Annotated in this window: 80 protein-coding genes and 3 pseudogenes (1 of these 83 running past the window's edge); 40 read left to right on the forward strand and 43 right to left on the reverse strand. The window is 59.1% G+C overall.

The annotated features are described in order from the left end of the window. Together PspCFBP13509_RS15755 and PspCFBP13509_RS15760 are read left to right on the forward strand one after the other, a co-directional pair. Positions 1-459, forward strand: the 3' end of a protein-coding gene (locus PspCFBP13509_RS15755) for a fimbrial protein (protein WP_137212303.1). 576 nt of this gene lie to the left of the window's left edge; the window shows 459 of its 1035 coding nt (coding positions 577-1035); its start codon lies beyond the left edge, outside the window; its stop codon occupies positions 457-459. Beyond that, positions 456-1238, forward strand: coding sequence for a fimbrial biogenesis chaperone (locus PspCFBP13509_RS15760; RefSeq protein ID WP_137212304.1), 783 nt, complete (start codon positions 456-458; stop codon positions 1236-1238). Before PspCFBP13509_RS15755 ends, PspCFBP13509_RS15760 begins: the two co-directional genes overlap by 4 nt. Here the strand turns inward: PspCFBP13509_RS15760 and rarD are convergent. The 3 genes from rarD to PspCFBP13509_RS15775 form a co-directional block, all read right to left on the reverse strand. Beyond that, on the reverse strand, positions 1207-2088 hold the full coding sequence (gene rarD / locus PspCFBP13509_RS15765; protein WP_065927790.1) for an EamA family transporter RarD: 882 nt from the start codon (positions 2086-2088) through the stop codon (positions 1207-1209). The genes PspCFBP13509_RS15760 and rarD overlap by 32 nt on opposite strands. A gap of 387 nt (positions 2089-2475) precedes the next feature. Beyond that, on the reverse strand, positions 2476-3486 hold the full coding sequence (locus PspCFBP13509_RS15770) for an aldo/keto reductase (protein ID WP_065927494.1): 1011 nt from the start codon (positions 3484-3486) through the stop codon (positions 2476-2478). Positions 3487-3567: 81 nt separating this feature from the next. Then, the gene (locus tag PspCFBP13509_RS15775; protein ID WP_065927495.1) at positions 3568-4470 is read right to left on the reverse strand and encodes a LysR family transcriptional regulator; all 903 of its coding nucleotides are present in this window, start codon (positions 4468-4470) and stop codon (positions 3568-3570) included. Between the two features lie 101 nt (positions 4471-4571). Here PspCFBP13509_RS15775 and PspCFBP13509_RS15780 point away from each other — a divergent pair, with 101 nt between their 5' ends. Further along, on the forward strand, positions 4572-5276 hold the full coding sequence (locus PspCFBP13509_RS15780) for an SDR family oxidoreductase (protein WP_065927496.1): 705 nt from the start codon (positions 4572-4574) through the stop codon (positions 5274-5276). A gap of 64 nt (positions 5277-5340) precedes the next feature. Here the strand turns inward: PspCFBP13509_RS15780 and PspCFBP13509_RS15785 are convergent, their stop codons facing one another. Continuing rightward, positions 5341-6651, reverse strand: coding sequence for an MFS transporter (locus PspCFBP13509_RS15785; RefSeq protein ID WP_065927497.1), 1311 nt, complete (start codon positions 6649-6651; stop codon positions 5341-5343). Positions 6652-6824: 173 nt separating this feature from the next. Here PspCFBP13509_RS15785 and PspCFBP13509_RS15790 point away from each other — a divergent pair, with 173 nt between their 5' ends. From PspCFBP13509_RS15790 to PspCFBP13509_RS15815, 6 genes are all read left to right on the forward strand, one after another. Beyond that, a complete protein-coding gene (locus PspCFBP13509_RS15790) occupies positions 6825-7931 on the forward strand; it encodes a sugar diacid recognition domain-containing protein (RefSeq protein ID WP_065946969.1) in 1107 nt (368 codons plus the stop codon). 91 nt (positions 7932-8022) lie between these two features. After that, positions 8023-9162, forward strand: a complete 1140-nt coding sequence (locus tag PspCFBP13509_RS15795; RefSeq protein WP_137212305.1) for a glycerate kinase — start codon at positions 8023-8025, stop codon at positions 9160-9162. Between the two features lie 102 nt (positions 9163-9264). Beyond that, positions 9265-10539, forward strand: coding sequence for an AAA family ATPase (locus PspCFBP13509_RS15800; protein ID WP_065927500.1), 1275 nt, complete (start codon positions 9265-9267; stop codon positions 10537-10539). After that, a complete protein-coding gene (locus PspCFBP13509_RS15805) occupies positions 10536-11255 on the forward strand; it encodes a hypothetical protein (protein ID WP_137212306.1) in 720 nt (239 codons plus the stop codon). Before PspCFBP13509_RS15800 ends, PspCFBP13509_RS15805 begins: the two co-directional genes overlap by 4 nt. A gap of 64 nt (positions 11256-11319) precedes the next feature. Next, positions 11320-12384 carry a DUF1176 domain-containing protein gene (locus PspCFBP13509_RS15810; protein WP_137212307.1) on the forward strand — a complete coding sequence of 355 codons (1065 nt, stop codon included), beginning with the start codon at positions 11320-11322 and terminating at the stop codon, positions 12382-12384. Between the two features lie 61 nt (positions 12385-12445). After that, positions 12446-12958 carry a GNAT family N-acetyltransferase gene (locus tag PspCFBP13509_RS15815; protein ID WP_065927503.1) on the forward strand — a complete coding sequence of 171 codons (513 nt, stop codon included), beginning with the start codon at positions 12446-12448 and terminating at the stop codon, positions 12956-12958. Here the strand turns inward: PspCFBP13509_RS15815 and PspCFBP13509_RS15820 are convergent. The 3 genes from PspCFBP13509_RS15820 to ccoN all read right to left on the reverse strand — a co-directional run bounded on the left by PspCFBP13509_RS15820 (position 12955) and on the right by ccoN (position 15376). Then, positions 12955-13647 carry an aspartate/glutamate racemase family protein gene (locus PspCFBP13509_RS15820; RefSeq protein WP_065927504.1) on the reverse strand — a complete coding sequence of 231 codons (693 nt, stop codon included), beginning with the start codon at positions 13645-13647 and terminating at the stop codon, positions 12955-12957. The genes PspCFBP13509_RS15815 and PspCFBP13509_RS15820 overlap by 4 nt on opposite strands. Before the next feature lie 90 nt (positions 13648-13737). Continuing rightward, a complete protein-coding gene (locus PspCFBP13509_RS15825; RefSeq protein WP_065946973.1) occupies positions 13738-13947 on the reverse strand; it encodes a hypothetical protein in 210 nt (69 codons plus the stop codon). Between the two features lies 1 nt (position 13948). Next, a complete protein-coding gene (gene ccoN, locus PspCFBP13509_RS15830) occupies positions 13949-15376 on the reverse strand; it encodes a cytochrome-c oxidase, cbb3-type subunit I (RefSeq protein ID WP_137212308.1) in 1428 nt (475 codons plus the stop codon). A gap of 194 nt (positions 15377-15570) precedes the next feature. On the opposite strand from ccoN, the gene PspCFBP13509_RS15835 reads away from it, so the two are divergent. Next, positions 15571-16065, forward strand: a complete 495-nt coding sequence (locus PspCFBP13509_RS15835; protein WP_065946974.1) for a hypothetical protein — start codon at positions 15571-15573, stop codon at positions 16063-16065. 134 nt (positions 16066-16199) lie between these two features. Further along, complete coding sequence (locus PspCFBP13509_RS15840) at positions 16200-16871, forward strand: DUF3313 domain-containing protein (protein ID WP_065927508.1); 672 nt, start codon at positions 16200-16202, stop codon at positions 16869-16871. A 3-nt stretch (positions 16872-16874) separates the two neighbouring features. Here PspCFBP13509_RS15840 and PspCFBP13509_RS15845 read toward each other — a convergent pair whose 3' ends face one another. From PspCFBP13509_RS15845 to PspCFBP13509_RS15865, 5 genes are all read right to left on the reverse strand, one after another. Further along, positions 16875-17858, reverse strand: a complete 984-nt coding sequence (locus PspCFBP13509_RS15845; RefSeq protein WP_065927509.1) for a DUF3829 domain-containing protein — start codon at positions 17856-17858, stop codon at positions 16875-16877. Next, positions 17855-19402, reverse strand: a complete 1548-nt coding sequence (locus PspCFBP13509_RS15850) for a J domain-containing protein (RefSeq protein ID WP_137212309.1) — start codon at positions 19400-19402, stop codon at positions 17855-17857. The genes PspCFBP13509_RS15845 and PspCFBP13509_RS15850 overlap by 4 nt, the downstream gene beginning before the upstream one ends. A gap of 131 nt (positions 19403-19533) precedes the next feature. Beyond that, a complete protein-coding gene (locus PspCFBP13509_RS15855) occupies positions 19534-20934 on the reverse strand; it encodes a DUF1254 domain-containing protein (protein WP_065927511.1) in 1401 nt (466 codons plus the stop codon). 198 nt (positions 20935-21132) lie between these two features. Then, positions 21133-21498: a response regulator gene (locus tag PspCFBP13509_RS15860; RefSeq protein ID WP_065927512.1), complete on the reverse strand. Its 366-nt coding sequence runs from the start codon at positions 21496-21498 to the stop codon at positions 21133-21135. A gap of 238 nt (positions 21499-21736) precedes the next feature. Beyond that, positions 21737-25288, reverse strand: coding sequence for a hypothetical protein (locus PspCFBP13509_RS15865; protein WP_137212310.1), 3552 nt, complete (start codon positions 25286-25288; stop codon positions 21737-21739). Positions 25289-25507: 219 nt separating this feature from the next. Here PspCFBP13509_RS15865 and PspCFBP13509_RS15870 point away from each other — a divergent pair, with 219 nt between their 5' ends. From PspCFBP13509_RS15870 to PspCFBP13509_RS15890, 5 genes are all read left to right on the forward strand, one after another. Then, on the forward strand, positions 25508-29005 hold the full coding sequence (locus tag PspCFBP13509_RS15870; protein ID WP_065927514.1) for a response regulator: 3498 nt from the start codon (positions 25508-25510) through the stop codon (positions 29003-29005). Beyond that, positions 29006-29836, forward strand: a complete 831-nt coding sequence (locus PspCFBP13509_RS15875; protein WP_174562736.1) for a CheR family methyltransferase — start codon at positions 29006-29008, stop codon at positions 29834-29836. Then, positions 29833-30432 carry a chemotaxis protein CheB gene (locus PspCFBP13509_RS15880; RefSeq protein ID WP_065946981.1) on the forward strand — a complete coding sequence of 200 codons (600 nt, stop codon included), beginning with the start codon at positions 29833-29835 and terminating at the stop codon, positions 30430-30432. The genes PspCFBP13509_RS15875 and PspCFBP13509_RS15880 overlap by 4 nt, the downstream gene beginning before the upstream one ends. Continuing rightward, entirely contained in the window at positions 30426-31619 is a 1194-nt protein-coding gene (locus PspCFBP13509_RS15885; RefSeq protein ID WP_065927516.1) for a hybrid sensor histidine kinase/response regulator, read from the forward strand. The genes PspCFBP13509_RS15880 and PspCFBP13509_RS15885 overlap by 7 nt, the downstream gene beginning before the upstream one ends. 78 nt (positions 31620-31697) lie before the next feature. Continuing rightward, on the forward strand, positions 31698-32075 hold the full coding sequence (locus PspCFBP13509_RS15890) for a response regulator (RefSeq protein WP_057703059.1): 378 nt from the start codon (positions 31698-31700) through the stop codon (positions 32073-32075). Positions 32076-32137: 62 nt separating this feature from the next. On the opposite strand, the gene PspCFBP13509_RS15895 is transcribed toward PspCFBP13509_RS15890, so the two are convergent. The 4 genes from PspCFBP13509_RS15895 to PspCFBP13509_RS15910 form a co-directional block, all read right to left on the reverse strand. Then, positions 32138-33808, reverse strand: a complete 1671-nt coding sequence (locus PspCFBP13509_RS15895; RefSeq protein WP_065927517.1) for a response regulator — start codon at positions 33806-33808, stop codon at positions 32138-32140. Further along, entirely contained in the window at positions 33805-35307 is a 1503-nt protein-coding gene (locus PspCFBP13509_RS15900) for an ATPase domain-containing protein (RefSeq protein WP_065946983.1), read from the reverse strand. The genes PspCFBP13509_RS15895 and PspCFBP13509_RS15900 overlap by 4 nt, the downstream gene beginning before the upstream one ends. A 111-nt stretch (positions 35308-35418) precedes the next feature. Beyond that, on the reverse strand, positions 35419-36477 hold the full coding sequence (locus tag PspCFBP13509_RS15905; RefSeq protein ID WP_065927518.1) for a tetratricopeptide repeat protein: 1059 nt from the start codon (positions 36475-36477) through the stop codon (positions 35419-35421). A 71-nt stretch (positions 36478-36548) separates the two neighbouring features. Beyond that, positions 36549-37442 carry a bestrophin family protein gene (locus tag PspCFBP13509_RS15910; protein ID WP_065946984.1) on the reverse strand — a complete coding sequence of 298 codons (894 nt, stop codon included), beginning with the start codon at positions 37440-37442 and terminating at the stop codon, positions 36549-36551. A gap of 45 nt (positions 37443-37487) precedes the next feature. On the opposite strand from PspCFBP13509_RS15910, the gene PspCFBP13509_RS31360 reads away from it, so the two are divergent. The 5 genes from PspCFBP13509_RS31360 to PspCFBP13509_RS15930 are packed head-to-tail and all read left to right on the forward strand — an operon-like array spanning position 37488 to position 41532. Beyond that, positions 37488-37643, forward strand: coding sequence for a hypothetical protein (locus tag PspCFBP13509_RS31360; RefSeq protein WP_159440246.1), 156 nt, complete (start codon positions 37488-37490; stop codon positions 37641-37643). Next, positions 37643-38410, forward strand: a complete 768-nt coding sequence (locus PspCFBP13509_RS15915) for an SDR family NAD(P)-dependent oxidoreductase (RefSeq protein ID WP_065946985.1) — start codon at positions 37643-37645, stop codon at positions 38408-38410. The genes PspCFBP13509_RS31360 and PspCFBP13509_RS15915 overlap by 1 nt, the downstream gene beginning before the upstream one ends. Before the next feature lie 12 nt (positions 38411-38422). Further along, positions 38423-39607 carry an acetyl-CoA C-acyltransferase gene (locus PspCFBP13509_RS15920; protein WP_137212311.1) on the forward strand — a complete coding sequence of 395 codons (1185 nt, stop codon included), beginning with the start codon at positions 38423-38425 and terminating at the stop codon, positions 39605-39607. 12 nt (positions 39608-39619) lie between these two features. Next, complete coding sequence (locus tag PspCFBP13509_RS15925; RefSeq protein ID WP_137212312.1) at positions 39620-40747, forward strand: acyl-CoA dehydrogenase; 1128 nt, start codon at positions 39620-39622, stop codon at positions 40745-40747. A gap of 11 nt (positions 40748-40758) precedes the next feature. Continuing rightward, a complete protein-coding gene (locus tag PspCFBP13509_RS15930; protein ID WP_065927523.1) occupies positions 40759-41532 on the forward strand; it encodes an enoyl-CoA hydratase in 774 nt (257 codons plus the stop codon). A gap of 83 nt (positions 41533-41615) precedes the next feature. On the opposite strand, the gene PspCFBP13509_RS15935 is transcribed toward PspCFBP13509_RS15930, so the two are convergent. The 11 genes from PspCFBP13509_RS15935 to arnC all read right to left on the reverse strand — a co-directional run bounded on the left by PspCFBP13509_RS15935 (position 41616) and on the right by arnC (position 54283). Continuing rightward, positions 41616-42767 carry an acyl-CoA dehydrogenase family protein gene (locus tag PspCFBP13509_RS15935; RefSeq protein WP_065946988.1) on the reverse strand — a complete coding sequence of 384 codons (1152 nt, stop codon included), beginning with the start codon at positions 42765-42767 and terminating at the stop codon, positions 41616-41618. A 3-nt stretch (positions 42768-42770) separates the two neighbouring features. Beyond that, entirely contained in the window at positions 42771-43874 is a 1104-nt protein-coding gene (locus PspCFBP13509_RS15940; RefSeq protein WP_065927525.1) for an enoyl-CoA hydratase/isomerase family protein, read from the reverse strand. A gap of 141 nt (positions 43875-44015) precedes the next feature. Next, positions 44016-44726, reverse strand: coding sequence for an HPP family protein (locus tag PspCFBP13509_RS15945; RefSeq protein ID WP_065927526.1), 711 nt, complete (start codon positions 44724-44726; stop codon positions 44016-44018). A gap of 239 nt (positions 44727-44965) precedes the next feature. Further along, positions 44966-46588 carry an ArnT family glycosyltransferase gene (locus PspCFBP13509_RS15950; protein ID WP_137212313.1) on the reverse strand — a complete coding sequence of 541 codons (1623 nt, stop codon included), beginning with the start codon at positions 46586-46588 and terminating at the stop codon, positions 44966-44968. Between the two features lie 3 nt (positions 46589-46591). Continuing rightward, the gene (locus tag PspCFBP13509_RS15955; protein WP_065946990.1) at positions 46592-47971 is read right to left on the reverse strand and encodes a UDP-glucose dehydrogenase family protein; all 1380 of its coding nucleotides are present in this window, start codon (positions 47969-47971) and stop codon (positions 46592-46594) included. Beyond that, complete coding sequence (gene arnF / locus PspCFBP13509_RS15960) at positions 47968-48381, reverse strand: 4-amino-4-deoxy-L-arabinose-phosphoundecaprenol flippase subunit ArnF (RefSeq protein WP_065927529.1); 414 nt, start codon at positions 48379-48381, stop codon at positions 47968-47970. Before arnF ends, PspCFBP13509_RS15955 begins: the two co-directional genes overlap by 4 nt. Then, complete coding sequence (gene arnE, locus PspCFBP13509_RS15965; RefSeq protein WP_065927530.1) at positions 48378-48725, reverse strand: 4-amino-4-deoxy-L-arabinose-phosphoundecaprenol flippase subunit ArnE; 348 nt, start codon at positions 48723-48725, stop codon at positions 48378-48380. The genes arnF and arnE overlap by 4 nt, the downstream gene beginning before the upstream one ends. Next, on the reverse strand, positions 48722-50377 hold the full coding sequence (gene arnT / locus PspCFBP13509_RS15970; protein WP_137212314.1) for a lipid IV(A) 4-amino-4-deoxy-L-arabinosyltransferase: 1656 nt from the start codon (positions 50375-50377) through the stop codon (positions 48722-48724). The genes arnE and arnT overlap by 4 nt, the downstream gene beginning before the upstream one ends. Continuing rightward, the gene (gene arnD, locus PspCFBP13509_RS15975; protein WP_137212315.1) at positions 50374-51258 is read right to left on the reverse strand and encodes a 4-deoxy-4-formamido-L-arabinose-phosphoundecaprenol deformylase; all 885 of its coding nucleotides are present in this window, start codon (positions 51256-51258) and stop codon (positions 50374-50376) included. Before arnD ends, arnT begins: the two co-directional genes overlap by 4 nt. Beyond that, positions 51258-53249 (reverse strand): bifunctional UDP-4-amino-4-deoxy-L-arabinose formyltransferase/UDP-glucuronic acid oxidase ArnA, encoded by a 1992-nt coding sequence (gene arnA / locus PspCFBP13509_RS15980; RefSeq protein ID WP_092484314.1) that lies wholly within the window; start codon positions 53247-53249, stop codon positions 51258-51260. The genes arnD and arnA overlap by 1 nt, the downstream gene beginning before the upstream one ends. Continuing rightward, positions 53246-54283, reverse strand: a complete 1038-nt coding sequence (gene arnC / locus PspCFBP13509_RS15985; RefSeq protein WP_065927534.1) for an undecaprenyl-phosphate 4-deoxy-4-formamido-L-arabinose transferase — start codon at positions 54281-54283, stop codon at positions 53246-53248. The genes arnA and arnC overlap by 4 nt, the downstream gene beginning before the upstream one ends. 400 nt (positions 54284-54683) lie before the next feature. On the opposite strand from arnC, the gene PspCFBP13509_RS15990 reads away from it, so the two are divergent. Next, entirely contained in the window at positions 54684-55496 is an 813-nt protein-coding gene (locus PspCFBP13509_RS15990; RefSeq protein ID WP_065946995.1) for a M949_RS01915 family surface polysaccharide biosynthesis protein, read from the forward strand. A 108-nt stretch (positions 55497-55604) separates the two neighbouring features. Next, on the forward strand, positions 55605-56519 hold the full coding sequence (locus PspCFBP13509_RS15995) for a site-specific integrase (RefSeq protein ID WP_027605855.1): 915 nt from the start codon (positions 55605-55607) through the stop codon (positions 56517-56519). Positions 56520-56676: 157 nt separating this feature from the next. Here the strand turns inward: PspCFBP13509_RS15995 and PspCFBP13509_RS16000 are convergent, their stop codons facing one another. Then, on the reverse strand, positions 56677-57534 hold the full coding sequence (locus PspCFBP13509_RS16000; RefSeq protein ID WP_137212316.1) for an SDR family oxidoreductase: 858 nt from the start codon (positions 57532-57534) through the stop codon (positions 56677-56679). A gap of 100 nt (positions 57535-57634) precedes the next feature. Beyond that, complete coding sequence (locus tag PspCFBP13509_RS16005; protein ID WP_137212317.1) at positions 57635-58843, reverse strand: multidrug effflux MFS transporter; 1209 nt, start codon at positions 58841-58843, stop codon at positions 57635-57637. A gap of 136 nt (positions 58844-58979) precedes the next feature. Here PspCFBP13509_RS16005 and PspCFBP13509_RS32180 point away from each other — a divergent pair. The 5 genes and pseudogenes from PspCFBP13509_RS32180 to PspCFBP13509_RS16025 form a co-directional block, all read left to right on the forward strand. Continuing rightward, positions 58980-59735: pseudogene (locus tag PspCFBP13509_RS32180) on the forward strand (MCP four helix bundle domain-containing protein); the annotation flags it as partial. A gap of 132 nt (positions 59736-59867) precedes the next feature. Further along, positions 59868-60593 (forward strand): methyl-accepting chemotaxis protein, encoded by a 726-nt coding sequence (locus PspCFBP13509_RS32185; protein ID WP_370671277.1) that lies wholly within the window; start codon positions 59868-59870, stop codon positions 60591-60593. A 199-nt stretch (positions 60594-60792) separates the two neighbouring features. Further along, entirely contained in the window at positions 60793-61713 is a 921-nt protein-coding gene (gene rbsK, locus PspCFBP13509_RS16015) for a ribokinase (protein WP_065927539.1), read from the forward strand. A gap of 26 nt (positions 61714-61739) precedes the next feature. Further along, positions 61740-63071 (forward strand): L-fucose:H+ symporter permease, encoded by a 1332-nt coding sequence (gene fucP / locus PspCFBP13509_RS16020; RefSeq protein WP_074846801.1) that lies wholly within the window; start codon positions 61740-61742, stop codon positions 63069-63071. Continuing rightward, on the forward strand, positions 63068-64114 hold the full coding sequence (locus PspCFBP13509_RS16025; RefSeq protein ID WP_137212319.1) for an aldose 1-epimerase family protein: 1047 nt from the start codon (positions 63068-63070) through the stop codon (positions 64112-64114). Before fucP ends, PspCFBP13509_RS16025 begins: the two co-directional genes overlap by 4 nt. Here PspCFBP13509_RS16025 and deoR read toward each other — a convergent pair. Then, entirely contained in the window at positions 64111-64869 is a 759-nt protein-coding gene (gene deoR, locus PspCFBP13509_RS16030; protein ID WP_065927542.1) for a DNA-binding transcriptional repressor DeoR, read from the reverse strand. The genes PspCFBP13509_RS16025 and deoR overlap by 4 nt on opposite strands. Positions 64870-64997: 128 nt before the next feature. On the opposite strand from deoR, the gene deoC reads away from it, so the two are divergent. The 5 genes and pseudogenes from deoC to PspCFBP13509_RS16055 form a co-directional block, all read left to right on the forward strand. Beyond that, positions 64998-65681 carry a deoxyribose-phosphate aldolase gene (gene deoC, locus PspCFBP13509_RS16035; protein ID WP_137212320.1) on the forward strand — a complete coding sequence of 228 codons (684 nt, stop codon included), beginning with the start codon at positions 64998-65000 and terminating at the stop codon, positions 65679-65681. A gap of 189 nt (positions 65682-65870) precedes the next feature. After that, positions 65871-66230 carry a response regulator gene (locus PspCFBP13509_RS16040; protein ID WP_065927544.1) on the forward strand — a complete coding sequence of 120 codons (360 nt, stop codon included), beginning with the start codon at positions 65871-65873 and terminating at the stop codon, positions 66228-66230. Beyond that, a complete protein-coding gene (locus PspCFBP13509_RS16045; protein ID WP_027605845.1) occupies positions 66230-66841 on the forward strand; it encodes a chemotaxis protein CheC in 612 nt (203 codons plus the stop codon). The genes PspCFBP13509_RS16040 and PspCFBP13509_RS16045 overlap by 1 nt, the downstream gene beginning before the upstream one ends. A gap of 12 nt (positions 66842-66853) precedes the next feature. After that, positions 66854-68182, forward strand: coding sequence for an ATP-binding protein (locus PspCFBP13509_RS16050; protein ID WP_137212321.1), 1329 nt, complete (start codon positions 66854-66856; stop codon positions 68180-68182). Positions 68183-68184: 2 nt separating this feature from the next. Further along, positions 68185-68568, forward strand: a pseudogene (locus tag PspCFBP13509_RS16055) (response regulator); the annotation flags it as partial. A gap of 97 nt (positions 68569-68665) precedes the next feature. On the opposite strand, the gene PspCFBP13509_RS16060 reads toward PspCFBP13509_RS16055, so the two are convergent. Beyond that, positions 68666-69025 (reverse strand): winged helix-turn-helix transcriptional regulator, encoded by a 360-nt coding sequence (locus tag PspCFBP13509_RS16060; RefSeq protein WP_027605843.1) that lies wholly within the window; start codon positions 69023-69025, stop codon positions 68666-68668. A 99-nt stretch (positions 69026-69124) separates the two neighbouring features. On the opposite strand from PspCFBP13509_RS16060, the gene PspCFBP13509_RS16065 reads away from it, so the two are divergent. Both PspCFBP13509_RS16065 and PspCFBP13509_RS16070 read left to right on the forward strand, forming a co-directional pair. Further along, complete coding sequence (locus PspCFBP13509_RS16065) at positions 69125-69874, forward strand: SDR family NAD(P)-dependent oxidoreductase (RefSeq protein ID WP_065947004.1); 750 nt, start codon at positions 69125-69127, stop codon at positions 69872-69874. 1505 nt (positions 69875-71379) lie between these two features. Next, positions 71380-72711 carry a tyrosine-type recombinase/integrase gene (locus PspCFBP13509_RS16070; protein ID WP_137212322.1) on the forward strand — a complete coding sequence of 444 codons (1332 nt, stop codon included), beginning with the start codon at positions 71380-71382 and terminating at the stop codon, positions 72709-72711. A 1405-nt stretch (positions 72712-74116) separates the two neighbouring features. On the opposite strand, the gene PspCFBP13509_RS16075 is transcribed toward PspCFBP13509_RS16070, so the two are convergent. The 5 genes from PspCFBP13509_RS16075 to PspCFBP13509_RS16095 form a co-directional block, all read right to left on the reverse strand. Next, positions 74117-76318, reverse strand: a complete 2202-nt coding sequence (locus tag PspCFBP13509_RS16075; RefSeq protein ID WP_137212323.1) for a hypothetical protein — start codon at positions 76316-76318, stop codon at positions 74117-74119. Then, on the reverse strand, positions 76318-77481 hold the full coding sequence (locus PspCFBP13509_RS16080; RefSeq protein WP_137212324.1) for a hypothetical protein: 1164 nt from the start codon (positions 77479-77481) through the stop codon (positions 76318-76320). Before PspCFBP13509_RS16080 ends, PspCFBP13509_RS16075 begins: the two co-directional genes overlap by 1 nt. After that, positions 77478-77915, reverse strand: coding sequence for a MazG nucleotide pyrophosphohydrolase domain-containing protein (locus tag PspCFBP13509_RS16085; protein ID WP_137212325.1), 438 nt, complete (start codon positions 77913-77915; stop codon positions 77478-77480). Before PspCFBP13509_RS16085 ends, PspCFBP13509_RS16080 begins: the two co-directional genes overlap by 4 nt. A gap of 360 nt (positions 77916-78275) precedes the next feature. Further along, positions 78276-80048: a UvrD-helicase domain-containing protein gene (locus PspCFBP13509_RS16090; RefSeq protein ID WP_178084550.1), complete on the reverse strand. Its 1773-nt coding sequence runs from the start codon at positions 80046-80048 to the stop codon at positions 78276-78278. Between the two features lie 43 nt (positions 80049-80091). Continuing rightward, positions 80092-81996, reverse strand: coding sequence for an ATP-dependent nuclease (locus PspCFBP13509_RS16095; RefSeq protein ID WP_137212326.1), 1905 nt, complete (start codon positions 81994-81996; stop codon positions 80092-80094). A 454-nt stretch (positions 81997-82450) separates the two neighbouring features. Here PspCFBP13509_RS16095 and PspCFBP13509_RS32190 point away from each other — a divergent pair, with 454 nt between their 5' ends. Next, complete coding sequence (locus PspCFBP13509_RS32190) at positions 82451-82705, forward strand: tyrosine-type recombinase/integrase (RefSeq protein ID WP_191951213.1); 255 nt, start codon at positions 82451-82453, stop codon at positions 82703-82705. 169 nt (positions 82706-82874) lie between these two features. Here PspCFBP13509_RS32190 and PspCFBP13509_RS16105 read toward each other — a convergent pair whose 3' ends face one another. The 5 genes from PspCFBP13509_RS16105 to PspCFBP13509_RS16120 form a co-directional block, all read right to left on the reverse strand. Continuing rightward, positions 82875-83690 carry a hypothetical protein gene (locus tag PspCFBP13509_RS16105; protein ID WP_137212327.1) on the reverse strand — a complete coding sequence of 272 codons (816 nt, stop codon included), beginning with the start codon at positions 83688-83690 and terminating at the stop codon, positions 82875-82877. 78 nt (positions 83691-83768) lie between these two features. Continuing rightward, positions 83769-85739 (reverse strand): DUF3732 domain-containing protein, encoded by a 1971-nt coding sequence (locus PspCFBP13509_RS16110; RefSeq protein ID WP_137212328.1) that lies wholly within the window; start codon positions 85737-85739, stop codon positions 83769-83771. Beyond that, positions 85739-86254, reverse strand: coding sequence for a three component ABC system middle component (locus PspCFBP13509_RS32195; protein WP_446730747.1), 516 nt, complete (start codon positions 86252-86254; stop codon positions 85739-85741). The genes PspCFBP13509_RS16110 and PspCFBP13509_RS32195 overlap by 1 nt, the downstream gene beginning before the upstream one ends. A gap of 147 nt (positions 86255-86401) precedes the next feature. Beyond that, positions 86402-87583: an ABC-three component system protein gene (locus PspCFBP13509_RS16115; protein ID WP_137212329.1), complete on the reverse strand. Its 1182-nt coding sequence runs from the start codon at positions 87581-87583 to the stop codon at positions 86402-86404. A 492-nt stretch (positions 87584-88075) separates the two neighbouring features. Further along, complete coding sequence (locus PspCFBP13509_RS16120) at positions 88076-88672, reverse strand: hypothetical protein (protein WP_137212330.1); 597 nt, start codon at positions 88670-88672, stop codon at positions 88076-88078. Positions 88673-88840: 168 nt separating this feature from the next. Between PspCFBP13509_RS16120 and PspCFBP13509_RS16125 the strand changes: the two genes are divergently transcribed. Next, on the forward strand, positions 88841-89113 hold the full coding sequence (locus PspCFBP13509_RS16125) for a hypothetical protein (RefSeq protein WP_137212331.1): 273 nt from the start codon (positions 88841-88843) through the stop codon (positions 89111-89113). A 340-nt stretch (positions 89114-89453) separates the two neighbouring features. Here PspCFBP13509_RS16125 and PspCFBP13509_RS16130 read toward each other — a convergent pair whose 3' ends face one another. Beyond that, on the reverse strand, positions 89454-90620 hold the full coding sequence (locus PspCFBP13509_RS16130) for a restriction endonuclease (RefSeq protein WP_137212339.1): 1167 nt from the start codon (positions 90618-90620) through the stop codon (positions 89454-89456). A gap of 198 nt (positions 90621-90818) precedes the next feature. Here PspCFBP13509_RS16130 and PspCFBP13509_RS16135 point away from each other — a divergent pair, with 198 nt between their 5' ends. The 3 genes from PspCFBP13509_RS16135 to PspCFBP13509_RS16145 all read left to right on the forward strand — a co-directional run bounded on the left by PspCFBP13509_RS16135 (position 90819) and on the right by PspCFBP13509_RS16145 (position 92150). Further along, complete coding sequence (locus PspCFBP13509_RS16135; RefSeq protein ID WP_178084551.1) at positions 90819-91139, forward strand: hypothetical protein; 321 nt, start codon at positions 90819-90821, stop codon at positions 91137-91139. Further along, positions 91136-91735, forward strand: coding sequence for a hypothetical protein (locus PspCFBP13509_RS16140; protein ID WP_137212332.1), 600 nt, complete (start codon positions 91136-91138; stop codon positions 91733-91735). The genes PspCFBP13509_RS16135 and PspCFBP13509_RS16140 overlap by 4 nt, the downstream gene beginning before the upstream one ends. A 223-nt stretch (positions 91736-91958) precedes the next feature. Further along, positions 91959-92150, forward strand: coding sequence for a hypothetical protein (locus PspCFBP13509_RS16145; RefSeq protein ID WP_137201204.1), 192 nt, complete (start codon positions 91959-91961; stop codon positions 92148-92150). A 335-nt stretch (positions 92151-92485) separates the two neighbouring features. Here PspCFBP13509_RS16145 and PspCFBP13509_RS31590 read toward each other — a convergent pair. Continuing rightward, positions 92486-92767 (reverse strand): annotated as a pseudogene (locus PspCFBP13509_RS31590) (hypothetical protein); the annotation flags it as partial.

Here is a 92767-nt window from a genome sequence, read left to right on the forward strand (position 1 = left end):
ATCAATGCGCCCCGCAAACCCACCTGCAGCGTCACCACGCCTTCGGTTGCAATGCCCATGCCGGCCGTGGCTGCACGCGACTTTCGCGGGGTGGGCAGCTTCGCCGGCAGCGTGACCCGCAACATCACACTGTCATGTGCGGGCGGCACCAGCGGCGCTACGCGTGACGTATTTATCACGGTGACAGACCAGACCACGCCGGCCAATCGCAGCGATGTGTTGTCCCTGACCCCGACCTCCGTGGCCAGCGGCGTCGCACTGCAATTACTGCGGGGGAGCACACTGGTGCGTTACGGCGCTGACTCCACGACCATTGGCAACCCGAACCAGTGGCTGGTCGGCACAACCGGCAATGCAACCGTGCAGATTCCTTTGACCGCACGTTATATCCAGACGGGCTCATCGATCCGGCCCGGCAGCGCGAACGGGTTGGCGTCCTTCACAATGAGCTACCGATGAGCATCGCGCTGTGGAGCAGGGGCCTTGGCGTGCTGATGAGCCTGCAGGCGATCGTCGCGCAGGGTGAAATCGTGATTGACCGCACACGTGTCATCTATCCGGGCGCCGCGCGCGCGGTGGTGATCAACCTGCACAACGAGGCTGACAGTCCGCGCCTGGTGCAGGCGTGGATCGATGACGGCGATGCGGCGGCGGCGCCCGAAAACAGTGATGTGCCGTTCACGATTACGCCACCCATCGTTCGCATGAATGCAAGCACCGGACGCGCCTTGCGGGTCATGCATTATCAAACGCCGAAGCCGATGGCTGACCGGGAGTCGGTGTACTGGCTGAACGTGCTGGCAATCAGGCCGAGCGTTGAGGCCTCGGCTGAAACCAACGTCCTGCAATTTGCCTTTCGTACGCGGATCAAGCTTTTCCTCCGGCCCGCCGAACTGCCGGGGCAGGTGCAGGACGCGGCTCATGCGCTGCAATGGTCCGTAAGCGGTGGAGGCGAGGCGGGGTTGGAGGTGCTTAACCCCACGCCCTATCACGTGACCTTGTCCGGGGTGGTACTGACACTCCGCGCAGTGGAGCATCGCAGCGAAGATCCGCCGATGGTCGCGCCCTATGGGACTGCACGGATTGCGATGCCCGGGCTGCCTCACGAGGGCCTGACCGGTACGCAAGTACAGTTCACCACCCTGGACGATGAGGGTGCCATTCAGCACCATCAGGCGCTGTTGCGGCCTGTCGCCTGTTCGTCGCTCAAGCCCTGCGCTGACGCACCAGGTGCTTGACCCCTTCGAACACCAGGACCATGACCGCGATCCAGATCGGGATGTAGGTCAACCATTCGCCGGCCTTGATGCCTTCACCCAGCAGCAGCGCCACCACCAGCAACAGCACCGGCTCGACATAACTGAGCAGTCCGAACAGGCTGAACGCCAGCAGGCGGCTGGCGATGATATAGCTCACGAGCGCCGAGGCGCTGATCAGGCCCAGCATCGGGATCAACCCGTACAGCTTGGGGTGGGCATCCATCACCGCAAAGCCCTGTTCGCCGCTTTGCACAAACCACCAGGCCACCGGCAGCATGAGCGCCATGTCCAGCCACAGTCCGCCCAGGTGGTCGGTCTTGAGGTATCTGCGCGCAATGAAATACAGCGGGTAACCGATGATCACCACCAGCGTCGCCCAGGAGAACCCGCCGGCCTGGAACAACTCGTTGAGTACCCCGAGGCCGGCAAAAAACACCGCGATCTTTTGCAGGTAGGACAACTGTTCGCCCCATACCAGGCGCCCGGTCAGCACCATGGTCAGCGGCAGCAGGAAGTAACCCACCGATACATCCAGGCTGCGCCCGTTCAGCGGCGCCCACATGAACAACCACAACTGCACGCCCAGCAACGCCGACGACAACACCACACCGCCGATCAGCCGAGGCTTGGCCGCCAGCACTCGCAGCAATTCCCAGACCCGCCGCCATTCGCCGCTGACGATCATGAACACCGTCATGCACGGTACGGTCAGCAACATGCGCCAGCCGAAAATTTCCAGGCCGCTCAATGGCGTCAGCAATGACGTGAAGTAATACATCACGGCAAACAACACCGAGGCCGACACCGATAACACAACACCTTTAGACACGCTGTCCTCGCGAAAACCGATTTCAAACAAGTAGGGGAGTTTCAACAGGGGGATTATGGTGCTTTTGAAGCGGGAAGGGCGCGCTGTTTTGGGGCGTTTTCAGGAAAATGTCTCGCTGCCGCTGTCTGGGTCTGCCTGGTAGGGGCAGTCGGGGTGTTGTGGTGGTGGTGGTGGTGGTGGTGGTGGTGGTGGTGGTAGTAGTGGTGAGCGGGCTTGCCCCGCGCTGGGCTGCGAAGCAGCCCCAATAACTGGCGACGAGGTTTTCCTGGAAAAACGCGACGGCTTTAAAGGGCTGCTGCGCAGCCCAGCGCGGGGCAAGCCCGCTCACCACAGCAAGCCCGCTCACCACAGTAAGGCCGCTCCGCAACCCTTACTTGGTCAAACAGGCTATGCGCGCGCCACTCGGCCCGAGACAAAATGGCCCACATCGTTGAACCCCGGCGTAGAGGAATGCCCCGGCGTTACCAACGAATCAATGAACGCTTCATCCTCAGCCGTGATCTTCACGTCCAGCGCGCCGGTGTAGGCATCCCACTGCGCCTCGGTGCGCGGCCCCACGATCGCCGAGCTCACCGCCGCGTTGTTCAGCACCCAGGCGATGGCAAACTCGACAATGCCCACGCCACGGCCCTGGGTGTATTGCTGGATCTGCTGGGCGATGCGCAACGACTCCACGCGCCATTCGGTTTCCAGGATGCGCTTGTCCTGGCGTGCCGCACGGCTGCCGGCTTCGGGTGTCACGTCCGGTGCGTACTTGCCGCTGAGCACGCCGCGCGCCAGTGGGCTGTAAGGCACGACGCCCAGGCCGTACGCGGCAGCGGCGGTGATCTGTTCGACTTCAGCCTGGCGGTTGACGATGTTGTACAACGGCTGGCTGATCACCGGTTTGTCCACGCCCAGGCGTTCGGCGACGCGGATCACCTCGGCAATCCGCCAGCCGCGATAGTTGGACAGGCCCCAGTAGCGGATCTTGCCCTGGCGAATCAGGTCGCCGATGGCCGATACCGTCACCTCCAGCGGGGTGTCGTGATCTTCGCGGTGCAGGTAGTAGATGTCGAGGTAGTCGGTATCGAGACGGGTGAGGCTGGCTTCCAGCGCGTTGAAGATGCGCTTGCGGCTCAGGCCACTGCGGTTGGGCAGGCCCTCGGTGGGGCCAATGGCGACTTTCGACGCCACCACCCAATCCTGACGATGGCGAGCGATGGCCTCGCCGACGATTTCCTCGGAGCGCCCGCCGGTGTAGACATCCGCCGTGTCGATAAAATTGATGCCCTGGTCCCAGGCCTTGTCGATGATGCGCAGCGAGTCCTCGGTGTGGGTCTGTTCGCCAAACATCATGGTGCCCAGGGTCAAGGCGCTGACCTTCAAACCGGACTGGCCCAATGTGCGGTAAATCATGCAAAGCTCCTTGCAGCTGTGAGACGTGACCTATGCAATACCAGAGTCGCAGGCTCTGGAACAAGCCCTGCGGGCGTTTCTTCATGCACTCAGCAAGGCCTGGCAACGCCCTTGCAGAAATCGGTGCAGCACTTTCACCCGCTCCGACACTTGCAGGCGGTGCGGGCACATCAGGTTGAACGGGGTGGGTTCGCCCTGCCAGTCCGGCAGCAGTTGTACCAGCCGTCCGGCCTTGAGGTCCCGGGCGATGTCGAGATTGGCTTTGTAGGCAATCCCGTGGCCAGCCAGCGCCCAGCGCCGCACAATTTCACCGTCATCGCTCAGGTAGTCGCCCGTCACTTCGACTTCCTGCAACCTAGTGCCCTGGCGAAAGTACCAGGTGCTGTTGGCCCGGCCCTGGCGCATGTACCGCAGCGTATTGTGCTGCGCCAACTCCGCCGGGGTGCGCGGCGTGCCGTGGCGCGCCAGGTAGTCGGGGCTGGCGCAGGGCAGGCGTTGGTGATCGGGCACCACCGGCAGCGCCACCAGGCTGGAGTCCCGTGGGACGCCGAAGCGCAGGGCGATGTCGACGGTGTCGCGGAACAGGTCGGCATTGCTGTCGTTGAGCAGTAGTTGCAGGCGGATGTGCGGGTGTTCCAGCTTGAACTCATCCAGCCAGCCCAGCACCACATTACGGCCGAAATCCGAGGGCGCGGCCAACTGCAACAAGCCGGTCAGGCCCTGGCTCTGCTGCTTGAGCGCTTGCTCGCCTTCGGCCAAGGCGGCCAGGGCCTCGCGCACGCTGTCGAGGTAGCGCCGGCCTTCTTCGGTCAGGCGCATGCTGCGGGTGGAGCGTGCCAGCAGGCGGGTACCCAAGCGGGTTTCCAGGCGCTTGAGGGCAATGCTGGCCGCTGCGGGGGTCAGGCCGAGCCCGCGTGCGGCGGCAGACAGGCTGCCGGTGTCGGCGGTGCGTGCGAACACTTCGAGGTCGAGGATTGAGCTCATTTGTAAAAATCCCTTAAAGATCCTGTCGTTTTACCGGGATTTTTCATTGATTGCCAAGCTGGGAAGATGAACGCTCACTTTCTGACCCAGGACACTTCCCCATGAATTCCTCACTCAACGGCAAAACGGTCATCGTCATCGGCGGCAGCAGCGGCATCGGTGCAGCCGTGGCCAAGGCCGCAGCCGCACGCGGTGCCCAGGTGGTGCTGGCGGGGCGGCGCCTATCGTCGGGCCGCGATAACGGCCTGCGCAGCGAACCAGTGGACGTCACCGACGCCGCGTCCCTGCAACGGTTGTTCGAAACCGTCGGGCGGTTTGACCATCTGGTGTACACCTCCGGCCCCGCGGTGCGCGCCAAGGCCTTGGCCGAAACCGACCTGGGCGAGGCCCAGGACAACTTCAACGTGAAACTCTGGGGCGCCTTGCGGGCGATCCAGCACGCGCTGCCTTTCCTCGATGAGCACGGCAGCATCAGCCTGACCTCCGGGCAACTGGGGCGCAAATTGGCACCGGGGCAGTTCATCAAAGTCGGTATCAACGCCGCCACTGAAGCCCTGGGCAAGCAGTTGGCCAAGGAGCTGGCGCCGCGTCGGGTCAACGTGGTGAGTCCCGGCGTGATTGATACCCCGGCGTATGCGGGGTTGGCCGAGGACCAGCGCCTGGCGATGTTTGCCAAGGCAGGTGGCGCGCTGCCGGTGGGGCGCGTGGGGCAGGCCGAGGAAGTGGCGGCGGGGTATGTGCTGGCCATGGAAAATGGCTACATGACCGGCGCTGTCATTGATATCGACGGCGGCGGCCTGCTGTAAACGCAGGCTAAATGTGGGAGGGGGCAAGTCGAATCGTCGCACCGCCCCTCCCACATGGACCGCGTTATACCTTCAAGGTCCGCGTCATCCGCAACGCCAGCACACTGCCCGCCACAATCACCGCCGCCAGCAGGTACAACGCCACATCCGTGGACCCGGTGGCATCCTTCACAAAACCGACGATATACGGGCTGAGGAAGCCGGCCATCTGGCCCATGGAGTTGATCAGCGCCAGGCCGCCAGCGGCTGCGCCTGCGCTGAGCATGGCGGTCGGCACCGGCCAGAACATCGGCAGGCCGGTGAGGGCGCCCATGGTGGCGATGGTCAGGCCGAGGATAGCGATGGCCGGGGTGGTGGCGAAATTCACCGCGATCACCAGGCCGATGGCGCCCATCAGCATCGGCACCACCAAGTGCCAGCGACGCTCCTTGCGCAAGTCCGCCGAGCGGCCCACCAGCAACATGAACACCGCTGCCAGCAGATACGGAATCGCACTGAGCCAGCCGATCACCAGGTTATCGCTGAAGCCCAGGTTCTTGATGATCGACGGCAGCCAGAAGTTGATGGCGTATACGCCACTCTGGATGCAGAAGTAGATCAGGCCGAACGCCCAGATCGCCGGGTTCTTGAACACTGCGGCGAGTGAATCGGTGGTGGTTTTCGGCTTGTTGGCCAGGTCGGTGGCCTGATCGGCTTCCAGCACGGCGCGCTCGTGGGGCTTGAGCCACTTGGCATGGGCAAAGCTGTCGCTGAGCAGGAAGTAGGCGAGGGCGCCGAGGATCACGGTCGGGATGCCTTGCAGCAGGAACATCCACTGCCAGCCCGCCAGGCCGCCCTGGCCGGCGGCGAAGTGGTTGAGGATCCAGCCGGAAAACGGGCTGCCAAGCAAACCGGACACCGGGATCGCCGACATGAACAGCGCCATGATCCGCCCACGGCGGAACGTCGGGAACCACTGCGAGAGGTACAGCACCACACCGGGGAAGAAGCCGGCTTCAGCCGCACCGGTAAACAGGCGTAAGGTGTAGAAATGCGTCGGCGTGGTGACGAACAGCAGGCAGGTGGACAGTGTGCCCCAGACGATCATCATCAAGGCAATCCAGCGCCGTGGACCGAACCTGGTCAGCGCCAGGTTGCTCGGCACGCCGCACAGCACGTAGCCGATAAAGAAGATCCCGGCGCCCAGGCCGTATACGGTTTCGCTGAATTTCAGCGCATCGAGCATCTGCAATTTGGCAAAGCCAACGTTGACCCGGTCGAGGTAGTTGAACAGATAGCAGATGAAAATGAAGGGGATCAGGCGCAGGGTAATGCGCTTGTAGATGGCGTTTTTATCGTCATCGGTGGCCAGTGTGACAGCGGCGCTCTGTGACATGGGAATCTCTCTTTATTATGATTTTTTGCGATGCGAGGGTAACGTTGATCGCCCAACGAGTCTCGGCCACGTGGCGGGGTGCTGTCTTTGTGCTTGCGCACAGTGATGCATGCTTTGCGCTGTGCCGATGAACAACCACGCTTTCAAGGACTTCCTTTCAAGGAGATGGCCGCATGTTCGAGCTGGATCATGACCTGGCGCAGGATATCGTCAATCGCACCATGGCGATCCTGCCCTATAACGTCAACGTCATGGACAGCCAGGGCCTGATCCTCGGCAGCGGCGAACCCGAGCGCATCAACACCCGCCACGAAGGCGCGCAACTGGTACTGGCCAACGGTCGCGTGGTCGAGATCGACGGGCAGACCGCCAAGCACCTCAAGGGCGTGCAGCCGGGCATTAACCTGCCGCTGATGCACGATCAGCGCTTGATTGGCGTGCTGGGCATCACTGGCGAGCCGGAGGGCTTGCGCACGTACGCCGAGCTGGTGCGCATGACCGCCGAGATGCTGGTCAGCCACCGGCATCAGCAGGTCGAGCAACAGTGGCGACGCCAGCGCTGCGACGATCTATTGGCCTTGTTGCTGGCCGACGGTGGCGACTCACCGCGCCTGATTGATGAAGCCCGGCAATTGGGCCTCAAGCCGCAGCTGGCGCGCACGCCGTACCTGTTCGAACTGGGCGCGGGGCAATCAGCGGAGGCCTTGAGTACCTGGTTGACGTCGCGTTACCCGGACAGCTGGTGTGTCAGCTCGGCGCAGTTTTCCCTGTTGTGGTGCCGGCCTGCCGCCGTGCCCGTCGACAATCCGCGCCTGTTGGAAAAACTCGAAGGCCTGGGCTGGACTATCCTGCGTGTGGCCGTGGGCGGGCAGGCCGATGGGCTGGCGGGGCTGCGCCGGTGTTATCGCCGGGTCGGCGATTTGCTGGCGTACGGTCGCGATGTACTGCCGCACTCGCGGCTGTTGACCCTCAACCGCTACCGCCTGCCCGTGATGCTCTGGCGTCATCGCAACGACGATGCCCTCGACGAACTGCTCAATCCCTTGCGCAAGGTGCTGGCCAAGGACAGCAACGGCCAACTCCTGGCCACGCTACGCAGTTGGTGCGAACACGACGGGCAAAGCCAGGCCTGTGCCGACGCCCTCGGCATTCACCGCAACAGCCTGCGTTACCGTATGGAGCGCATCGCCGAACTCAGCGGCGTCGACCCGCTGACCCTGGATGGGATGTTGGCGCTGTACCTCGGCGTGCAGTTATTGCCCCAGGCTTTGTCGGAATGAACAACAAACCTTACTCGTACTTGTGCATCGGACCGGCGTCAGCGGCGGTGCCAACTGGCAGCATGGGCGTGATAAAAACCGGAGAAAGCCCATGAAAATCATCATCGCACCCGACTCGTTCAAGGACAGCCTGAGTGCCGAGGGCGTCGCCCAGGCCATTGCCGCAGGGTTGGCGCAGGTCTGGCCGGACGCACAGCTGATCCAGTGCCCGATGGCGGACGGTGGTGAAGGCACGGTGGACGCGGTGCTCGCCGCCTGTAACGGCCAATTGCGCCGCCAGGCGGTATGTGGCCCTCTGGGCGGTACGGTTGAAGCACGTTGGGGCTGGTTGGCTGACAGCCACACCGCGATTATCGAAATGGCCGAAGCCAGCGGCCTGCAATTGGTAGCGCCAGGCCAGCGCGATGCGTGCACCAGCAGCACCTACGGCACCGGCGAGCTGATTCGCGCGGCCCTGGACCTGGGTGCCCAGCGCATCATTCTGGCAATTGGCGGCAGCGCCACCAACGACGGCGGCGCGGGGGCGATGCAAGCCCTGGGCGTGCAACTGTTCGACGCTGCGGAACAGGCCTTGCCGCCCGGAGGCCTGGCCTTGTCACGGCTGGCGCATATCAACCTGGAAAAACTCGACCCGCGCCTGGCCCAGGTACGCTTTGAAATCGCCGCCGATGTGAACAACCCACTGTGCGGCCCCCACGGCGCCTCGGCGATTTTCGGCCCGCAAAAAGGCGCCAGCCCCGGGCAGGTGCAACAACTGGACGCCGCCCTCTCCCACTTCGCCGATCACTGCGCCAAGGTCCTGCCCAAGGACGTGCGCGACGAGCCCGGCAGCGGCGCCGCCGGTGGCCTGGGTTTCGCAGCCAAGGCGTTCCTCGGCGCGCAGTTCCGCGCGGGCGTGGAAGTCGTTGCCGAACTGGTGGGCCTTGACGAAGCCGTACGCGACGCCGACCTGGTCATCACCGGCGAAGGCCGCTTCGACGCCCAGACCCTGCGCGGCAAAACCCCCTTCGGCGTGGCCCGCATCGCCCGGCAACACGGCGTACCGGTGATTGTCATCGCCGGCACCCTGGGCGACGGCTACGAGCAGATGTACGCCCATGGCGTGGCAGCGGCGTTTGCCTTGCCGAGCGGCCCGATAAGCCTGGAGCAGGCCTGCAGCGAGGCGCCGCGTTTGCTGCGCGAGCGCGCGGCGGATATTGCGCGGGTGTGGCGTGTGGCTGCGCGGGGCTGAGAGAGGCAGCCCTCGGCGCCGTGACACAGCTGTCGATAATTACTATGATCCGTGCATTCTTTTAAGACTGGCTGACCTGGCCGGACACGTTGGAAGCCGATCATGCAGATCAAGCGTTTTACTCTCGTCAATTTTCGCGGCATCGAGCACATGGAGCTCGACTTCGAGGGTAAGAAGACTGTTGCTTTGGTGGGCGTCAATGGGGTGGGCAAGTCTTCGATTCTGGATGCGTTGGCGATTACGCTTTCGAATTTGACGGCGCGGATTGTTAATCAGGCTTCGAAGTCCAGAGCAATATCAAAAGATGACATCAAGACTGGCGCTGAATACACACGACTGAAGGTTGTCGTCGGGTTCCAAGATGAGCACGATGTCGATTGGGCAATAGCACTTAACCGAAAATCAGGAAAACACCCCAAGGAACGTAGTAGTGATTTGGCTTTGGTGAAAGAGACGGCTGCGTCTTTTGAAATCAATGCCCTTCACTACGAGCTCATTGGTGACAAGCCTATTCAGTTGCCTCTTGCAGTTTATTACGACGTTCATCGGGCTGTTTTAGATGTTCCGTTACGTGTTCGTGAGCGTTTGGTGAACACAATCGATGAAGGTTACGACGACGCACTTGGTCATGGCGGCGCTGACTTTAAAAGATTTTTCATCTGGTTTCGCAACCAGGAAGATCTCGAAAATGAAATTAGTCGAGACCTTCCAGGATTCCGTGACCATGAGCTTTCAGCAGTTCGGCGAGCAATTGAAATATTCACAGGATTCAAGGACATTCGAGTACGTCGCAAGCCAACACTTAGGATGACCGTTCTCAAAGGTAACCTCGAATTCAACGTCCTGCAGCTTTCGGATGGAGAGAAATGCTTGTTGGCAATGGTTGGCGATTTGGCTCGAAGACTTACATTGTTAAATCGCGAAGTGCCTGACCCATTGGAGGGCAAAGGTGTCGTCCTTATTGACGAGTTGGATCTTCACCTTCATCCAGGTTGGCAACGCACCGTTGTCGCCAAGTTGGAACGAACATTTCCCAACTGCCAATTCATCATTACCACCCACTCCCCGCAAATATTGGGTGAACTTCCTGCTGAGGCGGTGATGCTGCTCAAGGAAGGCAAGTATATCGGTCATCCGGAGCGCTCACTGGGCCTTCGAAGTGGTGAGGTCATAGAGGAACTGATGGGGGAATTGGCCCAAAACCAAAACGTCAGCCAGCAACTCAGAACAATCTACCGTGACCTCGACGACGACAATCTTGAATCCGCCCAGGCTAAACTCGCGAAACTGCGCGAACAGGTCGGCAAAATCCCTGATGTCCTTGAAGCCCAAGCCAGTATTGACTCTCTGAGGTCGCTAGAAGAGGGCGGTGCGTGAGGTCTATCAAAAAAGGCGCCGAGCCACGGGCGCTGATTGAATGGAAAAGAGAAAACCGCAATACGCCGCATAACCTTTACTACGGCAAGGGAAGCAGCTTTCCGAGCGAGCCCGTTCGCCAGGCGCTCTTGAAGGAGCAGTTCCATTTATGCGCGTACACCTTGCGGCGGTTGCCCACTGCGACCGAATGCCAAATAAAGGGGCAGGGCACACAATTCAGTTGCCACATTGAGCATGTCCTTGCACAAACGCATCACGAGGCTGACAGCATCGCCTACGACAATTTGGTGGCGTGTTATCCCTCCAGCCAAACCAAGATGGCTTGTGGTTATGGTGCCGTGGAAAAAGCTGACTACGACGTGGCCCGAAAGCCCTTCGTTTCTCCGCTGTCAGCCAATGTCGGGCGCCAGTTTCGATACTCCAGTGATGGCTACGTAGAAGGTCTGACGCCTGACGCTGTTGCCACCGTCGAGGTCCTTAAGCTCAATCACCCGACGCTGGTAAACGATAGGGCCGCCGTTGTCAGAGGCCGATTGCGACCACGTGGTACTCCGATCACTGCCGCTGCTGCCCGGCGCCTGGCAGACGAAGTCAACTCACCCGATGCCCAGCATTGCCTCCCCGAATACTGCCAGGCACTCAAGCAACAGGCCGAACGTCACGCACAGCGTCTCGAAAAGTACGCAGCCCGTGTTCGTGGCCAAGCCAGGCCCTGAGTACTACCGTCTTAAACAGTGAACATGGGACAATCCGCGTCATTTTTCGACACGGAGAGTCCCCATGCTGCGCCCCGTACTCCTGGCCCTGCTGCTGACCGGCACCGCCACCCATGCCTTCGCTCAACCGCCCGCTGAAACCGTACCGCTGCTACGGGAAATCAAGAATTGGGTCACCGGGTGCGACAACCTGCGCAATTGCCATGCCCTCAGCGCGCCCAGTGGCGTCGATGAAGAAGACTACAGCTCCCTGACCTTACATATCTGGCATCAGGCCGGTCCCGAAGGGTATCTGCGCTTGCGCTTCGACCACCGCGGCGAAGCGCTGGACCTGTCGACCTTGCTGTTGGACGGTCAGCCGCTGGGCCTGGAGCTGACCCGGGATCTGCATGTGGAACTGGACGATCAGGGCGGCGATCCCGAGGTGCAGTCTTACGGCGTGATCGAGGACGCTGCGGCGCGGCGCTGGTTGCAGCGTTTGCGCAATGGCCAGCGCCTGCAATTGCCGGGCGACGAACAGGCCCATGTGTCGCTGAGCGGCCTGAGCGCTTCGCTGCTGTTGATGGATGCGGTGCAGGGGCGGGTGGATAACGTGACGGCCCTGGCACGCCCCGGAAAAGCGCCGGCCCGTGAGGTGCCGCCACGTTTGCCGACACCGGTGTTGCGCAAGTTCCCTGCGCCGCCGGCGTTGACCGCGCAGGAACAGGCCGGCCTGGTGACCGCCGCGTTGCAGGCCGTGACGCCGGAGGAGGGTGAGCCCGAGGCAAAGGCCGGGGCGCTGACGGCGCAACAGGCGATGACGGTGGTGCGTTACGACTGCGCGGCCTACAACTGTGAGTTCGACGTGGTCAGCCGCCAGCGTCAGGCGCCCTATGCGCAAACGCCGCTGGCGCTTGAGCCCTTGCCGTTGGACGGCGCTGCGCTGCAAGGCTCGGTGGGCTATGACGAAGCCACCGGCACCTTGAGTTATTTCTACAAGCAGCGTGGCATCGGTGACTGTGGCGGCGGTGGTGTCTGGGTGTTTGACGGCAAGGCGTTCCAGCTCAGTGAATTTCATAGCATGCCGCGCTGCACCGGTGTCGGTTACGGCGACTGGCCGTCGTTATGGACGACCGTGCCGGCGCCCTAGCCAGGGAGCAGGCACGGCCTCTACACTGGTCGGCCACGTGTCTTTCAAAGGATGAAACACCATGCACGCACCTGAACCCCATATCGTGATCCAGCGCTTTACCGAGGCCCACCTTGACGGTGTGGCGGCGCTCTATAACGAACCGGCCGTGTGCCGGCAGGTGCTGCAGATGCCGTTCCAGTCGGTGGATGTCTGGCGCAAACGCCTGGTCACCGACAACGAGCGGCGCCTGCAACTGGTGGCGGTGCACGGCGGCGAGGTGATCGGCCAACTGGGCCTGGAACAGTACCTGCGCGTGCGCCAGGCCCATGTCGGTTCGTTCGGCATGGGCGTGGCGACGGCCTGGCAGGGCAAGGGCGTAGGCTCGCGGCTGTTGACGGCCGCGCTGGACGTGGCCGACAACTGGATGAACCTGCACCGGGTGGAACTCACGGTGTACGCCGACAACGAAGCCGCGCACCACCTGTACCGCAAGTTCGGCTTCGAGGTCGAAGGGCGCTTGCGTGACTACGCCCTGCGCGATGGGGTGTTTGTCGACACCCTGAGCATGGCGCGCCTGCGCCAGTCGGCTTAACCCTCCAGCGCAAACGCCACCGCAGCCTGCGCATGCAGCTCGGTGGTGTCCAGCAGCGGCAGGTCGCTGTGTTCGGGTTTGACCAGCAGGCTGATTTCCGTGCAGCCGAGGATGACGGCCTGGGCACCCCGTGCGGCCAGGGACTCGATGACCCGCAGATAAACCTGGCGTGATGCATCGCTGATCACGCCGACGCACAACTCCTCATAGATGATCCGGTGCACGGCGCGGCGCTCCTCCGCGTCCGGCACCAGCACAGTGAGGCCCTGGGCGGCCAGGCGCGACGTGAGAAAATCCTGCTCCATGGTGAACGCGGTGCCGAGCAAGCCGACGGTCAGGGTGCCGGCTGCCACCGCCGCCGCAGCGGCCGCATCGGCGATATGCAGGAAGGGAATCGACACCGCCGCCTCGATACGCGGCGCCACCAAGTGCATGGTGTTGGTACACAACACCACGCATTCGGCGCCGCCGGCCTGCAAACGGCGCGCGGCGTCTTCCAGGATCAGCGCGGTGTCATCCCAACGCCCGGCGTGCTGGGCCTGTTCCACCGGGCCGAAGTCCACGCTGTACATCAACACCTGGGCCGAGCGCAGCGGGCCGAGCTGGTCGCGCACGCGCTGGTTGATGATGCGGTAGTACTCGGCGCTGGACTCCCAGCTCATGCCGCCGATAAGGCCGATGGTGCGCATGTGATGCTCCTGACAGGGAAAGTCGCTTCACCTTACCCATCAGCCGCTGAATAGTCATACGCAGTTGCCCGCCAAATGACCGGAGCAGTTTCACATGTCCAGGTTGCCCCATCCCGGCCGGGGTTGCTCCGCGGCAATGGCGTGGATGGGTTTACCCGTGGCCTGCTCCACGCGCCGCGCCACCTCCGGGTCGTCGGCGAACGGCAACATGCTGGCTTCGTCCAGGCTCGTCTCGGACTGCCCGCGCAGGCAATACTCCACCGCAGCGTACAGGCACACCACGATCAGCACGCTCCACATATCAGGCGATCCGCGCATCGAGCCGGGCCACGTTCAAGTCTGCGACCCGCACCGTGCGCCAAGTGTTGTAGGCCATCAGCAACATGCCCGTGAGGAAAAACACGCCCCCCGCAAACCGCACCACAAACCCCGGATGGCTGGCCTGCAAGGCTTCGACAAACGAGTAGGTGAGGGTGCCGTCGTCGTTTACCGCGCGCCACATCAGGCCTTGGGTGATGCCGTTGACCCACATCGAGGCGATGTACAGCGCCGTGCCGATGGTTGCCAGCCAGAAGTGCAGGTTGATCAGCGCCACGCTGTGCATCTGCTCGCGGCCGAACAGCTTGGGGATCATGTGGTACAGCGAGCCAAAGGTGATCATCGCCACCCAGCCCAGGGCACCGGCGTGTACGTGGCCGATGGTCCAGTCGGTGTAGTGGGAGAGGGCGTTGACGGTCTTGATCGCCATCATCGGACCTTCGAAGGTCGACATGCCATAGAACGCCAGGGACAGCACCAGGAAGCGCAGGATCGGGTCGGTGCGCAGCTTATGCCAGGCACCGGACAAGGTCATCATGCCGTTGATCATGCCGCCCCAGCTCGGGGCCAGCAGGATCAGCGACATGGCCATGCCCAGTGACTGCGCCCAGTCGGGCAAGGCGGTGTAGTGCAAATGGTGCGGGCCGGCCCAGATGTACAGGGTGATCAGCGCCCAGAAGTGCACGATGGACAGGCGATAGGAGTACACCGGCCGGCCCACCTGCTTGGGTACGAAGTAATACATCATCCCCAGGAAACCGGTGGTGAGGAAAAAGCCCACGGCGTTATGCCCGTACCACCACTGCACCATGGCATCGGTCGCGCCGGAATACACCGGGTAGGACTTGAACCAATCCACCGGGATCGCCAGGTGATTGACCACGTGCAACATGGCGATCACCAGGATAAACGCGCCGAAAAACCAGTTGCCCACGTAGATATGCCGGGTCTTGCGCCTTACCACCGTGGTGAAGAACACAATGGCGTAGGCCACCCACACCACGGTCATCCACACCGCGCCGGAAAACTCGATCTCGGCGTATTCCTTGGTGGTGGTGTAGCCCAGGGGCAGGCTGACCAGCATGATCACGATCACCGACTGCCAGCCCCAGAAGGTAAACGCGGCGAGGCGGTCGGAAAACAGGCGCACCTGGCAGGTCCGTTGCACCGCATAGTAGCTGGCGGCAAATTGCGCACTGCCGGCGAAGCCAAAGATCACCAGGCTGGTGTGCAACGGCCGCAACCGGCCGAACGTGGTCCAGGGCAGGTCCAGGTTCATCTGCGGCCAGACCAGTTGCGAGGCGATCCACACGCCCATGGCCATACCCACCACGCCCCACACAAGGGTGGCGATCACGAATTGGCGGACGACTTTATAGTTATAGGCCTGCCCGGTTATTGCTGTGCTCATGCTTAGTCCTCCCACGGTTCCAAGTGGCGGGCACTGTAGGAAACGCGGGAAAAACAAAACAGGCTCAGAAAAACCTCATTACAGCGGATCAGTCGACAAGCACGCCCACTGGCCTGTCAGCGTTAATCGTACGGTGAGTGGCCGCATCTGCCATGATCGGGCATCGCAACCTGGCACACCCAAGGAAATCTGCAATGGACGATGTACAGCAACTGGGCGAGATGCTTCGTCATTACGCCGATAGCGAAGCGCACAAGAAGCAGCAGTTCGATGTGCAGTCGGCGCGCTGGACGCACAAGCTCGACGAGCTGTTCGGGCAGATCGAGCAATGGCTGGAGCCGGTCAAGACTGTCGGCCTGCTGGAGGTGCACCGTGAAGCCTATGTCGCCAGCGGGCCGGGCGTACCGGTGGAGACCTCGACCTTCAAGACCGAAAAGCTGCTGGTGCAGATCACCGGTAAGACCGTGGAGTTCGTGCCTGAAGTCATGGGCGTGGGCGGTTTGATCTCGGTGTCGGTGATGGGCCTGACCGCTGCCCGCCACGGCAGTGTGTCGCTGGTGCTGCCGGCCGACAAAAACGACTGGCTGTGGAAGAAAACAAATGGCCTCAAAGACCCGGACACCTTTGGCTTTGACGCCAATTTCCTGGCTACGCAGTTGCAGAGCCTGATCCCGCGCGAACGCGGCTGAGGGGCTCCCGCTTCGCGCAACGTCGATGGGGGACGCCGGTGTGTCAGACACTGGGTGGAAATACGCATTTTTTTCCCAGGATTGGCTATACCTACAGCTCCATGTTTCGATGATGATCGCCAGGGAGTTCAATGATGAAACTAAGGCTAATGATCAGTACGCTGTGCGTGGCCTCCATCGCAATGGCCGGCTGCGCCAGCAAGGTCACCCAACCGGACGAGTACTCAGGCTTTCTGTCCGACTACAGCCAACTCAAGGAAGCCAAGTCGCCTTCGGGGGGCGAGGTGATGCGCTGGGTAGACCCCCAACTCGACCTGAGCCGCTATACCGCGGTGTATATCGAACCGACGCAGTTCTACCCCAAGCCCCAGGCCACCACGAAAATCCCCGACAGCACCCTCAATGGCATCAACACCTACTTCAACCAGGCGCTCAAGCGTGAGCTGGGCAAATCACTGCCCCTGGCCAACGGGCCCGGCCCCGGTGTGATGGTGGTACGTGCGGCGATCACCGCCGTCAGCAGCAAGACCGAAGGCCTCAAACCCTATGAATTCGTGCCCGTGGCCCTGGTGGCGGCAGCGGTGAGTACCGGTACCGGCATCCGAGACCAGGAAACCACCCTGGGCACCGAGGCGCAGTTCCTCGATGGTGCCAGTGGCAAGGTGCTCGCCCAAGTGGTGCGCAAGGGCACGGGCAAGCCGCTGTCCAACGACTCGCAGGTGATGAAGGCCGATGACGTGAAAGGCGTGATCGATGGCTGGGCGTCGGACCTGCATCAGTCGTATGTGAAGCTGAAAAAACACTAGGGACTAGAACGCATTCCTGGCGGGTTTGTTGTAGTAGCTGAGCAGGGCGTCGTAGCGACGGGTGATGAGGTAGTAGTCATCGCTCAGTTGCTGTGGTGGGGCGTGTTCCCGCCAGTCCTGATGCAGGGTGCGCAACGCCTGGAGGTACGCGTCGGCTGACGCGCGGGTGGCGTACCAGAGGTGAGTGGCTTCATCCTCCCGTTTGCTGCGCGGCATTTTCACCAGGAAGTCCTTGCTGGCATCGCTGGCCTGTTGCAGCGTCTCGGTCAAGCTGAGCAGTTGCTGAGGCGTCAGGCTGGCGTCGCGTACACCCTGGTCAATCTGGTTCATCGCCTGGCGGGCGGCGATCATATGGTTGAGCAGGTGCCAATGCAGGTCCCGGCCGAAGCGCGATTCGAGTCGCTCCAGCTGTGCCGGGCGCAAACGGAGGTCTTCGTCCTGCAAATAGTTGCGTAATTCGGCGGATGCCCGCAGGTATTCTTCGCCCCGCTGGGCCAGTTGCTCCTCCAGACTCTTGTTCATGGCCTGTGCCACAAACTGGCGTATGTTCGACGGCATACCTTCGGTTTGTATCGGGTCAACCATGTCTGCCAGCGAGGTGAATTTATTCAGCTTGTCGGCATACACCGTGGCGAGAGTACCGAGGTGGCTTCCGGGCTGCTGGCGCTCCAGTTTGAGTGTGTACAACTGCGAACAGACCGCCGCTTGGATAAGGCGCGGTTCAGGCTCATCACGGTCGCCAAATTTATCCTGGGTGGGTGCTTCGGGCTGTGTCGAACGCATACGGTAGTACGCCAGGCGCGTATCGCGATCAATGCGGTTCACGCAGTCAATGATCGGCGCCAGTGCGCTGGCCGTTGCGGTGGAAGGGCTGTCCCGTTGGTCGAGCCATAATTGCACGCGTTGCAGGGGTTTGGTGGCGCCGGCCACACCGAGCAATCCCAGGCCCAATACCAGGCTGATGGGTAACAACCATTTCGGATTCATTGCGCGGCCTCCTGGCCATACCACTGTGCCTGGGTGGCGGGCGCCTGACAGTCGGGGGCGGTGCGAGGCATGCGGCTGCACAGGCGTTCGGGCCACTGTTGCAGGCCCTGGTTACGGGTCACGTGTTGCTGGTTGTCGAGCACCTTCAAGCCGGCGTACAGCACAATCCCACTGGTCACCAACAGCACCATGCCCAGGGCCGTCCAGCGCGGGTGGCGGGCGGTCCAGGGGGTGTGGCTGTTCATGAAGGGTCGCTTGATGACGCCGATAACCGCCAGGGTCGCGACCAGCGCCAGGCTGGCAAACGGGCCGAAGGCGTAACCCAGCGCTGCGGCAAGGACCAGCCCTGGCAGCAGGTCCCGTATCGGCAACAACGGCAGGTGAGTAGGGCTGAGCCAGCGCGGCAGGTGCTCACTGAGTCGTTCATCGAGCACGCGGTACTGATGAGCCAGCGGGCGCCAGACCTGCCAAGCCAATCCGGCGCCTATCACGGCGCCCAACGCCCACAGCAGGCCGTAGCCCAAGGTCGGCAGCACATTGCCGGCCAGGGGCTCGGCATTCACCAGCACGCCCACCAGGCAGCTCAATACCAGTGCGACAATCCAGGGCCAGGTGTCCATGGTCGTGTCCCAGCCTTGCCAGAAATACACGGTACCGCCGGGCATCGCTTCGGCTTCGGCCACATGGTCGGCGTAGATATCTGCGCTGAGTGCCTGGCAGGCTTTCCAGTCATGATCATCGAAGCGTTGGGCGAAGGCACGGCGCTGACCCAGGCTCATCGGTGCCAATAGCAGCCGGGCGGCACGTTGTTGCGGGCTGTTGGGCGCTTCGGCTGCCAGTGCCCGTTGGCGTGCCATGAAGACCGGGCCTTGCTGGCGTTGCAACAGCCGCGCCCAATCCCCCGCCGGGCAGTCGTGACCGGCGCCGCCATGCCAGTGCTGGCCGGCGCACACCGCGTCGAACACTGCGCTCGACCAGTAGTGACTCTGTGCAAGCAGGCGGGCCAGCCATTGGTTGAACCACTCGGCATGGGGATGATTGTTCACCCAGGGATGTTCGGAACGTGCGGCATAGGCAGCCAGGAAAGCGGCCTCGTCCTTTTGCTCAAGGGCCTGGCGAAAGGGTTGCTGCAACGCGCTGCGGTGCTTGCGCTCGAGTCTTTCGATCAGCTCGCCGGGCAACTCCAGGCGCTGCCAGGCCGTCAGCCAGTTGAAGGTTTCAAAGGCCCAGCGGGTGTCCTCGGGGTTGAGATGCCCCTCGATGTCGCGTAACAACAGCTGGATTTCAAAGTGCAGCGCATTGCCATGGGCCATGGCTGCCTGGTAGTGGTCGGCAAGGCCGTCGCCCAGGATGTCGATGACCACTTCGTCAGCTTCCTGCTGCCCCTGGCTCCACTCCAGCGCGGCCTCATAGGCTTCGCGCAGGCGCTGGAAACCCTCGGGGTCATCATCCGGCCGGGTTTTCTTCAGCAGGGCGGCGTATTGGCGCTTGATCGCGCGGCTATCGGCATCCGGGGCCAGGCCGAGGAGATTCCAGCAAGTCATGTGCAGTGCAACTCCATAGACAATCGCGCGCACGTTACCCGTTTTACAGGTTGATAAACCAGCGGTAGTAGGGGGTAGGGCTCGTGGTAGGACTGGCCCGGTCCAGCCCTGCGGCGACCGGGCACGCGGTGTTACTTGAGCGGCGTCAACGGCGGCAGTTTCCACTGGCCGTTACCCACCTCAGGCGTGGGCAGGTAAATCCGCAGGATTGCGTAGAACGGACCGGGTGGGGCCGGCAACCAGTTGCTCTGCTCGGCTTTTGGCGGCTCGTGGTGCTGCAGGGCCAGGGTCAGGCCGCCATCGGCGTCGCGCTTGAGGCCGGACAGCATGTGCGAGTTGATCAGGTAGCGTTTCTTGTGGTTGGGCACCAGTTGCTTGGTCTTGGCGTCGTACATGGTCAGGGACCAGAACGCATCGGCCGGTGGCAACTGGTCCTTGGCGAAATGCACGGTGTAGCTGTGGCGTGCGCCGTTGGCAGGCTTGCCCTCGCTGTCGATGACGTAGCTCAGGTACGCGACCTCATCGCCGGAGTTACCGAAAATCCCCATGTCCGCACCGGCGTAGCGGTACAGGTAGTTGTTGTTCAGGTGGTCGCGGCTGCCGTACAAATCGGCACTGGAGACTTGATGCGTGTCGACCTTGTCCTTTTTGAACGCGGCAAACTCGGCGCGGGCATCGGAGATACCGTCTTCCAGGGCCTTGCGCTGTTCAGCGGTCAACGCCTTGACCTTGAAGGGCGCGCCTGGGGCGATACCGATCTTGGCGAAACGCGCCAGCAGGTCTTTCTCGCTGTCCTGGGGCGCGGCGAAGGCCAGCATGAAGTTCAGGTAGCGAAACAGTTGCGGACCTTCGGTCATGGTCGCCATGGGCTTGGGCCACTCCACTTTCGGAGCCTTGGCCGGCGCGGCTTGCTTCACGTAGCTGCTCAGTGACTGCACTTTGTAGCCGTTCTGGATCTGCTTGACCTTGTTCAGGTCCTTCTCGTCGAACAACTGCGTACGGTAGAGGGCGTAGGCGATGTTGCTTTCGCTGTACACCACACGGTCCACGTTGACCGGTTGCTGACCTTTCCAGTCAGGGCCGGCGATCATGTAGTGGCCGCCGTTGTTGCCGGTGCTGCGGGTGCCCAGGTAGGCGATGTTCTGTGTGTAGAGATCGATCAACTGCACCGAGTAATAACGGTTGTCTTCGATCCTGGGCAGTGTCAGAACCTGAGGCTCGCTGCGCAGGTCCAGCCAGACGAAGGAGTAGGGCGTGTCCAGGTTCGGGGTGACGACCGCGGTGTCCTTGGGGGTGAACACCTGAGCTGTATTGCCGATATGGTTGAACGGCGCCTTGAAGTTGGCGCCGCCCTTGTCGACGGCCTGGGTGTAGAGCGTCTTGTACATCTCCACCACTGGGTAGCCATACAGGTAGGCTTCCTTGGCGATGGCCCGGGCTTCGCTGGGGGTGGCGGTGAAATCGGCCCAGGCGCCGGTACTCATGAGTATCGAGAGGCTCGCCAACAGCAGGCGCGTCGGTTTTCCAATCATGTTGTCGCGTCCTTCCAAAGTGCGTTTGACTGACGGGGAATAAAGGCGATGAGTTTCCTGTTTTATTTCCCGAACGTCACGTTAATCCCTGCGAATTATGCGAACTCATCAATGCCGATCCGTACGGCGGCTTGAACCTGTGGGTAAAGACGCACAAATAGCCGCCTCGATGGGCTGCACTGTGTAAAAGAGGGGGGGTCAGGCGGCAGGCAGCATCGATTTGACTTTGTCGCGCAATTGATCGATGGAGAACGGCTTGGCGATCACCTGCATGCCGGCGGGCACATCGATGTTCTCGGCATAGCCGCTGGCAAACAGGATCGGCAGGGTGGGCCGCACTTCACGCACCTTGGCTGCCAATTGCTTACCGTCCATATCCGGTAGGCCGACGTCGGTCATCATCAGGTCGATGTGCTGCGCGGCATTTTCGACAATCTTCAAGGCTTCTTCAGCGTCGGCAGCTTCAAGCACCAGGAACTCCAACTCTTCGAGCACATCAACGATCAACATGCGCACGATGGCATCGTCTTCGACGACAAGGAGGGTGGAGGGGGCTGCGGACATAATGAGGGTTCCCGAAAAAATGGAGGTGCAGGTCTTTAGCGGTTGAAAGACCATTCTCTAATGAGTCGCGTCAATCTCGGCAAGTTCCGTTGGCGCGGGCATTGTGACGGGAATGGAGGAAAATGTCGCGTTAACCACGAGGGGCCGCGAGCGGTCAGTGGCGCCCTCCTGCGCACCGTTCAACGCCTTGCTTTTTCAGGAGCCCCAACCCTGCCGGGGGCCGGGGCAGTCCCATGCATCAAGACGGCAAGGGCGTGGACACCATGATTGAAACCGCAAAACTGTCGACCTTGTCTGTGACGATGTCATCGGGATGGAAAGCGCTCACGTGGAATTCCTTTTTGCCCGCCGGCGAAACCTTAGGCTTCAAGGTCGCGCTGACACCGCCGCTGCTGAGGATTTTTTCGATGCCTTCGCGCATGGACTCTACGTTGTCAAAACTGACCAGCCCGCCATTGGGTTCGAAGAAAAACCACTCTTTTTGGCCATCCTTGACCCTGACACCCGCCAGCATGGCGTGATCTTCCGTGCTGATTCTCAGGTATTTTGACGCAGTGGACTTGCTCAGGTCGTCGATGATGGACTGATGATTGATCAGTGAAGGGGCGGCGTTTATATGGAAGGTGTCCTTTGTGTTTACGGCGTACTGCAGTGTTTTTATATCGCGATTGAATTTGTCATGCAGCGAAGAGGGCGATTTAGTCGTGGACGCCTTGCGAAGATTGTCGAGGAATATTTTTTCGTCGCCTCGATGCAAGGCGAGCGCCATGGCATTCGATAGCCCGGCGCAATCGCCCTTGGAGGTCAGATCGACACGGCCGAGGTAGTCCGACTGGGCAAAGCGATTGATGGAAACCCCGGGATTCCCGACGTCGCTGGCAAGCAGCGCGGTGAAATACTCGCCGTCTTCAATTCTTCTGGTCTTCAACTCCCTGGCCAGAATCCCCATTTCTTCCGGTGTCCTGCCAGGTTTTGCGGCGAGTGCCACCAACGCTTCGAAACTGCGCTCTCCAGCGTAATCCGACAGGTCATCCAATGCACCGCTTCGATAACCCTGGTTGAATTTTGGAAGTGCGTTGGAGGTCCTCGCCTTAGCGATATTCGTTCCTACACTCGTCAGGTGCATATCCGCGACGCTATCGAACAGACTGCCGCGCAGGGGGGAGAAATCCTCGATTGGCGGGCCATAGGGCAGGTTCCGGACAGGGTCATAACTGAACCACTGATCGTTTTTCAACACGGCAAAGCCTTCGACGCTTTGCTCTCCGACCTTATAAGACCCTATCAGCGTCGGGCCATATTGCTTGTTTGCCGCCTTCAACAGGTCATAGCTTCCGGATGCGCCACGCACCTTGTTGATCAGTACCTGCCCGGAGTCGCCGAGAAATTTTGCGCCGCGCGTGGCCAGCTTGGCGCCTCCCGTCGCCGCGCCCCTCACTCCGCTCAACGGGTTGAGCGAGCTGATAAGGCTACTGCCGATGACGCGACCCGCCTGCAATGCCTTTACGGCAGTGGACGCCGAGGATGAAGCCACCTTGGCGAGCTTTGGGGCAGCACCGTAACCCATGGTCAGCAGCCCGAGAGCATCCAGGCCGAGGTCCAAAAGCCCGGCTTCATAGTCACCGTCACGAAAGTTGACAATGGCCGATCTCAAGGGAATCAAGTTGAGAAAAAACTGCCTGAGTCGCTCATTACTTTCTTTCTGCTGATCGAATGTCGTGCTTCCCCTGGCTTGTTGCCATTGGTTCCTGATACCAAGGTGCTCAAAAAAAGCGCCTGCCAGGTCGTGTGTTCGGGTAGAGGTGAAACTCGATGGGGGACGAGAAGGGTCCTCCGGCGGCTGTTCTCGCTCGAGCCGGTCCTTGTGCTCAGGGGTGAACTTTTCCACTTTGGTCGATATATTCGCGTCGCGCCATCCACCCCGCGTAATGGCTGCCTCACTCTGTCGCTTGACGATGCGTTTGTTCCGGACATCGATCTCATAAACATTGACCTCGGTTTTTCCGTCAACCTGCCTTTCGGTTCTTACCAGCAATTCATTGAGCTTGGATTGGAAAGTGGCCGGGTTTATGAAACCCCTGCCAATCTTGTATTGGTTGTATTGAAATAATTCGATTTTACCGAACTCCAGGTTTTTCCGATCTTCCAGTGGCAGCTCGGAAATCATGTGTTTTACCTGGGTCTCAATGCCATCTTTGAGTGATTCGATTGCCGATTCGTATTGCCCCAGGAATATCCCATTGACGTTGAGCCTGGGTTGCTGGTTGATCGCGTGGATAGGAAGGCCAGGGTCGTCGGTTTTCCAGTTGACGTTGATGCCCATCATGGCCATGTCCAGCATCGAGTGCTTGCCATCCAGTTGCTTGGCTTTGTCATCGGAGACGGTTGAGAGACTTTTCGACTCAAAGTCAGTGCGCTCGCCAAAATGCTCCTTGAGTTTTTCCAGGGCGATGGCTTTTCTACTTGGAATCTCGGCAGTGAGTGATTGGGAGGCCTTGATTCTGGCACTTAACTGCTCATTGAACGCGGTCCGGATGCTGTCCACTTCCTCAGGGGTGTAGAGGGCATCGTCCTTCTTTTCGACCAAACCATTGGACACGCCCCAATCCAGTAACAACGGCGTGATGGCGTGTTCCGCAGGACCATTCAAGGCTTGTGCGGCACTCATGACCTGGCCGTAGCTCATTTGTGATGCGGTCCCCGGCGCACTCGCTTCGACCTTGGCCACCGCAAGGCAGAAACTCACCCAGGCCTGGCTGCCGTTCACCAGTGTGTCGGGAATATCCTTGACCAGGAACTGGGGGGCTGTGCGTGACAGCAACAGGTGGGTGGCCAGCTTGGCCGTGGCCGGCGTGGCCCTGCCTTTAGTCACCAGATGTTTACTGAGCCCCTCGACGATGGCTGACGGTGGCAGGCCCCAATAGTTTTGATGGCTCAAGTCAAAGCCGGCGATTGAATTTCTCACAGGCAACACGACGGATTCACGATCGAGACCGATGTGAAGGGCGGCCAACACGTAATCGCTGATGCTGGTTGGCGTGTCGATACCATTCAGCCCGTCCTGGATCCCTTGCCCTATCTTCTGGGCCATGGGGGACTTGAGCAGGGTGTCCAGCGCCCTGGCCGGGTCTTGCAGTTCGACATCCGAAAGAGCGCTGGCCTTGATAAGCGCACCCAGCGCCGCTTTGGCCAGCTCCGCCCGGACTAAGGAGGGCTCTGTCCGGATATTGCTGCGCAGGATGCTGGACTCGACGATGACCCGTATCTTGCGCCGTTGTTCCTGGGTCAGGGGAAGGGGCCAGGATAAGCCACCTCCTAGATCACCCAGCGGCGGTTCCAGGGCCCGAGCGTTAGCGGCATCTGCCAAGTGAACCAGGTCAGCTCGGGTTTCAGGGATAGGTAAATCGTGATGCTTGATAAAGCTTTCCAGGCTGGCGGCGGACTCGCTGCCCGGCATGCCGGACGGGTGAAAGGCCGAGTGTGGATCAATGACTGTTTGAGTGGTTTTCAAATGTGACAACACGGCTGCTGGAGTCGCGTCCTCTCCCAGGCTCTTCGTCGCCTCGGTGAGCTGGTGCGCGAGGTTCTTCCAGTTCTGTGCGTTTGCCTGCGCGCGTGCTTGGGGTGAAAGAGGCTGCGATTCATCCGAGGAGCGTCGTGCAGGTGTTGAAGCTGGGTCGCTGTGTATGGACAGGGTGTTACCAGGGGTGGCCTGCGACTGAGCAGGCGTCGATGCAATGGAGTGATCTATAACCGAGGGGCGTGGTTGGACGCTCAATGAGGATGACATTTTCATTACCTTTGGTTGTTGGTCCTCCCTGGACCTGCTTCAGACCTCCGGTGAGTGTCGGGAGCGCACAAAGGTGTTCCTCCGGCATTGGTTCCATAAATGTCGGGCATCGGCGGTGGCAAGTTTGGGATGTGAATATGTTTCGCGTCAGAAACGTAGCCCTCTACCGGCACTTTGGGGCAAACTCCCGGTTTTTCCCTATTTGGCCAAGGCATGCCCATGACTCCCGCGTCGTCCGTCGATGAAAAGAGCTTTCGTACACTGCTCAGCCGAAACGTGGCATTGCCCCTGGGTGTGGGCGTGCTCAGCGCGGTGTTTTTCGTCTGTCTGATCACCTATTTGCTTGCGGTGATCCAGTGGGTGGAGCACACGGACCGGGTCATCAACAACCTCAACGAGTCGTCCAAGCTGACCGTCGATCTTGAAACCGGCATGCGTGGTTTCCTGATCACCGGGGATGAGCACTTCCTCGACCCGTACGAAGTGGCCAAGCCGCGCATCATTGCCGACCTGCGTAACTTGCAGGAGCTGGTGGCGGACAACCCGCAACAGGTGGACCGCCTGAAACGCCTGGAAGCCCTGCAAGCCGAATGGAACAAATACGCCCAGTCGATGATCGACCTGCAGCGCGAAAGCGGTGACTACCGCAACGCCGTCAAGTCCGGCCGGGGCAAGCGCCTGACCGACGAAATTCGCAAGGAATACGAGGACGCGGTGGCGATGGAGCAGCAGTTCCGGATCACTCGCAACGAACAAGTCACGCGCACCACGGTGATCAGCGTCACCCTCTATCTGTTGTTCGTTCTCGGCCTGAGCGGGATCCTGGCGTATATCGGTAGAAAAAATTTACTCTCCCTGTCAGATAGTTACAGCGCAAACCTCGCGTCACAACAGAAGATCGCGCAGCGCCTGGAGCGACAGGCATGGCTGCGTAACGGCCAGACCGAACTGGCCGAACAAGTGCTCGGCCAACTCACCCTGAACATGCTCGGACGCAATATCCTGCAGTTCTTTGCCCAGTACATGGGCTCGGCGGTGGCGGCGCTGTATGTCCGCGAAGAGCACGGCGGCCTCAAGCGCGTGGCCACCTATGGTTTCTCCCGCGAGCAGGAACAGCTGGAGCAGTCGATCTACAGCGATGAGGGCATCGTCGGGCAGGCCGCCCAGCTCGATCGCCTGATTCGCCTGGACGACGTGCCGGTGGACTACTTCAAGGTCAGCTCCGGCCTGGGGGAAGGCTCGACCCGCAGCGTGCTGGTGGTTCCCACCAGCGATGACGACCGTGTCAACGGTGTGATCGAACTGGGCTTTTTGCGCCCGCTGGAGGAGCGCGACGTCGAACTGCTGGAGCTGATCGCCGGCAATATCGGCACCTCCATCGAAGCCGCCCGTTATCGCCAACGCCTGCAGGAAGTGCTGGCCGAAACCCAGCAGCTCAATGAAGAACTGCAGGTCCAGCAGGAAGAACTCAAGACCGCCAACGAAGAACTCGAAGAACAGTCGCGCATTCTCAAGGAGTCTCAGGCTCACCTGGAAACCCAGCAGGCAGAGCTGGAGCAGACCAACGAGCAACTGGCCGAACAGACCCAGACCCTGGCCGAACAGCGCGACGCCATGGACCGCAAGAACGTCGAACTCAACCAGGCCCAGCTGGAGCTGGAAGATCGCGCCGATGAATTGCAGCGCTCCAGCAAGTACAAGTCCGAATTCCTCGCCAATATGTCCCACGAACTGCGCACGCCGCTGAACAGTTCGTTGATCCTGGCCAAGTTGCTGGCGGAAAACCCCCAGGAAAACCTCAGCGCCGAACAGGTCAAGTTTGCCGAGTCGATCTATTCGGCGGGCAATGACCTGCTCAACCTGATCAACGACATCCTGGATATTTCCAAGGTGGAAGCCGGCAAGTTGGAAGTGCGGCCGGAAAATTCAAGCGTCACGCGCCTGGTCGATGGCCTGCGCGGGATGTTCGAGCCGTTGGCCGCCGACCGTAAGCTGGGGTTTCAGGTACAGGTGCAGGCCGATGCACCGATCATGCTGTTCACCGACCGCCAGCGCCTGGAGCAGATCCTCAAGAACCTGCTCTCCAACGCGATCAAGTTCACCGAGCAAGGCGAGGTCAGCCTGTCGGTGTCCCGCGCGCCGGGGGAAGGCATCGCCTTTACCGTGCGCGATTCGGGCATCGGGATTGCCCCGGACCAGCAGGAAAGCATCTTCGAGGCGTTCCGCCAGGCCGATGGCACCACCAACCGCCGTTACGGCGGCACTGGCCTGGGCCTGTCGATTTCCCGCGACCTGGCCGCGTTGCTTGGCGGCTATATCAGCGTGACCAGTGAGCCCGGCAAAGGCAGCACCTTCACCCTGGTGTTGCCGGAGCAGTATGTCGAACGCGAGGAAGATGCCGCGCCAATCGAGCCGCCGCGCCAGGTGATTACCGCACCCGCACCCACGCCCATCGCAATTTCGCCGCTGCCGGTGGCCGACACCAGGCAGATCCCGCGCTTCGCCGATGACCGCGACAAGGCGCCGTTCACCACCCGCTGCATCCTGGTGGTGGAGGACGAACCGAACTTCGCCCGTATCCTGTTCGACCTGGCCCATGAGCTGGGTTACCAGTGCCTGGTGGCCCACGGTGCGGACGAGGGCTACAGCCTGGCCGAGGAGTACATTCCCGATGCGATCCTGCTGGACATGCGCCTGCCGGACCATTCCGGGCTCACCGTGCTGCAACGCCTCAAGGAGCACGCCAACACGCGCCATATCCCGGTGCACGTGATTTCCGTGGAGGACCGTGTCGAAGCCGCCATGCATATGGGCGCCATCGGCTATGCGGTAAAACCGACGACGCGCGAAGAGCTCAAGGACGTGTTTGCGCGCCTTGAGGCCAAGCTGACCCAGAAGGTCAAGCGCGTACTGCTGGTGGAGGACGATGACCTGCAGCGCGACAGCATTGCCCGCCTGATCGGCGACGATGACATCGAGATCACCGATGTCGGCTATGCCCAGGCCGCCCTGGAACTGCTGCGCACCAACGTCTATGACTGCATGATCATCGACCTCAAGCTGCCGGACATGCTGGGCAACGAGTTGCTCAAGCGCATGGCCACCGAAGATATCTGCTCGTTCCCGCCGGTGATCGTCTACACCGGGCGCAACCTGACCCGCGATGAAGAGGCCGAACTGCGCAAGTATTCGCGCTCGATCATCATCAAGGGCGCCCGCTCGCCAGAGCGCCTGCTCGATGAAGTCACACTCTTTCTGCACAAAGTCGAATCCCAGCTGTCCCATGACCGCCAGAAGATGCTCAAGACCGCTCGCAGCCGCGATAAGGTCTTCGAGGGGCGCAAGATCCTGTTGGTGGACGACGATGTGCGTAACATCTTCGCCCTGACCAGCGCCCTGGAGCACAAAGGTGCCGTGGTGGTGATCGGGCGTAACGGCCGCGAAGCCATCGAGAGACTCAATGAAGTCGACGATATCGACCTGGTGCTGATGGACGTGATGATGCCGGAGATGGACGGCTACGAGGCCACCGCCTTGATCCGCCAGGACCCGCGCTGGAAGAAACTGCCGATCATCGCGGTGACGGCCAAGGCCATGAAAGACGACCAGGAGCGCTGCCTCGCGGCGGGTTCCAACGACTACCTGGCCAAGCCGATCGACCTGGATCGCCTGTTCTCGCTGATTCGCGTGTGGCTACCGAAGATGGAACGCATTTAAGTGGAGCAACGTTTTTTGGAGAAGAGCAGCGATATTGAGCTGCGCCTGTTGATCGAGGCGATTTACCTCAAGTACAGCTACGACTTTCGCGACTACTCCGGCGCGTCGGTCAAACGCCGCGTGGCCCATGCCTTGCGCCAGTTCGACTGCGCCACCATTTCAGCGCTGCAGGAGCGGGTGCTGCACGACCCGGCGGCGTTCATGCAGTTGCTGCAGTTCCTGACGATCCCGGTGAGCGAGATGTTTCGCGACCCGTCGCACTTCCTGGCGATCCGTCAGGAAGTGGTGCCCCTGCTCAAGACCTACCCGTCGATCAAGATCTGGATTGCCGGCTGCAGCACGGGGGAGGAGGTGTACTCCATGGCCATCCTGTTGCGTGAGGAAGGGCTGCTGGAACGCACGATCATCTATGCCACCGACATCAACCCCGCGTCCCTGGATAAAGCCAAGCAAGGCATCTTCTCCCTAGAGAATGTGCGGGCCTACACCGCCAATTATCAGCAGGCCGGGGGGCAGCGATCATTTGCCGACTACTACACGGCGGCTTACGATTACGCGATCTTCGACAAATCGTTGCGGGAGAATGTGACCTTCGCCGACCATAGCCTGGCAACCGACAGTGTATTCTCAGAAACTCAATTAATTTCATGTCGTAACGTGCTGATCTATTTCAATAAAAAATTGCAGGATCGGGCGTTTGGATTGTTTCATGAGTCGCTGTGCCATCGCGGCTTCCTGGTCCTGGGCAGTAAGGAAACCCTGGACTTTTCCGCCTACAGCAAGCAATTCGAACCCTTGGTCAAGCAGGAACGGATCTACCGCAAATCATGAACGACGTTGCCGCCAACCCGATTCGCGGGATTGAAGCCATCGTCGTCGGCGCCTCCGCCGGCGGCGTCGAGGCGTTGCTGAGTATTTTCAGCGAACTGCCCGACACCTTCGGCCTGCCGATCATAGCCGTATTGCACCTGCCGGATGAGCGCCGCAGCCAACTGGCGGAAGTCTTTGCGCGACGCCTGCCGATTCCGGTACGGGAAGGGCAGGACAAGGAAGCGATCCAGGCGGGCACGTTGTATTTCGCCGGGCCTGGTTATCACCTTTCGGTCGAGCATGACCGCAGCCTGTCCCTCAGCCAGGAAGAGCGGGTACACCATTCCCGGCCGGCGATCGACTACCTGTTTGCCTCCGCCGCCGATGCCTATGGCCAGGGCCTGCTGGCGATTTTGTTGACGGGGGCCAACCAGGACGGCGCCCACGGGCTGGCCCATGTCAAGCATTCGGGCGGCACCACGGTGGTCCAGGACCCCAGCGAAGCGCGGATTGCCGTGATGCCGCGGGCGGCCCTGGCCCTGCACACCCCTGATCATATTCTGACCCTGAGCCGCATTGCCGCATTGCTGGCTTCCCTGGAATCCTCCCCATGTTAAGTACTGTCCAGGCCAAACTGCTGATCGTCGACGATCTGCCGGAAAACCTGCTGGCCCTCGAAGCGTTGATCAAGCGCGAGGACCGTCAGGTCTTCAAGGCTTTGAGCGCCGATGAGGCCTTGTCCCTGTTGCTGGAGCACGAGTTCGCCATGGCGATTCTCGATGTGCAGATGCCCGGCATGAACGGGTTCGAACTGGCCGAGCTGATGCGCGGCACCGAGAAAACCAAAAACATTCCGATTGTGTTCGTCAGCGCCGCCGGCCGTGAACTCAATTATGCGTTCAAGGGCTATGAAAGTGGCGCCGTGGACTTCCTGCACAAGCCGCTGGATATCCACGCGGTCAAGAGCAAGGTCAATGTGTTTGTCGACCTGTACCGTCAGAGCAAGGCGATGAAGCAGCAAGTCGAAGCCCTGGAGCGCAGCCGCCGCGAGCAGGAGCTGTTGCTCACGCGCCTGCAGGCCACCCAGGCCGAGCTGGAGCAGGCAGTGCGCATGCGCGACGACTTCATGTCGATCGTCGCCCACGAGGTGCGTACGCCCCTTAACGGCCTGATTCTCGAAACCCAGCTGCGCAAGATGCACCTGGCCCGGGATAACGCCGCCGCGTTCACCCTGGACAAGATGCACGCCATGGTCGACCGCGATGAGCGCCAGATCCAGAGCCTGATCCGCCTGATCGAAGACATGCTCGACGTCTCGCGTATCCGCACCGGCAAACTGTCGATACGCCCGGGGCGCTTCGACCTGGCGCAATTGGTGAGCAACCTGGTGGAGAATTTCGCACCGCAGGTGGCTGCCGCCGAATCGTCGATGCACCTCGCGGCCGAGGGGCCGGTGGTGGGCAACTGGGATGAGTTTCGTATCGAACAGGTGGTCACCAACCTGCTGACCAACGCCCTGCGCTACGGGGCCAAGAGCCCGGTGGAGGTGCGCGTGTATACCGAGCATGGCGAAGCCAGGGTAGAAGTGCGTGACCACGGGATCGGCATCAGCGAAGAGAACCAGAAGCGTATTTTCCAGCAGTTCGAACGTGTGTCAGCCAGCCAGGTTGCCGCGGGACTGGGCCTTGGGTTGTTTATTTCCGAACAGATCGTGGCCGCCCATGGCGGCACCATCGAGGTCGAGAGCCAGATAGGCGAGGGCGCCTTGTTCCGGGTGTGCCTGCCCCTTGAACCGTCGGCATGAAATCAATCGTCACCCCGACGCAACCTCTACGTGACCCCATGGTCGTAATTGCAGCAATTGACCGGACAAAGGCTTCCCATGAGTGAAGATGCACAAGATGTCGTACTGATCGTCGAGGACGACGAATCCATTATGTTTGTGCTGGGTGAGTACCTGGCCGGCCTGGGGTATCGGGTATTGAAGGCGATCAACGGGGAGCAGGCCTTTGAAATCCTCGCCACCAAGCCGCACTTGGACCTGATGGTCACCGACTACCGTTTGCCCGGTGGGATTTCCGGCGTGCAGATCGCTGAGCCCGCGCTCAAGTTGCGCCCGGAATTGAAAGTGATCTTTATCAGCGGCTACCCGCAGGAGATTCTCGACTGCAACAGCCCGATCACGCGCAATGCGCCGATCCTGGCCAAGCCGTTTGACCTGGATACCTTGCAGGAGCATATACAGCGGTTGTTGGCCTGAAGGGCCAGGTGGTGCATCAGGCTCTTCCTGAGCCTGAATGACACTGCTTGGCTAATGGCCATTTACGCCCGAATCATCTCCCGCACCTTCGCCGTCAACAAATCAAAGGTAAACGGCTTGGTGATCAACTGCATCCCCGGATCCAGGAACCCCCCACGCACCGCCGCATGCTCGGCATATCCGGTAATGAACAGCACCTTCAGGTCCGGACGAACCTGCCGACCTATCTCTGCCAGTTGGCGTCCATTCATGCCGGGCAAGCCGACGTCGCTGATCATCAGGTCAATGCGCTGGCTGGATTCGATAATCGGCAGTGCGCCATCGGCATCGCCCGCTTCGACAAAGGCGTAGCCCAGCTCACTCAATACCTGGCTGACCAGCACGCGCACCGCCGGGTCGTCCTCGACGATCAGCACGGTTTCCCCGCTGTTGGCGATCGGCAACAGGGCAGGGTCCACGGTCACATCGGGGGTGATTTCGCCGACGAAACGCGGCAGGAACAGGCTCACCGTGGTGCCTTTGCCTACCTCGCTGTGGAGGGTTACATGGCCGCGCGACTGGCGCGCGAAACCGTAGATCATCGACAAGCCCAGGCCGGTGCCCTGGCCAATGGGCTTGGTGGTAAAGAAGGGGTCGAATACCCGGCCCATGAGGCTTTCCGGAATACCGCAGCCGGTGTCGCTGACGCTCAGTTCCACGTAGTCGCCGGGCTTGAGCGTGCCGTAGGCGGCGGTGAAGACGCTGTCGAGGTGACGGTTGCAGGTTTCGACAACCAGGCGGCCCCCACTCGGCATGGCATCCCGGGCGTTGAGCGCCAGGTTGAGCAGGGCACTTTCCAGTTGATTGGGGTCGGCCTCGGCGGTCCACAACTGAGTGTCCAGGCGCATGTCCAAGGCGATGCTTTCGTTGAGGCTGCGTTGCAGCAGCTCGCCCATGGACGTCACCAGTTGGTTGATCTGTACCGGCTTGGAATCCAGCGATTGGCGCCGCGAGAACGCCAGCAGGCGGTGGGTGAGGCCGGCGGCGCGGTTGGCGGAGGTCACGCCGAGGTCGATCAGGCTGTCCAGATCGTCCAGCTTGCCGCGGGACACACGTCTTCGCAGCAGCTCCAGGCTGCCGATAATACCGGTGAGCATGTTGTTGAAGTCATGGGCGATACCGCCGGTCAACTGGCCGACGGCTTCCATCTTCTGGGATTGGCGCAAGGCTTCTTCATTGCTGCGCAACTGCGCCGTGCGTTCCTCGACTTGCTGCTCCAGGGTCTCAAGGGTGCGCTGCAGGCGCAGTTCGCTCTCGCTCAGGTCGATCAACCTGTCCCGTGCTTCATATTGCCGACGCCGTCCACGCAGGGCCGCGCTCACCAGGCTGATCAACGTCACGGGGTGGAAGGGGCGCTCCAGGAACGTCACGTTGCCCAGCAGGCCGCTGAGGTGGGATGAACCGTTCTGCTCGCTGCCGCCGTGATGGGTCATCAGCACGATGGGCAGGTCGGACCAGGCGGGCTGCTGGTGAAGGTATTCCAGCAGGGGCTCCAGGTCCGCGCCGCGCAGGGCTTCGGCTGCGATGATAAGCATCCCGGCGCCTTGCTCCACGGCCTCGCACAATGCGGGCAGGCTGCTGGCAACCATGCCGGTGTAGCCGGCTTCCTTGAGCATCATCAGCGCCAACGAACCATCACGGCCCATGGGCGCCAGGACGATTGCGCGTTCGGATACGGGTGAAATGGTGGTCACACGCCCTCATCCTTGAGCAAAGGCGAACCGGCGCCCATGTAGGTCGGGATACCGCGCAAAACCCCTTGGAAATTGTCCAGCGGTTCTCCGACGGTCATGCCACGGCTGCTGATACGGTATTCACGGATAGTCGACTCGTGGGCGCCGGTGCGTTTCTTGATAATCGAGATGGCGCGGCGCACCTTGCCCAACGCCTCGAAATAACGCAGCAGAATCACGGTGTCGGCCAGGTAAGTGATGTCGACAGGAGCCTGCATGTCGCCGACCAGTCCATGTTGCGCGACGGTCATGAACGTCGCCGCGCCACGGCGGTTGAGGTACAGCAGCAGTTCATGCATATGCAGGATCAGCGCGTTTTCTTCCGGCATTGCCGCCTGGTAGCCATTGATACTGTCGATGACCACCGTCTTGATCCCGCGCTCGTCCACGCAACGACGCACGCGGTGGGAAAACTCGCCGGGGGACAACTCGGCCGCGTCCACCTGTTCGATCAGCAGGTTGCCGGTGGCCTGCAGGGCGGCGAGGTCGATGCCCATATTGTTCATGCGCTCGAACAGCAGGCCCAGTTCTTCATCGAAGATAAACAGCGCGGCCTTTTCGCCACGGCCTACCGCCGCTGCGGCGAAGATCATCGAGATCAGCGATTTGCCGGTACCGGCCGGGCCGAGAATCAGGCTGCTGGAGCCGGTCTCGACGCCGCCGCCCATCAGGGCATCCAGCTCGCGAATGCCGCTGCTCAAGGTCTGGCGTATGTAACCGCCACGATGCTCCGCCGCGACCAGGCGCGGAAAGACGTGGATGCCATCGTGCATGATGGTGAAGTCGTGAAACCCACCCCGATATTTCTGCCCGCGATATTTCACCACCCGCACACGACGGCGTTCGGCGCCGTAGTTGGGGGTCAGTTCTTCCAGGCGAATCACCCCGTGGGCCACGCTGTGCACGGTTTTGTCGAGGGATTCGGTGGTCAGGTCGTCGAGCAGCAGCACGGTGGCGTCGTAGCGCACGAAGTAATGCTTGATCGCCAGGATCTGGCGGCGATAGCGCAGCGAGCTTTGCGCGAGCAGGCGGATTTCCGAGAGGCTGTCGATGACCACTCGGGTCGGCTTGACCCGCTCCACCACTTCGAAGATCTGCCGGGTTGCTTCGCCCAGCTCCAGGTCCGAAGAGTACAGCAGGCTCTGCTGATGCTCGGCATCCAGCAGGCTCTCCGGCGGGGTCAGTTCGAAGATATAAATATTGTCGTCCAGGTCCCAACCGTGGGACTCGGCGCCCTGGCGCAACTCACGCTCGGTTTCGGACAGTGTGATGTAGAGCGTTCGCTCACCCGCTTTCGCCCCGGCCTGCAGGAAGTGCAGGGCGACCGTGGTTTTACCGGTGCCAGGTTCACCTTCCAGCAGGAACAGGTGGCTGCGCGATAGCCCTCCGGCAAGAATGTCGTCGAGACCTTCGATGCCGATGGCTGCTTTTTCGGTTAACAACGCTTTGGATGTAGACAAGAAGTGCCCTCAGGTCACATACGAGTAGAGGATGCGCATCCAGGTGGACGCGCCATGTTCTCTTGACCGTAGCGCTTTGTGGCGGTTCAAACTGATGCGCGATTATTGTGCCTACAGGCCTTGCTGCAGTGCCGGATCGTCAGGGTTTTGCTGTTCCAGCTGGGCGAGCAGCACCTGCACATTCTGCAATTGGCCGCTTTCTTTCCAATAATTGACCAGCAGCACCCGCGCCTTGCGATTGGCCGGGTGGCGCTGGACGATTTCCTCCAACTGGCGCTGGGCCGCTTCCAATTCCTGCTGGGCATGCAGGGTGGTAGCGAGGTCGTAGCGGTAATCCTGATTGTCCGGCTCCAGCTCCACGGCCTTGGACAGGCCGAGCAACGCATAGGGGCGCTCGCCATGGTGCAGCAGCCACATACCCAGGGCATGTTGCAGGTAGGCCGACTCAGGGTGCGCCGCCAATTGCCGGGCCAGCAATTGGCGGGACTCATCGGTCTTGCCCTGTTTATCCAGCAACTCGATCTGCGCGACCACCGCTTGCAGGTTGTCCGGCTGCAAGCGCATGGCCTGTTCCAGGGCGTTTTGCGCTTCCGGCAGCAGGGCGCTGTGGATGTACAGGCGCGCCAGTTGAATCCAGCCTTCGGCCGTTTCCGGCTGGGCTTTGAGCTTTTTCACGAACTCGTCCAATACCTGCTGCAATGGCCCGAAGTACAGGCCCAAGGTGTCGGGCGACAGGCCGAGCAGGGCATTGGCGGCGGCAAAGCGTACGCTTTGTTCGGGATCATCGAGCACCGGGCCCAGCAGCAGGGTGCGCTGGCCGCTGGGCACCAGGCCGACAATGCTGTGGATGGCCGCTTCGCGCACCAACGCGGAGTCGCTGGTGAGGTCTTTATCGGCGAGCTTCAAGGCCTGGGGGCTGGGGTAGTTGGGCAATTCGGCATGCAGCGCGGCGCGGCGTTCGGGTGACAGGTCCGGCCGGCCCAGTTGCTGATACAGCACGCGCGCGGCGCCCGGCTCGCCGTTATGCGCCTGTTTCAAGGCTTTTGAGTAACCGTGGGCAATGGCAGGAGGCACGGCCACCTGGGCGGTGCGGGAGAAATACCAGGTGATCAGCACAATCAACAACAGGGCGCACAGGCCGACGATGGCGTAACGGCGTGACTTTGACATGCAGGCGTCCGAAAAGCTGAAGAAGCAAAGCCGCAAGCTTCGGCCAGACCACGGCAGGTGTCAAACCCGCGTCAGGTCAGCACGTATTCCACTGGCTCCAGGGCCGGCGGCAGGTCGGTTTCGCCGAGGGCGGCGAGCAGCTCACGCTCCAGGGTGCGCAGGATCGCATTGCAGGGCAGGTCGTTTTCGTCAAAGCCGAAAGGGTCTTCCAGGTCGTCGCCGATCTCATCGAGGCCGAAGAAGGTGTAGCTGACAATGGCGGTAAACACCGGCGTCAGCCAGCCCAGGGGTTCGGCCATGGCGAACGGCAAGAGGATGCAGAACAGGTAAATGGTGCGGTGCAGCAGCAAGGTGTAGGGGAAGGGCAGCGGCGTGCTTTTGATTCGCTCGCACGCGGCCTGTACCTGGCTGAGGCTGACCAGACGGGTTTCCAACTGGGTGTAACGCCATTCGCTGAGGGCGCCTTGCTCGGCCAGGGCGGAAAATCCCGCGCCAATCTGTTGCAGCACCCGGTCAGGCAGGTTGGGATGACTCGCTTCCACGCTCGCCCAGGGCTGGATCGCCCGGGCTTCGTCTTCGTGGCGCAAGCGCGCGACCAGCCCGTGGGCGAAGCCGCCCAGGCCCCGCAGCAGGCGCCTACGCTCCGCCGGATCAGTGAGCACCTGGGTCTCGCGAATCAGCGAGCGCACCTCGATGATCATCTGCCCCAGTTGCTTGCGGCCTTCCCACCAGCGGTCATAGCAGGCGTTATTGCGAAAACTCATGAAGATCGACAGCGACAGCCCGAGCAATGTAAAGGGCGTGGCGTTGACCTTGGAGAAATAGGCCGGGTGCAGGGTTTCCACCAGCACGATCACCGACGCCAGCAGCGTGACCAGCAGGCTGCGCAGGGCGATGCGCTTGGCAATCGAGCCCTTTAGGGAAAACAGGATGCCCAGCAGGTTCGGTTTGGGACGTACGATCATCGCGGGGAGGACTTCTTCGGTGGCGCAGGCCCTCAGGTTAGGAGCTTGCACGACGCACGTCCAATCGCTTGGGCTGACCGGACGATCAGCGCGGTCGATGATTGGCCAAACCAGTCAGCCATGTTGAAGGCTTTGACCATTGCTGCCGTGGCGTTGCAGAGCGACTATTTCGACGATCTCGACCGTTCAAGGAAACAATAATGCAGATTGAGAACAAGGTTTTTCTGGTCAGCGGCGGCGCTTCCGGCCTCGGTGCGGCCACCGCAGATATGCTGGTCGCGGCCGGCGCCAAGGTCATGCTGGTGGACTTGAATGCCGACGCCGTGGCGGCCAAGGCCAGGCAGCTCGGCGACAACGCCCGCAGCGCCGTGGCGGATATCAGCCAGGAAGCGGCTGCCGAAGCCGCCGTGCAGGCAACCGTCGCGGCGTTTGGCGGTTTGCATGGCTTGGTCAACTGCGCGGGGGTGGTGCGCGGTGAAAAGATCCTCGGCAAGACTGGCCCCCACGGGCTGGCCAGCTTTGCCCAGGTGATCAACGTCAACCTGATAGGCAGCTTTAACCTGCTGCGCCTGGCGGCAGCGGCCATCGCCGAAACGGAAGCGAACGCCGACGGCGAGCGCGGGGTGATCATCAATACCGCGTCGGTGGCTGCGTTCGACGGGCAGATCGGGCAGGCCGCTTATGCGGCGTCCAAAGGCGCGATAGCCAGCCTGACCTTGCCCGCCGCACGGGAGCTTGCGCGCTTCGGCATTCGCGTGATGACCATCGCCCCGGGCATTTTCGAAACCCCGATGATGGCCGGCATGACCCCGGAAGTACGCGACTCCCTGGCCGCCGGCGTGCCGTTTCCGCCGCGCCTGGGCAAGCCTGCCGAATACGCCGCGCTGGTGCGGCACATCATTGAAAACAGCATGCTCAATGGCGAGGTGATCCGTCTCGACGGCGCCTTGCGCATGGCGGCCAAGTAAGGAGGATGAGCCATGAATGATCCCATCGTGATTGTCAGCGCCGTGCGCACGCCCATGGGCGGGTTCCAGGGCGACCTCAAGGGCCTGACTGCGCCGCAACTGGGCTCTGCCGCCATCCGTGCGGCGATCGAGCGTGCAGGCATCGCCGCCGACGCCGTGGATGAGGTGTTGTTTGGGTGCGTGCTGCCCGCCGGCCTGGGCCAGGCGCCCGCGCGTCAAGCCGCCTTGGGCGCCGGGTTGGATAAGTCCACGCGTTGCACCACCCTCAACAAGATGTGCGGCTCGGGCATGGAAGCGGCGATCCTCGCCCATGATTCGCTGCTGGCCGGCAGCGTCGACGTGGTGATCGCCGGCGGCATGGAAAGCATGTCCAACGCGCCCTACCTGCTGGACCGCGCCCGCAGCGGCTATCGCATGGGGCACGGGCGGGTCATCGACCACATGTTCCTCGACGGCCTGGAAGATGCGTATGAAAAAGGCCGCCTGATGGGCACCTTTGCCGAGGAGTGCGCGCAGCTCAACGGCTTCAGCCGTGAGGCGCAGGATGCGTTTGCCATCGCGTCGCTGACCCGTGCGCAGGAGGCAATCACCCATGGCAGCTTCGCCGCCGAAATTGTCCCGGTACAGGTCACCGTCGGCAAAGAGCAGAAAACCATCCTGCATGACGAACAACCGCCCAAGGCCAGGCCGGAAAAAATTCCCGGCCTCAAACCGGCGTTCCGCGAAGGCGGCACGGTGACGGCGGCCAATTCCAGCTCGATTTCCGACGGCGCGGCCGCATTGCTGCTGATGCGCGAGTCCGAGGCACAACAGCGGGGGCTCAAACCGTTGGCGGTGATCCATGGGCACGCAGCGTTTGCCGATGAACCGGGGTTGTTTCCGGTGGCGCCGGTGGGCGCGATTCGCAAGCTGATGAGCAAGACCGGCTGGAGCCTCGACGACGTCGATCTGTTTGAAATCAACGAAGCCTTTGCCGTGGTCAGCCTGGTGACCATGAGCAAGCTGGAAATCCCCCACGCCAAGGTCAATGTCCACGGCGGTGCCTGCGCCCTGGGCCACCCGATTGGCGCGTCCGGCGCGCGGATCCTGGTCACCCTGCTCTCGGCCCTGCGCCAGAAAGGCCTCAAGCGGGGCGTCGCGGCCATTTGTATCGGCGGCGGTGAAGCCACGGCCATGGCCGTCGAATGCCTGTATTAAGGACTGAGCCCAATGCTGCCCAATGACGAACAACTGCAGATCAGCGACGCCGCCCGGCAATTTGCCCAGGAGCGGCTTAAACCGTTTGCCGCCGAGTGGGACCGCGAACATCGCTTTCCCAAGGAAGCCATCGGCGAAATGGCCGAACTGGGCTTTTTCGGCATGCTGGTGCCCGAACAGTGGGGCGGGTGCGACACGGGTTACCTGGCCTACGCCATGGCCCTGGAAGAAATCGCCGCCGGTGACGGCGCCTGCTCCACCATCATGAGTGTGCACAACTCGGTGGGCTGCGTGCCGATCCTGAACTTCGGCAACGATCAGCAGAAAGAGCAATTCCTCAAGCCCCTGGCCAGCGGCGCCATGCTCGGTGCTTTCGCCCTGACTGAGCCACAAGCCGGTTCGGATGCCAGTGGCCTGAAAACCCGTGCACGGCGTGAAGGCGATCATTACGTGCTCAATGGCTGCAAACAGTTCATCACCTCCGGCCAGAATGCCGGGGTGGTGATTGTGTTCGCGGTGACCGCCCCGGCAGCGGGCAAGCGTGGCATCAGCGCGTTTATCGTGCCCACCGATTCGCCGGGCTACAGCGTGGCGCGGGTCGAGGACAAGCTCGGCCAGCATGCCTCCGATACCTGCCAGATCCTGTTCGAGGATGTAAAGGTGCCAGTGGCCAACCGTCTTGGGGAGGAGGGCGAGGGCTACAGGATCGCCCTGGCCAACCTTGAAGGCGGTCGCGTCGGCATCGCCTCGCAATCGGTGGGCATGGCCCGCGCCGCTTTCGAGGCTGCACGCGACTACGCCCGAGAGCGTGAAAGCTTCGGCAAACCGATCATTGAGCATCAGGCCGTGGCCTTTCGCCTGGCGGACATGGCCACGCAAATCGCCGTGGCACGGCAGATGGTGCACTACGCCGCCGCCCTGCGGGACAGCGGCAAGCCGGCGTTGGTCGAAGCTTCCATGGCCAAGCTGTTCGCCTCGGAAATGGCTGAGAAAGTCTGTTCCGCCGCCTTGCAAACCCTCGGCGGTTACGGTTACCTGAGCGACTTTCCCCTGGAGCGGATCTACCGCGATGTGCGGGTCTGCCAGATTTACGAAGGCACCAGCGATATTCAACGCATGGTCATCTCACGCAATCTCTAAGGAGCCGATACATGAGTTACGACACCATTTTGCTCGAAGTCCAGGGCCGCGTCGGGTTGATTACCCTCAATCGTCCCCAAGCCCTGAACGCCCTGAATGCGCAGTTGGTCAGCGAGTTGAACCAGGCGCTGGATGGCCTGGAGGCCAACCCGGAAATCGGCTGCATCGTGCTGGCCGGCTCGAAAAAAGCCTTCGCCGCCGGCGCCGACATCAAGGAAATGGCCGAGCTGACCTACCCGCAGATCTACCTCGACGACCTGTTCAGTGACAGCGACCGCGTCGCCAACCGTCGCAAGCCGATCATCGCCGCGGTCAACGGCTTCGCCCTCGGCGGTGGCTGCGAACTGGCGCTGATGTGCGACTTTATCCTGGCCGGTGACGGCGCCAAGTTCGGTCAGCCGGAAATCAACCTCGGCGTGCTGCCGGGCATGGGCGGCACCCAGCGCCTGACCCGCGCGGTGGGTAAGGCCAAGGCCATGGAAATGTGCCTGACCGGACGGTTTATCGATGCGGTGGAAGCCGAGCGCTGCGGGATTGTCGCGCGCATCGTGCCCGCCGATGAACTGCTCGACGAGGCGCTGAAGGTCGCCACGCTGATTGCCGGCAAATCGGTGCCGATCAGCATGATGGTCAAGGAAAGTGTGAACCGTGCGTTTGAAGTGAGCCTGTCGGAAGGCGTGCGCTTTGAGCGCCGGGTGTTCCATGCCGCGTTCGCCACGCAGGATCAGAAGGAAGGCATGGCGGCGTTTGTGGCCAAGCGTGCGCCTGAGTTCAAGGATAAGTAGCCGTTGCCAGCTGTATAGCTGCAAGCTGCAAGTAATCGCCAATGCGCTTTTACTTGAAGCTTGCAGCTTAAGACTTGCAGCTCCTACAGCTGGTAGTTTTTGAGTTCCCGGGCAATGACCATCCGCTGTATCTCGCTGGTCCCTTCGTAAATCTGCGTGATCCGCGCGTCCCGGTAGTAACGCTCCACCGGGTAATCCTCCAAATATCCATAGCCGCCATGAATCTGCATTGCGCTGGAGCAGACTTTCTCGGCCATTTCCGAGGCGAACAGCTTGGCCTGGGACGCTTCCGAGAGGCACGGCTTGCCAGCGCTGCGCAGGCGCGCCGCGTGCAGGATCAGTAAACGGGCAGCGTTCAGGCGGGTTTGCATGTCTGCCAGCAGGTTGGCCACGCTTTGGTGTTCGATGATCGCCTTGTCGAATTGCACCCGGTCGCGGGCATAGGTCAGCGCCGCCTCGAAGGCCGCACGGGCGATGCCCAGGGCTTGGGCGGCAATGCCGATGCGGCCGCCTTCGAGGTTGGACAGGGCGATGGCCAGGCCTTTGCCGCGCTCGCCGAGCAGGTTGGCCTCGGGCACGCTGCAGTGGTTGAGGGTCACGGCGCAGGTGTCCGAGGCACGAATACCCATCTTGTGTTCGGTACGGTCGACCACAAACCCCGGGGTGTCGGTGGGTACCAGGAACGCGGAAATGCCCTTCTTGCCCAGGTCCGGGTCGGTCACGGCAAATACAATCGCCAGCTTGGCGCGCTTGCCGTTGCTGACGAACTGCTTGGCGCCATTGATCACCCACTGGCCATCGCGCAATTCGGCGCGGGTGCGCAGGTTGTGGGCCTCGGAGCCGGCCTGGGGTTCGGTCAGGCAGAAGCAGCCAATCGCCTGGCCACTGGCAAGGTCGGCCAGCCAGGTGTGTTTCTGGGCATCGGTGCCGTAGTTGAGGATTGGCCCGCAACCCACTGAATTATGGATACTCATCAGTGCGCCGGTGGCGCCATCGCCGGCCGAGATCTCTTCCACGGCCAGGGCATACGCCACGTAGTCGACATAGGTGCCGCCCCATTCTTCCGGCACTACCATGCCCAACAGGCCCAGTTCACCCATCTTCGCCACCAGGGCGTCGTCGATCCAGCCGGCTTTTTCCCAGGCTTGGGCATGGGGAGCGATTTCACCACGGGCGAAGTCGCGCGCCATGTCACGGATCATTACCTGTTCTTCAGTGTATTCAATGTCTTGCATGGCTTATTTCGCAACCTGCTCGAAGTGATGGAAGAAGCTGTCGACGTGGCTTTTGTTCAGTCCATGGAGCGTCGGCGGGTTCCAGCGAGGGTTCTTGTCCTTGTCGATGATCAGCGCACGGACCCCTTCGATCAGGTCGCCGCGTTCGAACCATTGGCGGTCAAGGTGCAGCTCCAGGGCAAAGCACTGCTCCAACGGCAGGCGCCGGCCGCGTCGCAGCATTTCCAGGGTCACGGCCATGGCCAGGGGCGAGCGGGTTTGCATCAGGTGGACGGTGTTCAGTGCCCACTCATGGCTGTCGGCGACAGTGACCTCCTGAAGTTGCTCGACGATGCTCGGAATGTCCGGCAGGCCGAAGAAGTGGTCGATCGCGGGGCGCAATGCGGCCAGCGGCGGGTCGGGCAGGCGCTGCACCGCCAGCTTGGCCAGCACGCCTTGCAGGTCTTTGAGCGGCGATTCATGCCATTGCAGGCTGTCGAGTTTCTGGTCGAGGCTGGCCAGCTTGGCGCTGTCCAGGTACCAGTTGGCCAACCCGCAATACAGGGCGTCTGCCGCGCGAACCTGCACGCCGGTCACGCCGAGGTAAATGCCCAGCTCGCCGGGAATGCGCGGCAGGAAGTAGCTGCCACCGACGTCCGGGAAGTAACCGATCGCCACCTCCGGCATCGCCAGGCGGCTGCGCTCGGTGACGACGCGCAAATCAGCACCCTGCACCAGGCCCATGCCGCCGCCCAGGACAAACCCGTCCATCAGGGCCAGTACGGGTTTGCGGTAATGGTGGATGGCCAGGTCCAGCGCGTATTCCTCGACGAAGAAGTCTTCGTGCAGGGTGTCGCCGCGTTTGAAACTGTCATACAGGGAGCGGATATCGCCGCCGGCACAAAATGCCTTTTCGCCCGCACCGCGCAGGACTACGGCATGCACCTGCGGGTCGTCTGACCAGGCGTGCAGCTGTTGCGCCAGGCTGCGGACCATGTCCAGGGTGATGGCATTCAAGCCGGCGGGGCGATTGAGGGTGAGGTGACCGATATGGTTGCGTACTTCGGCCAGTACGTCGTCCTGACGCCTCTCGGCGCTGCTTGCTTCGCTTGAAACCTGAGCAGTCATCTGTAACTCCCTGCTTTTATTGTTCTTTATCAAGATGGTCGTGCGCAAACACTCCCGTGATCGTACCAGTGCAAATTTGCACAGTACAACCCGAAATCATGCAGGTCGTTTTTGCATTTATGCAGGGTGGCGGGCGCGGGTTCAGGTCACGCGGGTTGCCAGTACTTCACCGATGCTGCGGCGCCGAGCGTGGGTTTCTGCAGCATGGATCAATTGCTCCAGCTCCGTCGGGGCCACGTCGTAGAATTGCTCCATGTCCGCCAGCGCCAGCTTCAAGTCGGCGGCCGTGATAGCGGGGTCGCGGGCGGCCCTGGGGTCAGGCAGGACAGTCGTCGACGTCTCGACAGCACCCTTGGGGTAGCGCGTTCGCGTCGCATTATTGTAGGCCAATGCGCAGGCCAGCAAGGCGCCGGCGCCGAGTAATACGGCCCCCAATTCGTGCCAGCCCAGGGCGGCGGAGGCAGGGTCGGCCAGGACCAGGCTCATGGCCAGCCCACCGGCGGGCGGGTGCAGGCACCGCAGCCAGCACATCAGCACCACGGCCATGCCGGCCGCCAGGCAGGCACCGCCCAGGGTGCGCCCAAGGACGCGGGCCACCAGCAATGCCACGACACCGGCGCACAGGTAGCTGCCGATGATCGACCAGGGTTGTGCCAGCGCCCCGGATGAGACCGCAAACAACAACACCGCCGAAGCCCCCAGCGGGCCGAGCAGGTGCAGGGCCACCTCCATGCCAAAAACCTGGGCACAGAGCCACACACTGAAGAATGTACCCAAGGCCATGCCAATCGCGGCACGGCTCCATTCGGTGGGGCGGGTGTTGATAGCAGCGGGAAACCAGCGAGAGCGCATTGAAAGGAAATCCATAAACGGCGGGCAAAAAAAAGGCTTGTCTGGTTGCCCGGAAAAGCCCTTTGAAAGTTCCTGCATTTGGGGGAGGAACCCGCGCAGTGTGCCGCGCCCGGCAGGGCAGCGCCAATGCATATTAATGAGGGTTAAATACAAAAATAATGAGTTTATCAAGGCGTGGCGGAGCGGTAGATAGCTACCGCATGTGGCCATCGAGTTTACAGTTGGGGTTCAGACGCAACTCAAGGTTGGACAGGTTTAGCCAGGTGCAGCAGCACATAGGGAGTTCGGTCGAACTCACCGCTCAACGTAGGCGTGATAGAGGCAAAGCGCGGGTCTTCGAGCCCTTCGAAATCCGCCTGGCTCATCACCAGCCACGCCGGCCCTTGCAGCGGTGCCAGGTCAGAAGCTTGTTGGGTAAACAACGGCACCTGGTCGCAGTCGAGGTTGACCATGTATTTGATCGCCTTGGCGTCTTTGCCCAAGCCGTGCAATACCACGGGGGCGCGCTGTTGCTTGACCTGCTCATGCACTTGCAGGGTAAAGGTGCGGGTGTCGTAGACGCTGCGTTCGAGCGGTTCGACCACGGCAATATAGGTTGCCCAAACCGCAAGCACGGCGGCAAGCGCCGGACCCAGCGGCCGTAGGCGAGCCCTGAACAACGCCAGCAATGCCAAGGCTTGCAACACGCCGAGAACGGCGAACACCGGCCCCAGCTGGCTCAACTGCTGCGGATAGCGTGGCCTCGCGAATACCAGCCCGACGATCAGCAGGCCTGGCAGCAGTGTCCATAGACCCAGCATCAGCCCGCGTAGCCATGCAAACAGCCGCCCCTCAGTGACCTGGAACGGGTACGCCGCAATGATCGCTGCCATCGGCAACATCGGCAGCACATAGCGAGCCTTCTTTGCCTGGGGAATCGACAGGCCCAACATCACCAGCAAGCCTGCGGCGGCGCAGTACAGCACCAGTTGCAACGCCGGCGTCGGCACGCGGCGCCCACCGAACGCAAGCGCCAGCAGCACCAGCAGCGCCACGGGATAGGCGAGGGCGTAGTTGCCCAGCGAGCTGGTGAAGTAATACAACGCGCCACTGGAGCCTTCACTGCCGTCCATGCGCCCCAGGAACTGCATGCGGATCACATCCTGCATGAAGCTCTCGCCGCCACTGAGCTTGGCCATCAGCAACAGCAGGCCGACACAGGCCGCCAGCAGCGCCAGGGCCAGCAGGCCAAAACTGAACAGTTGGCGCCATTGCCGGTTGATCAGGTAGTAGCTGCACAGCACACCCGTGGGAATGACCAGCCCGATCGGCCCGCGAATCGCAAAGCCGAGGATCAGCAGCAGGTACAGCCAGTACAGGCGTCTGCCCGCACCGAAATGATCATGGGCATAACCGAGGTAGAACACCGCCAGGGCGATGGCGGCGAGCATCTGGTCGAGGGATACCGCACGGGTTTCACTGATGAAGGTACTGCTCAGCAACAACAGCGCGATGCTCAGCAGCCCCCAACGCTGGGAGTAGGGCGCCGTCAGGCGATACACCAGGATGACGATCACTGCCGAGGCAATCGACGTGGGCAGCCAGGCCGTGAGGCTGGTGACCTGGCCCAGGGGCAGGGACAACAGCCAGGTCATCAGCGTCGAGGTGGCCAGGTAATCGGCATACGGCTGCCCGTAGGTGGTGGGAAAAAAACCCGGCCCATGGCGCAGCATCTCCTGGGCAAATACCACGAAGCGTGAGTCGAAACCGATAATCGCCTGGTGCCAACTGCCGGCGATGAACAACAGCAGCGCCAGCAATCCCAAGCCGAGGGATTGGCGACGAATCGTCGGGCTGAGCAGGGACGGTTGAGCTTTGTTCACGAATCAGGCTTCCACGACCTGCGGCACCCACTGTTGTTGGGGGATCGGCAACTGGCAGGAATCGCCACGACCGATCGGGTAATACTGGAAGCCTTTGCGCGCAAGGCGCTCACCGTCATACAGGTTGCGGCCGTCGAAGATCACCGGGGTTTTCAGGCGCTGGTGGATCAGCTCGAAGTCCGGCGCCTTGAACTGCTGCCATTCGGTGCAGACGATCAGCGCATCGGCGCCGAGCAACGTGGATTCCGGCGTGCCCATCAGCATCAGCCGCTCCTCGTCAGCGTAGATGCGCTGGGTTTCCTGCATGGCTTCCGGGTCGAACGCCCGCACATTGGCGCCGGCGGCCCACAGGGCTTCCATCAGCACGCGGCTGGGTGCATCGCGCATGTCGTCGGTGTTGGGCTTGAACGCCAGGCCCCACAGGGCAAAGGTCTTGCCGCGCAGGTTGCCCTGGAAGAACGCATTGATACGTTCGAACAGCTTGCTTTTCTGGCGCTGGTTGATGGCTTCCACGGCTTCCAGCAGGTCGCTGGAGCAGTTGGCCTGCTTGGCGCTGTGGATCAAGGCACGCATGTCCTTGGGGAAGCACGAGCCGCCGTAGCCGCAGCCGGGGTAGATAAAGTGGTAGCCGATGCGCGAGTCGGCGCCGATGCCCAGGCGCACGGCTTCGATATCGGCGCCCAGGTGTTCGGCCAGCTCGGCGATCTGGTTGATAAAGCTGATCTTGGTGGCCAGCATGCAGTTGGCGGCGTATTTGGTCAGTTCGGCACTGCGCAGGTCCATGAAAATGATGCGGTCATGGTTGCGGTTGAACGGCGCGTACAGGTCGCGCATCACGTCGCGCACTTCTTCGCGCTCGCAGCCGATGATGATGCGGTCCGGGCGGCGGCAGTCGGAAACGGCCGAACCCTCCTTGAGGAATTCCGGGTTGGAGACGATATCGAACTCCAGGTGCCGGCCGGCCAGGTGCAGGGCTTTTTCGATATGGGCGCGCAGGGTGTCCCCGGTGCCCACCGGGACGGTGGATTTCTCCACCAGGATCACCGGGTCGATACGGTGGCGGGCCACCGCATCGCCCACCGACAGCACGTACTTGAGGTCCGCCGAGCCGTCTTCATCCGACGGTGTACCCACCGCGATAAACAGCACTTCGCCGTGTTCGACGGCAAGCTTTTCGTCGAAGGTGAAATGCAGTCGTCCGCTCTCCAGGTTTTCCTTGACCATGGCCGCCAGCCCCGGCTCGAAGATGCTCACATGGCCTTGCTGCAGGAGCTTGACCTTGTTCTGATCGACGTCCATGCAGATGACATCGTGACCGACTTCGGCCAACACAGTGGCCTGCACCAGACCGACGTAACCACTACCAAATACACTGATTTTCATGGGGCATTCCTGGCGCTTGCAGCGCTAGCACGGCGAGAGTTAATAACCAGCACACCAAGGATGACAAGCGCCACCCCCAGGGTTTTCGAGAGGGAAAAATGTTCGTTGAACACCGGCAGGCTGGCGGCCAGCAGGTACACCAGCGCGTAGCTGATGCTCAGCAGCGAATAGGCGCGGCCCAGGGGCAGGTGCTTGAGGGCACCGAGCCAGCAGAGCATCGACAGCGCGTAGGCCAGGATCGCCAGGCTCACTACGCCCAACGCGGTGAAGTCGATGGCGTTGCTGTTGAACGCCGTCAGCCACTCGGTGGGCAAGGGCAGGCGCGTCATGCTCCAGCGCATGCCCAATTGGGCGGCGCTGACCAGGCCAACGCTGCCCAGGGCCAGGGCAAACCCACGCACGCGACTCATACCTGGCGCCCCAGCAGCACCACACCGGCAATCACCAGCACCACACCCAGCCAATGCCGTGTGTCGATGGGTTCGTTGAATACACAGCGTGCCACCAGGGTGACCAGGACAAAATTGAGGCTGAGCATCGGGTAGGCGATGCCGACTTCCAGGCGCTGCAACACCAGCAACCACACCAGCAAACCAAAACCCAGGCACAGCAGGGCCGACCACAACCATGGTGAGCGCAGTTTCAGCGCCCAACCGTCGGGCTGGCCGCGCCAGCCTTCCACGGCGAATTTCTGCGAGACCTGGCCCATGCATGTCAGCAGGCAGGCCGCCAATAACAGGAGCAGTGTGATCATGGCGCAACCTGCGGGAACACCAGGATCACGATATTGCCTTGCTCGTAGCGCTTGCCGTCCTTGGGCAGCAAGTCCACTTCGGCGAGTTCGTCGTCACCCTTGACGCGCATCACCACACCGACCGCGCCGTGTTTTCGCGCGTCGCTCATCCATTGCTGGACCTGTGTGGTGTCGACCTTGTGATGGGCCGCATCGTCGAAGGCCAAGCCATATTTCACTTCGCCGACGGTGTTATAGAGGGTCACGTCCGGGCGCTTGACGCGCCATGCCAGGGCGGAGGCCGCGCCGAGGTCGTTGCTCAGCAACGCGCTGGTCTGGCTCAACTCCTGGAGGTGATCGATGATGAACTGGTCCGGGGTCTTGTTATAAACCACCGAATGGGGCAATGCGGCCGGGACCAGCGCCACCAGCAACCAGCTGCCGATCGCCGGCGCCGCCCACAAGCGCAGCGGGCGCGACGCTTGCAGCAGGTTGGCGACGATCCAGCCGAACAGGAACATAAACACCAGCACCAGGCTGAGGGTTTCACTGCCGTGCTCATACACCGGTTTTTTCAGTTGGACCCACGTCAGCGCGAGCAAGGCCAGCACGCCGATGACCAGGTTCAGCCAGCCGTTGATGCGTAACACGCGCCCACGGGCCTGGGCCAGTTTGTCGGCCAGGGAATGGCCCATCAACAACGCCAGCGGCAACAGGCACGGCATGATGTAGGAGGGCAACTTGCCCTTGGCCAGGCTGAAAAACGCCAGCGGCATCAGCAGCCACAGCAACAGGAAGGCGGTTTTCGCCGCGCGTTTTTCCTGCCACGCCTGTTTCAGGGTCGACGGCAATAGCGCCACCCACGGCAGGCAGAAGGCAATCAGCAGCGGCAGGTAATACCAGAACGGTTCCGCATGCTGGGCATCGTCGCCGGCAAAGCGCTGGATATGCTCGTGCCAAAAGAAGAAGTTCCAGTAGTCCGGCTCCTGCAGGTGCACGGCCAGTGCCCACGGCAGGCTCACCACAATGGCCACGACCACGGCGACCAGGCCGTAGCCGAGCAGTTCGCGAAAGCGCTTCTGCCAGATCGCGTAGGGCAGGGCGATCAATACCGGCAATAGCCACGCCAGGAAGCCCTTGGTCATAAAGCCCATGCCACAGGCAAAACCGAGCAGCGCCCAGGATCCCAGGCGGCCGTTGCGGGTGGTGCTGTCGAAGCAGAACCACAGGGCAACGCCGGTCAGGTTGACCCAGAACGTGAACTGCGGATCGAGGTTGGCATAGCCGCCCAATGCCGCCACGCTGACAAAACTCATGTACAGCACGGTGCTGACCAGGCTCTTTTGCGGGTCATTCCACAGCCGGCGCGACACCAGGTACACCAGCAGGATGCTCAAGCCGGTGCTCAGCGCCGAGGCGAAGCGCACGCCAAACAGGTTCTGCCCGAAGATCGCCTGGCCCAGCGCGATCATCCAGTAACCGGCAGCCGGTTTTTCGAAATAGCGGATCCCCATGAAGTGCGGCGAGGCCCACTTGCCGGTCAGCAGCATTTCCTGGCTGATCTGTGCATAGCGGGTTTCATCCGGAATCCACAGGCCGTGGGTGGTCAGCGGCAACAGGTAAAACACACCGAACGCCAGCAGGAGCAGGGGCAAGGCCCAACGCCGGATCATGCCTGCTGCACTCCGAGCCACCCCTCGCGGCCGCTCAAGGCGCCGCGCACCAGGTGTTGCCGGGGCAGGGTGGTCAGGTCCGCAGGCAACAAGTCGCCCAGCGGTTTGAAGTCGATGCCGCGCTGCCCTGCCTGGGCGAGCAACTGGCGAAAATCGTTGGCCATCAGAATCCCTTCTACTTCTGCGTGGATCGTGTAGACGTTGAGCTTCGACTCGGAAAACCGGTCAAGAATGAAGCCGTTGAAGTCCTTGGCGGCCACCACCGGCCCGACGACTTCGTCGAAGGTCGGCAGGTCCACCGGAATTTGTGGCGTGCCCGCGCTGCCATCGGCCAATGTCGGCCGAAACAGGCTGGTACCCCGGCAATCGCTGTTGTAGCGGAAGTTGAAACCTTGCTTGGCCTGCACCACACGCTCGTCGGCACGCCAACCCGCGGCCGCCGAACAGTCGATGGGTTCGCCGAGGATGTCGCTCAAGGTCTCCACGCCGCGTCGAATCTGCTCGACCAGCTGTGCATCGCTCCAACGCCCGGTGTTGGCCTGCCAGCCGTGGTGATCCCAGGCGTGCAGGCCGACTTCATGCCCCGCCGCCTTGGCCTGGCGCATCAAGTGCCCCAGGTCACGGCCGATCGGCTTGCCTGGCCAGGCGGTGCCGGCCAGCAGGATGTCCCAGCCGTACAGGCCGGCCGCGTTGGAACGCAGCATCTTCCACAGGAACTGCGGGCGGATCAGGCGCCACAAGTGGCGCCCCATGTTGTCCGGCCCGACACTGAAGAAGAACGTCGCCTTGACCCCGGCCTCATCCAGGGATTCGAGCAACCGTGGCACGCCTTCACGGGTGCCGCGGTAGGTATCGACGTCGATGCGCAAGCCTGCCTTCATTACTTTTTGTCCGCGATTTCGAGCATGGCTTCACGCAGGAAGAAGTCCAGCGTGTTGCCGATGGTTTCGCTCATTTCCACGGTCGGCTCCCAGTTCAGCAGGCGCTTGGCGTTTTCGATGCTTGGCTTGCGGTGCGCCACGTCCTGGTAACCGGTGCCGTAGAACGCCTTGCTCTCGACGTCGCGGAAACCAGCAAACGGCGGGAAGTTACCGCGCAACGGGTGCGCCTCGAACTGACGCAGCAGCTCTTCGCCCAACTGGCGGATGCTGGCTTCGTTTTCCGGGTTGCCGATGTTGATGATCTGGCCGTTGCAGGCATCGTTGTCGTTATCGATGATGCGCGCCAGGGCTTCGATACCGTCGGCGATGTCGGTGAAGCAACGCTTCTGCTCGCCACCGTCGAACAGGCGGATCGGCGTACCTTCCACCAGGTTCAGGATCAGCTGGGTGATCGCCCGGGAGCTGCCGATACGCGCCGAATCCAGGCGGTCCAGGCGCGGGCCCATCCAGTTGAACGGACGGAACAGGGTGAAGTTCAGGCCCTTGGCGCCGTAGGCCCAGATCACGCGGTCCAGCAGTTGCTTGGAGACCGAGTAGATCCAGCGCTGCTTGTTGACCGGGCCAACCACCAGGTTGGAGGTGTCTTCGTCGAAGTACTGGTCCTGGCACATGCCATAGACTTCGGAGGTCGACGGGAAGATCACGCGCTTGTTGTACTTGACGCAGTAGCGCACCAGCTTGAGGTTTTCTTCGAAGTCCAGCTCGAACACGCGCAGCGGGTTGCGGGTGTATTCGATCGGTGTGGCGATGGCCACCAGCGGCAGGACCACGTCGCACTTCTTGATGTGGTACTCGATCCACTCGGTGTGGATGCTGATGTCGCCTTCGACGTAATGGAAGTTCGGGTGGCTGCGCAGGCGCTCGATGGCGTCAGAGCCGATGTCCAGGCCGTAGACTTCATAACGGTCGTCACGCAGCAGGCGCTCGGACAGGTGGTTACCGATAAAGCCGTTCACACCGAGGATCAGCACGCGGGTCCGGCGCGGCTTGCGGCCGGACTCGGCACCGCGCAGCACGGAGCCGTCGACCAGGCCCAGTTCGTTGGCCAGTGATGGGCCGGCCAGGTACAGGCCGTTGTCGTTGCGCTGGCCGAACTTGACCACCAGAGAGTCTTCGCCGCAGGCGATGCGCAGCGGGTTGACGCTGATCACACGGCCCGGTGCCAGGCCTTCATTGCCCTTGACCACTTCGGCTTGCCAGACGATGAGCTTGTGCTCGCCGACGGCGCAGAACGCGCCTGGGTACGGTTGAGTCACCGCGCGCACCAGGTTGAACAGTTCTTCAGCGGGTTTTTTCCACTCCAGCTTGCCGTCGGCTGCGGTGCGACGACCAAAGTAGGTGGCCTGGCTTTCGTCTTGAGCAGTCTCGGTCAGCTTGCCCGCAGCCAGTTGCGGCAGGGCGTCGCGCAGCAGGCTGGTGGCCGCATCACGCAGCTTGGCGTGCAGGGTCAGGCCGGTGTCGGTGCGCTCGATCACTACTTTTTGCTGGGCCAGGATCGCCCCTGCATCGGCGCGCTTGACCATGCGGTGCAGGGTCACGCCGGTTTCGGTTTCGCCGTTGACCAGCACCCAGTTGGCCGGTGCGCGGCCACGGTATTTAGGCAGCAGCGAGCCGTGCAGGTTGAACGCACCTTTGCTGGCGGTGGCCAGCAGCGGCTCGCTCAGCAGGTTGCGGTAGTAAAAGGAGAAGATGTATTCCGGGTTCAGCTTGGCAATACGCTCGATCCACAGCGGGTGGTTGGCGTCTTCCGGCGCATGTACCGGGATGCCGTTGCGCGCGCAGAGTTGGGCGACGGAAGCGTAGAAATTGTTTTCCTTGGGGTCGTCGGCATGGGTGAACACGGCGGCAATGTCGTAGCCGGCAGTCAGCAGGGCTTCAATGCCCGCACAGCCAATATCGTGGTAAGCGAAGACAACGGCTTTTGAATTCATGACGAAACCTGATCGGAAGGAAAAGTAGTGGTGGAATGGGAAGACACCAGGCCGTCGACGACGACCACGGGTGCCGGTGCTGCCGGTTGGTTGCGCAGCACTTTTTCAATAAAGAAGCGGGGGCGCGCACGCACGTCGCTGTACATGCGCCCCAGGTATTCGCCCAGCAGGCCCATGCCGATGAACTGGCCGCCGGTGAACACGAACAGCACCGCGAACAGTACGAACATGCCATCGCCGGCCCATTGGGCACCGAAGGCCAGGCGCAGGATGATCAGCGCGAAGGCGAACAGCACGCCCAGGCCCGCGAGGCTGAAGCCGACGATGGACAGCAGGCGCAGCGGGGTGGTGGTCATGCAGGTCAGCAGGTCGAACATCAGGCTGATCAGGCGCATGGCGCTGTATTTGGATTCGCCGTGTTCACGCTCGGCGTGGTGCACCAGGATCTCGGTGGTGTGACGGGCAAAGCCGTTGGCCAGGATCGGGATGAAGGTGCTGCGCTCGCGGCAGGCGAGCATGGCGTCGACGATGGTGCGCCGGTAAGCGCGCAACATGCAGCCGTAGTCGCTCATGGCCACGCCGGTGGAACGTTGCACGGCGAGGTTGATCAGGCGCGAAGGCCAGCGGCGAAAGGCCGAGTCCTGGCGGTTGTTGCGCACCGTGGCGACCACGTCGTAGCCCAAGGCGGCCTGTTCCACCAGGCGCGGGATTTCTTCGGGAGGGTTCTGCAGGTCGGCATCGAGGGTAATCACCACTTCACCCCGGCACTGCTCGAAACCGGCCATGATCGCCGCGTGCTGCCCGTAGTTGCGATTGAGGATCACCGCCACCACGTTGCTGCCGTCTTGCGCGGCGGCGTCTTCGAGCAATTGGGCGGAGTTGTCACGGCTACCGTCATCCACCAGGATGATTTCGTATTCGTAGGCCAGTTGCTTGCAGGCGGCGGTGGTGCGACGCAGCAGTTCAGGCAGGCTTTCTTGTTCGTTGTAGACCGGGATAACGATCGACACGCAATGAATAGGGTAGGGTTTCAAAGATTCATGACCTCGGGGCTAGAGCAACTTGGAGCGTAAAAACAGCAGTGATCATTGGGCAAACGTAGGGCTCGCAGGTAAAAAACGGCGCAAAAGTTGAAGTTTAATCAACAGGTTAGCTGGTGTTGTGGGACTCGCTCTGAAGTTTCACGTTCAAGATTAAGCGCAAAAATGTGCAACAGATATGAAAGGCAGATGAAAAACTCGTTTATTTGACAGGTAGACAGCTAGGGTTCAGCTACGCAACTAAGGTATGGCAGGGTAAGGCCCGCAGGCTGAATAGGCGTTGTCTGCAGGTGAGGCGCTTTAATCCGCCAGCCCTTGGTCTTAATTGAAGAATCTTCTCTGCAATGCGCTTCAAGTGCCGGTAAAGTAAGCCATCTCTTGCCAGGGTACTCGGATGAATAGCGTGCAGCGTATAAGCGGCCAATGGCGGCCCGTTTTGATCGGATTGTTGATGACGGCGGCCTGCGTCAGCGCCGTACGGGCAGATGATGGCGTGGCGCTCACCGCGCTCGCCCAAGTGCCTGAGGGTGTTGAAGTGCGCGGCAGGCAGGTCGCCGCCTATACCTGGGACGACCGCCAGGGCAAGAACCTGCTGGTGCTTTCCGAGCAGGTCAGCGAACGCGAGGATGACGGTACCCAGTCGGCGTTTGTCTATGCGGCCCAATACCTGATCGACGGTGACCGTCCCAAGCGCATGTGGATGCTCTACGACGACGTGCAGCATTGCCAATTCGATGCGGCGCTGCGCTTCGACATGGCCGCGACCAAGGTCACCGACCTCACCGGCGATGGCGTCACCCAGGCCACCGTGGGCTATTCGCGCTCCTGCACCAGCGATGTCAGCCCCAACGAATTCAAGCTGATCATGCATGTCGGCAAGTCGCAGAAGTACCGCCTGCGCGGGGTCGACCGGGTCGGCGCAGCCTGGTGGGATGAAGAGGCCGGGGCCCTGCGTGGCATGCCGCTGCCCAAGGATTGTAGCGTGGCCGGGCAGCAGGCGCTGGTCAGCCAGTACAAGGAGCAGGGCACGGAGTTGCCGTTGCCGGGTTGCTATGGCGATGAGAAGGACTTTGCCAAGGCGCCGGACGCTTACCTGACCTTTATGCGTCAGCACTGGTTCGCACTGATGCAGAAGCAGGATGCCGAATGGAGTCAGGCCCAGACCCAGCCCCAGGCGCCCACCGAGGATGAAGACACGGCACCGTGATTTTGTGCCAGGGCTTTTCCTGGGTTAGACTCGGTCTTCGCCAATTCACTAAATACCTCGATTAAACAATGAGTTGTTCGAGGTATTTAATCCAAAGGCTGATCTACCTTGACCGAGTCTATCCGTAACCCGTTGACCCTCTACCTCACCCGCCTGGCCCCCTCCAGCCAACTGACCATGCGCTACGTGCTGCAGGACGCCGCCGACCGCCTGGGCTTCGAAGACATCAACCTCGAAGACATCGACTGGCACCTGCTGCAACCCGAACATGTCATCGCCCTGGTCGCAGCGTTGCGTGAAGACGGCTACGCGCCGAATACCTCATCCCTGTACGTGAATGCCGTGCGCGGGGTGATGAATGAAGCCTGGCGCATGAGCCTGATCAGCCAGGAACATCTCCTGAAAATGCGTACGGTCAAGGCCACGCCCGGCACGCGCCTGGGCCAGGGCCGCAATCTGCGGCGCACGTTGATCCGGGAAATGATGGAAGTCTGCGCCGCCGACCCTCGCCCCCAAGGCCTGCGTGATGCAGCGGTCATCGGCATCCTGTATGGCTCGGGCATGCGCAAGTCCGAGTCGGTCAACCTCGACCTGGCGCAGATCAACTTCGATGAACGCAGCTTGCGGGTAATCGGCAAGGGCAACAAGGAGCTGGTCAAGTATGCACCGGACTGGGCTTTCGCCAAGTTGCAGGCCTGGTTGGCGTTCAGGCGCGAACAGCTCAAGGAAGGCGAGCAGGACGACAGCTTCCTGTTCAACCGCATACGAAGGGGCAGCCATATCACCCGCGAACGTATCACCAAGCACGCGATTTACTACATCGCGCGCCAACGGGGTGAGCAGGTCGGGGTGAAGATCATGCCCCACGATTTTCGCCGCTCGTTCATCACGCGGGTGATCGAGGAGCATGACCTGTCGATTGCACAAAAGCTGGCGCATCACACCAATATCCAGACCACCGCCAGTTATGACGTGCGTGACGACAATGAGCGGAGGCGGGCGGTGGACCGGTTCGATTTATAGGCGATCAGCGCGATATTACTAGGCCCTGTAGGAGCGAGCTTGCTCGCGAAGAGCTCACAGGCACCGCATTTATCCAGAATGCACGCGTTACCGTTGACGTTTTTCGCGAGCAAGCTCGCTCCTACAAAAGGCAAGTACGCTTAATTGATCGGTGGGTTTAGAGAATGGGTTTGCCACCGGTGACCGCATAGCGCGAACCCGAGATGTAGCTGGCCTCGTCCGATGCCAGCAGCACATAAATCGGCGCCACTTCCACCGGTTGGCCGGGGCGGCCCAGTGGGGTTTCGCTGCCGAAGTTCTGCACGTCTTCATCAGTCATGGTTGCCACGATCAACGGCGTCCAGATCGGGCCGGGCGCGACGCTGTTGACGCGGATGCCCTTGCTGCCGAGTAATTGCGCCAAGCCGCCGGTGAAGTTGGCGATTGCGCCCTTGGTGGCGGCATAGGCCAGCAGGGTCGGTTTGGGCATGTCGGAGTTCACCGAGCTGGTGTTGATGATCGAACTGCCGGCCTTCATATGCGGCAGCGCAGCCTTGCAGAGGCGAAACATCGCGGTGATGTTGATATCGAAGGTCTTGACCCATTCCTCATCCTCGATCTCTTCGAGCGTTTCGTGGGTCATCTGGAATGCCGCGTTATTCACCAGCACGTCGATGCGCCCAAACTGTTCTACGGTCTTGTCGACCAGCGCCTGGCAGGTGGCTTTTTGCGCGATATCGCCGGGCAGCAAAAGGCACTGGCGGCCTGCTTCCTCAACCCAGCGCGCGGTTTCCTTGGCGTCTTCGTGTTCGTCCAGGTAGGCGATGGCGACGTCAGCGCCTTCACGGGCAAAGGCGATGGCCACCGCACGGCCGATGCCGCTGTCGGCACCGGTGATCAAGGCGATTTTGTTGGCCAACCGGCCGGAGCCCTTGTAACTCTGTTCCCCGCAGTCCGGGTACGGGTCCATTTTGCGCTGGGTACCGGGCACGTTTTGCGCTTGAGGGGCGAAGGGCGGGCGTGGGTAGTCAGTCATTTCCAATCTCCATAGGTTTCGAACGGTGCTATGGGATTAGTAGTTTCATGGCCGGCGATAGTTGTAATGGATGCCGGCCAGGCCCGACGAGCGGTATAGGTCAGCCGTGGGGCGGGGCGCTCGCCAGGTGCGCCGGCAGGCGTCGAAAGGTCCACAGCGTGGTGAACATCGCCGCGAGCGCACACAGCGCGATACCGATGAGCATCGGCGCCGGCGTGTGGTCGGCAAACACTCCGACCAGGGTCATGGACACGGCAGCGGTGATCATCTGGATGGCCCCCAACAGCGCGGAGGCAGATCCCGCCACAGCACCATGATCTTCCAGGGATAACACGCCCGCCGCCGGCAACAACAGGCCGAGGAAACCGAAGCCGATAAACAGCAACGCCATCATCAAGGCCAGGCTGTCGACCCACAGCGTGGTCGCGGCCAGCAGCACCATAACGGCGGCTACGGCGACCACCGACCAACGAATCAGTGGCGCCAGGCCGAAGCGTGCGCTCAAGCGTGCAGTGAGTTGGCTCATGGCAAAAAACGACGCGGCGTTCAGGGCGAAACACAGGCTGAACTGGGTAGGCGTGAGGCCGAAGTATTCGATATACACGAAGGGCGCACTGCCGATAAACACGAAGAACGTCGCCAGCCCGAACCCGCACACCACCGACAAACCGATGAAGACCGGGTCACGCAGCAGTGCGCCGTAGCTGCTGAACGCCGTGCCCAAGGTCTTGCCCAGCCGGCGCTCGGCGGGATGGGTTTCGGGCAGCTGCACAATTGTCATCACCAGGCACAGCACGGCCACCACCGCGAGCACGGCGAACACTTCGCGCCAACTCCACAACGAAATCACCAGGCTGCCGGCCAGTGGCGCGAGAATCGGCGACACACTCATCACCAGCATCAGCAAGGCCATCAGCCGCGCGGCTTCATGGCCGGTGTACAGGTCACGCACGATCGCCCGGGGAATGACCATCCCGGCACAGGCGCCGAAGGCCTGCACGGCACGAAAGCCGATCAGCACTTCAATGGTGGGCGCCAGCGCGCAGCCGACGCTGCCCACCGCAAAGATCAGCAGACCGGCGTAAATCGGCGGCTTGCGCCCGAACACATCGCTGATCGGGCCGTAGAACAGCTGGCACACCCCAATGACCATGAAGAACACCGTGAGGCTCATCTGTACCGCCGCCGGCGAGGCGTGCAGGCTGGCGCCCAGGGTAGGCAGGGCGGGCAGGTAGATGTCGATGGCGAACGGGCCGACGGCGGTGATCAACCCCAGCAGTAACGCAAGGTGGGCAATACTTCGGGACATGGGCGGTTTCCGGCAGCGCAAAAGTCGATCAGCTTAAGGGATCCGCGCAGATCCGCAAACTTAGGCTTCACTAACAGGGATTGATGCCGATAACGGTAAGAACGTTGCTTCGACGGTTGGGTATGGGGATGTCAGCATGACGATCAAATTACGCTTGATGCTGTTGATTGCCACTGGGTTGCTCACGGCTCTGGTCATGAGCCTGGCCGGCTACCTGGGGAATGTTCGGATGAGCGAGGCCGTACAGGATAGCGAGGTGAGCATGACGGTCCTGCGCAACCATATGGAAGCCGACATGATGCACGACGCACTGCGTGCCGACGTGCTGTCCGCGATGCTCGTGGGGTTGGGCAAAAGCACCAGCAGCAAGGATGAGGTCAACACCTCGTTGAAGGAACACGCCGAGCATTTCCGTCAGGTACTGGGGGACAACCTCAAGTTGCCGCTGGATGCCACGATCAAAAGCGGCCTGGAAAAAATCAGACCCAGCCTGGACACCTATATCAGTGCCGGCGAGCGCATCGTCGCGCTGGCACTGGAGAATCCTGAGGCCGCTCGCGGGGAACTGGACACCTTCAACAAGGCGTTTTCCCAGCTGGAAGATCAAATGGCCGCATTGAGCGAGCTGATCGAAAGTCATACCCAGCAGACCAGCGCCAGTACGCGGCAGACCATCAGCCACGCCAATTTGACCTTGGGCGCGGTACTGATCGCGAGCCTGCTGTTGCTCCTGGCTCAGGGCCGCTGGGTCATCTTGAGCATCATGGGGCCACTGCAGACCGCCAGCCGCATTGCTGCGAGTATCGCTCGTGGCAACTTGAGCGAGCCGATCGTCGAACCCAAGCGCAAGGACGAAGCCAGCTCATTGATCCGCAACCTCGCCATCATGCAGCGAGATCTACGCGGCATGATCGAGGTGGTGCGCAGCAATGCCCACGGCGTCAATGGCATGAGCGAACGCTTGAGCCAGGGCTGCCATGACGTCGCCGGCAGCAGCCAGCAGCAAAGTGCGGCCGCCAGCACCATGGCGGCCGCGGCCAGTGAAATGACCGCCAGTATCGAGGAAATCACCCGGCATGCCGGACGCGCCCTGGACATGGCCAACCAGGCCGAAGCCCTGGCCAAGGACGGCGGCCGGGTGATCCATCAGGTGGTGAAGGATATGGATGGCATTGCCCGCTCAGCGCAGCAATCGGCCCAGGTCATTCGTACGCTGGACAAGGAGTCCGAGGCGATCTTCAGCATTATCCAAGTGATCAAGGGCATCGCTGACCAAACCAACCTGTTGGCCCTGAACGCCGCGATTGAAGCCGCCCGCGCCGGCGAACAGGGACGCGGCTTTGCGGTGGTCGCCGATGAAGTGCGCAGCCTGGCGGGCCGCACCAGCGCCTCGACCCAGGAAATTGCCAGCATGGTCGGGCGTATCCAGCAGAACACCCGGGAAGCGGTGACCAGCATGGAGGAGGGCGTCACCCAAGTGGATAAAGGCATGGCGGTGACTGCCGAGGTGGAGCGAGCGATCCGCGATATTCTGCAGGCCACCCTCAATACCACCGAGTTGGTGAACGACATCTCGCGCACCATCGGTGAACAGAGTTTGGCCAGCAACGAAATCTCCCACCAGGTGGAGATGATTGCGGGGATGTCGGAAAACAACAGCCGCATCATCGGCGAAACCGCCTCGACCACCGATGAACTGGCCGGGTTGGCCGGCAAGTTGTCGCAATCCGTGGATCGCTTCAGCCTGTAACACCGCACAGACCTGATACACGCTTTATGGACCGGCCCCCTGTGGGTCGGTTTTTTTTGCCCGGTCCACCGGCCCACCCGCAGGGCTCGTTGACCGGGCACCGCAAAAAAAGATTGAATATTCACACCTAATGTTATTTAAATAACAAAACAAGAGCACCACGACCTGCCTGGTCGTGTTGCAACAAGGTGGAATAGCAATGAGCAAGATCGCAGTCATCGGCAGCAATATGGTGGATTTGATCACCTACATCGACCGCATGCCGGCCCAGGGCGAAACCCTGGAAGCGCCTGGTTTTGCCCTCGGGTGTGGCGGCAAGGGGGCGAACCAGGCGGTGGCGGCCGCCAAGCTTGGGGCGCAGGTGCTGATGTTGAGCAAGGTCGGCGACGACATGTTTGCCGACAACACCCTGGCCAACTTCCAGCGTTTTGGTATCGACACCCGTCATGTGCAGCGGGTGCCTGGGGTTTCCAGCGGTGTCGCGCCGATTTTTGTGCGAGCCGACTCCCACAACAGCATTCTGATCGTCAAAGGCGCCAATGCGCATTTGTTGCCGGCGGACATCGACGCGGCGGCCGCCGACCTGCGCGAGTGCACCCTGATCGTGCTGCAGTTGGAGATCAATCTGGAGACGGTCTACTACGCCATCGAATTTGCGCACCGGCACGGCATCGCGGTGCTGCTCAACCCGGCACCGGCCCTGGCCGGCCTGAGCGGGGAGCACCTGGCACAGCTGGATTTCCTGATCCCCAATGAATCGGAACTGGCGTTGATCAGCGGCCAGGTCGTGGACTCGCCGGACGCCGCCCAACGCGCCGCGCGCACGCTGGTGGCCAGCGGCATTCGCCACGTGATCGTCACCCTCGGTGAACACGGTGCGTTGTACGTGGGAGAGGAGGGCGAATTCCGGGTGCCGGGCCGAAAGGTCGTGGCACGGGACACCACGGGCGCCGGCGATGCCTTTATCGGTTGCTTCATCCAGCACTGGAGCCGCGACGGCGGTATCCGGCAGGCCATGGAACAGGCCGTGGCGTATTCCGCCTGCTCGGTAATGGCCCTGGGCACCCAGACGTCATACCCCGACAGCGAGGCGTTCGCTCGTTTCCAGCAACAGCCGTAATCCCCAAACCAGCCCGGAGAACAATAATGAACAAACCTGCGCTGCAACAGACACCCGATGGTTTCTACCTGAACCGCACTCCCTGGTTCGCCTTTATCCTGCTGTGCAGCATCTTTGCGCTGTGGGCGGCCGCGGCAAGCATGAATGACGTGCTGATCGCACACTTCAAGAAAGCGTTTTTGCTCAGTGATTTCCAGACCGCCTTTGTGCAGTCGGCGTTTTACCTGGGCTATTTTTTCGTGGCGATTCCGGCGGCAATGGTGGTGCGCCGCTTCAGCTACAAGAGCACGATCCTGATCGGGTTGCTGCTGTACATGTTCGGCTGCCTGCTGTTTTTCCCGGCGGCGTCGACGGCCAAGTACGGCATGTTCCTGCTGGCGCTGTTTGTGATTGCGGCCGGCCTGTCGTTCCTGGAAACCGCCTGCAACACCTACTCGACCCTGATGGGGCCACGGGAAACCGGGACGCGGCGCTTGAACATCTCGCAGACGTTCCACCCCTTCGGTGCGATGGCCGGGGTGTACGTCGGCAGCTTCGTGATGTTCAAGGACACCGACGCGACCACGGAACAACTGGCCCGGATGAGCGCCTCCGAGGCTGCCGTGCAGCAGTTGCAGATGATCCAGTCCACGCTGTTGCCCTACAAGTGGATGATCGCCGTGCTGGTGCTGATGTTTATCCTGGTCGCGATCACTCGGTTCCCTGCCTGCAAGGGCAATAAGCCGGCTGACAGCAGGCCTGGCAGCCTGCGCCACAGCCTGGGCCGGCTGTGGCGTAACCCGCGCTTTACCTTTGGCGTATTGGCGCAGTTTCTCTACGTGGGCGCCCAGGTCGGCGTGTGGAGTTTTACCATTCGCCTGGCGATGCAAATGGGCGGAATGAATGAACGCAGCGCCTCATGGTTTTTGCTGACCACCTTTGCCGCCTACTTTGTCGGCAAGATGATCGCCAACCTGTTGATGCGCCGCCTGCATCCGGCCAAGGTCCTGGCGATCTACGGTGTGCTGTGCATTGTGCTGCTGGCCTACACCATTCTGGTGCCGAATATTTCGGCGGTGTACGCAGCGGTCGGCGTGAGTATTTTCCTCGGCCCGTGCTGGCCGACCATTTACGGCCTGACCATCGATGGCCTGGGTGAAGACACCGGCGTCGGCGGTTCATTGCTGGTGATGAGCATCGTCGGCGGCGGGGTGATTCCGATCTTCCAGGGCCTGTTGTCCGATGCCAGCGGCGGCAATATGCAGCTGGCCTACAGCGTGCCGTTGCTGTGCTTTATCGTGATCGTGATGTACGCGGTCAAGTGCATGCGCCAACCCGGCACGTTACCGTCGAGCGCTGTTGCGGCGGTGGCCTCATGAATACGCGGATTGCGCTGTATCCAGCGGTGTTTGCCGAGCAGGAGAGAATCCTGTTGCAGTCCGAGGATTTCAAGGTCAGTGCCTGGATCTATCCGTCCGGCGTGCTGGCCGTGAGCCTGGAGAACAGTCGTGGACGCCTGGTGCTGCTGCCTTATCAAGGGCAGATGATCTGGTCGGCGGTGTTCGACGGCTGTGACCTGACCATGAGCAACCTGTTCGAGCAACCCCGGCCCAGCCCGACGGTCATCGATACCTACGGCTGCTTCATGTTTCACAGTGGCCTGCTGCGCAACGGTTGCCCGGCGCCGGATGACACCCACGCCTTGCACGGCGAAATGCCTTGCGCCCCGATGGACTCGGCCTGGCTGGAAATCGGCGAGGGCTTTGTGCGCCTGGGCGGTTGCTATCAATACGCCAAGGGCTTCGGCGATCGCTACCGGGCGTGCCCCAGCGTGACCCTGCGCGCTGACTCGGCCTTGTTCGATATCGATATGGACGTGACCAACCTGGCTGGCAAGCCTATGGAGCTGATGTACATGGCCCATATGAACTATGCGTATGTGGCCGGCGCGCGGTTTGTCGAGCCGTTGGGCATGCAGCACCTGCGCCTGCGCACCAGCATTCCGGACCACGTCAAGCCGACGCCGGATTGGAGCGCCTACATGGCGCAACTGGCCGAGCAACCTACGCAATTGGTGTGTCTGGATAAGCCGGCGTTGTACGACCCTGAAATCGTGTTTTTCTTCGACGGCGTCGGCACAGACGCCACCGGCCTGGCCCACTTCCTGCTGGATCATCCCGATGGCGCGGCGTTCTACACCCGCTATCGCCCCGAACAATTCGCCCACGCCGCACGCTGGATCCTGCACGCGCCGGATCAGCAAGTGGCGGCGTTCGTGCTGCCATCGACGTGCGAACCCGAGGGCTATAACGCCGAGAAAGCCAAAGGCCACGTGCGTCTGCTGGCGGCGGGAGCCAGCGCTTCGTTCAGTGTCACCACCGGCTACCTGAGCGCGCAGGAACGCCAGCGCTTGCTGGGTTAAACCAGCAATTGCGCGCCGTGGGCCTGGATGGCGTCCTTGTAGCTGCGGGGGATTTTCTTGTCGCTGACCACGTACTGAAAGTCTTGCAGGGCAGCGAAGTGAGCGGTGCGCACCGTGTCGAACTTGCTGAAGTCGGCGAGCAACACACGTTGCTGGGCCTGGCGCATGACCTTTTGCTTGACCTCGACTTCATTGAAGTTGAAGCACGTCACGCCGAATGCCTGGCTGACGCCGGCGGCCGTCACGAAGGCCCATGTCAGGCGCACGCTGTCGAGGATGCTGCTTTCGGCACTGTTTTCAAACACCTGGTTCTTGCGATGGAAGGTGCCGCCGCACAACACGATGTGGCAGTTGGGCTTGTTATGCAGCTTGAGCAGCACGTTCAACGAGCTGCACACCGCCGTGAACTCCAAGTCGTCGGGGATGAAGTCGATCACAAACGGCGAGGTGGTACCGCAGTCGAAAAACACCGTGTCACCGGGCTGGATCAGGCGCGCGGCGAGTTTGCCGATGCGGCGCTTTTCCTCGACGTGGCGGGTGTCCTGCTCGGCAACCCGGTAATCGCTGACCTCGCTGCCGACCCGGGTGATGTAGCCACCCAGCAGGCGCAGGTGATCACTGAAGTGGTTGAGATCGCGGCGCAGGGTCATCTCCGAAACCTCCAGCAGCGCCGCCATTTCCCTCAGGTGAATGGCGTTCTGGTCCTGCAAGGCTTGTTGGATAAGCTTGAGTCGCTCGGCTTTTCTACTGTCCACGAGTATTCCAGGGCTTGATTGTTTGTGTTAGATAAGTAACATTTAATGTTATTATTATAACGCATTAGTGTGGGTGCTGTGACAAGCGGCACACGACCATTCGCAACATACAGGCAAGGGCACGTTAAATGAACACTCTTCAACCCGCAGCATTGGCCAAGTACATCGATCACACCTTGCTGGCGCCCGACGCCTCCCGCGAGCAGATTCGCACTTTGTGCGAGGAAGCCCGGGAGCACGGTTTTTATTCGGTGTGCCTGAACTCAGGGCAGGTGCCTTACGCCGCTTCCTGCCTGGCCGACGACAGCGTGGTGATTTGTGCCGTGGTGGGCTTTCCCCTGGGCGCCGGCCTGAGTGACACCAAGGCCTTCGAAGCCGAACGGGCGATTGCCGCCGGGGCAGGGGAGATCGACATGGTGCTCAATATCGGCTGGTTGAAGGACGGTTTGCTGGAGGCAGTGCGCGAAGACATTGCCTTGGTCCACAAGGCCTGCGGCGCCGTGCCGTTGAAGGTCATCCTGGAAACCTGCCTGCTGGACGACGAAGAGAAAGTCCAGGCCTGCGAAATCTGCCGGGACCTGGGTGTGGCGTTCGTCAAGACCTCCACGGGGTTCAGCCGAAGCGGTGCCACCGCCGAAGACGTGGCCCTGATGCGTAAAACCGTGGGCGCCGCGGTTGGGGTCAAGGCGTCCGGGGGCGTGCGCGATTATCCGACGGCACTGAAAATGATTGAAGCCGGGGCGACGCGCTTGGGCAGCAGTTCGGGGATTGCGATTGTCGGCGGGGCGATGACGGCGGCCAGTGGTTACTGAGTTTCGGGCCGGCGCCTGGCAGCCTGTAGGGAAATCCCTACAGGCTGCGCAAATCATTAGAGCACTATCCGGATTTCTTCATGGCTCTTTGCTATATGTCACGCTAGAGTGATTGGAAGATTCAATGAAGTCTTGATTTCTCCGGCCTCGGCCGAGGCCGCAGGACACTTCATACCTGTGGAGTGCACCATGAAAGTTCTAATCGCCGATGATTCATCCATGTCCCGCAAGATGGTCTTGCGTTCCCTGCCGGAATCACTGACCGAAGATGTTCGCCAGGCCTGCAACGGTGCCGAGGTGATGGAGGCTTACCACGCCGGTTTGGTCGACCTGCTTTTTCTCGACCTCACCATGCCCGTCATGGATGGCTTCCAGACCCTGGAGGCACTCAAGCGCGAAGACGCCAACGTGGTCGTCGTGGTGATCAGTGCAGACATCCAACCCCTGGCCAGGCAACGGGTATTCGACCTGGGCGCTGCTGCCTTTGTAGCCAAGCCGGTTACGGCTGAAGCTGTAGTCAATGCCTTGCACGTCATAGGAGTGCTTTGATGGAAACCTTGGCCGCACTCACCGAAGACCAACGTGATGCCCTGCAGGAACTGATGAACATCGCCATGGGACAGGCGGCCGAGCGACTGGCGCTGCTGACCGATACCATGGTGACGCTTTCGGTTCCCTTTATTCACCCGCTGATCCGGGAACAGAATCACCTGTTGATTCCGGAGCATCTGCGTCGGAGCTTCATGATCGTCACCCGCCAGTCTTTTCTGGGTGAGCTACGCGGCGAAGTGTTCGTGTGCTTTGGCTCCAAGGGGGCCGATGAACTGGCCGAACTGCTGGGCTACAAGGGCAGCGGCCTGGAGCAGCAGCACGAGTTGATGCTTGATGTCACCAACATCCTGACCGGCGCCTGCATCAGTGGCCTGGCACGGCAGGTGGCGACTCAGGTGAGTTATGACGCACCGTCCATTCTCGTCCACACCGAACATGCGGCGAATGCACTGGATGAATTGAACCTGAATGAACACCTGGCGATGGTGCTGGAAATCCGTTTCGAGGTTCAGGCTCATCAGTTCTCCTGCGACTTGTTGATCTGCATCACTGAACGTACGGCTGGGGTTGTCGTTCGGGCCATCGATCGTTTGCTGGACGAACTTTGAAGGGATCTCTTCATGACAGACATCAAGGCAATTTCCCGGGAAACCCTTGAGTCGATGCTCAAGGCCATCAACATGGGCGTATTGCTGGTCGACCAGGACTGCAAGGTGCTGTTCTCTAACCATTTCATGTCCATCAACAGTGGCCGCAGCGCGGAAGAACTGGTCGGCCGTACGTTGTTCGAAGCCTTTCCGGAGCTGCCGGAGGCCTGGACCCGGCAGAAGATCAACAGCGTCATCACCCTGCAAAACTTTGCGTTCACGTCATGGCAGCAGCGGCCGCACCTGTTCAATTTCGAGAGTACCCGGCCCATCAGTGGCATGGTCCGGCACATGTATCAGAACTGCACCTTCTTCCCGGTGCAAGACGCCGATGGCAGCAATCTTGGCGTGGGCCTGGCCATCAGTGACACGACCGATACCGCTGCCCGTCAACTTGAGCTGACGCAGCTTAACAAGTTGCTGGAAGAAGAGAAGGGCGCCCAGGCGCTGCTGATCGCGCGGCTCGAAGACGCACAGGCGCAGTTGCTGCAGTCCGAGAAAATGGCGGCGATAGGGCAACTTGCTGCAGGCGTGGCCCACGAGATCAATAACCCGATCGGGTTTGTCGGCTCCAACGTCAACAGCCTGCGTCGTTACCTGGTGGACATCTTCGCGCTGCTCGAAGCCCATGAGCAGGCGACCGACGACAGGCATGCCAGCGCTCATCCCGAGCTTGCGGTGATGCGGGACAAGATGGATTACACCTTCATGCGCCAGGACATCGACGACCTGCTGGCCGAGTCGGTCGACGGCCTTGACCGGGTCACTCGCATCGTCAAGGACCTGCGCGAGTTCTCCCACGTCGACAGTTACGAATGGCAGTTGGCCGACCTGCACAAGGGGCTCGACAGTACCCTCAACGTTATCTGGAACGAGATCAAGTTCAAGGCTCAGGTGATCAAGTGCTACGGCGATGTCGAGCCCATCGAATGCATGGGTTCACAGATCAACCAGGTCTTCCTGAACTTGCTCATCAATGCAAGCCATGCCGTGGGCGCCGACGGCGAAATCACCATCAGCAGCGGCAGGGAGGACGGTGGAGTCTTCGTCGAAATCGCCGACAACGGCCATGGCATTCCCCTTGAAATCCAGAACCGGATATTCGAACCGTTCTTCACAACCAAGCCGGTGGGCATGGGGTCGGGCCTTGGCCTGTCGTTGTCGTACAGCATCATGGTCAAGCACCATGGACGCCTCACCGTCGACAGTGAGCCGGGCAGGGGGAGTCGCTTCCGCGTCTGGTTACCCTTACGCCAGCCGGTAATTGAGGCTGTCTCTACCTGCGCCGTTGAAGGACGCTGATCATGGATACGTTGCCTTCCTGCGAAAAACGACACACCGTCATGCTGGTGGATGATGAGGAAAGTATCCTCAACAGCCTTCGGCGCCTGCTGCGCGCAAAGCCTTACGACTTGCTGCTGGCCACGAGCGGTGCCCAGGCGCTGAGCCTTTTCGAACAACACGCGGTCGACCTGATCGTCTGCGACGCGCGCATGCCGTTCATGGACGGGCCGACCTTGCTGCGCGAGGTGCATAGGCGCGATCCGCACTGCGTGAATATCCTGCTGACCGGCTACGCCGATATGAGCATGATCACGCAGGCAATCAACGATGGGTATGTGTTCCGTTACATCAGCAAGCCCTGGAATGATGAAGAGCTCAAGCTCACTCTCGATCAGGCTCTGGAAATGAAGAGTGCTCGTTGAGCGTAACCCGGCGAATTCGTCGCCAAGCCTATAACTCAACTAAATAGTCATTTAGTTGAGTTGGCTATCGGGGCAGGGCTCAGGCCTGGGCGAGGGCGCTGATACGCCGTTCGCTGATGCGTTCGACGGTGTCCATATGTTCGGTGCCCCACACGCACAACGCGCCCAGCGCAGTGGCCAGTGACTGCCCGAAGGGTGTCAGGGAATACTCGACCTTGGGCGGGATCTCCTGGAAGTCGATCCGCGCAATGATTTCGTCGCGTTCCAATTCCTTGAGTTGCTGGATCAACACCTTGTCGGTCACGCCGCCAATCGCACGCCTTAACTCGCCATACCGATGAACATGTCGCGCCAGGTTATACAGGACCAGCGGTTTCCATTTGCCGCCAATCACCGCCAGGGCAGCCTCGAGCCCGCAATTGAAGGTGTTGTTCGCCATGTGATGGGTGCTCCAAAGGGGTACTTACTAAAAGGTGCATACTATTCAAAAGAATAGTCTGGATCTAGAGTTGGGCCTCAACATTCTTCGGAGTTAACCATGAGCAGGCTCGACGGGAAAATTGCAGTGATCACCGGTGGCAACAGTGGTATTGGCCTGGCAACCGCCATTCGCTTTGCAGCGGAAGGTGCACAGGTGGTGATTGTGGGACGCAGGCAGGAAGAACTGGACAAGGCGCTGGGCCTGATCGGGCCTACAGCGATCGCCATTCAAGGGGATATCTCGAGGCTGGACGACCTGGAGCGCATTTTCATCCACATCAAAAGCGTCAAAGGTCGCGTTGACGTGCTGTTCGCCAATGCAGGCCTGGGGGATTTCCAGCCGCTCGGGTCGATCACCGAAGAGTCGTTCGATCGCACGTTCGGCATCAACGTCAAAGGCACACTGTTCACCGTGCAAACAGCGCTGCCACTGATGCACGCCGGCGGTTCGGTGATCCTCACAGGTTCGACCACCGGCACCATGGGCACACCGGCATTCAGCGTGTACAGCGCCACGAAAGCCGCATTGCGTAATTTCGCCAGGAGCTGGGCGCTGGATTTGAAAGGCAGCGGTATTCGCGTCAACGTACTTTCACCGGGACCAATCTCGACACCGGGCCTGGACCTGGCGCTTTCAAGTACCGGCCAGAAGGATGCAATCATTGATGACATGACGGCGCAGTTGCCACTGGGCCGTATCGGCCAACCGGAAGAAGTTGCGGCGGCGGCATTGTTCCTGGCGTCGGACGACAGCAGTTTCATGACCGGCAGCGAAATGTTCGTGGATGGAGGGTTCGCTCAGGTTTGAACCAGAGAGGGGCTTTGCCTGTTGGAATCTGACGGGCACTGCCCCTCATTACGTAACATTGTATTACGCATAATGTATATTATGTTAAATCATGTGTCAGGCTCAGCCACTTCCAGCTCTCGTCGCCTACTTATGAACATACTTCTCAGTGAATCAAGATTCATGTGCGCCAATCGCGGTTTAAGTGGAAAGCCCTATGCTAATCCCCTGAAACCCTTGATCCCTGAGGGCTGGAGCGCAGCCAGCAAGCCATTGCGACAAGTTGTTTTTAACAAAATCAGTGGAAAAATCTGTTTTCTGAAAATCCGTAAGGTACTGATTAATAACATTATTTACTGACTAGCCTCAAATTGAACAGCTCCCGAGTCTATGGAGAAATAAATGGACTGAGATCCGAAGGTGCGCATCTTTGGCTGCCCTGAAGCCCACGGAAGACAGGGGTTCCAGCGATTTTTGAAGAAATGAATAGACATTCTCACCCCCCGTTTCCTGAGACGAAACAAGTGGACATTCCATGCCGACCGAGCGCTGCCAAAGGTCTTGCCGGAGACCTGCTTAAGCCTAGCGTCCGCATGCTCATAGGGCCTAAGCTGAAGCTTCTCAAAGCCGCTTCAACCTCTCCAAAGCCCGGTAATAAAGGGCCAGTGTCATGGACACCATGGTTCGTGTTGCAATCACGCAATGATCCTTGTCTGCTCGCCGCCGCTCCTGAACGACATGATCAACAATACGTAGCTTGGTCGTAGCCATCCCTCGATGGCGCCGTTATTTATTGACAAAATAAGTGGAAATGCCATGTTCTGATCAGACTTAAAGTCCGTGCAACCCACGAAAATCGGGCTCTCACGGGTATTCAACAAAACAAGTGGATGTCCCAGAGTGCGTTTCTATCAAAAGATTTAAATGGAAAAACCAATCGTGCTTTTCCACTCATTTCTTGATTTCTGCCTGAGCTTCGTTGAAGCGAATATTATTCCGAAAATGCAGAGCCCGAAGCATGAATTACACGACAATTGCCACTGACCTTGTGCCGAGCAAAGCCGCTCCAATGAGCTTAACTCCGTTTTACGCTCATGACACCCAAAGAATAAAAATCGAGTTCGCACACTTTGACAATATTGGATTAATAATTTTGATAATGATCCAGAAAGGTTTAAGTCCATAATGAAGCGGCGAATTCAGATTGGTCTGACAATACATATTTAAATATAAAGAAATTCCGCGCATCACATGAGGCGCAAAAAATCTACACGAAGTAATTAGCGGAAAAACCAACAGGGCAATCGCTACTTAGTGCAGATCCCAGGCTTTTGTCAAGCCCATGCTAACACTATGTCTGCTGAGCAAGGGTAGTTGCAACGGAGTCATTCAGGGGCTACCATCGATCAATGCTCATCAGTTCACATTAAAGAAGATGGAAAATACAACCGCCCTGCCCTAACTTCCAGTTACTCCCATTACTGGAAGTTCTTAATCAGCGACAAATCATACGGTAGTGCACCAATATGTCTACGCAGCCCATGCCTGTTTTTGAGACCTACGAAATTTTCATTGATATGGACTTTAGTTTGCGTGAACCTAGTATGGCTTGCATTCGTCAGTACATTCAAAATTTTCCCGCATCAGTGGAGGCTAACAAGGGTTATCTAACGACTCGGGAGTTCCTTCGCGCCTTTTCGGACAACAGCCAAACTTTCACTTCTTATAGAACTCATGTTGAAAGGTTGTTGTTATGGGCACTCATCATAAAGCAGAAGCCTTTTTCTCAGCTCAAACGCCAAGATGCGGAAGACTACCTAGAGTTCTGCCGTAACCCTCCAGGAGACTGGATTGGCCCAGTCGTACGCGGCCGTTTCGTGACCAGCGATCAGACCGAATCTGCTTGGGGTGATCCTGTCATGCCAAACGAGAAATGGAGGCCATTTAGCCTGAAGCAATCTAAGGACTCCTCGAATGACCTGAAGTTAACGCCCGACGCCACATTCCGGGATGCAGAGCCTGGCGTGGCCTCGAGCGTCACTCGTTACAAGCCTTCTCCGAGCACCCTCAACCAGATCTATACGATCTGCAGCCGGTTCTTTGAGTACATGATCGAAGACGGGACAGCTTCGGCGAACCCTTTCCGGATGATCAAGAAGCGCACCCTTAACCGTGGAGCGCCACAAGAGGAAGGCTCGAATCGCGCCCTGACGCCCTTACAGTGGGACTACGTGCTGGAGACCGCTGAACGGATGGCCCAGGATGAGCCAGCGCGACACGAACGCACTCTATTCATCGTCGCCACTCTGTTTGCGATGTATCTCCGGGTCTCCGACATCGTTGGCCGGCCGAACTGGCACCCGGTAATGGGTGATTTTCGCCAGGATCCAGAGGGCAACTGGTGGTACCACGTGATCGGGAAAGGCAACAAGGCCGGTAAGGTCGCAGTCAGGGATGAGTACGTCTCCAAGTACCTGAAGCGCTACCGCCGGTTTGTAGGCCTTTCGCCGTTGCCGGAATGGAACGAGCAGACGCCTCTGCTGATGACACTTCGAGGTCGCTCAGGACTCTCCGGGCGACAAGTACGCGCCCTCCTCCAATCAGTCTTCGATAATGCTGTCGCGCGAATGCGCGATGAGGAGCGCGAAGAACACGAGATGAATAGCCTGCGTGCAGCGTCTGCGCACTGGCTGCGGCATACTTCTGCAACGTTTGATGCGCCACTGCGTAGTCCAAAGGATCTGCAGATGGACTTGCGGCATAGCAGTCTCAGCACCACTCAGAACGTCTATTACCACTCGCACGACCAAGAACGTAGTCTCTCTGTGCGTGGCGTGGGCATGCGCGACAGGGGTTAAAAGTCCCATCGCCTCCATAGCAGCTACCGGTATCGGGCTACATACGCATTCTCAATCAGATGAGTACAGTCAATTGCGACTGTACTCACTACCGTTCGACAGTTGCTGCACCGCCTGGTTGGACATTGGCGAACACGTCCGAACTTTAACATTGGCGAGTGCTTATTTAACGTCAGGCATCGTCAGGCGATACGTTAGTATTTGAATCGAATTGCGCCTACTGCTAATCCATAGTTGCTATATCGGTGCCGTCATTAATAATAATGGAGGTATTTAAATGCCCGGCGCTAAATCCACTTCATGCTCTCGCGCTCGAACCAAAACATGGTTTGGCACCCGCCAATTGTCCGTTGCCCAGAAGAAACTTGTAAGGCTTAGTCAATTTCAAGCAATTGGTTGGTTTTTCAAAGCCGTCGACATCCTGCGGGAGGATCCTTGATGGATCAATTGAACGGGATGTTTGTTTCGACCGCGAAGTTGATCAACTGAGCATCGGAACTGACGCCCCAGTACATCTATTATGCTCTGCTACTGGGACGAGAGATTCTTCGTGGCTTGGTGCTTGATCGGTGCGCGAGAGCGAGAGCTTGCCAAACAGCTGATTGCTGACGGAGCCCACAACTTTTGGCCCGATACGCGTCTCTGCGAAGCCGGGTTGGAAGACCGTGTTCAAGTATGGCTGGCCAATCTCCCCACGGACAAACCTGATCACGTAGAGTTTGAAATCGTGAGATTCGCAGACCAACCGCCTCGAAATGCCCTCCAGTTCGCAAAATAGAATCGAGGTGCAACGAGCAAGAAGCCATGAGCGTTGAGTCTGCCAGGATCAGGAACAGCGCCGATGATAAGCCCACTTGGCTATCCTGAAGCCGCTGTTCGCGGATCATTCTGTGCAATGCGTTGCTTGGCGCAGCGGAGAAACACTAACTGTATTTATATGCAGCATAGGAAAGATACGACACCTCGAGCGTTCAAGTACACCGACGCCCCCTGTGTTGGGCTCCTGATGAGCCTCTAAACCACGTGACACGGGCCTGTAGCCATTCTCCACTGGCGACCACCCATCATGGTCGACAAGGTTAATCAGAACACACAGGTGCCAGATTCATGAGGCTAGAAATAACGCTGTTTTTACATACATCATTCGGCCTGCCACGCGCACTCCGGTACCCTGCCCTCGCTTTCTCGAGCACGAGCGTCAGCACTTTGCGAAGCCAGGGAAAAAACTAAGCGATAGCTTAGCTTCTCAAGCTAACCGCTCCAAAGTCTGCGAAAACTAAGGTAACCGTTAGTTTTCAGGGAACACCCCGGTCACTGGCGCCGCACACAGCTACCTGTAAACCAACTTTTTGCACAGTAAACCACTTCGGTTAACAGCATCGAAAATTGGTTTACAACCTCTTTTCTATCCTTCAAAGGCTGGGAACAGCGCGCGTTGGGTGAGCAGCAGCAACCCCAACAGGCTGGAGGCCTTGTCCTTACGGTTTTCGATAGCCTCCTCGAGCAGTGCCCGGGCGTCTTCTTGCGTGAGTTTTAGCGTACCGGTAGCAAGTGCAGCGGCAAACTCCAGGGCGGCATCGCCGTAAGTCCGCTCCCAGCGGGCAAATACCTTGGCGATGAACTCCTTCATCAGCTTGCTCAGCTCCGGGCTTGCTGAGTAGTCGAGCTCTGAAGGTAGACACGCCCGGAGGAATGACGCCTGTAGGACGTTGTCGTTAAACCGAAGGAAGCACTCCGGTGATAACACCACGGACTCATACCCCGTCGGCAGAAGGCGTAGCTCATGATCGTCGTGTTCGCGAGCGAATTGCAGAACTGCAGCAATCGTGAAGAACACTGTGCTTTGCGGTACGTTTGGGCAGTCCCGACCCACATTGCTTGAGGGGTCGAAGAACAGAAACCCATCCGACAAGGCGAGCGCGCTGCCATCATGTTTTGGCAGGAAGTGGTGCTTGTGCTCCTCAACAAGCTCAGAGGCCTCATCAATAGCCTCATGACGAACCTTTTCCGCGACTTTGGGCGTGAAGCCGACGTCATCGACCTGCCCGGCTGACGCAACCGTGATCAAGCGACTCCAGGCGTTCTGTTTCCCGTCATCACCAATGGGTAAGCACAGCCAGTTGGAAAAGCCATACTCCCGGGGCGTGGGGTTCTTCATCAGGAAAGTCTTGAGGAGCGCCCAGGCTCTGGCGCTCTGTGGAATCCCGATCGGTGCAAGGAATCTGCGTGGGACGGACGCGTCCATGTAGGCCCGCAGATCACGACTGATCTCCCTTAGAATGCCCCCGTCGCGCGCTACCACTGTCGCGACAAGCACCCCGGAGACGGTCTCAAAATCGACTTGATCAAGTTCGCTGTAAGGCACGCATCGGATTGACTTGGTAGCGCCCCATTTCTGACTGAGCATCTCATTGGTCACCTCGCCGAGTTTTTTCGACCCGTCATCGTCGGCGTACACAATTAGGTTTGTCGCCATAGAGACCGACCAGTCAATTTCAGCGGTCAGCCATTTCCTGAATTCAACGTCCGCTAGCAGCAGATCAGGATTGAGCGTCAACAGCTTGCGAGGCGTGCTCGACCGGTTGAATCCAATGATTCCCCCCATACCGAAATACTTGTGGAATTTGGCCAGCCGTTTAGGGTCATGCTTCAGGGATATTGTGATCGATTTGGGAGGCTTTGATTTCGCCGAGAAGTTCTCCCCTATGATCTCGATTAGCGTGCAGCCTTCCTCCGCCTTGACCGGCAGTGGATAGTCAATGTCGTCCAAGGCGACCAGGACACCCCCGTATCGGCCATCCGCCGTGCGATCGATCAGGGTGGCAACGCAATCCCCTGTGAAACCCTGCTCCCCCATCTGCTTGGCCATGCCGCCGGACGTGGAAGCCGATACCACGCAGAAATAGTCACTTGCTGGAGGGTACATTGTCTTGAGTCGCTCATAGGAGTGAAAACTCATGACTTCGGCCTTACTGTCCAAGCGACCAAGCGCATTCTTCACGAAGGCGTAAATGCCCATGGTGTCGATGTACACCTTGGCCGCTTGGCGCAGCCTGACGCCGTATTCGAGTGCGATCGCATACCCCACCACGCAAACTTCGGCCTCATCACTCGCCAGTTCTCGGGCCTGGATAAACACATTGTTGAGCGTGCCGGATGGGTGCTTGAAAGAATGCGCGGACGGAGCAGAATGAATGACGTTGTTCTTCTCGATCAGCGTTCTTAAACCATCTCGCAAGAGAGTGCTCGGATCATAGTGGTAGACAAGTTCCTGGCCGCCCAGCACATGAACGTTGAAGCTCGCGCCATTCCACTCTAAGAACACGTATTCATGGACGCACACACGCGCGTTTTTTACGCCACGCTTCAGGAGGTTGGCCAGGCGGTCTTGATCGTCAGCCCAACTGCTGTTGTAGACCGACAACTGATCAGATGTTCCCACGATGTAGACACAGTCAGGCAGATGTCGTTGGGCCTTCAGCGCGTCTTCGATATCAGTGAAGACGTGCTGTACCGAGAGCTCCGAATCGTTGTAGCAAATGACCAACGCTTCATGACTGCCGCTAAAGTCGCTGACAGCGGAAATCCATTGATAGAAACGCTCCATTACATGCCCCTCAATGGAATCATAATGGTGACAACGGCCCCAGCAACGGGTGCCAGGTCGGTGTTGCCCCAATCCCTGAAGTCGTCAGGGTCACGCTGCCGATCGTTTTCTTCGAACTGGTTGTAGATGCACAGCCGGCCAGAACGAATACGGATTAACCCGCCCACCTTGCGAAGCTCATTCAAGATGGCAGGCAGACCTATCCCCGCGGCGTCCAGAGTCTTGCTGGACTGACGCGGCTGCAAGCATTTGAGCAGATACCCCCGCTCATCCTGGAGCGACATCTCTCGCACCGCCTTACCGCTCATTCTGGAGGCAAATCCTGGGCCGGAGTCGAAGAAGCTGATGTGCAACGCCCGCAAGCTTGTCTTGTTATTGTCGGTGGTAGAAGATTCTCTCTGCCAGTAACGGCGCAAGTCCTCACTGCCGTCGAAGTCTTCGGCAAAGATGTCGTCCTCAAGACGCCTCCAGCCGATCATGACGCCTTCAACGTGGGCAAAATACGCGTTGCCAAGATGATCTGAGGTCGCATGTTCCTGTGTGTTGGATACAAGCTCAGAACAGAACAGACCTAAGCTTTCGATCAATGATTCTGGAACACTGGTGCGCCCGCTCTGCTTGTTGACAAAGTCAATGAGCCTGCGCATCTCGGTGGTCATTTCAGATGGAGGCTTTACCTGACCTGCAGCGCTAAACAGCGGTCGCAGGTGCTGAACCTTCGATCCCGCTACACAAATCAAATCGACGGCCCGGCCATTTACGACGTCCTCGTACCGACCTGCATCCATGGCCTGCATTCGTTCTACCGACTCTTGGAAGACCTCTCGGCGATTGAATGTCAGTTCGCCTAGCCGGATACCCTTGGAAAGACGTAAAGCTGCGATACCTGGCGAACAGTTAGCGAGGTTGTGTAAGAGCGTTTTAACATCTGCCTGCGGGTTAAAATCCAGGTAGTCGCTCTGCAGCTGCTGTCGGGCCAGGGTGACGATCAGTTGGAGGCGTGCGGCATCATGCATGGCGCCACGCCGGGCGCTGAGCATGTCTGCCTGAATGAGGAATTTCTCCCCCGGACGATCGCAGATCTTGCGAATGGCCGCCTCGATGTCTTTGAGCGTACGCGTCTTGCCAATGTTGATGGATTTCAAGCCTGTTTCTCCGATCAAGCGTCCGCTTTGCCGTTAGCACCAAGAAGCAAGTTTTTGATCTTGGGCTCCGGTTTCCAGTAATTCGGGCCTTTGAGGAACTTGCCATTTTCATCGTAGATCGGCTTTCCATCCGCCCCGAGCTTGCTCTCGTTGCTGTCCATGATGATGTCCAGCACCTCCTCGAGCGGTAAGCCGTACTTCAGCGCCTCAGACCTGCAGTAAACAATCACGTCGCCCAACAAGTCGGCAATGGCGGCCTTTATATCGATTTCAGCATCGCCTTTTTCGATCTTTTCGACGATTTCATCGATCTCATGAACTTCAGCCATCAGCGTGGCTTTGAACTTCTTGAGCTTGTCCGCAGGATCGGTCAGTAGCGTGGGCGTGCCGTTGATCGGCAGCTTGTACATCTGATTCATGGCATGAATTCGGTCTTTAAAAGGCTTACCCATGAATGCTCCCTTATCGATTAGTCAAAAATTGTAAGTGTGGGCTGCGGGATGCTAAGCGCAAAAAATCAAGGCTATGCTCTGAGCCACGTGACCACTGGGTCAGGGTTGGTTGCTCTGGCTGCATGCACCCTGCCTCCGGTTAGCCGTGAGGCCTTAAGCATACACGGAGGGCGCCGAGGAACGGTTCATACACAGGAGACCTCCATGTACATTTGAAAACTCATCGTCTCACCCTACTGATTTAGATCAAAAGGCCAAGTTGACGAAAGCATGCCCCAGAAGTTTTGCACAGCGCGCCCAGCATGAGTGAACGACCTAAATGGTGATTAGATTTAACGAGGGGATCGCAAATGTGCTCGTTTAGGGACGGTTATCGGGGGGGGGCGGTACTTCAAAACCCAATTGTGCCAGTACAGGTCGATCCTCTTCTTTGAGCTTTTTTACCGCCCAAATCAACATATGCTGGGGCCTGGAACTCGCCACATAAGCGAACCTTGCGGCTTCCGATCCGCGATCTCGCAACCAGTCTTGCCAATGAGACTGGTGCGGCCCGGGCTGTTGGGACGAAACCACCACAGTGACATCGTGAGTTTCGCCCTTCACCTGGTGAATAGTTTCGTAGCGCAACGTGTCTGGTGGCCCCTCCAGTACCTCTTGGCTCAACACTCGCACGGAGACTGGCTTATCACCCTGCCCTTTGCGAGCCACAAGGTTCAAGTTTTTCAGGACATCCAGCTCCTCCAGTAACTCCACAGGTACGAAAGGTTGATTCGGGAGCCGTCGGATCGCCAGCTTTGCAGTGCGCACCCAAGCAGACCAAGTCTGATCGGACTTGCCAGCACCATTGGCGACCATGAATTTCAGGCTTTCATGGAGGAATTTCCGCCAAACAAGCTTGGACTCCATGACAATGGGGCAATAGGGGCCGACTTTGGTGACCTGCAGCTCGAGCTTTTCGGCCAGCCACTTTGCAAACGTCCTCAGGCTTTGCTTGATGTCCTTAAGGTTACCTGTGTTGGCGCTGATGCACGCGACTGCCAATAGTTCGATGCCTTCGAAGGTCTCACCATTACGTAAACGCTGCAGGGTCGTATGACCTCGGGCCACCAGTACCACTTTGGTGTACCCCTGTGTCATGGTGCGAATCGTAGGCAGCAGCTCAGAGGGGCACACTTCATATTCGAGTATCCGTGGTTGCAGGGAAGGAATATCTGCATTGCCCATGATCCGTTCGCCGCCAAGGATGTTGGTACACAGATCGACTATGACCTGTCCACTCCGCCAGTTCGACTTGAGCTCATACGGGTCGAATTTCAGCTTGACCATGAGGTCGGTGACATTCTCTGGGTTTGACTTGCGAAAGCCATAGATTGACTGGTTCAGATCACCCACGAAATGGAACGCCATACCGAACCGTGCGAGATGCTCCACGATTCGCAGTTGCTCTGTAGAGAGATCCTGGCATTCGTCCACGATGAGCAGAGGAAACCGGCGCGCGATCCGCGAAAAATAGGGGTCGAATTTCCTATCCTTGAATGCCTTCAGGGCAAGCATGTCGATGTCACCAAAAGTGGCAAAACCTCCTCGCCACAGCCGCTTCTTAGTGGCAATAAGATCTTTGCAGGTATCATGATTAAGGGTTTCGGCGTTCAGTTGCTTATCGAGGCCGCGTTCGCCAGTGGAAAATATGAACTTGGTCGTTCCAAGGTCGTAGTCGTATTTGCACGCAGAGATCCAACGATTGCAAATGCTATTTCGCGTGCGATAGATGTTCGCTGCTTTGTCCAGAATCCGAATGCGAAAGTCACCCTCCCTGCCGGTATATCCCGTCATCTCACTGGCAATGCTCGCCACCAGCCGGTTCAGCACAAAGCTGTCGAACGTAGCGATTAGATGAGGTTTGCCGATCGGCTCCCCCAGGTACCTATGAACCCTGTTCCTGAGTTCGTCCGTGGCACTGTTGGAGAACGTCAGGACTGCGATGCCCGATGGTGACCGAGACCATTCTTGGACTATTTTGGCCACCATCGCGGCAACCACTTCCGTCTTTCCGCTGCCCGGGCAGGCCTTGAGGTAAACGTGCCTATCGAGCGGTGAGGCGAGATAATCCAACTGTTCCTGGGTGAAGTTCATTGGGGGAGCACCCTGCGTGGGGGTTCTTCAGCAACTCGAGCGATCATGCCTGTCCATCTTCCAGTCCACAGGCCCAAAGGATGCCCAGTCGGATGTACTCCGGCACGACGAAATCAGCTGGGCGCGCCAAGAGCGCGTCCGCGAGCGCTTGGGCGTACAACCCCTTGCCGATCTCTTCGGAGTCGAGCCTGGCGAGCAAAGCGCCAGCAAAAGGGGCTTTGTCAGCAGAGGACATGGAGGCGAAATCCCGTTTTGCATCTTCCCTCAAATTCCCGGCCACCTTGCCATCCTGAACGGGCCAGAGATCTGCTGCCACATTCAGCATGGTCGTAAGGTTGCCGCCCTCCAGCGCAATGTCGTACTCGAAGGTCTTGTACTTGCCGGCGAACAACCGTGCGAATTGAGACTGATTGATCGGCCCCTGAAGCTCCAATGCCGGATTGTTTCCCAGCCGGTGATCTTCGGCATGCGGAAGGAATGGAATTGGTTTTTCCCCGCCTTCGCCATCGTCAATGATCGAGAGAGATTTTGAAGGGTCATTGTCCGTGAGTCCGGCGCACCTGATAGGCACATTACCACCAGGCTGGGCGCCCGTGACATCGCAGAACAGCTGCATGAAATGCTTGAAGTAGATACCGCCAAGGTTGATGACGGACACGCCGTAATCGTCCAAAGAGTCCCTGCCCCTCCCTTGAGCATGCAAGACGATCCTAGCCAGCTCGGGGACAACGATTGCCTCTGCAATTCCTTCGACGAGGATCGCGCCTTTTGAGAAAAGAAGATTTGACTTGGTGACGTCGAGCCAGCGATCTACAAAACGCCGGCTCTGCTCAGGAAGCCCTGTTTTTCTCAGAGGAACGGCTATTGGCATGCCTTCATTGGAGAGGTGAATCAGGTGCTCCACAGACACCGCAGCCGAAATCACAGTTGAGTGGGTTGTGATGATGACCTGGATACCTCGCGCTTCTGCCTCCGTTTTGAGGTGTCGTAGCAACCGTAGTTGGAGCTGCGGGTGTAGGTGCGCCTCCGGTTCCTCGATGAGCAGCAGCCGCAGGTAGGTCTCTTCACCACGCCCCTCCTCTACCTCGAGGACGAGCTCCGCGAGGATGGATGCAATGTACAATAAGTTGTTGTACCCCAGGCTGTTCTCCCCTAGAGATCGGAACTGGGTGGGGTCGGCATTTGTGAGGTCGGGGAAATAAAGCAGTCTCAAACCTTCAACGATACGGGAGAAGCTCACCTCGGAGAATTGGATCAATGTGCTTTGGGACAGATGCATTCCGAGCGCGGCCTTCAGGCTTTCACCGATGCGTTGGTTGGCCAGTTTGATGGCAAAGTCGTCGCTCTGAGAAAGCTCGCGGTTGAAGTCGCCAACGCGCTGCTCCAGCGCAGTTTGAGTACCGGCCTTTCTGGCAGCGTCCAACTCTTTCCGACATAGGGCCTTCAACAGTCTGGCCAAGCGTGATTGGCGCCCCTCTCGGAGCTTGCTCTCTGCGTCACGTAGTGGCGGCAGATAAACACAGTGAATCAAGTCGAGTGTTTCAGGGTCTAGGGGCTGGGTGAATTCGTGCCCACCATAAGTGTGATACTTGAAGCGTCCACGTGACTCTTGGTTTTTGGCAATGAAAGTGAGCTTCGCTTCGTCATGGTTCCCGCACCATTCATTAAAGGCAGTGGCATCCTTATCATCAAGGTCGGAAAACGTGGCCTGGATCTGGAGCTCCACCGAGGCGAAAGCACCTGCCTCAAAACCCTTGTAGAAATCCTGCTCACCGATGATTCGTTTCCCCGACTCCGAGTCATTGAATAGCTGACGCACCGCGCTAATTACACCGGTCTTGCCTGCGCCGTTTTCGCCCACCAACACGTTCAGCCCGTCGTGAAGTTCGATAGTGAAGGGTTCACCAAAGCACTTGAAACCTCTAACGTTCAAAGCACGCAGATACATGAGAATCCCTTCTGTTTAGAGTCATCCGCTGGCAGGCAGAGACCGCGACTGGATAGCGCAGGCCTCGATGAACGACCCTTGGCTGCGAATTGGCAATACGTTACACCGGTTGGCTATCGGGGCCTACGAGGTGATTGGGCTTTAGCGCTCTTTTCAAAGCGGAAATAAGGGTACGCAAGTCTGCTGCTTGACTAACTCTTGGGTACATTAGCGCCCCTCCTCACGAACTGCGCAGGGATCGTTGGCTACCCATGCCATAAGTGGTCAAGGCATTACCTTTTTCCTGCCCTACACCAAGGGTGACCGACAGCATGAAGGAACTACGTTCCAGACGCCGGCGCTCACAATGCTTTGCCCCGTGGAGGCCTATATCAATTGGATAACGGTTGCCGGGATCGCTAAAGGCCCGGTGTTCCAGCGGATTGATCGCTGGGGCAACCTGTCAGGCAAAGCTATGCAGCCGCATAGCCTGATACCCGTGCTACGCCGCATTTTCAAAGAGGCAGGATTGCCAGCGGAACTGTATAGCAGCCACTCAATGCGGCGAGGCTTTGCGACCTGGGCGTCCGCCAATGGGTGGGACATCAAAGGGCTGATGAGCTATGTGGGCTGGAAGGATATGAAGTCAGCTCTCCGGTACGTTGACGCTGGCATGTCGTTTGGAGGGTTTGCAGTGCGGCCAGGGGCAACACAATTGAGTCACCCCTGACGCCTGCCCCGGCTGCAACTTCCATGTTTCTGCTGCACGAAGATATGTTTACAAAGACCTGCGTGCCATGGCAGCACTTTACAACTAATCGTCCATCCCGACCTTAGCTCTCCATCCAGGGTAAGCGTACAACGAAGTCATTTATCGATCGAAGTTGTTAGGGCGATAGTCAAGAAAGATTGCTATCAAGCCTTGCTCGGACTTCGCTAGCCAGCCTTTCGTCTATCTGCTCAAGCACTTTTGCAACGGCCCACCAGTTCTTAGCCCGAGTGAAGTCGGAGTGGCGGAAAGAGGACTGGACTCCCACAACACGTACATTGTCTACCGCCGACCAAATAATGGACTGAGACTCAACGAGCTCCCAAACGGAGCCACCACTTACACCTTCCAAATCAGGAGTAAATACTGATTGACCGTCCAACGCCTGGGCCTCACGGCCATAGTCGAAAAATAAGTCCAATCCCTCAATGTAAGGCTCCTTTAAATCAGTTGGAACGTCAGGGCGCCGCTGCGTGTATGCAGTCAGAAAGCTACCATGAGTCCAGCCATTATTTTCGCCTGTAAGAGCGACGGGATATCCCGCGACGAAGACCGCCCCATTTTCGGGGTTGGCCGAAGGCGAGGCAACGTTCTGAAGCGTCAGGAACTGCCATCTTGCCTCCAAGCGAGCGATTGTCTCCTGGGAGTGCAGCTCAATGACTGCTACGTCGATCTTGTCATCGTCAGGCTTATACAATTTCATATCACCGAAGGTACGCAGTGCACCTTTCAATGGATTCTCTGGATAAGCCAATAAAGTCAGATCACTGACTTGGTCGAAGAGGTGCCTTACTGTGATGATGAACGAGCGATTTGCAATTTTGAAAAGTGTTCCCGTAGCCACAACTGCAGCGGAATGCCCTATCTCATGGAGGATGGGGATAGTCACACTCAGGACGAAACGTCTGACGAGATCTGCCTGAGATTTATCGATATCAATAGACATGCTAAAAGGGACTCAACTTCATGGGCTCAAGGTTCTCAAATGCATGCGAAAACCAACATTCTTGCGGCTACTTACAACTTAGGAGCTAGGTAACTCAAACCAAGGCGGTACGAGCTTCTTATCGCGCCATTCTTCAGTGAGTACCACGTTAGGAATTCCGCCCCAAACACCTTCATCGGCATGATCGAGAACGATAATTTGTAGGCGACCTTCCGAGCTGTTGACTGCTGTAGCCAAGGCCCTGAAAACCTTGCGCACGGCTATTCGGTCTTCGTCGTCAAGCTCATGCTCCTCGTCAGTCTGGGCGGCGCGCTTTACTGGAAAGTACACCTGACTAGGCTGGTCGAAAATCAGAAAGTGAGGTACTGGATGCTCAACGGTTTTCTTAGCCAAGAACAGTTTCTGCAAGGCCAGCAGCATCGCGACATGGTATGCGAGCCAGTTTGCGCCACTACCGATCTCCCATAGAAAATCATCACGCCCATCATGGCGCACCTTGATCGCAAGGTCAGTGATCGATAGACCGATTCGGGCATCCTTCCACTCGGCATCAAGAACCGGCGTTATCTGGGCGCAGTAATCACTCAGTGTGTTCAAGATCTTGCGAGTTTTATCTCGCACTTGGTCAACAGAAATCGATGGTGCTAGGGCTGCTATCTTGTTCTCAACCTCATTCAGCCGTTTTGCCAAGCCCTCGTCCTGTTGCGCCGTTTCATAATTCCGAACAGCCTCCTGGAGCCGACCAAGATATCGATCGATGTCGGACTGGCGCAGAGCCTGACCTTTGGCCTGAGTGTCGAGGGCTTCAATGGCCTTGATCTCTGTTTTAATTGCTTCGAGCTCCTCAGCATCGATGCGCACCGCGCTGCGTAGCCGGACGAGCTCACTTTCAACCGAAGCAGATACTACGGGCGTTTGTTCCGAGAGCGTCTCTATGCCATGCAGTGCCTTACACAATGCGTCTAATTCACTAGACGCTGACAAAGTTTGTGATCCCAGAATACAGGGGGACGATTGCTCGACAACTAAGTCTTTCAGCCACGTCGAGAGCGACAGCCGCTCTTTCATGGTATCAAGCGCCTTGAGGTAAGCGTTGGCATCCCCCCGAATGCGGGTCAGCTCGTTAAGCTTTTGACGACCGGTAAACAGGTTCGCGGCGATGACGTCTTCCCGCTTTCTCAATTCGCCTATGGTCGTGATCGAAGCCTGAAGCGCCTCGAACTTGGGTGCTGCATCGCGAGAGGTTTTCTGCAGGATCGAACTGAGCTGCTGAATCGCGGTAGTCCAATCCTCCGAGAGCACCGCATTGTTCGGTACTAGCCCGTACTCTCGAGCTTGGTAATACCAACTGCGAGCCTCGGAGCGCAACCGCGCAGATGCATCAGCGAGCGTTTTGAGCTCTGACTGCAGCTGCTTCTGCTGACGCTCAAGATCTTTCATTTCCCAAGATGCAACCAGCGTTTGAGAGGTGACGGCACCCAGAATGAACGGAAAAATGTCCTTGAGCTTCTCACGGTGGCCTGTGGTATCAGCCTTGTAGAAAAGGACGTCAGGGTTAGCCACTATGTTTTGCGGCTGGAAGGTGAACGCCATCAAATCTCGGAAGCTCGGACGGGTTTTGAATCCGTAGCGAACGTCGTCTCCAAAACCAAGATTCGGCAGGCCCGACAACCTGTTCAGGATGTCCTTCACACTGCTTCGGTTTGTGTTTTTGCCCTCAATCCTTTCAGGTATAGAAATCTGATCACCTTCCAGGGCGAACATATCATCCGTTGATCGTTGCTTGCCCGGTTCAGCACGTGCGAAAAGCTTGAGTCCTTCGTCCGTATCCACGAGCAGACCAAACCACCCGCAGGTATTGCGAATAGTTCCAACAGGAATCCCACATTTTTCCGACGCTAGGCAGTAATCGATAATCGGAATAACCGCCGACTTCCCTGCCTTTGACGAACCGCTGATCACGTTCACTGCTCCGGGCGTGAACGTCAACTCTCGATACTGAAGGCCGTTTTTTGGCCACAAAATCAATTTTATGATCTGGAGTTTCATTAAAAACCTATCCGTAGTGCAGCCTGGACTTCCTGAAGAGTTAGCGAACCACACCACCCGCCTAGCTTGTCAGCGTGCTTCCCAAGCTCCCTGACAGCCAGTGGAGTCCTTGAGGGATATCGCTTGGTCGTGCAGTCAACTGAAGCGGAAGTTACGTTGAGTGTCAGCAAACCGCACTCAAGTGCGATAGACAAACTGGACAGGGACGTGGGTCGCAGCATCAGCATCCTTCGTTGCAATGTCAGAAGCACCTCTTGATCCCTGGAGAATTTCGATGCGAACAGTCGCAATCCGGAAGAGGGATTTGTCCCTGACATTACTGTCCTGAGCGTTTCGTTAAACACAATCGGTAACACAGCGAAGAGTAAAGGCAGCTCCGGCAAACGACCGGCGCTCTGACGGACGAACCCTTTAACAAACTCCCACATCAGAATCGCACCGAGTGCAGGGTTCTGCACCAAGTACACCTCATCAAGGCTATTGTTCGCCTTGCCGTATAGTTTTGTAGGCTCCATCCTGGTCAACCTGTTGGACTTATTGTGGTTGGTCGCACTGCGCAAACGGCGACCTTTAGGGGGGGCGCGAAGTGCATATGCATATTCAATGTATTTGCTTCGCCTGCGGGTTCGACAGAAGCGGCTCAGTCCAGCACATATCGAAAATCAGTCATCGATCAAATCATTGAATTGGGGGTGCCATCCAATGTCTTTACGGTTTGAAAAATCGTGGTAAGTCCCGCGAACGAAAAAACCCGGGGAGTCGACGTCGTTAAGTTCGGCGTTGTCCACCATGCATCTGAGGTGCAGCAGCTGGCCTTTGTCGACGTCCGAAGCGGTAGCGTAGATGGAGAGCAGACGAATTTCCTTACTGAAAAACTGCCACTTTTTCAGCAAGCTTTTTTTGAAGTCGTTGAACTCCGGCTCGTAGACCAGACCTCGTTCCCCCCACCGCACCTTATTGGTTGTCGACTGCAAGTAGTCCGACATGGCATCGGCGCTGTCCTGTTCCATTTCAATCAGCTCAAGCTGACGAATCAGCGTAAGGGCGTACGGCCGACCCTCTTCGATCTCCTGGGCTGTCGGTGGAGGCAGCGTGTATTTCAGAAGATGGTTAAACGAGAAACGGCTATTGTAGGTCGACATCCAATCGCTGAACTGCGAACGAGCGAGCACTGCTAGCTGACCGCCTGCAATCAGTACGTCTGAGGTGTTTTTCACCCACCCGATTGCTGCATGACAGGCATCTTCCAGAAGGTCATCTGGCACGGCTAGAGATAGGTAGCCCTTGATCCCTTCAACCAGTTGGTCATTCCCTGTTTCGAGCTCAAACGCCATGACCAAATTCGCACGCTTGTCAGGATCGTAGCTTAAGAATTTCTCGATATATGGCTTGCAGCCCGCTGGCTGCTCGTCTTGAAAGGATTGACGAATCTCGCGTACCACGTGCTCGACCTGAGGCTTGGTATGCGCGTAATGCAGATCGTGCGCGAACGCACCCTCTTTCCTTTGCAATACATAGAGACGGAAGCGAGTTTTTCCAAGGTCGATTACACCCGCCTCAATAGCATCGATCCAGTTAGAAAAAGTCTTCCACAAATCTTTAGAGAAATTGGCAATGGGGTTAGTAGCAATACCGCTCTTGGATTGCTCAACCATTTTCTTGCCGTCAGCATATTCAACGTCAACGTCGTCTAAAACTTCTAACGCAACGAACGAGCCCCGTGGCGCCTCGCACAGATGTAGGCACATCCGGGTGGACTGCAGTGAGTACCCAAGGTAAGAGCCAGGTCTGCTCGATTTCAGAGAGGGATTTTCTCTCACTACCGTGATGCTTTCCTTATCCATACACTTTCGTCCTGAATCGTTCGTTCGAGACCACTGCAGCCTGAATCTGATTTCTCAGTGTCTACGCGGTGGATTGTGCGCGCTCTCGAAGTGCAATCGGAGCGTCCCCAACAAGGGGGTGAGGTTGCAAAGTCTGAATTCGCAACGGCCCAAATGGGTGACACGGCCTTTTGACATCGGTTCTTAGTCCTTGAGCAACGGGTATGGATGCTCACAGGTCTAACTGGCAATTCCAAATCGCCATCATGTTAGCCTAGTTACGTATCTGGTGAAAACCGTCGTTAGAATGACATTGGCCCTATGGGTGTTCGTCCGATACACCTGCGCGCCTCGCTTGCCCCACAGCCCACAGTATTGTCGAGTGGAGGCTGAACCTGACTGCACCCATTTAGCCGACAGTTGCAACTGCTCTGCTCCACCCAGAGGTTGATGGTTTTTCAAACGTGAGCATGAGCCATGCTCGGTTATCCATGCAGAAGTAGGCTACTCCTCTCACGAACTCTCAATCCGAGCTAGCAAGTATCCTCCCACGCACAGCTGCTCAAACAACCACGAAGCGTCCTCAACGCTGAACTTGAATACCCTATCTTCGATCCCCAAGATCGGTACGAATAGCTCGCCGTTCACCCCTATGAAAAGCTGAAAATAGCTTTGCGAATCTGGATAGCGAAACGATCCAGATGCTCCAAAGAACATTCCGTCCAAGTCGTACCCGTGATTGCACAACCAATCCTGCTGTGTGGACTGAGTACGAGACACAATCAGTTGGTGAAATAGCTTACCAAAATCCAATATCAGCGGATTAGGGATACCAGTGAGGATTGCGCTCCGTTGATAGAGCGTTTTGACCAAGGTCGACAGCCCATCAGCTAGCTCCCCGCATTGCTGAGCAGTGAAGTCATATTCAGACCCGTCTAGGACGAGCTTTATGTGGCTATTTGCGAGTTCAACAGATGCTTCGAACCACCTAGCTTCCTCACCTTCACCTTCACCTTCACCTTCACCTTCGTCTTCATGAGATAAAAATTCGCGCTCGGCCCTGAATCTAATAGTTTCTGCAGAATCATGCTCTTTCATCATTTCCAACACAGCCCTTTTCCGTGAAATACAAACTTAAACGGATTTTTTCGAGCAAAACTTTAGCGCTGCGCAAAATTACTTTTCAGGCAGATGTCTTTTTAATCCCACCACTCAAGTTTCGAATTTCGCCTCCGTTTAAATAGTCATGCGACATATTTTCTGAGGACTATCGAGACCATGAGTACAAAACTGCCGCCGAACAGATTCTTCACGTTCAAGGATGGTTCGCCCGAGGGCGAGTTGGACGAAGTTAGGCTCGCCATCTTCACTCGGCCCGGCATTGCCGAGGGTGAAGTCATAGACGATGACAACAGCTACGCAGTTCTCCTGGATACAGAATCCAATGGCGTAATTTCTATCAAAATCGATGAGTCGCGCTTTAGGTTCACGCCTAAGCAGGCGACCGCGTTAGCCTCAGCACTTACTGACCTCTCGAGAAATGACGTATGATTTCCCGCCTCTGCTCTGTGCAATCGGCTCTGCGAGACCTTCATCATGGATGGGTGATCATTACGGGCCGGAAACCGTGTAAATCCTTGCTGAGGAGATAGCGATTGGGGGGTTACCGGCTTGGCTTTGTGCGTGCCCCTGCGGGAATGGCTGTCGTGAACCGAGCCTGGCGGAGCCAAGTCTCGACCCTGCCGGGCTTCCATCCTCACGCCTCCAGCCGTATCGGCTTGCGCGCTCCGCTTGCTGTTCAATCGGTTGAGCATCGTCTTTTATTGTCACGGATCTCGAAACCCCACCGACGTCGCGGGGCTAAGGTTTTTGCCTCGAAGGGCGCCAACTTTTAAGCACTTTCTTCCTCGGCCTGGAAAACCTCGATGAGCTTCTGGTTGTAGTCATCCAGATAGCTCTGAAGCCCGTCCCTGTCGATCAGCCGGACGCCTGCTGTGCTGGCCAGCTCTTTAGCTGATTTCGTGTAGTAGGAGTTCGTGACTACCATGGCCTCGTCGCACCCATAAAAGGCTTTTGCGGAGATGGCTTGCTGCACAGCCGCATTGCCTACGGAGCCCGAGTAGTTCTTTGCCTGGATCACCATGTTTTTGCCGAAGCGGCTGACGAAAAGATCAGCCCCTTGGTCAGCCGTCTTCTTGGTCTCTTTAACGTCGTATCCAATGGTTTGGAATATTTCAACCAGGAAGGCTTCAAACTGAAATCCGTCCATAGCGTCCACTAGGTACATGGTGATGAACTGGTTAGGATTGAAATGCTCCAGCTGAGATCCCAGGCGCTCGACGAGAATATCGAAATAAATCTCCTCGCAAAGGCTCAGGCCATTACGAAAAACCTGTATCGGGAGGAGTGGAACACCAGATGTAGAATCCGCCTGGGGATTGAATTGAACATTGGGGAAAGCAACGTCATTTTCCCACAGGTAGTAATAGAACAAAGCCAAGTCAGACCTGAACGTCGTTCCTGCCTCTTCAATCCAAGAACGTAAGGTGTCGGCAAGATCAGTTCGAATGTGGCGGGTCAGCTCTCTGGAGAACCCCATATAGTCGGAGTTGAAAGCTGTGGTCTGCAGCAGCTTGTCCAAGAGAGATGGAAGCCCTTCAAGCTCGTCAAAGCCTTTGCGAATCAAGACCTCCCTGAACAGCTCTCTCTCGCTGTACACACCATCCAAACGTGGGCCGGGCACGCCTGCGTCATCGCTGCTACCTGCGCTTTCGCGAGTCGTGTGAATGAAGTTCGTAAAGTATGGCTGCTTCAGCTCCGCGTATTTTCTCAATACGTTGTTCAGAAGATCGTTCAGTTGGGCTTGCTCCTTCTTCTTACCGAAGAAGTCTTGAATCAAGCCTTTAGATCTGTATTGAAAGTCGGGATAAAACGAAGGATCCAGCGGCGTAAGGTGTCGCAACGTGAGCTCTGATGACGGCGAGACCTGAGAGCCCATGCACCACGGGCATGCGATCTCGAAGGTAGTCCTGTTGCATCCGTTGCATTGGTAAATCATCGCGTCTATCCCTTTCATGAGTCGTCACGCGGCTAGCGCGTAATCACGCTTGCGACAATATCTGAGTGCCATTAGCACGTCCACGCGTTCGCGTCCGGTTAGCGCCTGTTTGCGTCGGCACAAAGAAAATTCCTATACGGCTCAAGGTTTCTCAAAACGAACCGTTTTTCATATCTATGACATCCAGAGAAACCGGTTTTGAACCTACCAACGATCGCATTTGCACGCTCCTTGAAAGGCGCCGTGCCGTTTGCCGAGACCATCCAGGGTCATCGTCAACGCAGGGCGTGGGAGCGCTTGGTCAGCCACATCGCGTCCTCTGACTCCCCTTCGGACTTTGACAGAGCTGCTGCCTTCGCTGAGGGCTATGCGCAAGCGCTGGTCGATGGTGAGCAGATCGAAATCTCAACAGAGCGTGACTTACTGATCATCTCAATCGTTGATGAGTGGCGGCGTCATTTCATCCGCACCAATGGTTCGTCCACCTTTAGCACTCCCCTCCTCCAAGGACATTCATGACCTCCAAGTTCCAGCGCTTCGCAGATGACGATACTTCAGATCCAAGCATCCGAATGCCTCGTCAAATTTTGGCAACCAGCACCAACCAATATCCGATTGACGTCGTTGTTTCTCGCTGGGAAAAACACCTGGTCGAGCCATCTGCTGCTCACGAGAAGTATCCTTGGGCTGCAGGGTTCGTAATGGGCATTCCAGTTCCGTCTTGGCATCGCCCGGTAGTATGGAATCTGGGGCAAAAGGCTCGGTTCATCGTTTCTGTGTGGTCTGGAGGGGATCTTGGAAGCTATCTCACTAATGAGTGGTGTGATTTGGTTGCGGGGCGAGTAATGGCTGAGAGCAGCGATATTTTGATCGATGGCTTGCAGCGGTTGCATAGCCTTGAGGAGTACCTTCTTGATCGCTTGGCAGTCCCAGATGCTCAAGGGCAACCGAGGGTTTGGTCTGAGATTGGCAATGGCGAACGGAAGCGTTTCTTGTCGACAGTCTTCATTCATGCGCATGTATCGTCTGATGACGAATTGTTGTTGCGAAAGACTTATGACCTTTACGCCATGGGTGTAGCTTCTCGTAAGAACGATCAGCGCGCGGTTCGATAACCGTTAGATCCTATTTTTGGGGCATGCCCCTCTGGGGGATGGCTGTCGTAAACCAAGCCCCGTCTATCGATGGGTCTTGGCCCTGCGGGCTTCCATCCTCATGCCTTCGACCTTCCAGGTCTGCGCGCTCCGCTTACATAATGACCAAGGTCACCACCTAGCTTGGACATTTCTTTCTGCTGCCACATACTGGTCTCATCCGCTCAGGAACGAGGCTCAGCGAATGGCATGGTCATTTTGGAAAGACAAACGTCCTGAATGGATTCAGGCAGAGGAGCGAGCCTTCATCAAGGCAGCCAACGGTTTGAAAACTCTCAAGACAACACCTCGCGGTGGGATGAGGATTGATCCTGAAGAGCTCAGAGACCAGATTCTCGCCTCTCGAGAAAAGTACAAAGATCTGGTTCAGAAATAGGGATACCGGGTGGCCAGCCAGTTTGGAGCCTCATCGAGAGTAGGCTGACCTGCTTTTCATCCTCGCCTGCGCCACCGAACAGACGCCAGCGAGGCTCGTATTTACCTCACGAGCTGACCCTCTGGCGTACGTGGCAGTCGAACACCTCTATGTAGCTCGCGCCGACTTCCATGAAATGGAGGCTCCATAACAACTGCTGAGCATTTTCTTAACCGCTGCGCCGGGCGCATACTACCTGCCTTGATTGCGTACGGGCAGCATGGATGAAGTTTGTTCCTGGCTGTTCAACCTCGTGACGTTGTCATTGCAGTCATTCTGTGCGGAAATCTTTCGATTTAAGGCTTCGTGATTTTTTGGCAGGCGCTAAGCAAGACCTCGCTCAGCCAAAACGCATCATCTTCAGTGAACGAGTAACACATAAAAGGAAATACCAACTCATAACCCCCGCCCTCAATTGTGCAGACCACGATTGACGTGGTGCCTGAGGGTGACTCCTCACAGACGTCTTCGCTCGCATCTTCAAAGTAAGCGTCCGGCAGACACACCTTGACCACACCATTCTCCCCCGTGCTCCTCAAAACCACGCTCATTTGCAAGGCTTTAGTAAGCGCTTGGTT

Source organism: Pseudomonas sp. CFBP13509 (assembly GCF_005233485.1).
Classification (GTDB): Bacteria; Pseudomonadota; Gammaproteobacteria; order Pseudomonadales; family Pseudomonadaceae; genus Aquipseudomonas; species Aquipseudomonas marginalis.

Excerpts from the sequence above, each read along its gene's own strand:
- PspCFBP13509_RS16085 (WP_137212325.1), bottom strand. The coding sequence starts at position 77,915 with ATGGGTAAGCCTTTTAAAGACCGAATTCATGCCATGAATCAGATGTAC.
- fucP (WP_074846801.1), top strand. The coding sequence starts at position 61,740 with ATGAACAAACCTGCGCTGCAACAGACACCCGATGGTTTCTACCTGAAC.
- PspCFBP13509_RS15845 (WP_065927509.1), bottom strand. The coding sequence starts at position 17,858 with ATGAATCCGAAATGGTTGTTACCCATCAGCCTGGTATTGGGCCTGGGA.
- arnA (WP_092484314.1), bottom strand. The coding sequence starts at position 53,249 with ATGAATTCAAAAGCCGTTGTCTTCGCTTACCACGATATTGGCTGTGCG.
- PspCFBP13509_RS15825 (WP_065946973.1), bottom strand. The coding sequence starts at position 13,947 with ATGTGGAGCGTGCTGATCGTGGTGTGCCTGTACGCTGCGGTGGAGTAT.
- PspCFBP13509_RS16050 (WP_137212321.1), top strand. The coding sequence starts at position 66,854 with ATGACAGACATCAAGGCAATTTCCCGGGAAACCCTTGAGTCGATGCTC.
- PspCFBP13509_RS15795 (WP_137212305.1), top strand. The coding sequence starts at position 8,023 with ATGAAAATCATCATCGCACCCGACTCGTTCAAGGACAGCCTGAGTGCC.
- PspCFBP13509_RS16110 (WP_137212328.1), bottom strand. The coding sequence starts at position 85,739 with ATGAAACTCCAGATCATAAAATTGATTTTGTGGCCAAAAAACGGCCTT.
- PspCFBP13509_RS16115 (WP_137212329.1), bottom strand. The coding sequence starts at position 87,583 with ATGGATAAGGAAAGCATCACGGTAGTGAGAGAAAATCCCTCTCTGAAA.
- PspCFBP13509_RS32185 (WP_370671277.1), top strand. The coding sequence starts at position 59,868 with ATGGCGGCCGCGGCCAGTGAAATGACCGCCAGTATCGAGGAAATCACC.
- PspCFBP13509_RS15810 (WP_137212307.1), top strand. The coding sequence starts at position 11,320 with ATGCTGCGCCCCGTACTCCTGGCCCTGCTGCTGACCGGCACCGCCACC.
- PspCFBP13509_RS16125 (WP_137212331.1), top strand. The coding sequence starts at position 88,841 with ATGAGTACAAAACTGCCGCCGAACAGATTCTTCACGTTCAAGGATGGT.
- PspCFBP13509_RS16005 (WP_137212317.1), bottom strand. The coding sequence starts at position 58,843 with ATGTCCCGAAGTATTGCCCACCTTGCGTTACTGCTGGGGTTGATCACC.
- PspCFBP13509_RS15865 (WP_137212310.1), bottom strand. The coding sequence starts at position 25,288 with ATGTCATCCTCATTGAGCGTCCAACCACGCCCCTCGGTTATAGATCAC.
- PspCFBP13509_RS15855 (WP_065927511.1), bottom strand. The coding sequence starts at position 20,934 with ATGATTGGAAAACCGACGCGCCTGCTGTTGGCGAGCCTCTCGATACTC.
- PspCFBP13509_RS16095 (WP_137212326.1), bottom strand. The coding sequence starts at position 81,996 with ATGTATCTGCGTGCTTTGAACGTTAGAGGTTTCAAGTGCTTTGGTGAA.
- PspCFBP13509_RS16040 (WP_065927544.1), top strand. The coding sequence starts at position 65,871 with ATGAAAGTTCTAATCGCCGATGATTCATCCATGTCCCGCAAGATGGTC.
- deoC (WP_137212320.1), top strand. The coding sequence starts at position 64,998 with ATGAACACTCTTCAACCCGCAGCATTGGCCAAGTACATCGATCACACC.
- PspCFBP13509_RS16140 (WP_137212332.1), top strand. The coding sequence starts at position 91,136 with ATGACCTCCAAGTTCCAGCGCTTCGCAGATGACGATACTTCAGATCCA.
- PspCFBP13509_RS15885 (WP_065927516.1), top strand. The coding sequence starts at position 30,426 with ATGTTAAGTACTGTCCAGGCCAAACTGCTGATCGTCGACGATCTGCCG.
- PspCFBP13509_RS16145 (WP_137201204.1), top strand. The coding sequence starts at position 91,959 with ATGGCATGGTCATTTTGGAAAGACAAACGTCCTGAATGGATTCAGGCA.
- rbsK (WP_065927539.1), top strand. The coding sequence starts at position 60,793 with ATGAGCAAGATCGCAGTCATCGGCAGCAATATGGTGGATTTGATCACC.
- PspCFBP13509_RS15915 (WP_065946985.1), top strand. The coding sequence starts at position 37,643 with ATGCAGATTGAGAACAAGGTTTTTCTGGTCAGCGGCGGCGCTTCCGGC.
- PspCFBP13509_RS15925 (WP_137212312.1), top strand. The coding sequence starts at position 39,620 with ATGCTGCCCAATGACGAACAACTGCAGATCAGCGACGCCGCCCGGCAA.
- PspCFBP13509_RS16105 (WP_137212327.1), bottom strand. The coding sequence starts at position 83,690 with ATGTCTATTGATATCGATAAATCTCAGGCAGATCTCGTCAGACGTTTC.
- PspCFBP13509_RS15940 (WP_065927525.1), bottom strand. The coding sequence starts at position 43,874 with ATGACTGCTCAGGTTTCAAGCGAAGCAAGCAGCGCCGAGAGGCGTCAG.
- PspCFBP13509_RS15935 (WP_065946988.1), bottom strand. The coding sequence starts at position 42,767 with ATGCAAGACATTGAATACACTGAAGAACAGGTAATGATCCGTGACATG.
- PspCFBP13509_RS15800 (WP_065927500.1), top strand. The coding sequence starts at position 9,265 with ATGCAGATCAAGCGTTTTACTCTCGTCAATTTTCGCGGCATCGAGCAC.
- PspCFBP13509_RS15785 (WP_065927497.1), bottom strand. The coding sequence starts at position 6,651 with ATGTCACAGAGCGCCGCTGTCACACTGGCCACCGATGACGATAAAAAC.
- PspCFBP13509_RS32190 (WP_191951213.1), top strand. The coding sequence starts at position 82,451 with ATGCAGCCGCATAGCCTGATACCCGTGCTACGCCGCATTTTCAAAGAG.
- PspCFBP13509_RS32195 (WP_446730747.1), bottom strand. The coding sequence starts at position 86,254 with ATGGAGCCTACAAAACTATACGGCAAGGCGAACAATAGCCTTGATGAG.
- PspCFBP13509_RS16025 (WP_137212319.1), top strand. The coding sequence starts at position 63,068 with ATGAATACGCGGATTGCGCTGTATCCAGCGGTGTTTGCCGAGCAGGAG.
- PspCFBP13509_RS15840 (WP_065927508.1), top strand. The coding sequence starts at position 16,200 with ATGAAACTAAGGCTAATGATCAGTACGCTGTGCGTGGCCTCCATCGCA.
- PspCFBP13509_RS16000 (WP_137212316.1), bottom strand. The coding sequence starts at position 57,534 with ATGACTGACTACCCACGCCCGCCCTTCGCCCCTCAAGCGCAAAACGTG.
- PspCFBP13509_RS15770 (WP_065927494.1), bottom strand. The coding sequence starts at position 3,486 with ATGATTTACCGCACATTGGGCCAGTCCGGTTTGAAGGTCAGCGCCTTG.
- PspCFBP13509_RS15815 (WP_065927503.1), top strand. The coding sequence starts at position 12,446 with ATGCACGCACCTGAACCCCATATCGTGATCCAGCGCTTTACCGAGGCC.
- PspCFBP13509_RS15760 (WP_137212304.1), top strand. The coding sequence starts at position 456 with ATGAGCATCGCGCTGTGGAGCAGGGGCCTTGGCGTGCTGATGAGCCTG.
- PspCFBP13509_RS15820 (WP_065927504.1), bottom strand. The coding sequence starts at position 13,647 with ATGCGCACCATCGGCCTTATCGGCGGCATGAGCTGGGAGTCCAGCGCC.
- PspCFBP13509_RS16070 (WP_137212322.1), top strand. The coding sequence starts at position 71,380 with ATGTCTACGCAGCCCATGCCTGTTTTTGAGACCTACGAAATTTTCATT.
- PspCFBP13509_RS16060 (WP_027605843.1), bottom strand. The coding sequence starts at position 69,025 with ATGGCGAACAACACCTTCAATTGCGGGCTCGAGGCTGCCCTGGCGGTG.
- PspCFBP13509_RS15835 (WP_065946974.1), top strand. The coding sequence starts at position 15,571 with ATGGACGATGTACAGCAACTGGGCGAGATGCTTCGTCATTACGCCGAT.
- arnF (WP_065927529.1), bottom strand. The coding sequence starts at position 48,381 with ATGAGTCGCGTGCGTGGGTTTGCCCTGGCCCTGGGCAGCGTTGGCCTG.
- PspCFBP13509_RS15905 (WP_065927518.1), bottom strand. The coding sequence starts at position 36,477 with ATGTCAAAGTCACGCCGTTACGCCATCGTCGGCCTGTGCGCCCTGTTG.
- PspCFBP13509_RS15945 (WP_065927526.1), bottom strand. The coding sequence starts at position 44,726 with ATGCGCTCTCGCTGGTTTCCCGCTGCTATCAACACCCGCCCCACCGAA.
- PspCFBP13509_RS16090 (WP_178084550.1), bottom strand. The coding sequence starts at position 80,048 with ATGAACTTCACCCAGGAACAGTTGGATTATCTCGCCTCACCGCTCGAT.
- PspCFBP13509_RS16130 (WP_137212339.1), bottom strand. The coding sequence starts at position 90,620 with ATGATTTACCAATGCAACGGATGCAACAGGACTACCTTCGAGATCGCA.
- PspCFBP13509_RS15990 (WP_065946995.1), top strand. The coding sequence starts at position 54,684 with ATGAATAGCGTGCAGCGTATAAGCGGCCAATGGCGGCCCGTTTTGATC.
- PspCFBP13509_RS15790 (WP_065946969.1), top strand. The coding sequence starts at position 6,825 with ATGTTCGAGCTGGATCATGACCTGGCGCAGGATATCGTCAATCGCACC.
- PspCFBP13509_RS15910 (WP_065946984.1), bottom strand. The coding sequence starts at position 37,442 with ATGATCGTACGTCCCAAACCGAACCTGCTGGGCATCCTGTTTTCCCTA.
- PspCFBP13509_RS15850 (WP_137212309.1), bottom strand. The coding sequence starts at position 19,402 with ATGACTTGCTGGAATCTCCTCGGCCTGGCCCCGGATGCCGATAGCCGC.
- PspCFBP13509_RS16075 (WP_137212323.1), bottom strand. The coding sequence starts at position 76,318 with ATGGAGCGTTTCTATCAATGGATTTCCGCTGTCAGCGACTTTAGCGGC.
- PspCFBP13509_RS15880 (WP_065946981.1), top strand. The coding sequence starts at position 29,833 with ATGAACGACGTTGCCGCCAACCCGATTCGCGGGATTGAAGCCATCGTC.
- arnD (WP_137212315.1), bottom strand. The coding sequence starts at position 51,258 with ATGAAGGCAGGCTTGCGCATCGACGTCGATACCTACCGCGGCACCCGT.
- ccoN (WP_137212308.1), bottom strand. The coding sequence starts at position 15,376 with ATGAGCACAGCAATAACCGGGCAGGCCTATAACTATAAAGTCGTCCGC.
- PspCFBP13509_RS15890 (WP_057703059.1), top strand. The coding sequence starts at position 31,698 with ATGAGTGAAGATGCACAAGATGTCGTACTGATCGTCGAGGACGACGAA.
- PspCFBP13509_RS15780 (WP_065927496.1), top strand. The coding sequence starts at position 4,572 with ATGAATTCCTCACTCAACGGCAAAACGGTCATCGTCATCGGCGGCAGC.
- PspCFBP13509_RS16045 (WP_027605845.1), top strand. The coding sequence starts at position 66,230 with ATGGAAACCTTGGCCGCACTCACCGAAGACCAACGTGATGCCCTGCAG.
- PspCFBP13509_RS15930 (WP_065927523.1), top strand. The coding sequence starts at position 40,759 with ATGAGTTACGACACCATTTTGCTCGAAGTCCAGGGCCGCGTCGGGTTG.
- PspCFBP13509_RS16065 (WP_065947004.1), top strand. The coding sequence starts at position 69,125 with ATGAGCAGGCTCGACGGGAAAATTGCAGTGATCACCGGTGGCAACAGT.
- arnT (WP_137212314.1), bottom strand. The coding sequence starts at position 50,377 with ATGATCCGGCGTTGGGCCTTGCCCCTGCTCCTGCTGGCGTTCGGTGTG.
- PspCFBP13509_RS15955 (WP_065946990.1), bottom strand. The coding sequence starts at position 47,971 with ATGAAAATCAGTGTATTTGGTAGTGGTTACGTCGGTCTGGTGCAGGCC.
- PspCFBP13509_RS15860 (WP_065927512.1), bottom strand. The coding sequence starts at position 21,498 with ATGTCCGCAGCCCCCTCCACCCTCCTTGTCGTCGAAGACGATGCCATC.
- PspCFBP13509_RS15775 (WP_065927495.1), bottom strand. The coding sequence starts at position 4,470 with ATGAGCTCAATCCTCGACCTCGAAGTGTTCGCACGCACCGCCGACACC.
- PspCFBP13509_RS15920 (WP_137212311.1), top strand. The coding sequence starts at position 38,423 with ATGAATGATCCCATCGTGATTGTCAGCGCCGTGCGCACGCCCATGGGC.
- PspCFBP13509_RS15870 (WP_065927514.1), top strand. The coding sequence starts at position 25,508 with ATGACTCCCGCGTCGTCCGTCGATGAAAAGAGCTTTCGTACACTGCTC.
- arnE (WP_065927530.1), bottom strand. The coding sequence starts at position 48,725 with ATGATCACACTGCTCCTGTTATTGGCGGCCTGCCTGCTGACATGCATG.